Here is a 111,450-nt window from a genome sequence, read left to right as displayed (position 1 = left end):
ATACGCGGTGCGGGTGGTGCACGGGGGGACCTGGGGCTTCGCCTCCGGCGTCGACCTGACCATGGACGGCGCGGCCAAGGTCGCCTCGCAGGCGGTGGCGATGGCCAAGCTGTCCGCCCAGGTGATCAAGGCGGCGGGGTCGGCCGAGCACGTGGAGCTGGCGGCCGAGCCGGTGCACGCGGACCGGACCTGGGTCTCGTCGTACGAGGTCGATCCCTTCGCCGTGCCCGGCGCGGACAAGGCCGGGCTGCTGGCCGAGTGGAGCGGGCGGCTGCTGGGCGCGCACGGCGTCGACCACGTGGACGCCTCGCTGCTCACCGTGCACGAGAACAAGTTCTACGCGGACACCGCGGGCACGGTGACCACGCAGCAGCGGGTGCGGCTGCACCCCGTGCTCACCGCGGTGTCCGTGGACGACTCCAGCGGCGAGTTCGACTCGATGCGCACGCTCGCCCCGCCCGCCGGGCGCGGCTGGGAGTACCTGACCGGCACCGGCTGGGACTGGGACGCCGAGCTGGCCGGCATCCCGGAACTGCTGGCCGAGAAGATGCGCGCCCCGAGCGTGCAGGCGGGCCTGTACGACCTGGTCGTCGACCCCTCCAACCTCTGGCTGACCATCCACGAGTCCATCGGGCACGCCACCGAGCTGGACCGCGCCCTGGGCTACGAGGCGGCCTACGCCGGCACCTCCTTCGCCACCTTCGACCAGCTGGGCAGGCTCAGGTACGGCTCGGAGCTGATGAACGTCACCGGCGACCGCACCGCCGAGCACGGCCTCGCGACCGTCGGCTACGACGACGAGGGCGTCGAGGCGCAGTCCTGGGACCTGGTGAAGGGCGGCACGCTGGTCGGCTACCAGCTGGACCGGCGGATCGCGAAGCTCACCGGCTTCGAGCGGTCCAACGGTTGCGCCTACGCCGACTCCCCCGCCCACGTGCCGGTGCAGCGGATGGCCAACGTGTCGCTGCGCCCCGATCCGGGCGGGCTGTCCACCGAGGATCTGATCGGGGGCGTGGACCGGGGCATCTACGTGGTCGGGGACCGGTCGTGGTCGATCGACATGCAGCGGTACAACTTCCAGTTCACCGGGCAGCGCTTCTTCCGGATCGAGAACGGCCGGCTCGCCGGGCAGCTGCGGGACGTGGCCTACCAGGCGACCACGACCGACTTCTGGGGCTCCATGGCGGCCGTCGGCGGCCCGCAGACCTATGTGCTGGGCGGCGCCTTCAACTGCGGCAAGGCCCAGCCGGGCCAGGTGGCGGCGGTCTCGCACGGCTGCCCGTCGGCCCTCTTCAAGGGCGTCAACATCCTCAACACCACCCAGGAGGCCGGGCGATGAGCGCGCGTACGACCAAGCCGCACGAGATCGTCGAGCGGGTCCTCGAGCTGTCGCGGGCGGACGGGTGCGTCGTCATCGCCGACGAGCAGTCCACCGCCAACCTGCGCTGGGCGGGCAACGCGCTGACCACCAACGGCGTCACGCGCGGGCGCACGCTCACGGTGGTAGCGACCGTGGACGGACGCGAGGGCACCGCGTCCGGTGTGGTGTCGCGTTCGGCGGTGACCGCGGACGAGCTGGAGCCGCTGGTGCGGGCCGCCGAGGCCGCCGCGCGCGGCGCCGGCCCGGCCGAGGACGCGCAGCCGCTGGTGACGGGCGTGTCCGCGTCGCCGGACTTCACCGACGCGCCCGCCGAGACCTCCTCGGCGGTGTTCGCGGAGTTCGCGCCGGCCCTCGGGGAGGCGTTCGCCCGCGCGCGGGCGGGTGGCCGGGAGCTGTACGGCTTCGCCAACCACGAGCTGACCTCCACCTACCTGGGCACCTCCACCGGGCTGCGGCTCCGGCACGACCAGCCCACCGGCACGCTCGAGCTGAACGCCAAGTCGCCGGACCGCACCCGCTCGGCCTGGGCGGGCCGCTCGACCCGGGACTTCAAGGACGTCGACCCGGCGGCCCTGGACGCCGAGCTGGCGGTGCGGCTCGGCTGGGCGGAGCGCCGGGTGGAGCTGCCCGCCGGGCGCTACGAGACGCTGCTGCCGCCGACCGCGGTCGCCGACCTGCTGATCTACCAGCTCTGGTCGGCCTCCGGGCGGGACGCGGCGGAGGGCCGCACGGTGTTCTCCCAGCCGGGCGGCGGCACCCGCCTGGGCGACCGGCTCGGCGAGCTGCCGCTGACGCTGCGCAGCGACCCGCACGAGCCGGGTCTGGAGTCGGCGCCCTTCGTGATCGCGCACTCCTCCGGCGGCGACCAGTCGGTGTTCGACAACGGGCTGCCGGTCGCGGCCACCGACTGGGTGCGCGCGGGCGAGCTGCACCGGCTGACCACCACCCGGCACAGCGCAGGGCTGACCGGCCTCCCGGTGGCCCCGGCGATCGACAACCTGGTCCTGGACGGTGGCGGCGAGCGCTCCCTGACGGAGATGGTCGCCGGCACCCGGCGCGGGCTGCTGCTGACCTGCCTGTGGTACATCCGCGAGGTCGACCCGGCGACGCTGCTGCTGACCGGGCTGACCCGGGACGGGGTCTACCTGGTGGAGGACGGCGAGGTGGTCGGGGAGGTGAACAACTTCCGGTTCAACGAGTCGCCGGTGGACCTGCTCGGCCGGGCGGCGGAGGCGGGGCGGACGGAGAAGACGCTGCCCAGGGAGTGGAGCGACTGGTTCACCAGGGCCGCGATGCCCGCGCTGCGGGTGCCCGACTTCAATATGAGCTCGGTCAGCCAGGGCGTATAACCTCGTAGCCGACCCCTGGGCGCACCAGACACCTTCCGAGGAGACACGAGAGACGTGACGGACATCGTCGACGAGCTGAAGTGGCGCGGGCTGTTCGCCCAGTCCACCGACGAGGACGCCTTGCGCAAGGCGCTCGCGGACGGTCCCGTGACGTTCTATTGCGGCTTCGACCCGACCGCCCCCTCGCTGCACGTGGGGCACCTGGTGCAGGTGCTCACCGTGCGCCGGCTCCAGCAGGCCGGGCACCGGCCGCTGGCGCTGGTCGGCGGGGCGACGGGCCAGATCGGCGACCCGCGCCCGACGGCGGAGCGCACCCTGAACTCGCCGGAGACGGTCGCGGGCTGGGTGGAGCGGCTGCGCGGCCAGATCGAGCCGTTCCTGACCTTCGAGGGCGAGAACGCGGCCGTGATGGTCAACAACCTCGACTGGACGGCGAACCTCTCCGCCATCGAGTTCCTGCGGGACATCGGCAAGCACTTCCGCGTCAACAAGATGCTGACGAAGGACTCCGTCGCCCGGCGCCTGGAGTCCTCGGAGGGCATCAGCTACACCGAGTTCAGCTACCAGCTGCTCCAGGCGATGGACTTCCTCCAGCTCTACCGCCGCTACGGCTGCACCATGCAGCAGGGCGGCAGCGACCAGTGGGGGAACCTGACGGCGGGCCTCGACCTGCTGCACCGACTGGAGCCGGCGGCGGACGTGCACGCGTACGCGACGCCGCTGATGACGAAGGCGGACGGCACCAAGTTCGGCAAGACCGAGGGCGGGGCCGTCTGGCTGGACCCGGAGATGACCACGCCGTACGCGTTCTACCAGTTCTGGCTGAACGTGGACGACCGGGACGTCTCCGCCTACTCCCGCATCCTGTCCTTCCGCTCCCGCGCGGAGTTGGAGGAGCTGGAGGAGCAGACCCGCGAGCGGCCCCAGGCCCGGGCGGCGCAGCGCGCGCTCGCCGAGGAGCTGACGACGCTGGTGCACGGCGCCGAGCAGACGGCCGCGGTGATCGCCGCCTCGAAGGCCCTCTTCGGCCAGGGCGACCTGGCGGGACTGGACGAGCGGACGCTGGCCGCGGCCCTGTCCGAGGTGCCGCACGTGCAGGTGGCCGAGCCCGCCGCGGTGGTCGACCTGTTCGCCGAGGTCGGCCTGGTGGCCAGCAAGTCCGCGGCGCGCCGCACGGTGAAGGAGGGCGGCGCCTACGTGAACAACGTCAAGGTCACCGCCGAGGACGCCGTGCCCGCGGCCGAGGACCTGCTGCACGGCCGCTGGCTGGTGCTGCGGCGCGGCAAGAAGAACCTGGCCGCGGTCGAGGTCACCGGCGCCTGAGCGCACACGTGAGGGGCGGCTCCCGTCGACGGGGACCGCCCCTCACTCCGTGCACGGCCGTCAGGCGCGTTCGCGGCGGCGGTTGCCGCGTACCGCCATGTACAGCGCGTCGCCCACGGCCACGATGATGATCGCCGCGACCAGCTGGAAGATGTGCCGCCACCAGTCGATGCCGGAGGTGGCGTCCACGCCGGCCGCCCGGGCGATCGCGTTGCCGGCGATGGCGCCGAGCATGCCGAAGATGGTGGTCAGCCACAGGGGGCTGTGCTGCTTCCCGGGAATGATCGCCTTGGCGATCAGACCGAGCACGAATCCGACGATGATCGCCCACAACCAGCCCATGACTGCCTCCTCATCCATCCTCATCCGGCGCTGCCGCCGCTGTGCGAGCACTCCGGCCAGTCTTGGGCGGCACCGCGCCCGCCGCACGGCGGATTCGCCCGTTCGGGGGACACCGCAGGACGGCCCCGGTCTCGTGACCGGCGGGCTCGCGGCGTACCGTGAAGGTGGGCCCGGCCGGTGTGGCCGGTCCGATGCGGGCGGGTGGTGGAGACGTGACGCGGAAGCAGAGTGGCGGCGGCGACGTCCAGGTGTTCCGGATCACCGGGGCCCGGACGGGCCTCCAGGAGGACGTGCGCGCCCGGCAGCGGCGGTACGTCATCTCCATGTCGATCCGCACGCTGGCGGTGATCCTCGCGGCCTGCATGTGGAACGTGGAGAAGCACGTCGCGATCGTGGCCCTGGTGCTCGGCGCCGTACTGCCGTACATCGCGGTGGTGGTCGCCAACGCCGGGCGGGAGAACGCGCCGTCGCTGCCGTCGACGTTCGTTACGGTACCGAGCAGGCCGATGATCACGGCGCCGCGGAGCGACGAGGACTCCGGCGGGCACGACCGTTCGTGAGGCGGGGAGACCGGTCGGAACGGAACGGCTGCTTCGCGCCAAGCTCAAGAAAACCTCAGATCAATCATGTGGTTCCGGTGCCGGGCGGCGGGTGACGCGTGACATACTTCGTACGCGCTCCGCATCCCCCGTCGGAGCGACGGACCGACGCCGGGCAGCTCCCCCCGTGGCTGCTCGGCGTCGCCATGTTCGCCCCCGTGAATGCCGCCTGTGAGTCCTGCCTGTGAGTGACGAGACGACCCCCATCTGCTCCGCCAAGGGCTGCCGCACGGCCGCCGTGTGGGTGCTGGCGTGGAACAACCCCAAGCTGCACACCCCGGAGCGCCGCAAGACGTGGCTGGCTTGCGAGGAGCACCGGGAGCACCTGTCCCAGTTCCTGGGCGTACGGGGCTTCCTGAAGGACGTCGTGGCGCTGAAGGAGTGGCAGGCGGCCGAGCGGGACGCCGGCACCTGAGAGAGGTCCTAGCCGCCGATCGCCGACATCGGGCGCTCCGGCTGCACGAAGGTCGGGTCGTCGAGGCCCGCGCCGGCCTTCTTGCCCCACATGGCCTGCCGCCACAGCGTGGCGACCTCCTCGTCGGGGGCGCCGGAGCGCAGGGCGGCGCGCAGGTCGGTCTCCTCGCGGGCGAAGAGGCAGGTGCGCACCTGGCCGTCGGCGGTGAGCCGGGTGCGGTCGCAGGCGCCGCAGAACGGGCGGGTGACCGAGCCGATCACGCCGACGCGGTACGGGCCGCCGTCCACCAGCCAGCGCTCGGCGGGCGCCGAGCCGCGCGCGTCGGCGTCCTCGGGGGTCAGCTCGAAGCGGGTGCGCAGCGAGGCGAGGATGTCGCCGGCGGTGACCATGCCCTCGCGGGACCAGCCGTGCTGGGCGTCCAGCGGCATCTGCTCGATGAAGCGCAGCTCGTAGCCGCGGTCGACGGCCCAGGCGAGCAGGTCGGGGGCCTCGTCGTCGTTGAGCCCGGGCATGAGGACGGTGTTGACCTTGACCGGGGTCAGGCCGGCCTCATGGGCGGCGGCCAGGCCGTCCAGGACGTCCCGGTGGCGGTCGCGGCGGGTGAGCGTCTTGAAGACGTCGGGGCGCAGGGTGTCCAGGGAGACGTTGACCCGGTCCAGGCCGGCCGCCTTCAGGGCCGCCGCGGTGCGGCGCAGGCCGATGCCGTTGGTGGTGAGGGACGTCTGCGGGCGCGGCTCCAGGGCGGCGACGCGCTCGACGATGCCGACCAGGCCGGGTCGCAGCAGGGGCTCGCCGCCGGTGAAGCGGACCTCCTCGATGCCGAGGGAGGTGACGGCGATGTCGATGAGCCGGACGATCTCGTCGTCGGTGAGCAGGTCGGGCTTGGCCAGCCACTGCAGGCCCTCTTCGGGCATGCAGTAGGTGCAGCGCAGGTTGCACCGGTCGGTCAGCGAGACCCGCAGGTCGGTGGCGACTCGACCGAAGGTGTCGATGAGCACGTGGGCCCCCTCTCCCTCGACGCGGTCCGGTGGAGCGGGTGGCTCCGCCGGTACTTGCGAGCCTACGTGACGACGGGGAGATCGACAGCGGCCCGATCCCACGAGGTGGGCGGCGGCCGCGTCGTAGGACCGCACAGTCCCGTCCGACGCGGCCGCCCGTAGGAAGCACCGTGGAGATCGTCAGTGTGCTCCGGTGCCGGTCAGGGACCTGACCTCCAGCTCCGCGTACTTGCCGGCGTCCGGCTTCTCCTTGGAGAGCAGGGTGCCGACGACGCCCAGCAGGAAGCCGACCGGGATGGAGATGAGGCCGGGGTTCTCCAGCGGGAACCACTGGAAGTCGACGTCGGGGAACATCGAGGTCGGCTTGCCGGAGACCACCGGGGAGAACAGCACCAGGCCGACCGCGGTGACCAGGCCGCCGTAGATCGACCACAGGGCGCCGGCGGTGGTGAACCGCTTCCAGAACAGGCTGTAGAGGATGGTGGGCAGGTTGGCGGAGGCGGCGACCGCGAAGGCGAGGGCGACCAGACCGGCCACGTTGAGGTCGCGGGCCAGCGCGCCGAGCAGGATGGAGACGGCGCCGATGCCGACGGTGGCCCAGCGGGCCGCGCCGATCTCCTGCTTCTCGGTGGCCTGACCCCGCTTGATGACGTTCGCGTAGATGTCGTGCGCGAAGGACGACGAAGAGGCGAGGGTGAGGCCGGCGACGACGGCGAGGATGGTGGCGAAGGCGACCGCCGAGATGGTGGCGAGCAGGACCGCGCCCCAGTTGGAGTCGACGCCGCCCAGATGGAGGGCGAGGAGCGGCGCGGCGGTGTTGCCGGCCTTGTTGGAGGCGATGATCTCGTCCGGTTTGATCAGCGCGGCGGCGCCGAAGCCGAGGGCGAGGGTCATCAGGTAGAAGGCGCCGATCAGGCCGATGGCCCAGATGACCGACTTCCGGGCCGCCTTCGCGGTGGGCACCGTGTAGAAGCGGATGAGGATGTGCGGCAGGCCGGCGGTGCCGAGGACCAGGGCGATGCCGAGGGAGAGGAAGTCCAGCTTGGTGGTGCCAGTGGCGCCGTACTTCAGGCCGGGCTCCAGGAAGGCGCTGCCCTTGCCGCTGTTGCCGGCGGCCGAGCCGAGCAGGTCGGAGACGTTGAAGTCGAACTTCAGCAGCACCAGGAAGGTCAGCAGCAGGGCGCCGAGGATCAGCAGGACCGCCTTGACCATCTGGACCCAGGTGGTGCCCTTCATGCCGCCGATGGTGACGTACACGATCATGAGCACGCCGACCAGGGCGACGATGCCGATCTTGCCGCCGTCGCTGGTGATGCCGAGCAGCAGCGAGACGAGGACGCCGGCGCCGGCCATCTGCGCGAGCAGGTAGAAGATCGAGACGACGATGGTGGAGACGCCGGCGGCGGTGCGCACGGGGCGCTGGCGCATCCGGTAGGCCAGCACGTCGCCCATGGTGTAGCGGCCGGAGTTGCGCAGCGGCTCGGCGACCAGGAGCAGGGCGACCAGCCAGGCGACGAGGAAGCCGATGGAGTACAGGAAGCCGTCGTAGCCGAAGAGGGCGATGGCGCCCGCGATGCCGAGGAAGGACGCGGCGGACATGTAGTCGCCGGAGACGGCGAGGCCGTTCTGGAAGCCGGTGAACTGCCGTCCGCCGGCGTAGAAGTCGGCGGCGTCCTTGGTCTGCCGGCCCGCCCAGACGGTGATGACGAGGGTCGCGAGGACGAACACCGCGAACAGGGTGATGATCAGCGTCCGGTGCTCGCTCGCCTCGCCGGCGGCCAGCAGGGTGTGCGGTGCGGGGCTCATGCGCCGCCCTCCATCCGGGACTTGATGGCCTCGGCCCGGGGGTCGAGCTTGCTCGCGGCGTGGTGCGCGTACCACCAGGCGATGAGGAACGTGGTGAGGAACTGGGCGAGGCCGAGCACGAGGGCGACGTTGACGTTGCCGGCCACCTTGGTGCCCATGAAGTCGCCCGCGTAGTTGGACAGCAGGACGTACAGCAGGTACCAGGCGATGAAGGCGATGGTCAGCGGGAAGGCGAAGGAGCGCGAGGCGCGGCGCAGTTCGCCGAACTCCGCGCTCTGCTGCACCTCGGTGAACTCCTCGGTGGAGGGCAGGCGGGCTGGGGGCCGGGCGGGCGGCGGTGAGTCGGTGGCCACGGGTTCTCCTCGTACGGCGGACAGGGGCGGGTGTGCGTTCCTCGGCTGAGGGGCTGGTCCGGGCGGGTGCCGGGGCTCCCTGCCCAACGACACGGGCGCCCGCGGGGACCGGTTCAACTCCCTTGCCCCTTCGCGAAGTCACGGCCGGAAGGTCATTGCTGGCCGCGGACCGCGCGGGATAGCTTCGCTCTGCACCACCCGTCATGTACCTGCCCGAGCACCACCAGCGTCTCGGGCCGGTTGCTGTTTTCGGATGATGTTCTCGGATGATGTGGAGACCCCATGGCTCATCTGCCCGCCGGACGCCGGCTCGCCCTCGCCGTCCCCGTCGCCCTGTCGCTGACCGCGTCGATCGGCTTCCTCCCCGCCACCGCCTCGGCCGCCCCGCACCCGGTGACGGCCGCGCAGGCGGCGGACGCGCCCGAGCTGGCCTATGTCGTCAACACGCGGACGGACCACCGCACGATCGCGTCGGTGAAGCGGGCCATAGCCAGGGCCGGCGGCACCGTGGTGGCCGGCTACGACCGGATCGGCGTGATCGTCGTGCACGCGGCGAACCCCGGCTTCGGCGAGCAGATCCGCACGGTGCGCGGCGTGCGGTCCGCCGGTGCCACCCGCACCGCGCCGCTCACCGCCGCCGGCACCACCGACGAAGGCGCCGCCGAGGTGCTCACCGCCGCGCAGGCCGCCCGCACCGCCGAGGCGTCGAAGGCGGCGGGCGCGAGCGAGCCGCTGGAAGCCGACCAGTGGGACCTGCGCGCCATCGGCGCCGACAGGGCCGCGAAGATCAACCCGGGCAGCCGCCGGGTCACCGTCGGCGTCATCGACACCGGCGTGGACGACACCCACCCCGACCTCGCCCCGAACTTCTCGGCCGGCCAGTCCGCGAACTGCGTCGGCGGCAAGGCGGACACCAGCCAGGGCGCCTGGCGGCCCTACACCGCCGACGACTACCACGGCACCCACGTGGCCGGGGAGATAGCCGCCGCCCGCAACGGCATCGGCGTCGCCGGTGTCGCGCCGGGCGTGAAGGTGGCCGGCATCAAGGTCAGCGACCCGGACAACGGCCTGTTCTACCCGGAGAGCGTGGTGTGCGCCTTCGTGTTCGCCGCCGACCACGGCGTGGAGATCACGAACAACAGCTACTACGTCGACCCCTGGCTCTACAACTGCCTGGACGACCCCGACCAGCGCGCCATCGTGGACGCGGTCAACCGGGCCCAGCTCTACGCCCAGCACAAGGGCACCCTGAACCTCGCCTCGGCCGGCAACTCCAGCGACGACCTCGACTCCGACGCGCTCGTGGACGACTCCAGCCCCGACGACTCCACCCCGGTCCCCCGCACGGTCGACCCGCACAAGTGCTTCGACGTGCCGACCCAGCTGCCGGGCGTCGTCACGGTCAGCGCGACGGGCGTGCTGAACCAGAAGTCGTACTACTCCAGTTACGGCAACGGCGTCATCGACGTCGCCGCGCCCGGCGGCGACCGGCTCTACCAGATCCCGGACACGCCCTCGAAGGACGGCCGGATCCTGTCGACGATGCCCAACGACCAGTACGCCTTCCTGCAGGGCACCTCGATGGCCTCCCCGCACGCCGCCGGCGTCGCCGCGCTGCTGAAGTCGACGCACCCCTGGGCCTCCCCGGCCCAGCTCCAGGCGCTGCTGAAGGCCGAGGCGAAGAACCCCGGCTGCCCGGACTCCTACGACCAGAACGGCGACGGCGTCCAGGACGCCACCTGCGAGGGCGGCCGGCGGGTCAACGGCTTCTACGGCGCCGGCGTCGTCGACGCGCTGCGCGCGGTGAAGTGACCGCCCCCCGACCGCACTCCGGTATCCGCATCCCCTCACGAGCACACCAGGAGACCCCACACATGACCCTGCCCCACCCGCGCCGCCGGCGCGCCCTCGCCCTGCCCGCCGGAATGGCGATGGCCACCGCGCTCGCCCTGCTGCCCGGCGTCCAGGCCGCCGCCACCGCGGCCCCGGCCGCCCCCCCGGCGGACGCGGCGGCGCTCAGCTACGTCGTCAACGTCACGCCGGGACACGCCCCTTCGGCGACGGTGAAGCGGGCGATAGCCCAGGCCGGCGGCACCATCGTGACGTCGTACGACAGGATCGGCGTCATCGTCGTCCACGCCTCCGACCCGGGCTTCGCCGCGGCCGTGCGCACGGTGCGCGGAGTGCAGTCGGCCGGCGCCACCCGCACCGCGCCGCTGCCGTCGGCGGCCACCACGGACGAGGGCGCCCCGCAGGTGCTCAGCGCCAAGGAGGTGGCCGCCGCGCAGGCCGCCGACGGCCAGGACCCGTTGGAGAAGCTCCAGTGGGACCTGCCGGCCATCAAGGCGGACAAGGCGCACGAGAAGTCGCTCGGCAGCAGCAAGGTGACCGTCGGCGTCATCGACACCGGTGTGGACGACACCCACCCGGACATCGCGCCCAACTTCGACCGGGCCGCCTCCGTCAACTGCGTCTCGGGCAAGCCCGACACGGCCGACGGCGCCTGGCGGCCGAGCGCGTCCGAGAGCCCGCACGGCACCCACGTGGCCGGCGAGATCGCCGCCGCCAAGAACGGCATCGGCATGACCGGCGTCGCGCCCGGCGTGAAGGTGTCCGGCATCAAGGTGGGCAACCCGGACGGCTTCTTCTACACCGAGGCCGTGGTGTGCGGCTTCGTGTGGGCGGCCGAGCACGGCGTCGACGTGACCAACAACAGCTACTACACCGACCCGTGGTACTTCAACTGCGCCGACGACCCCGACCAGAAGGCCCTCGTCGAGGCCGTCAAGCGGGCCTCGCAGTACGCGGAGAAGAAGGGCGCGGTCAACGTCGCCGCGGCCGGCAACGAGAACTACGACCTCGCCGCCGACGAGATCACCGACCCGTCCTCGCCGAACGACTCCACGCCGGGCGACCGGGTGGTGGACCCGTCCAAGTGCTACGACATCCCGACCCAGCTGCCGGGCGTCGTCACGGTCGCGGCGACCGGCGCGAAGGGCATCAAGTCGTCCTTCTCCAACCACGGTCTGGGCGTCATCGACATCGCCGCGCCCGGTGGCGACTCGACGGCCTACCAGAAGCCGGACGCGCCGGCCGAGAGCGGCCTGATCCTCGGCACGCTGCCGGGCGGCAAGTGGGGCTACATGGCGGGCACGTCGATGGCCTCCCCGCACGTCGCGGGCGTCGCCGCGCTCATCAAGTCGACGCACCCGTACGCCCCGCCGGCGCTGGTGAAGGCGCTGCTGTACGCGGAGGCCGACCGCACGGCGTGCACCAAGCCGTACGACATCGACGGCGACGGCAAGGTGGACGCGGTGTGCGAGGGCTCGAAGAACCGCAACGGCTTCTACGGCTGGGGCACCGCCGACGCGCTGGACGCCGTCAGCTGGTGAGCCACGCCTGACGGGCCGGGTGGGCGGCCCGCGTGTCAGTGCGGGGCCGTATCCTCATGGACCATGCTCGAAGACCGCACGGACCAAGCGCCGTCCGCCACCACATGGCCGGCCGCGTACCCGCAGGGGTACGCGGTCGTCGACGTGGAGACCACCGGCCTGGCCCGCGACGACCGCATCATCTCCGCGGCCGTCTACCGGCTGGACGCGCGCGGCGAGGTCGAGGACCACTGGTACACGCTGGTGAACCCGGAGCGGGACCCGGGCCCGGTGTGGATACACGGCCTGACGAGTGACGTGCTGCACGGCGCGCCCCTCTTCCGGGACGTGGCCGCCGAGTTCGCGGCCCGGCTCGAGGGCCGGGTGCTGGTCGCGCACAACGCGGTCTTCGACTGGCAGATGATCGCCCGGGAGTACGCGCGCGCGGAGGTCGAGGCCCCGGTGCGCCACCGGCTGTGCACCATCGCCCTGTCGAAGGCGCTGGACCTGCCGCTGCCCAACCACAAGCTGGAGTCCCTCGCCGCGCACTACGGCGTGGTGCAGCAGCGGGCGCACCACGCGCTGGACGACGCCCGGGTGCTGGCGGAGACCTTCCGGCCGAGCCTGCGCGCGGCGGCGGCCGGCGGGGTGCGGCTGCCGCTGCTGGAGTGCCGGCCGCTGACGGAGTGGGCGGACCGGCCCGCCCCGCACATCGGCCGGCAGGCGGGCCCCGGAGGTGCCGGGGGTGGTGGCGGCTACGGCGGCTATCGGGGCGGCGGTTGGCGTCCTGCCCGCAAACGCCCCGCATGCCCCTATCCCAACCCGGGCCGGTATGAACCGGGCAAAAGTCTCAAGCAGGGCATGCGGGTCGCCTTCTCGGGTGACACCTCCACCGAGCGGGACCTCCTGGAGGACCGCGCGGTGGAGGCCGGGCTGCACGTGGCCACCAGCCTGTCCCGGCTGACCAGCCTGCTCGTCACCAACGACCCGGGCTCGGGCACCTCCAAGGTGGTCAAGGCCCGGCAGTTCGGCACGCCGGTGGTGGACGAGGCGGCCTTCGGGCAGCTGCTGGGGGACGTGGAACCGGCGGACGGGTGAGCCGGGCGGACGGGTGATTGCCGGGCGACTCGCCCGGCGCGCCCTCGCCCGCGCCGGACCGACGGCTCACCCTGTGGCCCATGGCGACATGCGAAGTCTGCGGCAATGAGTACGGGATGACCTTCGAGGTCCACGCCCAGGGAGCGGTGCACGTCTTCGACTGCTTCTCCTGCGCGATCCACAAGATGGCCCCGGTGTGTGAGCACTGCCGGGTGCCGATCATCAACCAGGGCGTCGAGGCCGAGGGCCACTGGTACTGCGGCGCCCACTGCGCCCGCGCCGACGGGCGCCCCGGCGTCGTCGACCGGGTGGGTGGCCCCTCGGCGACGGCGTAGGCGGCACCCGCCGCGGTACGCCCCACGACCGAGTTGTACCGTCGTGGGGTGTACCGCTTCCTGTTGTCCCGCCAGTGGGTGATCCTCACCCTCGTGGCGCTCGCGCTCATCCCGACGATGATCGAGCTGGGCTTCTGGCAGCTGCACCGCCATGAGCACAAGGTCGCGCTGAACCAGGTGATCGCCGACTCGCTGGCGGCGAAGCCCGTGCCGGCCGAGTCCGTGACCGCGCCGGGCGCGCGGGTCGAGCGCGCCGACCTCTACCGCCGGGTGACCGCGCGGGGGCACTTCGACACGGCCCACGAGGTCGTGGTGCGCCGCCGCACCAGCGCCGACGACAAGGTCGGCTACCACGTGCTCACCCCCTTCGTCCTCACCGACGGCAAGGTCCTGATGGTCAACCGCGGCTGGATCCCGGCCGACGGCCCCAGCCAGACCGCCTTTCCGAAGGTGCCGGCCCCGCCGCGCGGTGAGACCACCGTCACCGGCCGGCTGATGCGGGACGAGACGACCGCGGACAGCGGCATCAAGAACGTCCGGGGCCTGCCGGACCGCCAGGTCATGCTGATCAACAGCGCCCAGCAGGCGGACCGGCTCGGCCGCACGGTCCTCGGCGGCTACGTCGAGCTGACCGCGCCGGAACCGGCCGGCGACCGCCCGCAGCTCATCCCGGCGCCCGACCACGGCGACATCGGCCCGCACCTGGCGTACGCCGTGCAGTGGTGGCTGTTCAGCGCGGGCGTCCCGGTCGGCTGGTTCGTGCTGGTCCGCCGCGAGGTGCGGGAGCGGGCGGAGGCCGAGGAGAAGGAGCGGACGGCCGAGGCGGAACCCGCGCCGGTGTAGGCGCCGGTGGCGGGGGCGGAGCCGATTGCTCCGCCGCAGGTCGGGAAGACGCTCGGCGTGCACCCCCGTATCGAGGACTACGCGCTCATCGGCGACGAGCAGACCGCCGCCCTGGTCGGCACCGACGGCTCGGTGGACTGGCTCTGCCTGCCCCGCTTCGACTCCGCCGCCTGCTTCGCCCGGCTGCTCGGCGACGACGACAACGGCCACTGGCGCATCGCCCCCGCGGGCGCGGAACGCTGCACCCGGCGCGCCTACCGGCCCGACACCCTGGTCCTGGACACCGAGTGGGAGACGGCGGACGGCGCGGTCCGGGTCACCGACTTCATGCCGCAGCGGGACCGGGCGCCCGACCTGGTGCGGGTGGTGGAGGGCCTGCGCGGCGAGGTCACCCTGCACAGCGTGCTCAAGCTGCGCTTCGACTACGGCTCGGTGGTCCCCTGGATGCGCCGCACCGACGGGCACCGGGTGGCGGTGGCCGGGCCCGACTCGGCCTGGCTGCGCAGCGAGCCGGAGGTGGAGAGCTGGGGCCAGGACTTCGGCACGCACGCCGAGTTCACCGTCGCCGCCGGCGAGAAGGTGGCCTTCGTCCTCACCTGGCACCCCTCGCACGAGCCGAGGCCGGCGCTGATCGACCCGTACGACGCGTTGGAGCACAGCGTCGAGGACTGGCGGGCGTGGGCGGCGCACTGCACGTACGACGGGCCCTACCGGGACGAGGTGGTGCGCTCGCTGATCACCCTGAAGGCGCTCACCTACAAGCCGACCGGCGGCATCGTGGCCGCGGCCACCACCTCCCTGCCCGAGGAGCCGGGCGGGGTGCGCAACTGGGACTACCGCTTCTGCTGGCTGCGCGACTCCACCCTCACCCTGGGCGCCCTGCTGGCGGCGGGGTACCTGGACGAGGCCGAGGCGTGGCGCGACTGGCTGGTGCGGGCGGTGGCGGGCAACCCGGCGGACCTCCAGATCATGTACGGCGTGGCCGGCGAGCGGCGGCTGCCCGAGCTGGAGCTGCCCTGGCTGTCCGGGTTCGCCGACTCCGCGCCGGTGCGGATCGGCAACGACGCGGTGAACCAGCTCCAGCTCGACGTCTACGGCGAGGTGATGGACTCGCTGTCCCTGGCCCGGCTGGCCGGGCTGCAACCCGAGCCGCAGGTCTGGGCGCTCCAGCGGGCCCTGATGGACTTCCTGACGACCGCCTGGCGGCAGCCCGACGAGGGGCTGTGGGAGGTGCGCGGCGGGCGGAAGCAGTTCGTCCACTCCAAGGTGATGACCTGGGTGGCCGCCGACCGGGCGGTGCGCACCCTGGAGGCCCACCCGGAGCTGGGCGGCGACCTCGACGGCTGGCGGGCGCTGCGCGAGGAGGTGCACCGGGAGGTGTGCGAGAAGGGGTACGACCCGGAGCGCAACACCTTCACCCAGTCCTACGGCTCCCGCGAGCTGGACGCCGCGCTGCTGCTCATCCCCCGCCTGGGCTTCCTGCCGCCGGACGACCCGCGCGTGGTCGGCACGGTCGACGCGATAGGCGCCGAGCTGACCCGGGAGGGTCTTGTCGAGCGGTACAGCACCGAGGAGGACCCGGCGGACGGGCCGCCGGACGGCCGGGGCCCGGACGGGTTGCCGGGCGGTGAGGGCACCTTCCTGGTCTGCTCGTTCTGGTACGCGGACGCCCTGCACGCCACCGGCCGCACGAAGGAGGCGCGCCGGCTCTTCGAGCGGCTGGTCTCGCTCGCCAACGACGTGGGGCTCCTCGCCGAGGAGTACGACCCGGTGGCCGGCCGCCAGCTCGGCAACTTCCCGCAGGCGTTCAGCCACATCGGCCTGGTGAACACCGCGCTCGCCCTGTTCGGGGACGGCGACGGGGCGGACGAGGAGGCAGACTAGGGGCCATGGATCTTGGACTGAGGGACCGGGTGTACGTCGTCACCGGAGCCACCCGGGGGCTGGGCCACGCCACGGCGCGCGAGCTGGTGGCCGACGGGGCGCGGGTGGTGATCACCGGCCGGGACGAGGAGACGGTGGCCGGCGCGGCGGCCGTGCTCGGCGAGGGCGCGGTCGGGGTGGCGGCCGACAACGCCGACCCGGCGGTGGCCGGGCGCCTGGTGGCCACCGCGCGCGAGCGGTTCGGGCGCTTCGACGGCGTCCTGATCAGCGTCGGCGGCCCGCCGCCGGGGTTCGTCGCGGACAACACCGACGAGCAGTGGGAGGCGGCCTTCGCCTCGGTGTTCCTGGGCGCGGTACGCCTGGCCCGGCAGGCGGCCGAGGAGCTGGGCGAGGGCGGGGTGATCGGCTTCGTCCTCTCCGGCTCGGTGTACGAGCCGATCCCGGGGCTGACCATCTCCAACGGCCTGCGCCCGGGGCTCGCCGGCTTCGCGAAGTCCCTCGCCGACGAGCTGGGCCCGCGCGGCATCCGGGTGGTCGGCCTGGTGCCGGGCCGCATCGACACCGACCGGGTGCGCGAGCTGGACGCCCTGTCCGCCGACCCGGAGGCGACCAGGACGGCGGCCGAGTCCCGGGTGCCGCTGCGCCGGTACGGCACGCCGGAGGAGTTCGGCCGCGCGGCGGCCTTCCTGCTGTCGCCGGCGGCCTCCTACCTGACCGGCGTGATGCTGCCGGTGGACGGCGGAGTGCGGCACGGGTTCTAGACCCGAGGGCTCCGGCCGGGCCCTCAGTTGACTCGTTCCGCGCGGTGCTTGACGCCGTACATCCGGATCTCGGCGGGAAGGTCGCCGAGGTGCGCCGACTCCCGGGCGTGCGCCAGGGCGCCGGTGGCGAGCCGGTCCAGGACGGTGCCGGGGGCCACGTGCGGGGCGAGCAGCAGGCGGAGGCGGCCGGCCGGGGCGTCGCGGCGGCCGGTGAGGCGGACCTTGGCGCGCTCCACGCCGTCCACCCGGTCGGCCTCCCCGGCGAGCACGCCCTCCAGGGCCCGGCCGCGCAGGGCGGCGCCCTCGCCGTCGCCGGTGTCCACCAGGACCTCGGTCAAGCGGCGGCGGCGCACCACGGCGACCAGCCACCACAGGGCGAGCAGCAGCAGGACGGCGAGCGCGGCGATGACGACCGGCCACCACCAGCCGGCGTCCCGCCAGCGGGTCCGCTCCGCGCTGCTGAGCAGCACGTCGTGCGGGCCCTGGTGCACCCACCAGGAGGGCGCGGGGACGTCGAAGCCGATGGCGAGCACGGAGCCGCCGACGGCGAGCAGTACGAGGCCCACCAGCGCGAGCAGCACCCGGTCCACGGTCCTGAGCACGGTCCTCACCCCTTCCGTCCGGGCCGGCCCACCCGCACCGAGACGGCGGGCGGGTGGGCGAGCCCGAGGCCGCGCACCGCGTCGTCGAGGGCGCCGTCCAACTCGGTGCGTACGTCGTCCAGTTCCCGGAAGTGCGCCAGCGCGCGCACCTTGGCCCTGCGGCGGCGCAGCCGCACCCGGGCGTCCTGCACGCCGGGCACCTCCACGGCCCGGTCGCGCAGCGCGGCGGCGGCGGCGTCGCGGTGCAGGCCCGCGCGGACGCCGGGGTGGCCGTGCCGCATCGGCAGCAGGCGGCGCAGGCCGGGGGTGAGGGCGAGGAGCAGCAGCCAGAGGCCGAGCAGCGCGGCGACGGCGGCGCCGATCCGCACCCAGATGTCGTCCAGGTGCCGCACGGCGAGCTGGTGGGCCAGCTCGGGGCGCCAGCCCAGGGCGGTGCGGCCGGCCCGCACGGCGACGATGTCGTAGAGGAAGACGCCCACCAGGAGCAGGCCGAGCAGGGCGACGACGCCGGCCGGAACGCGGCGCGCCGACCAGAAGCGGCCGGTGGGGCCCTCGTCGCCGCTGCCCGCGCCGGGATCCTGCTCGGCGGGCGGCGGGGGTCCGGGGTCGTCGGACTCCTTCTCGAGCACGGGCAGGCGCCGGGTGCTGCCCGTGCCGTCGCCGTCGGGGATCGGGGGCTCGGTCATCGGGTCCTCCCCTGTCTCGCGCCGTACTCCGCCGGCAGGTGCAGCCGCTCCACCTGCACGGCGACCTCCGGCACCGCCATGCCCACCAACGCGCTTACCCGCTGGGCGACTTGATGACGCACCTGACCGCAGCGCGCGCCGATGTCGGCGGGGTAGCCCAGTTCGAGGTGGACGCGGACGCGGGCGACGTCGCGGTGGACGACGACGGTGGCGTGCGGGCGGGCGGCGTCCGCGGGAAGCGCGCCGACCGCCTCGCGGGCCGCCTGCGCGGCGACCTTGGCGACCACCCGGTCGGCGATCCGGGTCGCCCCGCGCTCACCGGCGGGCACGACGGCCTGCGCCGCGTCCGGCCGCTCACCGGCCGCGGTGCTCACGCCGGTCACCGCCGACGGTCGTCGCGGCTGCGGAAGAAGTCGCCCAGCTCCAGGTCGCCCTCGAGGAACCGGCCGGCCACGAACCCGACGGCGCCCAGCGCGGCCACCAGCAGGAAGGCCCCGAAGCCGCCGAACCATCCGGCGAAGCCCAGCGCCATACCGGCGATCAAGCCGACCACGGCCATGCTCATCGTGCGCACTCCTTGCGTGGGGTGGGGCCCGCGTGGGTCGCGGTCACTTGATGCGAGGCTCCGGCTGCTCGTCGTCCTCCTCGTCGGGGAGCTTCACGTCGCTCACCGCGATGTTGACCTCGACGACCTCGAGGCCGGTCATCCGCTCCACGGCCGCGATCACGTTCTCGCGCACGTCGCGGGCGACGTCGGAGATGGCGAAGCCGTACTCGACGACGATCTCCAGGTCGAGCGCGGTCTGCCGCTCACCGACCTCGGCCTTCACCCCGCGCGTCACCGACTTGGTGCCGCCGGGCACCCGGTCGCGCACGGCGCCCAGGGTGCGCGAGACGCCGCTGCCCATGGCGTGGACGCCGTCGACGTCGCGGGCCGCCATCCCGGTGATCTTCTCCACGACACCGTCCGCGATGGTGGTACGGCCGCGCTCGCCTGCGGAACCTCCGCCCCGCCGGGATCCTTGTGTGCTGTGCGCCCCGACCTCGGGGGTGGTCCGCTCCGTCACGTCGCTCATCGCCGCACGTCCTTTCCGGTCGTCCCTCTCCGACCACCGTAAGCGCGGTTGCGCGATCCCGCGCCAGGGATGCGGCAGGGTGGAGGAATGACGACGGCTGACCGGTGGAAGCAGGCGGTACGGGAATCGGTGCGGCTCGGCAGGCTGCTGCCGCTGGGCGGCGCGCCGGACGGCGCGTGGATCGCCGAACGCGCCGTGCGGCAGGTGCTCACGGCGGCGACGGAACGGGTGCCGGGCGTTCGGCCGGACGGGTTGCGGATCGGGCCCGCCGACCCGGAGGCCGCCGGGGAGCCGGCCGTGCCGGCGCCGCCGAGCGCGCTGCCGCCCGGCCCGCTGCGGGTGACGGCCGACTTCGCGGCGACGCCGGCCGAGCCGTTGCCGGAGGCGGCCGCCCGGCTGCGCGCGGCGCTCGAGGCGGCGGCAGCGGAGCTGGGGCTGACGGTGACGGAGGTGGACCTGCGGGCGACGGACCTGCTGGAGTCCGACGCGCCCCCGGCCGCCCCGGCCGAGCCCGATGGGCCCGAGCCGGTGGAGCGGCCGGGCGCCGAGCCGGGTGGCGGAGAGCCGGGCCGGGTGGCCGAGGTGGTGCGGGCGGTGGCCGGCGTGGCCCGGCTGACGGACACGTTGGGGCGGCCGGTGCGGGTCACGGAGACGGCGGAGGAGGAGCGGGGCGCGAGCCTGCCGCGCCGCCATGTCCGGGTGGAGCTGGCGGTGGCGGCGGGTCACCGGCCCGTGGAGGTGGCCCGCCGGGTGCGCGCGGTGGTCGCGGACGCGCTGCCGGACCACCCGTCGGTGGCGGTGCTGGTGTCGGCGGTGGACGCCTGACCGTCACCGTCGGGATTCTGGGCTACTCCCCCAGGCCGGCCAGGTCGCGCAGGCGGCGGGCCTGGGCGGCGCGTTCGGCGGTGCGCTGGGCCTCGTAGTCGCGATGGACGGCGCCCTGGAGCAGGGCCTTGGTCTCGATGACCGCGTCGCGCGGCGCCGCCAGGAGGGCGGAGGCCAGATCGGTCACGGCGCCGTCGAGCTGGTCGCGGGGGACGGTGAGATTGGCCAGACCGGTGCCGACGGCCTCCTCGGCCGCGACGAAGCGCCCGGTCGCACAGATCTCCAGCGCGCGGGCGTAGCCGACGAGGCCCACCAGGGGGTGGGTGCCGGTCAGGTCGGGCACCAGGCCGAGGCTGGTCTCGCGCATGGCGAACTGCACGTCGTCCGCGACGACCCGCAGGTCGCAGGCGAGGGCGAGCTGGAAGCCGGCGCCGATGGCGTGGCCCTGCACGGCCGCGACGGACACGAGGTCGCTGCGCCGCCACCAGGTGAACGCCTCCTGGTACCCGGCGATGGCCGCGTCCAGTTCGGCGTCGCCGCCGCGCGCGAGGTCCAGGAAGGACGGCTCGCCGTCGAAGCCCTCGGGGGTGAACGCCCGCCGGTCGAGCCCGGCCGAGAAGGACTTGCCCTCGGCGCGCAGCACGACCACTCGCACGGAGCCCGGCAGCAGCCGACCGGCCTCGGCGAGCGCGCGCCACAGGGCGGGGCTCTGCGCGTTGCGCTTGGCCGGGTTGGTCAGCGTGACCGTGGCGACGGCACCGTCGAGCGTGAGTCGGACGCCGTCCTGGTCGAGCGCGGGGGCGTCGACTGCGGGCGCGGTCTCGTGCGCGGGTTCGTGGGCGGGCGAAGCCATGGGGCGCCTCCGAGGGTGGGTGCGTGCGGTCGTGGAGCCAAGTGACTGCACAGTAACCACCCGACCGGACTGACGACCGGCCGGGTGGCCACCATCGGAGTCGAGGGCGGCCGCCCGGGATCAGGCTGTCGGTGCCTTCTTGCCCCGGGTCGCCCCGCCACGCCCTCTGAGCGTGACGCCCGACTCGCTGAGCATGCGGTGCACGAAGCCATACGAGCGGCCGGTCTCCTCGGCCAGCGCCCGGATGCTCGCACCGGCGTCGTACTTCTTCTTCAGGTCTGCCGCGAGCTTGTCGCGCGCGGCGCCGGTCACCCGGCTGCCCTTCTTCAGAGTCTCGGCCACCCGTGCCTCCTCATGGGAAGTGCGCTCTGGTTCTTCTCATGATCACCCCTCCCGCGCCACATGGCCACCCATTCGGCAAGGTCGATGGGACCTCGTGGTGACGACGGGAGCGCGTCCGCACATGTGGAACCTGGAATTCCGCTGGCACGTGTCCGTATCCCGAGACAGGCCGTCGGGCGAAGTCCCAGGTCAGAACGGCGAAGCGGCCGGACCCCCGGCGATGGGGATCCGGCCGCGAAATCCGTGTAGGACACACCTCGGGATGAGGAGATCTCACTCAGATGGTGGATCACGGATCGGCCGAATGATCCATATCCAGTGGATCACGCCAGGGCGACGAGGTCGGCGTAGTCGGCGCCCCACAGGTCCTCGACGCCGTCCGGGAGCAGGATGATCCGCTCCGGCTGGAGCGCCTCGACGGCGCCCTCGTCGTGGGTGACCAGGACGACGGCGCCCTTGTAGGTGCGCAGCGCGCCGAGGATCTCCTCGCGGCTGGCGGGGTCGAGGTTGTTGGTGGGCTCGTCGAGGAGCAGCACGTTCGCCGACGAGACCACGAGGGTGGCCAGCGCGAGACGGGTCTTCTCGCCGCCGGAGAGGACGCCGGCCGGCTTGTCGACGTCGTCGCCGGAGAACAGGAAGGAGCCGAGCACCTTGCGGACCTCCACGAGGTCCATGTCGGGGGCGGCGGAGCGCATGTTCTCCAGGACGGTGCGACCGGGGTCGAGGGTCTCGTGCTCCTGGGCGTAGTAGCCGAGCTTGAGGCCGTGGCCCTCGAGGACCGCGCCGGTGTCGGGCTGCTCCACGCCGCCGAGCAGGCGCAGCAGGGTGGTCTTGCCGGCGCCGTTGAGGCCGAGGATGACGACGCGGGAGCCCTTGTCGATGGCCAGGTCGACGTCGGTGAAGATCTCCAGGGAGCCGTACGACTTGGACAGGCCCTCGGCGGTCAGGGGGGTCTTGCCGCAGGGCGCCGGCTCGGGGAAGCGGAGCTTGGCGACCTTGTCGGACTGGCGGACCGCCTCCAGGCCGCTGAGCAGCTTGTCGGCGCGGCGGGCCATGTTCTGCGCGGCGACGGTCTTGGTGGCCTTGGCGCGCATCTTGTCGGCCTGCGAGTGCAGCGCGGCGGCCTTCTTCTCGGCGTTGGCGCGCTCGCGCTTGCGGCGCTTCTCGTCGGCCTCGCGCTGCTGCTGGTAGAGCTTCCAGCCCATGTTGTAGACGTCGATCTGGGAGCGGTTGGCGTCCAGGTAGAAGACCTTGTTGACGACCGTCTCGACCAGGTCGACGTCGTGGGAGATCACGATGAAGCCGCCGCGGTAGGTCTTCAGGTAGTCGCGCAGCCAGATGATCGAGTCGGCGTCCAGGTGGTTGGTCGGCTCGTCGAGCAGCAGGGTGTCGGCGTCGGAGAAGAGGATGCGGGCCAGCTCGATGCGGCGGCGCTGACCGCCGGAGAGGGTGTGCAGGGGCTGGCCGAGCACGCGGTCGGGGAGGTTGAGCGCGGCGGCGATGGTGGCGGCCTCGGCCTCGGCGGCGTACCCGCCCTTGGTGAGGAACTCGGTCTCCTGGCGTTCGTACTGGCGCAGTGCCTTCTCGCGGGTGGCGCCCTGGCCGTTGGCGATGCGCTGCTCGTTCTCGCGCATCTTGCGGATCAGTACGTCGAGGCCGCGGGCGGAGAGGACGCGGTCGCGGGCGAGCACGTCGAGGTCGCCGGTGCGGGGGTCCTGGGGGAGGTAGCCGACCTCGCCCGACCGGGTCACGGTGCCGCCGGCGGGGATGCCCTCGCCGGCCAGGACCTTGGTGAGGGTGGTCTTGCCGGCGCCGTTGCGGCCGACGAGGCCGATGCGGTCGCCCTTGGCGACGCGGAAGGTGGCGTTCTCGATGAGGACACGGGCACCGGCGCGCAGCTCGATGCCGGAGGCGGAGATCACGGGTCAGACTCCTGGGCGGTGGGTGGCGGGGCGGGCGGCTGAGGACGTTCCCGCCGTCTAATGCGCGAGGAGAATGGCCATGGGGTTCATTCTAACGGGGCTGTGCAAGCGGTTTGCTGCGCGGCGACGGGGGTCACAGGGGGCACCGGCGTGTAGGCAACGCCCTGGGGCGGGGCTGCGGGGCCGGTGTCGATCACGGCCGACGTGACTGCACCCCCCAGGGGCGCGGGGTGGTGTCGCTTACAGCTGGCGTGACTGCACGCCCTCAGGGGCGCGGGGAACTGCGCGACCAGCCACGACGTGCCCGCACCCGGGATCGTGGCGCAACCCGGCACTACGGGGGGCGTGGCGCAGCCCGGCGCTGCGGGGTGCCGCTGCGCCCACCCGTGCCGCCCCAGCGGCACGACTGCCCGCAGCTACGAGGGGTGGGCGGGTGCGGCGCAGCTGTGCGGGCAGGCGGAACTGCAACGCCCCAGGGGCGCGGGGAACTGCGCGACCGGCCACGGCGGGGCCGCAGTCGGCGACGCGGCGGGGGGACGTTCAGTTCCTGCCCGTGTGGACCTGGAAGGCGGCTCGGCGGACCGCCTTCGCCAGGGCCGGGTCGGGGTGGGCGGCGGCCAGGGCGACCAGGACCTGCACCGTGCGCGGATGGCCGACGGCGCGGATCTCCTCCAGGAGCGCCGGGATCGTGGGCTGCACCGCGGACTCCAGGTGCCGCACGAGCAGCGGAGCCTCCCCGTGGTCGGCCACCGCCGCCGCCGTGTCGACCCACAGCCAGGTCGCCTCCCGCCGGGTCAGCACGAGGTGCGCGTCCTCCGGGTCCGCCCCGTCGTGCTCGGCCAGCCACAGCAGGGCGTACGCCCGCAGCGCCGGCTCCGCCTGGGCGGCGCGGACCTCCGGCTCGGCGGGGGCGCCGACCACGCGCAGCGCGTCGAAGGCGAGGCCGCGCAGCAGGGCGTCCTCACCGCGGGCGGCGCCGAGCAGCTCGGTGACGGCGCTGCCGACCGGGCGGGCGGCGAGCCAGGCGCGGTACTCGTCGCGGGCCGCGTTGGGGCGCAGTCGGGCGCAGCCGCGGAGCATGTCCTCGGCCGGCTGCTCGATGTGCCCGGCCGGGCTCTGCGCGGCGACGCAGATCTGCTCCAGCTTGACCCACACGGCCCAGTTCCCGAGCGGGGTCAGCGTGGCCTGCCCGTCGCCGCAGGTGAGCGCGCCGACGGCGGCCAGGGCGTGCAGGGCCCAGTCCAGGAGGGGCGCGAGCGGGGTGCCGGCGGCGTCGGGGGTGGGCCGGGTGCCGGGCGCGGCGGGCGCGGGGCGTGGGCCGTAGGGGACCTCGCAGCGCTCGGTGCGCAGTTCGGTGACGCGCTGCTCCAGCAGGTCCAGGAGCTGGGCGACGGGGACGGGACCGGCCGACAGCTGGAGGAAGGAGAGGACCTGCGGCATGGCCGAGACGACGTCCGCGACGGCGGCGGTCTCAAGACCGGCGGGCTCGGGGTGGGCGAGCGACCAGGCGTCGAACAGGGCGACCCAGCCGCGCAGCACGGCGCTGTCGTCGCGGTGCCAGGCGCGCAGCCGCCAGCCGGGGCGGGCGCTGTCGCCGTGCACCTCGACGAGGCCGGCGAGGCGTGCGGTGTCCCAGTCGGCGCGGACCTGGGCGGCGGTCAGGCCCAGCTCCTCGGCGGCCCGCTCGGCGGTGGCGTCGGAGAGGGTGGCCTTGCCGTCGGCGGTCGCGCTGTCCCGGCCGGGGCCGAGCGCGGCGTCGGCCCAGCGGGCCACCCGGGCCGCGCCCGCCAGACCGGAACGCGCCATTCCGGCCAGCGCGGAGCGGGCCGGCGTGCCCTCCGGGGGGCGCGGGGCGGGGCGGCGCGGACGGCGCTGGGTCATCGCGGTGGGGGCGGCGGCCAGGGTTCGCGGGCGGACGATTCGGAGCCTGGAGTCGCGCGGGATACGGGACGTCACAGGTGCAGTCTTCCGGTTGACGGTCCGAAAACCCAAACGGAATGCCCCCGGGGGCCGTCGGGCCGCGCGCCGCGTGCGCCGGGAGCGCGCCCGGGGGGCGTGAACCGGCCAGTGGTACGGGACGGAACGGAACCGAAGGGTGCGTACCGGGGTCAGACCAAGGGGGTCATGAAGCGGCGGACGATTTCCTCGTAGTGGGCCGGGTCCGGGTTCCACATCGCGCCGTGCGGGGCGCCTTCCACCGGGTGGAGGGCGACCAGGCGGGGGTGGGTGGCGGCCAGGCGCTGTGAGTGGCGCCAGGGGGCGACCTCGTCGTCGGGGCCGTGGAAGATCACGGTGGGGACCGAGGGGCGGTAGAGGCCGGCGGTGGACGGGTCGTGGTCGGCGTGCAGCCCGGCCCGGCCCTGCGCCGCGCGCACAGCGAGGGGCAGCAGCGGGCCCGGGGTGCGGCGGGCCGCGGCCAGGGCGCGCAGGGTGGCCTCCCAGCTCAGCACCGGGGAGTCGAGCACCAGGCCGGCGATCCGGTTGCGCAGCCCGGACAGCGCGGCGGTGCGCAGGGCCATGGTGGCGCCGGTGGACCAGCCGTACAGCACGACCTGGCGGGCGCCGTGGTCCACGGCGTACCGCACGGCGGCGTCCACGTCGCGCCACTCGGTCTCGCCGAAGTGGTGCAGGCCGTCGGGCGAGCGGGGGGCGCCTACGTCGCCGCGGTAGGCGAGGGCGAGCATCGGGACGAACCGCTCGTGCAGGGGAGCCATCACGTTCAGCGCGTGCTCGCGGGTGGTGCCGAGGCCGTGCACGGCGATGACCCAGGTGGCTCTGGCGCCGGGCACGAACCAGGCCGGCAGCGGGCCCAGCTCGCCGGGGACCTCGACGTCGGCATACTCCAGGTCCAGGGCGGTGCCCGGGTTGCCGACGTAGAGGTTCGGGGTGAGCCAGGCGTGGTCGCCGGGCTCCAGGGTGCCGTGGGTGACGCCCTCCAGGCGCCGTACGACCGTGTCGGCGCCGGTCTCGGCGGCGCTGACGACCGGGCCGACGACCGCGTGGCTGCCGTCGCCCGCCAGGCCGTAACGGCCGGGGCGGAGCGAGGCGAGGTCGCGGGTGAGGGTGATCTGGCCGGCGGCGAGGCCGTGCACGGTGAGCCGGGGCTCGGTGGGCAGGGGGCGGCCGGGCGGGATCTTCAGAGCGGCGTCGCTGGCGAGCCGTCCGGCGGCGACGCTCGCTGCGCCGGCTGCCAGGGCTGCGGTGACGGCGGTGGCCGTTGCTGTGACAGTGCGCATGGGGTCAGTGTCCTGTCGGAGTCCGGGGGCGGCCAGTGGACGGGCGGCGAGGAGTGACGTGTGCTGCTGCGGCTACCCGTTCGGCGGGGTTGCATGTTGAGGTGTGGGGCTCTGCCCCACGCCCCGCCAGGGGCTCCGCCCCTGGACCCCTTGGCTATGCCCACCCACCGCCCGTTTCTGGTCGAGCAGAGATGTCGCCCTGTCCATAGGTCCTCAGACGGTCGCCCGCCTCTCGCAACTGCTCCCCGCTCAGCAGCGACGGCGTCCGGCCGGGCACCGACGACGCCGTCAGCCAGAGGCGGCACATCCACTCCAGTTGGGCCGTGCGGTCGTACGCCTGGTCCAGGGTGGCGCCGTAGGCCATCGTGCCGTGGTTCTGGAGGAGGCAGGCCGTGCGGTCGGCCAGGGCGGTGAGCATGGCCTCGGCGAGGGCGTCGCTGCCGTATACGGCGTAGGGCGCCACCCGGACCGGGCCGCCGAGTGCCGCCGCCATGTAGTGGACCGGCGGGAGTTCGGGGACCAGCAGCGAGACCGCCGTCGCGTGCACGGCGTGGGTGTGGACGACGGCGGCGGCGTCGGTGGTGCGGTAGATCGCGAGGTGCATGGGCAGCTCGCTGGTGGGGGCCAGGGTGCCGAGCACCTGGCGGCCGTCCAGACCGACCCCCGTGACGTCCTCAGGGGTCAGCCGGTCGTACGGCACTCCCGACGGCGTGACCAGCACGGTGTCCCCCACCCGTACCGAGACGTTGCCCGAGGTGCCGACCACCAGGCCGTCCGCCACCGTCCGCCGGGCCGTGGCGACCAGCGCCTCCCAGGCTTCCCTCACCGTTTCCTCCAGTCACCGCACTGCCCTGCTCAGTTCATCTTCCGTTCACTCTGGTTACTTACGTTCAACCCGCCAATGACTTCGAACGATTGCCTGGGTAAATGGAAAGCTTCTCGCTGATCCTCGCGATAGTGGTCGTCACCGCTCTCGCGTTCGATTTCACGAACGGTTTCCACGACACCGCCAACGCGATGGCCACCACCATCTCGACCGGCGCGCTCAAGCCCAAGGTCGCGGTGGCCATGTCCGCCGCGCTCAACCTTGTCGGCGCCTTCCTCTCGGTGGAGGTCGCCAACACGATCTCCAAGGGTCTCGTCGACGAGACCGGCATCCGTCCCGAGGTCATCTTCGCCGCACTGGTCGGCGCGATCCTCTGGAACCTGCTGACCTGGCTGGTCGGCCTCCCCTCCAGCTCCTCGCACGCCCTGATGGGCGGCCTGGTCGGCGCCGCGATCGCCTCGGCGGGCGTCGGCGCGGTGCACGGCGACGTGCTGGTCACCAAGGTGCTGCTGCCCGCCGTCGCCGCGCCCATCGTGGCCGGCCTCGCGGCGCTGCTCGGCACCCGGCTGAGCTACGCCCTTGGCCGCAAGGCCGACGGCGAGGCCGCCAAGAAGGGCTACCGCGCCGGGCAGATCGCCTCGGCCGGCCTGGTCTCCCTCGCGCACGGCACCAACGACGCGCAGAAGACGATGGGCATCATCACCCTCGCCCTGGTCGCCGGCGGCGCCCTGGCCCCCGACTCCGACCCGCCGGTCTGGGTCATCCTCTCCGCGGGCCTCGCCATCGCGCTCGGCACCTACCTCGGCGGCTGGCGCATCATCCGCACCATGGGCAAGGGCCTGACCGACCTCCAGCCGCAGCAGGGCTTCGCCGCCCAGACCAGCGCCGCGACGGTCATCCTGGCCTCCTCGCACCTCGGCTTCTCCCTCTCCACCACGCACGCCGTCTCCGGCTCGGTGATGGGCGCGGGCCTCGGCCGCAAGGGCGGCGTGGTGCGCTGGTCCACCGCCACCCGGATGTTCGCCGCCTGGGGCCTGACCCTGCCGGCCGCCGCCCTGGTCGGCGCGCTCGCCGAGTGGGTGACCGGCCTCGGCGACTGGGGCACGGCCCTGGTCGCGGTCTTCCTGGTCGGCTCCAGCGCCGCCATCTGGAAGGTCTCCCGGCGCGAGGTCGTGGACCACACGAACGTGGTCCCGGACACGGAGCCTGAGCCCGAGCCGGCCGGCGTGGTGACGCAGGCGATGGCCGCCGTCACGCCCCCGCCGGCGGGCACCCTCTCCGACTCGGACCTGGCGATCACCTTCCCCGCCCAGGCCACCACCGACTCCAAGGCGTCCTCCTCGGCCGCCACCCCCGTCTGAGCCCGCGACCCGGGAACGAAGAGAAGAGAACCCCGATGAAGATCGACTGGGCGGCCCTCGGCTCCGTCTTCGGCGTCAGCCTCGTGGTCACGGTGGGCCTGGTGGCCCTGTTCACCCTGGGCATCGCCGGCCTCTCCCGCCGGGAGCGGGCCGCCGCGCGGGGCGGTTCGGCCACGCTCGCGGTCACCGGCGCCTACGTGTGCTTCGCGGCCTGCGCCGCCGCGGTGGTGTACGGGATCCAACTGATCGTCGTCTGACCCGGCGCTCAGCCGCAGTACGCGCGCAGTACCGAGGAGGCCCGCACGCCCGGCGTGTGGGCCTCCTTACACTCCCCCGCCGCAGGTCAACGGCGAGTTGACGGGTCTTCGCGGGCCGTGGTGGACTGCCCGGGCCATCTCGGCGGCAGGAGAGGAAGCCGGTGCGACTCCGGCGCGGTCCCGCCACTGTCAGCGGGGGCCCCACACGCCCCGCGAGCCAGGAACTCTCGCCGCCGGTCACGTCGAACCAGGGCGCGGACACCCTGAGTGAGGACCCAACGCCATGCGCGGCTGCCCCACGAGGCCCACCTCCAGCGACCCGTTCCCCCGCCCCGCGGCCGGCTGAGCCGTGCGGGCCGAACGCGTCTTCGCGTACGGCGCCGCCGCCGGCCTCCTCGGTGACCTCGTCCTCGGCGATCCGCGCCGCGGGCACCCGGTCGCCGTGTTCGGGCGGGCCGCCGGCGCCGTGGAGCGGGTGCTGTGGCGGGACCACCGGGGCTGGGGCGCGCTGCACACCGCCGTGTGCGCCGGTGGCGCCGCGGCGCTCGGGTCCTCTGCCGCGCGCGCCCTGCGCGCCTCCCCCACCGCCTCCCTCGCCCTGACCGCCACCGCCACCTGGGCCGTCGTCGGCGGCACCTCGCTGGCCCGGGAGGCCCGCGCCGTCGGGCGCGCGCTGGCGGCCGGGGACGTCGAGGCGGCCCGGGAGCGGCTGCCGCACCTGTGCGGGCGGGACCCGCAGGCGCTGGACGCCGACGGGATCGCCCGGGCCGTGGTGGAGTCGGTCGCGGAGAACACCTCGGACGCGGTGGTGGGCGCGCTGGTGTGGGGCGCCGTCGCCGGGGTCCCCGGGCTGCTGGGCTTCCGGGCCGTGAACACCCTGGACGCCATGGTCGGCCACAAGTCCCCCCGCCACCGGCGCTTCGGCTGGGCCTCGGCCCGCCTCGACGACCTCGCGGGCTGGCCCGGCGCCCGGCTCACCGCCCTGCTGGCCACCGCGTCCGGCGCCGACCCGCGCGGCGCGCTCGCCGCCTGGCAGGCCGACGCCGGGCGGCATCCGAGCCCCAACGCCGGTCCGGTGGAGGCGTCCTTCGCGGGCGCCCTCGGTGTGCGGCTGGGCGGGACGCTGTCCTACGGCGGGCGGGTGGAGCACCGGCCGGTGCTGAACGGGGGCGCGGGGCGGGCCGTCGGCACCGGCGACATCGAGCGGGCGGTGCGGCTCTCCCGCCGGGTGGGCCTGCTCGCGCTCGGCGTCTGCGCGGGCGGCCGGGTGCTGGCCGGCGCGGGCGCGCGGGCGCTGGAGCGGATACGGACGCGGAGGGGACGTACATCGTGAACGGTGGGGGTCAGTGGTGAACGGTGGGGGTCTGCTGGTCGCCGGCACCACCTCGGACGCCGGGAAGTCCGTGGTCACCGCCGGGATCTGCCGGTGGCTGGTGCGGCAGGGCGTGAAGGTGGCGCCGTTCAAGGCGCAGAACATGTCGCTCAACTCCTTCGTGACCCGCGAGGGCGCGGAGATCGGCCGGGCGCAGGCCATGCAGGCGCAGGCGTGCCGCCTGGAGCCGACCGCGCTGATGAACCCGGTGCTGCTGAAGCCGGGCGGCGAGCGCAGCAGCCAGGTGGTGCTGCTCGGCAGGCCGGTCGGCGAGATGACCGCCCGCGGCTACCACGGCGGGCGCCAACAGCGGCTGCTCGGCACGGTCCTGGACTGCCTGGCCGAGCTGCGCGCCGGCCACGACGCGGTGATCTGCGAGGGCGCGGGCAGCCCGGCCGAGATCAACCTGCGCCGCACCGACATCGTCAACATGGGCATCGCCCGGGGCGCCGGGCTGCCCGTCGTGGTGGTCGGCGACATCGACCGCGGGGGCGTCTTCGCCTCCTTCTTCGGCACGGTGGCCCTCCTGTCGCCGGAGGACCAGGCGCTGGTCGCCGGGTTCCTGGTCAACAAGTTCCGGGGCGACGTCTCGCTCCTGGAGCCGGGCCTGGACATGCTGCACGGGCTGACCGGGCGGCACACCTACGGCGTCCTCCCCTTCCGGCACGGCCTCGGCATCGACGAGGAGGACGGCCTCCGGGTCTCGCTGCGCGGGACCGTGCGGGAGTCGACGGTGGCCCCGCCGGTCGGCGAGGACGTGCTGCGGGTCGCGGTGTGCGCGGTGCCGCTGATGTCCAACTTCACCGACGTCGACGCGCTGGCCGCCGAACCCGGCGTCGTCGTGCGCTTCGTGGACCGGCCCGAGGAGCTGGCCGACGCCGACCTCGTCGTCGTGCCCGGCACCCGCGGCACGGTCCGGGCGCTGGCCTGGCTGCGCGAGCGGGGCCTGGCCGACGCGCTGGTGCGCCGGGCCGCCGAGGGGCGCCCGGTGCTCGGGATCTGCGGCGGCTTCCAGGTGCTCGGCGAGCACATCGAGGACGACGTGGAGAGCCGCCAGGGGCACGTCGACGGCCTCGGCGTGCTGCCGGTGCGGGTGCGTTTCGCGCGGGAGAAGACCCTGACCCGGCCGGTGGGCGAGGCCCTCGGCGAGCGGGTCGAGGGGTACGAGATCCACCACGGCGTCGCCGAGGTGACCGGCGGGGACGGCTTCCTCGACGGCTGCCGGGTCGGCGCGGTCTGGGGCACGCACTGGCACGGCTCACTCGAGTCGGACGGCTTCCGGCGGGCCTTCCTGCGCGAGGTGGCCGCCGCCGCGGGGCGGCGCTTCGTGCCGGCCCCCGACACCTCGTTCGCCGCGCTGCGCGAGGAGCAGCTCGACCGGCTCGGCGATCTGGTCGAGCAGCACGCGGACACGGACGCCCTGTGGCGGCTCATCGAGTCCGAGCCGCCGAAGGGGCTGCCCTTCGTGCCCCCTGGGGCGCCGGCACCGCCGCCGGCCGTGCAACCGACCGACGTGAGAGACGAATCGGACCCGACAGACGACTCGGACGACTTGAAGGGCGACCCCACGTGACCACCCCGTTCCCGTTCACGGCCGTCGTGGGCCAGGACGACCTGCGCCTCGCGCTGCTGCTCAACGCCGTCTCCCCGGCGGTCGGCGGCGTGCTGGTGCGCGGCGAGAAGGGCACCGCCAAGTCCACGGCGGTACGCGCCCTGTCGGCGCTGATCCCCGAGGTGGCCGTGGTCCCCGGCTGCCGCTTCTCCTGCGACCCGGCGGCCCCCGACCCCGGCTGCCCCGACGGCCCGCACGTCCCCGGCGCCGGCGAGTCCCGCCCGGCCCGGATGGTCGAACTGCCCGTCGGCGCCTCCGAGGACCGGCTGGTCGGTGCCCTGGACATCGAGCGGGCGCTCGCGGAGGGCGTGAAAGCCTTCGAGCCGGGTCTGCTGGCCGACGCGCACCGGGGCATCCTCTACGTCGACGAGGTCAACCTCCTCCACGACCACCTGGTCGACCTGCTCCTGGACGCCGCCGCGATGGGCGCCTCGTACGTGGAGCGCGAGGGCGTCTCGGTGCGGCACGCGGCGCGCTTCCTGCTGGTCGGCACCATGAACCCGGAGGAGGGCGAGCTGCGACCGCAGCTCCTCGACCGGTTCGGGCTGACCGTGGAGGTCGCCGCCTCCCGCGAGCCGGACCTACGGGTGGAGGTGGTCAGGCGGCGCCTCGCCTACGACGACGACCCGGCCGCCTTCGCCGCCCGCTGGGCCGAGGAGGAGACCGCCGTACGGGCCCGGATCGCGGCGGCGCGGGCGCTGCTGCCCCAGGTGAAGCTGGGCGACGGGGCGCTGCGGCAGATCGCGGCGACCTGCGCGGCCTTCGAGGTCGACGGCATGCGCGCGGACATCGTCATGGCGCGCACGGCGACGGCGCTGGCCGCGTGGGCCGGGCGGACGGACGTCCTGGAGGAGGACGTCCGCCAGGCCGCGCTGCTCGCCCTGCCGCACCGGCGGCGGCGGAACCCGTTCGACGCGCCGGGCCTGGACGAGGACAAGCTGGACGAGACGCTTGAGCAGTCCGGGGAGCGCGGCGACGACGGCCCGGACCAGGACCCCGACCCGGATCCCGGCCCCGGCCCCGACGGGCCCGGCGGAGGCGGCCGGCCCCCGGAGGACGGCCCCTCCGACGGCGGACCGCGCGGTGAGGACAGCGCCGAGGCGCCCGGGAGCGGCCCCGAGCAGCCCCGCCCGCAGCAGGCGCCCGGCGCCGGCGAGCGGACCCCCGCCCCGGCCACCGAGCCCTTCCGCACCAAGGTGCTGAGCGTGCCGGGGCTCGGCGAGGGCGCCGCCGGGCGGCGTTCGCGCGCCCGCACCGAGCACGGCCGGACCACCGGCGCCCGGCGCCCGAACGGGACGCTGACCAAGCTGCACCTGGCGGCGACCGTCCAGGCGGCGGCCCCGCACCAGCGGGCGCGCGGCCGGTCGGGGCGCGGTCTGCTGGTGCGGCGCGACGACCTGCGGCAGGCGACCCGGGAGGGCCGCGAGGGCAACCTCGTGCTGTTCGTGGTGGACGCCTCGGGGTCGATGGCGGCCCGGCGGCGGATGAGCGCCGTCAAGGGCGCCGTGCTGTCGCTGCTCCTCGACGCCTACCAGCGGCGGGACAAGGTGGGCCTGGTGACCTTCCGCGGCTCGTCCGCCGATGTCGCGCTGCCCCCGACCTCCTCCGTGGACGCGGCGGCGGCCCGCCTGGAGTCGCTGCCCACCGGGGGGCGCACGCCGCTGGCGGCCGGGCTGCTCACGGCGCACGAGGTGCTGCGGGTGGAGCGGCTGCGGGACCCGGCCCGGCGGCCCCTGGTCGTGGTGGTGACCGACGGGCGCGCCACCGGCGGCCCCGAGCCGATGGCGCTGGCGTCGCGCGCGGCGGGGCTGTTCGCGGTCCAGGGCACCGCCTGCGTGGTCGTGGACTGCGAGGCGGGCCCGGTCAGGCTCGGCCTCGCGGGGCGGCTCGCGGGCGAGCTGGGGGGCCCGGCGGTGACGCTGGAGGAGCTGCGGGCGGACTCGATCGCCGGGCTGGTCAGGGACGTACGGGACACCGGGACGAGGAGGGTGGCGTAATGCCGCAGGGACAGCCGGACGTGATACCGGACGACGGGCTGACGACCCGTCAGCGCCGCAACCGGCCGCTGGTGATGGTGCACACGGGCATCGGCAAGGGCAAGTCGACCGCCGCCTTCGGGATGGCGCTGCGCGCCTGGAACCAGGGGTGGCCGATCGGGGTGTTCCAGTTCGTCAAGTCGGCGAAGTGGAAGGTCGGCGAGGAGAACGCGCTGCGCGTGCTCGGCGCCTCCGGCGAGGGCGGCGCCGTCGACTGGCACAAGATGGGCGAGGGCTGGTCGTGGGTCCAGCGCGACGCGCAGCTGGACAACGAGGAGAAGGCCCGCGAGGGCTGGGAGCAGGTCAAGCGGGACCTGGCCGCCGAGCGCTACCGGCTGTACGTGCTCGACGAGTTCGCCTACCCGCTGCACTGGGGGTGGGTGGACACCGACGAGGTCGTGGAGGTGCTCCGGAACCGGCCCGGCTCGCAGCACGTGGTGATCACCGGCCGCAACGCCCCGGCCGCGCTGGTGGAGTTCGCCGACCTCGTCACCGACATGTCGAAGGTCAAGCACCCCATGGACGCGGGCCAGAAGGGCCAGAAGGGCATCGAGTGGTGAGTGCGCCGGTGCCGCGCCTTGTGGTCGCCGCGCCCGCCTCGGGCAGCGGCAAGACCACCGTGGCCACGGGCCTGATGGCCGCCTTCGCCGCGCGCGGACTGGCCGTCTCCCCGCACAAGGTGGGCCCGGACTACATCGACCCGGGCTACCACGCGCTGGCCACCGGCCGCCCGGGCCGCAACCTGGACGCCTACCTGTGCGGCCCCGACCTGGTGGGGCCGCTGTTCCGGCACGGGTCGCGCGGCTGCGACATCGCCGTGGTCGAGGGCGTGATGGGGCTGTACGACGGGGTGTCGGGCCAGGGCGAGCTGGCGTCCACCGCGCACGTGGCGAAGCTGCTGCGGGCGCCGGTGGTGCTGGTGGTGGACGCCTCCTCGCAGTCCCGTTCGGTGGCGGCCCTGGTGCACGGCTTCGTGAGCTGGGACCCCGGGGTGCGGGTCGGGGGCGTGATCCTCAACAAGGTCGCCTCCGACCGGCACGAGGCGCTGCTGCGCGACGCGATGGAGTCGGTGGGCGTGCCGGTGCTCGGCGTGCTGCGGCGCGCCCCGCAGGTCGACACGCCCTCGCGGCACCTGGGCCTGGTGCCGGTCGCGGAGCGGCGGGCGTCGGCGGTGGAGGCCGTCGCGGCGATGGCGGCGCAGGTGGCCGCCGGGTGCGACCTGGCGGCGCTGGAGGCGCTGGCGCGGGGGGCGGGGGCGCTGGACTGCGAGGCGTGGGACCCGGCGTCGGTCCTCCCCTCCCCCTCGGTATCGGCGCCGACGGACCGGCCCGTCGTCGCCGTGGCGGGCGGCCCCGCGTTCACCTTCTCCTACGCCGAGCACGCCGAGCTGCTGGCCGCCGCCGGGGCCGAGGTCGCCGTCTTCGACCCGCTGCGGGACGACGCGCTGCCCGAGGGGACGCGCGGGCTGGTCCTCGGGGGCGGGTTCCCCGAGGTGTACGCCGCCGAGCTGTCGGCCAACGAGCCGCTGCGCAAGGCGGTGGCCGACCTCGCGGCGGGCGGCGCGCCGGTGGCCGCCGAGTGCGGGGGGCTGCTGTACCTGTGCCGGGAGCTGGACGGGCTGCCGATGTGCGGGGTGCTGGAGGCGGCCGGGCGGATGACGGGGCGGCTGACCCTTGGCTACCGGGACGCGGTGGCCGTCCGCGACAGCGCGCTGGCGGCGGCCGGGACCCGGATGCGGGGGCACGAGTTCCACCGGACGGTCGTGGAGCCGGGGGCCGGCGCGTCGCCCGCCTGGGGCCTGCGCACGTCCGAGCCGCGGGTGGAGGGCTTCGTCCAGGACGGCGTGCACGCCAGCTACCTGCACACCCACTGGGCGGGCGGCCCTGGCGTGGCCCGGCGGTTCGTGGAGCGCTGCCGGTGACCGGACGGTCGCAGGGCGCCTCACTCGGCGAGGCCGACCACCAGCCAGATGAAGGCCGCCCCCGCGACCGTGCACAGCAGCGTGGAGCGGGCCGGGTGCTCGTGGTGGGCCTCGGGCAGGATCTCGGCGGCGGCGAGGTAGAGCAGGACGCCGCCGAAGAGGCCGAGGTAGCCGCCGAGCGCGCCCTCGGGGATGGTGAACAGCAGGGTGGAGGCCGCGCCGAGCACCGGGGCGCAGGCGTCGGCGACCAGCATGGTCACCGCCTTGCGGCGGGCGTTGCCGTACAGGCTGGTCAGCGTGTACGTGTTGAAGCCGTCCGCGAAGTCGTGCGCGATGACGGCCAGCGCCACGGCGAGGCCCATGCCGCCGCCGACCTGGAAGGCCGCGCCGATCGCCACGCCGTCCATCGCGCTGTGCCCGACCATCGCGGCGGCGGCCGTCAGGCCCACCTCGGGGGCGCGGTGCCCGTGCTCGTCGGCGCCGTGCGCGGCGCGACGGGCGGCCAGCAGGCGTTCGCCCAGATGGGCGAGGAGGAACCCGGCGACGAACAGCAGCAGCGCCGCCGGCACGCCGAACACCTCGGTGCCCGCCGCGCGCAGCGCCTCCGGGAGCAGGTCGAGGCCGACGACGCCCAGCATCAGGCCGCCGGCCAGGCCGAGGACCAGGTGGCGCCGGTCGGTGACGCGCTGCGCCGTCCAGCCGCCGGCCAGCGTCATGAGGAACGCGCCGAGCGCGACGAAGACCGCCATGGCCCCTTGCTATCCGATCCGGGCCCCTCTTGGCACATCCGGACGCGGCAATCGCGGTACGCCCGCCCGCGCGGGGCGCGGTCGTGACCGGGCCGCTGGTCGTGGGCGTCGGCGCGTCGCGGGGCGTGCCGGTGGCGGAGGTGCTGGGTCTGGTCGATGAGGCGCTGCGGGAGGCGGGGCTTTCCGCCGCGTCGGTCGTCCACCTGGCCACCGTGGACGCGCGGGCCGGGGAGCCGGGCGTCCTCGGCGCCGCCGCTCGGCTCGGCGTGCCGCTGGTGGCGTACGCCGCCGAGGAGCTGGCCGGCGTCGCGGTGCCCGGCCGCTCCCCCGCCGTGCTGGCCGCGCTGGGCACGGCGTCGGTGGCGGAGGCGGCGGCACTGATCGGCGGGGGCGAGCTGATCGTCCCGAAGCGGAAGTCCCGGGCGCGCCCGGCGCGGGCCACCTGCGCGGTCGTACGGCGGGACGCGGACACCATCCCCCGGTCGGGGCCGGCACAGCGGAGGGCATCATCACCGGCATGAGGACGCGGGACCACGATCTGCGGCACCACGGGGACGCCGAGGTCCGCGACGACGGCTCGGCGCTGGTCGACCTCGCCGTGAACGTCCGCGCGGACACGCCCCCGGCGTGGCTGCGCGCCCGCCTCGCCGACTCGCTGGGCTCGCTCGCGGCCTACCCGGACGGGCGGGCGGCCCGGGCGGCGGTGGCGGCGCGGCACGGGCTGCCGGTCGAGCGGGTGCTGCTGACGGCGGGCGCGGCGGAGGCGTTCGTGCTGCTGGCGCGCGCCCTGGAGGTGCGGCGGCCGGTGGTGGTGCACCCGCAGTTCACGGAGCCGGAGGCGGCGCTGCGGGACGCGGGGCACGCGGTGGGCCGGGTGCTGCTCGACGCGCGGGACGGCTTCCGGCTCGACCCGGCCGCCGTGCCGGAGGACGCCGACCTGGTGGTGGTCGGCAACCCGACCAACCCGACGTCGGTGCTGCACCCGGCCGGTGTCCTGAGCGGCCTTGCCAGGCCCGGGCGGACCCTCGTCGTGGACGAGGCGTTCATGGACGCGGTGCCGGGCGAGCGGGAGGCGTTGGCCGGGCGGACGGACGTGCCGGGGCTCGTGGTGCTGCGCAGCCTGACCAAGACCTGGGGCCTGGCGGGGCTGCGGATCGGCTACGTGCTGGCGGCGCCGGAGACGGTGGCCGCCCTGGAGCGCGCCCAGCCGCTGTGGCCGGTCTCCACGCCCGCGCTGGCCGCGGCCGAGGCGTGCGTGGCCCCCCGGGCGCTGGCGGAGGCGGCCCACGCCGCGCACCGCGCCGCGGCGGACCGCGCCCACCTGGTCACCGGCCTGACCGCCCTCGCCCCGGCCGGGCTGCGGGTCGTCACCCCGGCCGAGGCCCCCTTCGTCCTGGTCCGGGTGCCCGGCGCCGCCGCGGTCCGCGCCCGCCTGCGCGTCCTCGGCTACGCCGTCCGCCGCGGGGACACCTTCCCCGGCCTGGGGGAGGACTGGCTCCGCCTGGCGGTACGGGACCGGGCCACGACGGACGGCTTCCTGTGCGCGCTGGAGCGGGCGCTGGGCTGACGCGCCCTGGGGCGTCAGCCCCTGCGGCGGCGGGAGAGGGCCAGCGCGCCGGCTCCGGCCACCAGCAGGGCCCCGGCGCCGCCGGCCACGTACGGCGTCGCCGAGCTGCCGCCCGTCTCGGCCAGGTCGGCGTCGGAGTGCTCGCCCTGCGGCTGCACCTCGGGGGTCGGTTCCGCCGACGGCGTGGGCTTCGCGGGTGGCTGGGCGGCCGGGGTCTTCGGCGGTGCCGGCGTCTCGCAGGTCGTCTTCGCCAGGGTGATGGTGCCCTTGACGTCGGCGACGTTCAACTTCAGGGGGTTGATGGAGACCGTCAGCTCAAGGGCGGTGGCCGCGGCCGTGCGGGACGTGGTCGACGTGGCCGACAGGTCGAGGCGGACCTCGCCGACGCCGGGGACCTCGACGTCGGTCGTGCCGCCGGCGGTGAGGGTGACCTTCTTGCCGAGGACCTTCACCGCGCCCAGCAGGTCGGCCTCGGCGACCGGCTTCTTCCCCGCCTCGCAGGTCGCCCGGGAGGTGACCTGGTCCACCTCCACGACCGACAGCAGCGGCAGTCCCGGCACGTGGACGCGGGCGCGGGCGACGTCGACGCGGCCCTCGGCCCTGCCCCCGGCCACCGTCACCTTCGCGTCGGCCACGTCGGCGCGCAGCACGCTGAAGGGCCTGCCCTTGTCGACACCGTCCAGTTCCGCGGTGAGCGCGGTCTTCCGGGCGCTCGCGGGGGCGTGCACCTCGTTGAGGGCGACCCCGAGCGGGAGGTCCACGCTCTTGTCGAGCAGGGAGACGTCGAGCCCGGTGCGCAGCACGACGGCGCTCGCGCGGCCCTGGTCGCCGGTGGCGTGTGCGGTGCCCGCGCCGGCCAGGGCCGCGGGACCGGCGGCCAGGGCCGTGGCCGTCGCGAGGGTGGCGAGGCGGCGTGCGGGCATGCGGAAGGTGTTGCCGTTCAAGGTGGTGGGACCCCCAGTGAGACATGCGTGCGGGGCACGCATGAGCGATGTGCTCGGGACCCGCACAGCTTGTCCCCGCGCCCGCCCGGCCGTCAGCGAACCGGGTCCGCTTCACCCCATCGTGGCGTTTCCGCGCGCGTGTTCGGATCTCCCGGCACGGGCGTTCCCCCGCGTCACTCGCGCCGGCTACCCGACGACCCGCCCGCGCAGCACCACCCGGCGCGGAGCGGCCAGCACGCGCACGTCGGCGCGCGGGTCCTCGTCGTACACCACCAGGTCGGCGGAGGCGCCCTCGGTCAGCCCCGGGCGGCCGAGCCAGCTCCGCGCGGACCAGGTGGCCGCCGCCAGCGCCTCGACGGGCGGGATCCCGGCGGTGACCAGCTCGGCGACCTCCCCGGCGACCAGGCCGTGCGCGAGGGAGCCGCCCGCGTCGGTGCCGACGTAGACGGGGACCCCGGCGTCGTAGGCGCCGCGCACGGTGTCGTAGCGGCGGGCGTGCAGCCGGCGCAGGTGGGCCGACCAGCGCGGGAACTTGCCCTCGCCGCCGTCGGCCAGCGCGGGGAAGGTGGCGATGTTGACCAGGGTCGGCACGATGGCGACACCCCGCTCGGCGAAGAGCGGGATGGTGTCGTCGGTCAGCCCGGTCGCGTGCTCGACGCAGTCGATGCCGGCCTCGACCAGGTCGCGCAGCGAGTCCTCGGCGAAGCAGTGCGCGGTGACCCGGGCACCGAGCCGGTGCGCCTCGGCGATGGCGGCCTCCACGGCGCCGCTCGGCCAGCAGGCGGACAGGTCGCCGAGGTCGCGGTCGATCCAGTCGCCGACCAGCTTGACCCAGCCGTCGCCGCGCCGGGCCTCCTGGGCGACGTAGGCGACGAGGTCCTCGGGCTCGACCTCCCAGGCGTAGTTGCGGATGTAGCGGCGGGTGCGGGCGATGTGCCGGCCGGCCCGGATGATCCTGGGCAGGTCCTCGCGGTCGTCGATCCAGCGGGTGTCGGAGGGCGAGCCGGCGTCCCGGATGAGCAGCGTGCCGGCCTCCCGGTCGGTCAGCGCCTGCTTCTCGGCGACGTCCTCGGGCACCGCGCCGTGCTGGTCGAGGCCGACATGGCAGTGCGCGTCGACCAGGCCGGGCAGCGCCCAGCCGCGCACCGTGCGGACGTCGGCGGCACCGGCCGGGCGGTCGTAGGTGACCCGCCCGCCGACCACCCACAGCTCGTCGCGCACGTCGTCGGGACCGACGAGCACCCGCCCCTCGACGTGCAGCACCGCACTCTCGCTCATGCCCAGCACCCTAGGCCCTCGCGCCGACCAGGGGTGGAACCCGTCACCGGGGTCAGGGGCGCCGGGACTACGCTCGGCCGTGACCGTCCGTCGCGTACCGCCCGGTACGCCGGCCCCTCCCCGAGCGAAGAGAGAGCACCGCCGTGACCCACCCCCTCCTGGACCTCCCCCCGCTGAGCGCCGCCCGGTTCGCCGCCATCGAGGACCGGGTGGCGCGGCTCCTCGGCACCCGGCAGGACGTGCTGATCACGCAGGGCGAGGCGCTGCTGCCGCTGGAGGGCGCGATCCGCGCCGCCGCCGGGCCCGGGACCGTCGCGCTCAACATCGTCACCGGGCCGTACGGGCAGACCTTCGGCGACTGGCTGCGGGACTGCGGAGCGACCGTGCACGACCTCGCCGTGCCCTTCCACACCGCGGTCACCGCCGACCAGGTCCGCGAGGCGTTCGCCGCGCACCCGGAGATCGACTTCGTGTCCCTGGTGCACGCGGAGGCGGCCACCGGCAACACCAACCCGGTCGCGGAGATCGGCGAGACGGTGCGGGCGCAGGGCGCGCTGTTCTACCTGGACGCGGTCGCGTCGGTCGGCGCGGAGCCGGTGCTGCCGGACGCCTGGGGCGTGGACCTGTGCGTCATCGGGGCGCAGAAGGCGATGGGTGGCCCGGCGGGCGTGTCGGCGGTGTCGGTGAGCGAGCGGGCGTGGGCGCGGATGGCGGCCAATCCGCGGGCGCCGCGCCGCTCCTACCTCTCCCTGCTCGACTGGAAGGAGCGCTGGCTGGACGCCGGGCGCGCCGCCCTGCCGCACGCCCCGGCGCAGCTGGAGATGCTGGCCCTGGAGGCGTGTGTCGAGCGCATCGAGGCGGCGGGCCTGGAGACGGTCATGGCGCGGCACGCCTCGGCGGCGGCGGCCACCCGGGCGGGTGCGCTCGCGCTGGGCGGCGGCCTGGAGCCGTACGTGCACGAGAGCCGGGACGCGGCGCCGGTGGCCACGACGCTGCGGGCCCCGGCGGACGCCGACGCCTCCGAGCTGGTGGCCGCGGCCCTGGCCGCCGAACCGGCGTTGCCGCTGGCGGCGGGCGGGGGCGCGCTGGCGAAGGAGATGATCCGGGTGAACCACTACGGCCCGGACGCCACGCCCGAGGTGGTGCGGGGCGCGCTGGCGGCCCTGGGCGCCGCCCTGGCGGAGCGCGGTCACCCGACCGACGTGGCGGCGGCCCACCGGGCGGTGGCCGAGACGTACGCCGATTCCGGAATGTGAACGCGAAGCCAATTCCGGATTCTCCGGCGAATAACCGGCCGATGAAAGCGAGGAATTACCTCGGGATTGGCTTCCCATAAGCTTCTGCCCGGGATTCCAGGCGGTAAACACCTGGATTTCGAGCGGGTTACATGACTGTGACCCGTTACACATGACGCCCGTTTTGCCCCGCACATAACGGGCGCAATCCGCCCATAATCCGCTCGCACCGCGCACGCGAGATAACATACGACCTCGCTATGCGTAACCCCCTCCGGCGATGCATTTTTGGATCGCGATGGGTAAATTCGATTTGCATGACCGCCGCGCAAGCTGACCTGCAAATCGACCGACCGAGAACGGCCGACGGTGCCGCCCTGTGGCGGATAGCCCGGGACTCGAAGGTCCTCGACCTGAACTCCTCCTACGCCTATCTGCTGTGGTGCCGCGACTTCGCCGCCACCTCGGCCGTCGCCCGCGACGAGCGCGGTGAGCCGGTCGGTTTCGTCACCGCGTATGTGCGCCCGGACCGCCCCGACACCCTGCTGGTGTGGCAGGTGGCGGTGGACGAGGCCCAGCGCGGGCGCCGGCTGGCCGCCGCGATGCTGGACGGGCTGGTCGCCCGGACCGCCGCCGAGCGCGGGGTGACCACCGTGGAGACCACCATCTCCCCCGGCAACACCGCCTCCGAGCGGCTGTTCACCTCCTTCGCCGAGCGCAACGGCGCCGCCCTCGAGCGCGAGGTGCTGTTCGCCACGGACGTGTTCCCCGACGGGCCGCACGACCCCGAGGTGCTGTACCGCATCGGGCCCCTGCCGACCGGGCACTGACCCGGCCCGGCGCACCCCAGACTTCCTCACCTTCACCCTCACCCCCCAGGAGCGATTCGTCGTGACCATCACCCAGCCCGACCTCAGCGTCTTCGAGACCGTCGAGTCCGAGGTGCGCAGCTACTGCCGCGGCTGGCCCACCGTCTTCGACCGTGCGCACGGCAGCCGCATGTACGACGAGGACGGCCACGAGTACCTCGACTTCTTCGCCGGGGCCGGCTCGCTCAACTACGGGCACAACAACCCGGTGCTGAAACGCGCGCTCATCGACTACCTGGAGCGCGACGGCGTCACGCACGGCCTGGACATGTCGACCACGGCCAAGCGCGCCTTCCTGGAGTCCTTCCAGAACATCGTGCTGCGCCCGCGCGACCTGCCCTACAAGGTCATGTTCCCGGGCCCGACGGGCACCAACGCCGTTGAGTCCGCGCTCAAGCTGGCCCGCAAGGTCAAGGGCCGCGAGTCGATCGTGTCCTTCACCAACGCCTTCCACGGCATGTCGCTCGGCTCGCTCGCGGTGACCGGCAACGCCTTCAAGCGGGCCGGCGCCGGCATCCCGCTGGTGCACGGCACCCCGATGCCGTTCGACAACTACTTCGACGGCGCGGTCGAGGACTTCCTGTGGTTCGAGCGGCTCCTGGAGGACCAGGGCTCGGGCCTGAACAAGCCGGCCGCCGTGATCGTGGAGACCGTGCAGGGCGAGGGCGGCATCAACGTGGCCCGGCCCGAGTGGCTGCGCGCCCTGGCCGACCTGTGCGAGCGCCAGGACATGCTGCTCATCGTGGACGACATCCAGATGGGCTGCGGCCGTACCGGCGCCTTCTTCTCCTTCGAGGAGGCCGGTGTCACGCCGGACATCGTCACCGTCTCCAAGTCGATCAGCGGCTACGGCCTGCCGATGTCGCTCTGCCTGTTCAAGCCGGAGCTGGACATCTGGGAGCCGGGCGAGCACAACGGCACCTTCCGCGGCAACAACCCGGCCTTCGTCACCGCGACCGCCGCGCTCGAGACGTACTGGACCGACGGCTCCGCGATGGAGAAGCAGACCCGGGCCCGCGGTGAGCAGGTCGAGCAGCACATGATCGCCATCACCGAGGAGAACCTCGCCGACGTCAAGGAGTACCGCGGGCGCGGTCTCGTGTGGGGCCTGGAGTTCCACGACAAGGCGCGGGCCGGGAAGGTCGCCAAGCGCGCCTTCGAGCTGGGTCTGCTGATCGAGACGTCCGGCCCGGAGAGCGAGGTCGTCAAGCTGCTCCCGGCGCTCACCATCACGCCCGAGGAGCTGGACGAGGGCCTCACCACCCTCGCCCGCGCCGTCCGCGAGACGGCCTGAGCCCCCCCTACCCCCACCACCCCCCTCATCTAGGAGGCATCGCAGCACCGTGATCGTCCGTTCGTTCAAGGAGATCGAAGGCACCGACCGGCACGTGAAGTCCGCGTCCGGCACCTGGGAGAGCAAGCGCATCGTCCTCGCCAAGGAGAAGGTCGGCTTCTCCGTGCACGAGACGATCCTGTACGCGGGTACGGAGACGTCGATGTGGTACGCGAACCACATCGAGGCCGTCGTCTGCGTGGAGGGCGACGCCGAGCTGACCGACCGCGAGACCGGCAAGACGTACCACATCACGCCCGGCACGATGTATCTCCTGAACGGCCACGAGCGGCACACGCTCAAGGTCAAGGAGGACTTCCGCTGCATCTGCGTGTTCAACCCGCCCGTCACCGGACGGGAGGACCACGACGAGAACGGCGTCTACCCGCTGCTCACCGAGGAGGTGTGAGTCACCGTGACCACCCAGGCGCATACCCAGACTCCGACCGCGAGCCCGACCATCGGCGACCTGTATCCCACCCGCGGCGCCACCGAGGTGGCCACCCCGCGGCAGGACCCGGTCGTGTGGGGCGGCCCGGACACGCCGGGCCCGATCGGGACGGGCGAGCTGCAGTCCTTCGAGCGCGACGGCTTCCTCGCCATCGACCAGCTCATCCGGCCCGACGAGGTCGAGGAGTACCGGGCTGAGCTGGACCGGCTGGTCGCCGACCCGGCGATCCGCGCCGACGAGCGCTCCATCGTGGAGAAGCAGTCGCAGGAGATCCGGTCGGTCTTCGAGGTGCACAAGATCAGCGAGGTCTTCGCCAAGCTGGTGCGCGACGAGCGGGTGGTCGGCCGGGCCCGGCAGATCCTCGGCTCGGACGTCTACGTCCACCAGTCGCGGATCAACGTCAAGCCGGGCTTCGGCGCCAGCGGCTTCTACTGGCACTCGGACTTCGAGACCTGGCACGCCGAGGACGGCCTGCCCAACATGCGGACGGTGTCCGTCTCGATCGCGCTGACCGAGAACCACGACACCAACGGCGGTCTCATGATCATGCCGGGGTCGCACAGGACGTTCCTCGGGTGCGCGGGGGCCACGCCGAAGGACAACTACAAGAAGTCGCTGCAGATGCAGGACGCGGGCACGCCCTCCGACGAGGCGCTGACCGACCTGGCCTCGCAGTACGGCATCAAGCTGTTCACCGGCAAGGCCGGCTCGGCGACCTGGTTCGACTGCAACTGCATGCACGGCTCGGGCGACAACATCACGCCCTTCCCGCGCAGCAACGTCTTCATCGTGTTCAACAGCGTGGAGAACACGGCGGTCGAGCCGTTCGCGGCGCCCATCCGGCGCCCGGACTTCATCGGCGCGCGGGACTTCACGCCGGTGCGGTGACGCCGCGCTGACCGGTCGGTGACCGCGTGACAGGCCGGAAGGGCCGGGGCCTCCTCGTGTGGGACGGGAGGCCCCGGCCCTTCCGTGTGCCTCAATCAGAAAGCACGTCGAGGAGCCGGTCCACGTCGGCGGCGGTGGTGTAGAGGTGGAAGGCCGCGCGCAGGTTGCCCGCGCGGTCGGAGACCTCCACGCCGGCCCGGCTCAGCCCGCCCTGCCGGTGGCCGAGGCCGGGCACCGACACGATGGCCGACCCCGGCGCGGGCACCGGCTCGTGGCCCAGCGCGCGCAGGCCGTCCCGGAACCGGTCGGCGAGCGCGGTGTCGTGGGCGTGCACGGCCTCGACGCCCAGCTCCTCCACCAGGGCCAGGGAGTGCCGGGCGCCGGCGTAGGAGAACAGGGCGGGGCTCTCGTCGAACCGGCGTGCCGAGCGGGCGAGTTCCTCGACCGGTCCGTAGCAGCTGTCCCAGGGGTGCTCGCCGGCCGCCCACCCGGCGTACAGCGGGGTCAGCCCGCCGAAGTCCTCCGGGACGACCAGGAAGGCCACCCCGCGCGGGCAGAGCAGCCACTTGAAGCCGACGGACGCGACGAAGTCGAAGTCACCGGCGGCCAGCGGCAGCCAGCCGGCCGACTGGGAGGCGTCGACCAGCGTCCGCGCCCCGTGCGCCCGGGCGGCCTCGCGCAGCGCCACCAGGTCGGCCACCCGGCCGTCGGCGGACTGCGCGGCGCTGACCGCGACCAGCGCGGTGTCCGGGCCGACGGACTCGGCGATCCGCTCCAGCGGCACCGCCCGCACCTTCAGGTCGCCGCGGACGTGGAAGGGGTTGACCAGGGAGCTGAAGTCGCCCTCGGCGGTCAGGACTTCGGCGCCCGGCGGCAGGGAGGCGGCGACCAGGCCGCTGAAGGTGGCGACCGAGGCGCCGGTCGCCACCCGGGTGGCGGGCACGCCGGCCAGCCGGGCGAAGGCCGCCCGGGCGGCCTCCACGTCGGCGAACATGTCGGTGGGCGCCCCGGCCGCCGAGCCCGCCACCGCGTCGCGCATGGCGACGACCGTACGGGCGGGCAGCAGGCCGGTGCTGGCCGTGTTCAGGTAGGTGTTCTTCGGGGCGAACTCGGCGCGGACGAGGTTCTCGAAGCTCTCCATGGCACCACTGTGCGGCTCCGGGACCTCCCCGTCCATTGCCGATTTCTGCGCGGTCTGTCTTAGGGCCGCTTATACGACGCCCCTGACCTGCCGGTTCAGTCCTGCGGCACCGCGCAGCCGTCCGGGCCGCAGGCCGCCGCGTCGCCGTCCTGGACCAGGGTGAGCGGCGCCCGCTCGCCCCACGCCTGGGTCAGCGCGCGGGTGAAGACCTCGGCGGGCTGGGCGCCGGAGACGCCGTAGGCGCGGTCGAGCACGAAGAACGGCACACCGGTGGCGCCCAGCTCGGCGGCCTCGCGCTCGTCGGCGCGGACGGCGTCGGCGTAGGCGTCGGGATCGGCCAGCACCTCGCGGACCCGGTCCGCGTCGAGGCCGGCGGCCACCGCCAGCTCGGCGATCCGCTCGTCGTCGGTGTAGACCGACCGCTCCTCGGCGAAGTTGGCCCGGTAGAAGGCGTCCAGCAGCGCCTCCTGGCGGCCCTCCTCCTTGGCGAGGTGCAGCAGCCGGTGCATGTCGAAGGTGCTGCCGTGGTCGCGGTCGCGGGTGCGGTAGTCCAGGCCCTCGGCGGCGGCCTGCGCGCCGAGGTTGTCCTCGCCGGCGTGGGCCTGCGCCTCGGACATGCCGTACTTGGCGGTGAGCATGGCCAGCACCGGCTCGACCTGGCCCTTGGCGCGGCCGGGGTCCAGCTCGAAGGAGCGGTGCACCACCTCGACGCCGTCGCGGTGCGGGAAGGCGGCCAGCGCCTTCTCGAAGCGGGCCTTGCCGACATAGCACCAGGGGCAGGCGATGTCGCTCCAGATCTCGACGCGCAGGGTCACGGAAGCTCACTCACTCGGGTCGTACGGTCGCGGAGACTCCCTCCGCCGGGTGCGTGAACGTTCAATCAGTCGGGTTCATTCCCCTTCACTCCCGGGCGACCGGCACCGCATAGCGCAGGTCCAGGTGGTGGGCGTCCGGCGCGGGCGGGTTCGCCGGGTCGGGGAGCCAGCCCTGGCGGGCGTAGAACGCCTGGGCGCGCCGGTTGTCGACGTGCACGTCGAGGACGGCCGTGCGCCGCCCGCCGGCCCGCCACCGCTCGACGCAGGCGGCGTGCAGGGCGGTGCCGACGCCGGCGCGCCAGTGGGCCGGGTCGACATGGAACTGGAAGAGCTTGACGGTGTCCGGCGCCGCGCCCTCCGGGGGCCGGAAGGAGGCGATCCCGATCAGCCGTCCGCCCCGCTCGGCGCAGAGCACCTGCCCGTCGGGGCGTTCGACGGCGGCGCGCCAGGCGGCGCCCCAGTCGTGGTCGTCGTCCGGGAGGCCGTCGGGGTAGTAGGTCGCCCGGGCCCGCACGTGCAGGCCGGCTATCGCCTCGATGTCGGCGGTCCGGGCGTCGCGGATCACGAGGGCGTCACTGCGGTGGTCGTCGATCATGCGACGGAGGACGCCGGGGCCCCGGCACTGGTTCCCGGGGAAGCCGGCGTCCACAACTCGGCCGGCCCCCCGCGCCGCCCGTGACCGCCCGCCCCCGTGCCGGCCCGTGACCGCCCGCCCGGGGCTACCGCTCCAGCCGCCCGTCGTACCGGCGCGGCAGGCCCAGCGGGTTGTCGTCCCGCAGCTCGGGCGGCAGCAGCGCCTCCGGGGCGCCCTGGTACGCCACGGGGCGCAGCCAGCGTTCGATGGCCGTGCCGCCCACCGAGGTGGACGTCGAGGTGGTCGCCGGGTACGGGCCGCCGTGGTGCTGGGCCGGCGCGACGGCGACGCCGGTGGGCCAGCCGTCGACCAGGACCCGGCCGGCCAGCGAGGTCAGTTCCGCCAGCAGCCCCGCCCCGCGCCCCTGCCCGGCGGCCTCGGCGGCGGAGAGGTGCACCGTGGCCGTGAGGCTTCCCGGCAGCCGGGCGAGCACCGCCCCGGCCTCGGCGTCGCCGGCGTAGCGGGCGACGACGGTGACCGGGCCGAAGCACTCCTCCAGGAGCAGCGCGTGGCCGTCCCCCTCGGCCAGCCGGGCGGCCGGCACGGTGAGGAAGCCGGCGCCGACCGTGTGCTCGCCGGCCGGTCCCGGCGCCACCGGCGCCTCGACGTCCGGCAGGGCGGTCCGCTCGGCGACGCCGGCGACGACGTTCTCCCGCATCCGGTGATCGAGGAGGACGCCCTCCCCGGTGGCGGCGACGGCCTCGGCCAGGGACTTGACCACACCGTCCCCCGCCGCCCCGGCCGGCACCAGGACCAGACCCGGCTTCACACAGAACTGCCCGACGCCCAGCGTCATCGAGCCGGCCAGCCCGCCACCGATGGCGTCGGCCCGTTCGGCGGCGGCCCCCTCGGTGACCAGCACGGGGTTGAGCGAGCCCAGCTCGCCGTGGAACGGGATCGGCACCGGCCGCGCCGCCGCCGCGTCGAACAGCGCCCGGCCGCCCCTGACCGACCCGGTGAACCCGGCGGCGGCGACGAGCGGGTGCCGGATCAGTTCCAGGCCGGCGTCGAAGCCGTGCACCAGGCCGAGGACGCCCTCGGGGACGCCGTGTTCCGCGGCGGCCCCGCGCAGCACCGCCGCGACCCGCTCCGACAGGGCCGGATGGTCGGGGTGGGCCTTGACGACGACCGGGCAGCCGGCCGCGAGGGCGCTCGCGGTGTCGCCGCCGGGCACGGAGAAGGCGAAGGGGAAGTTGGAGGCCGCCCAGACGGCGACGACGCCGAGCGGGACCTTGTAGCGGCGCAGGTCCGGGACGGGCGGGGTGGCGGTGGCGTCGGGGTGGTCGATGACCACGTCGAGGAAGGCGCCCTCCTCGACCAGGTCCGCGAAGGCGCGCAACTGGTAGCAGGTGCGGGCCAGTTCGCCGGTGAGCCGGGTCCCGCCGAGCGCGGTCTCGGCGTCGGCCGCCGCGACCAGCTCCTCCCCGGCGGCGTCGAGGCGGTCGGCGGCGGTGCGCAGGAAGGCGGCGCGGACCGCGCGGTCGGCGAGCGCGCCCCGCGCCTCGTGCGCGGCGCGCACCGCGGCGTCCACCACCCGGTCCGTGGCCTCCACCGCGACCTGCTCCCGCCGCTTCCCGGTTCGGGGGTCGACACTCCAGACTGGTGCTGCGACCGGTGCTGCTGTCACCGCGGATCCCTTCCGGCAGGTCCAGCAGGCCGCCCGCCCCACCAGGGACGTTCGATATACTGAACGCTGTCTCTGATGCTGAACACGCTCGGAGATCGGAGACTATTTCCCGTCGAACGAAGGGGTCAAGGGCGATGTCGGCGAGCGAGGCGGGCGGCGGGGCGCAGGTCAAGTCGGCGGTGCGGACGGTGGAGCTGCTCGAGTACTTCGCGGCCCGCCCCGGCATGCACACCCTCGCCTCGGTCCAGGAGGCCGTCGGCTATCCCAAGTCCAGCCTCTACATGCTGCTGCGCACGCTGGTGGAGCTGGGCTGGGTGGAGACCGACGCCACCGGCACGCGGTACGGCATCGGGGTGCGGGCGCTGCTGGTCGGCACCTCCTACATCGACGGCGACGAGGTGGTGGCCGCCGCCCGGCCGGCCCTTGACCGGCTCGCCGAGGACACCACGGAGACCGTCCACCTCGCCCGCCTCGACGGCACGAACGTCGTGTACCTGGCCACCCGGCAGTCCCAGCACTACCTGCGCCCCTTCACCCGCGTCGGCCGCCGGCTGCCCGCCCACTCCACGGCCCTCGGCAAGGCGCTGCTGAGCACCCACACCGACGAGCAGGTCCGCGCGCTGCTCCCGGAGACGCTGCCCGCGCTCACCGAGCACACCCTCACCGACCGGGAGCGGCTCATCGAGGAGCTGCACCAGGTACGGGAGCGGGGCTACGCCGTGGACCGCGAGGAGAACACCCTCGGCCTGCGCTGCTTCGGCGTGGCGATCCCCTACCGCACTCCCGCGCGGGACGCGGTCAGCTGCTCGGTGCCGGTGGCGCGGCTGACGCCCGCGCACGAGCAGACGGTGAAGGACGCGCTGCTCGACGCCCGGGACCGGCTGTCACTGGCCACCCGTACGCTCTGAGGCATGCTGATCACGTTGCGCGAGGTCCACGACAGCGACCTGCCGGTCTTCTTCCGCCAGCTCAACGACCCGGTGGCCCTGCACATGGCGGCCTTCACCCCCGAGGACCCGGCCGACTGGGACGTCTTCGCGGCCCACTGGGCGCGGATCAGGGCCGACGGCGGCGTGGTGAACCGCACCGTCCTCGCCGACGGGGACGTGGTGGGCAGCGCCGCGGTGTACGGCGAGCCGGGCGAGCGCGAGGTGACGTACTGGGTGGACCGGGCGTACTGGGGCCGGGGCGTGGCCACCGCCGCGCTGCGCGGCCTGCTCGCCGAGGTGCCGGAGCGCCCGCTGTACGCGCGGGCGGCGGCGGACAACGCCGGTTCGCTGCGGGTGCTGGCGAAGTGCGGCTTCGAGGTGAGCGCCGCGGACCGGGGTTTCGCGCCGGCGCGCGGCGTGGAGATCGACGAGATCGTGCTGCACCTCACCTCGTGATGCGCACCTCATGAACGGATGATGAGAAAAGACCGCACAAGGGAACGACCACCACACCCCCGTTCGTCTTGTCAGCGGGATGAACAAGACGATCAGGCGCGCATCCGTCTTCACCCTGCTCCTGGTGTTCGCTCTGCTGGTCAGGGCGACCTGGGTGCAGTTCTACGACGGACAGGCGCTCGCGGAAGACAAGGACAACCGGCGCAACGCGATCGCGACGTACGCGGGGCCGCTCGGGAACATCGTCGTGGCCGGCCGCCCGGTCACCGGATCGGCACGGACGGAGGACGGCGACCTCGCCTACAAGCGCACCTACCCGGACGGCGAGCGGTACGCGGCGGTGACCGGCTACGCCTCGCAGGCGTACGCGCCGACCCAACTGGAGGGCATCTACCAGGACCTGCTCAACGGCACGGATCCCCGGCTCAAGAGCGTCATGGACACGGTCACCGGCGAGCGGGCGGCCCCGGGCAACGTGCTGACGACCATCGACCCGGCCGTGCAGAAGGCGGGCATGGACGCGCTGGGCGACAAGAAGGGCGCGGCCGTCGCCATCGACCCGAAGACCGGCCGCGTCCTCGGCGTGGTGTCCACCCCGTCGTACGACCCCTCCTCGCTGACCGACGCCAACAGCGCCGGTGAGGCCTGGCAGAAGCTCAACGCGGACCCGGAGAAGCCGCTGACCAACCGGGCGCTGCGCCAGCCGCTGCCGCCCGGCTCGACGTTCAAGCTGGTGGTGGCCGCCGCCGCGCTGGAGGACGGGCTGTACGACTCGGTGGACGAGGGCACGCGGAGCCCGGACCCGTACCGGCTGCCGGGCACCACGAGGGACCTGTCGAACGAGAACCCGAGCGCCCCGTGCGAGAACGCCCCGATCCGCGTCGCGCTCCAGTACTCCTGCAACAACGTCTTCGCGAAGATGGCCGCCGACCTCGGCCAGGAAAAGGTGCGCGCGACGGCGGAGAAGTTCGGGTTCAACGACGAGAAGCAGGACATACCGGTGCGCGCCTACCCGAGCACGTACCCGAAGGACATGGACCGCTCCTCCACCGCGCTCACCGGCATCGGGCAGTACGACGTGACGGCGACGCCGCTCCAGATGGCCATGGTCTCCGCGGCCATAGCCAATGACGGTGAGCTGGTCTCGCCGCACATGGTCGCGCAGCTCACGGACGGCGACAGCAATGTCCTGGAGGACTACGACGACGACCCGGACACCCGGCGGATCGTCAGCTCGGACACCGCCCGGCAGCTCCAGTCGGCGATGCAGACGGTGGTCGAGGACGGCACGGGCACGAACGCGCGGATCCCGGGCGCCACGGTCGGCGGCAAGACCGGCACGGCCCAGCACGGCGAGAGGAACAGCAAGACGCCGTACGCCTGGTTCACCTCCTACGCCAAGTCCGCCTCCTCGGACAAGGAGGTCGCCGTGGCCGTGATCGTGGAGCAGTCGAACGCGGCCCGCTCCGAGGTGAGCGGCAACGGCCTGGCGGCCCCGGTCGCCAAGGCGATGATGCGGGCGGCGCTGAAGGACTGACGCCGCCCATGGCTCAGACCTCGGTGACGCGGCCCTCGCGCGCGGTGTCCGTCGGCCCGCCGAACGCCTCGGCGGCGCGGGCCGTCGCCGCCTCGGGGGTCAGCGTCGGCCCGACGTGCGTGACCAGCAGGCGCCGGGCGCCGGCGGCGCGGGCGGTGCGCCCGGCGTCCTCGGGTGTGAGGTGCACCTGCTCGTCCGGACCGGGCGCGTCGATGTCGGCCTCGCAGAGGAACACGTCGGCGTCCCGGGCCAGGTCGGTGAGGGCCGGGCAGGGGCCGCTGTCCCCGGAGTACGCCAGCACCCGGCCGCCGCACTCGGCGCGCAGCCCGTACGCCTCGGTGTCGTGCCGGACGGCGTGCGAGGTCAGGGTCAGGCCGCCGAGGCGGACGGTGTGGCCGTCGTGCAGCGGCCGGAAGTCGAGCACCGGCGCGAGGAAGCCGGCGTCCGGGCGGCCGAAGAAGCCCGCGAGGCGCGCGGCGCAGTCCGCCGGGGCGTACACCGGCACCGGCGCGGGCGGCGTCAGCCCGCCGTAGGCGAGTCCGTAGACGGCGGCGAGCAGGTCGGCGCTGTGGTCGGCGTGCAGGTGGGAGATCCAGATGGCGTCGAGCCGGGCCGGGTCGGCGTGCCGCTGCAACTCGGCGAAGGTGCCGGTGCCGGCGTCCACCCACACCTGGGCGCCCCCGCCGCGCAGCAGGTGACCGGAGCAGGGGCGGCCCGGGCCCGGGTGCGGGGCGGCGGTGCCGAGGACGGTGAGGGTGAGGGCCATACGGCGGAGCGTACGGGCCGGCCGGGGATCTCCGCCCTCCGGTTCAGGCGGGCCGCGTCCAGCCCGGGTCGCGACCGCTCAGGCCCAGGGCCCGGTCGAGGAGCGGGGCGTCGGCGGGGACCCGGACGACCGGGCCGAACAGCCCGCCCCCGCTGTCGTCGCGGCCGGGGTCCTCGGCCGCCGCGGTCAGGAAGGTCAGGGCGCTGCGCAGCGCGCCCTCGTCCGGCGTGTACTCCTGGCCGGTGGCGCGGGCCAGGTCCCAGCCGTGGATCAGCAGCTCGTCGGCCGCGACCGCGCCGGCCACCGGGCCCGGCAGGTCGACGCCGCCGGCCCGGGTCATGCCGGTCCACGCCTCGGGGTCGCGCCAGGCCTCGGCCAGCTCGTCGAGGACCCGGGGCAGCTCCTCGCGCCAGCCAGGTCCGATGTCCGGCGTGACGGCGCCGGGGTTGGTGTCGGTGGTGGGCCCGAGGTCCTTGCGTCCGGCGTCGCGGAAGGCGGTGGCCAGGTGGGTCAGGTGGCCGAGCAGGTTGCGTACCGTCAGGTCGGGGCAGGGGGTGGGGTCGGCGAGCCGCTCGTCGGGCACGCGCTCGGCGAGCCGGGCCACGATCCGGGCCTGCGGGCCGAGGTCGAGGACGGGGTCACCGGCGGTCGTTTCCGAGGCCATGGACTGCTCCCTGGGGTCGTCGCGGGCTGCGCTCCGCGAGGCGGACGGTGCTTTCTAGGAAGAAGGACCGAGGCCGGCCGCCGGACTCATCGGTCGACGGCCGCTTTCCTGGGGCACCTGCCCGATGCCGGTCCGCCCCACTCAGACCGAGGCTCGTCGGACATGACGACGACTTCGACCTGGCCCCTGGTGCGCGTGGTGCGCGACCGCGACGCGGGCCTGTTCCTCGCCGGGGCGGTGGTCTCCCGCTTCGGCAGCTCCGCGATGTGGCTGGCGTGCGGCGTGTGGGTGAAGGGCCTCACCGGCTCCGACGGCCTGGCCGCGCTCTGCCTGCTCGCCCTGTGGCTGCCGACCCTGGCGGGCCCGGCGCTCGGCACCCTCGCCGACCGCGGCCGGCGCCGGCCGCTGCTGATCGCCCTGAACCTGGCCTCGGCCCTGCTGCTCCTCGCCCTCCTGGCCGTGGGCTCGGCGGACCGGCTCTGGCTGCTCTTCGCGGTCCTGGTCGGGTACGGCGCCCTTGGTGTGGTGCACGACGCCGCCGAGTCGGCGCTGGTCGCCGCCGCCGTCGCCCCGCGCCTGCTGGGCGACTTCAACGGGCTGCGGATGACGGTCACCGAGGGCATGAAGCTGGTGGCCCCGCTGACCGGCGCCGGCCTGTACGCCGCGTACGGCGGCCGGGCGGTGGCGCTCCTCGACGCGGCGACCTTCGTGCTGGCCGCCGGGCTCTGCGCGGCGGTGCGGGTGCGCGAGGCGCCGCCGGAGCCGCCGGCGGGGCACTGGTGGGAGCGGACGGCCGAGGGCGCCCGGCACCTGTGGCGGCACCCCGGGCTGCGCCCGCTGGTGCTGGCCGGCGGCGTGACGATGCTCTGCGCGGGCATCGGCGGCGCGACGCTCTACCCGGTCGTCGACTCGCTCGGCCGCCCCCCGGCGTACGCGGGCGTGCTGTACGCGGTGCAGGGCGCCGGTTCGGTGGCGGGCGGGCTGCTGGCCGGGCCCGCCCTGCGGCACCTCGGCGACCGGTGGTTCGCGGCGGCCGGGATCGGGCTGTTCGGGGCGGCGGTGGCGGTGCGGGCCGTGCCGGTGGAACCGGTGGTGCTGGCGTCGAGCGCGGCGGTCGGCATCGGGCTCCCGGCGGTGCTGATCGCGGCCCTGACCGCCGTGCAGCGCGAGACCCCGGCGGTGCTGCGCGGCCGGGCCGCCGCCGCGAGCGACACCCTGGTGTTCGGGCCGAACGTGCTCGGCCTGGCCGTCGGCGCGGCGCTGGTGGGAGTGGCCGGCCTGTGGCTGCTGCTGCCCGCCCTGGGCGCGGTGCTGCTCACGACCGCGCTGGTACTGGCCCAGCGGCCGGCACGCCCCGCGCGCACCGCCGCCAAGTCGATGTCCTAGGCCCCGACCCCGCACCGGCCCTGACGACGCGACCGCGCCGGCGTCGGCTCAACGACCGGCGAGCCCCGCGCGCACCGCCGCCAGGTCGGTGTCCGATGCCAGTCCCAGGTGGTAGAGGCGCAGTTCGGTCGCCCCGAGGTCCCGCGCGCGGGCCGCGTCGGCGGCGAGGTCGCCGGGCCGGCCGCCGAGCCCGGCGACGACGGTGAGGTTGGCGGCGAGGACGGCGCCGGTCCCGGCCCGTTCGGCGAACGGGGTGAGCAGCCCGGCGTCGCCGCCCGCGCAGGGCACCACCACGCCGTCCGCGACGGACAGGACGTGCCCGGGGTCGACGCCGGCGTTCGCCCCGCAGTGGTAGGACACCGGGTCGGCGTGGAGCAGCACTTGGAAGCCGGCCGGCGCCGCGGCCCGTACCGCCGCGACGGCCGCCTCCTGGAGGGTGCGGGCCCGTTCGTCCCGCCACGCGCGCGTGCCCCGCGCGGCCTCCGCGCCGAGCAGCCGCGCCACGCCCGCCCAGCCCCCGCCGGACGGCGCCGCACCGCGCCAGACGGGTCCGAGGGCGTCGCGCACGGCGGCGGCCAGCCGGTCCGCGTCCAGGCCCTGGGTGCCGTAGCCCGCGCGGCAGTCGGGGCAGAAGCAGAGCGCCATGAGGTACTGCCCTGCGTCGCCGAGCCCGACCCCGGCGGTCTTGTCGTGGGCGTGCGGGTGCGCGAGGCCGTACCAGCCCAGGGACTCCAGTTCGGTGCCGCGCGCCCCGGGCCGCACCGCCGCCTCGGCGGCCAGGTCGGTGAGGAGGGCGCGGGTGGCGGGCTGGGCGACGCAGGGCGCCCAGGGGTAGCGGTCGCCGTAGGCGTTGACGACCGAGGTGTGCGGGTGTTCGGCGCCGAGCCGGCTGTTGTGCGCGAGCACCACCCAGGTGTGCACCTCGAGACCGGCGTCCGCGAGCGCCCCCGCGGCCTCGCCCCAGGCGTCGCCGGGCGCCCAGGCGCCGGCCGGGCGGGGCCGCAGGGCGCGTCCCGTCCAGCGGGCGTCCGGCGGGTAGAGGACGGCGGCGTGCTCGGCGGTGACGATCCGGTGCCGGGGGTGGCGGGGGGTCAGGGCGCGGGTGGAGTGGTAGGCGGCGGCGAGGGTCACCTGGCGGACGCCGGTGCGGGCGACGGTGCCGGGCGCGGCCGGGTCGCCGACGACGTCCCACGGGTAGAGGAACGCCGACGCCTTCACCGGGCGTCCGCGAGCAGCGCGTACCCGCGCTCGGTGAGCCGGGCGAGCCGCTCGACGTGCTCCGCCGCCGGTTCGTGCAGCGGCGGGCGCACCTCCCCGACGTCGGAGCCGCGCAGCCGCACGCCCGCCTTGACCAGCGAGACGGCGTAGCCGCGCCCCTCGGCGCGCAGCTCCACGAAGGGGCGGAAGAAGCCGTCGAGGAGCCGGTGCGCGGTGGCGTCGTCGCCGGTGTGCAGCGCCCGGTGGAAGGCGAGGGCGAGTTCGGGGGCGAAGCAGAAGACGGCCGAGGAGTAGAGGGTGACGCCGAGCGCGCGGTAGGCGAGCTGCGTCTGCTCGGCGGTCGGCAGGCCGTTGAAGTACAGGAACCCGCCGGGGACCTCGGTCCGTACGGCGCTGACGATCCGCTGCATCAGGCCGAGGTCGCCGACCCCGTCCTTCAGGCCGATCACCCCGTCCGTGCGGGCCAGTTCGACCACGGTCTCGGGGGTGAGGACGGCGTTGTCGCGCTGGTAGACGATCACGGGCAGCGCGGTCGCGGCAGCCACCGCGCGGTAGTGGCGCAGCAGCCCCTCCTGGCCGGCCGCGACCAGGTAGGGCGGCAGGGCGAGCAGCCCGTCGGCGCCGGCCTCCTCGGCGAGGCGGGCGAAGCGCACGGCGAGGGCGGTGCCGTAGCCGGTGCCGGCGACGACCGGCACCCGCCCCGCGGTCTCCGCGACGGCGGCGCGCACGCACTCCTGGAACTCCTCCGGGGTCAGCGCGTGGAACTCGCCGGTGCCGCAGCAGGCGAACACGGCGGCGGCACCGGCCTCGACGCCCTGGCGCACGTGGGCGCGGTAGGCGTCGAGGTCGACCCCGCCGCCGGGACCGAAGGCGGTGACGGGGAAGAACAGCGGCCCGCTCGGGATCATGAGCCGGACGGCGAGGGAGGCCGGTGTCATGGGCGCGTCCACGCTTTCACCAATATGATCTGCGTACACATACATGAACCACTGCGATCCGCTCACGCTAGGCCGCCCTCGAAGGCCGGTCAAGTGCATACGGCCCGCCGCCGCGAGCAGGAGAAGGCACAGGAGAGCCGCTCGACGTCGCGCGAGGCCGGAGGAGTCGCCAGGATGCCCGAACCCCGCACGCTTCTGCTGACCGGCGCCGCCGGCGCGCTCGGCACGATGATGCGCAATCTGCTGCCCGCCTTCGGCTACGAACTGCGCTGCCTCGACGTGCGCCCCGTCGAGGGCGAGCCGGACGCGGTCACCGCCGACCTCGCCGACCGGGCGGCCCTGCGCGAGGCGGTGCGCGGCGTGGACGCGGTCCTGCACCTGGCCGGCATCTCGCTCGAGGCGCCGTTCGAGAAGATCCTCAGGGCGAACATCGAGGGCACCTACCATCTGTACGAGGCCGCCCGCGAGGAGGGCGTCCGGCGGATCGTCTTCGCCTCCTCCAACCACGCCGTCGGCCACACCCCCTGGCCCCGGCCCGGCGAGCCCCCTATCCCCGTCGACACCCCGCGCCGCCCGGACACCTTCTACGGCCTGTCCAAGTCCTTCGGCGAGGACCTCGCCCAGCTCTACTGGGACCGGCACGGCCTGGAGACCGTCTCCGTCCGCATCGGCTCCTGCCGTCCCGAGCCGACCAGCGTGCGCATGCTCTCGATCTGGCTGAGCCCCGCCGACGGCGCCCGCCTCTTCCACGCCGCGCTCACCGCGCCCGACGTCGGTCACACCGTGGTGTACGGCTCCTCCGCCAACACCCGCCTGCGCTGGGACCTCACCTCCGCGCGGGCCCTCGGCTACACGCCGTGCGACGACTCGGAGCCGTACGCCGCGCGACTCCTCGCCGACGAGGGCGATCTCGACCCGGCCGACCCGGCGCAGGCGCTCCTCGGCGGCCCCTTCGTCACCGACCCGCCGGTCTGGCCCCACTGACGGAACGCCCCGCCGCAGCGGACCGGCGGGCGCCGAACGGACCCGCCCGCCCCGGTATCCGGGCACCCGCACCGCCCGTTCCCACCCACCGCGCCGCTGCCGCCCAGGTCCGCGACGGGCACGGGAGGGCCGAAACGGGCCCGATCGGGCAGCATCGGGCGCGCGAGGGACCTGGTCGGTGCCGCACGGCCGCTGTACAACTTCCTCCGAGGGCCCGGCCGGGGCCCGAACGGGCACGGAGGCGGTGAGGCGGGTGGTGTTCGACGTGAGCACGCGGACGGCGGAGGAACGGCAGCGCGAGATCGTGCGCGCGGCCCGCGCCACCGGCTCGGTCGACGTGACCTCCCTCGCGGCCGAGCTGGGCGTGGCCAAGGAGACCGTCCGGCGCGACCTGCGCGCCCTGGAGGACCACGGCCTGGTCCGCCGCACCCACGGCGGCGCCTACCCGGTGGAGAGCGCCGGGTTCGAGACGACGCTCGCCTTCCGCGCCACCAGCCACGTCCCCGAGAAGCGCCGGGTCGCCGCCGCGGCGGCCGAGCTGCTCGGGGACGCCGAGACGGTCTTCGTCGACGAGGGCTTCACGCCCCAGCTCATCGCCGAGGCGCTGCCGAGGGACCGGCCGCTGACCGTGGTGACCGCCTCGCTGCCGGTGGCCGGCGCCCTGGCGGAGGCCGAGCAGGTCTCGGTGCTGCTGCTCGGCGGCCGGGTCCGCCCGGGCACGCTGGCCACGGTGGACCACTGGACGACGAAGATGCTGGCCGGCTTCGTGGTCGACCTGGCCTACATCGGCGCCAACGGCATCTCCCGCGAACACGGCCTGACCACGCCCGACCCGGCGGTCAGCGAGGTCAAGGCGCAGGCGATCCGCGCCGCCCGCCGCACGGTCTTCGCCGGCACGCACACCAAGTTCGGGGCGGTCAGCTTCTGCCGGTTCGCGGAGGTCGGCGCCCTGGAGGCGATCGTCACCAGCACCCTGCTGCCCACCTCGGAGGCACACCGCTACGCCCTGCTCGGCCCGCAGGTCATCCGCGTCTGACCGCTCCCCCATGAGCCCCTCGGGGCGGCCGGACACCCGCACGCACCCCATATGTCCCCCTACTCCCCATACCTCCAGGAGCGATCCATGCGAACCCCGAGCCGGCGGAGGCCGCGGGCGATGCTCGCCGCGGCCGCCGCAGGGACGCTGCTCGCCCCGCTGCTCACCGGCTGCTGGGCCGGGGCCGGCGGGGCCGGCGCAGGCGGGAACGCCGTCAACGTCCTGATGGTCAACAACCCCCAGATGGTGGAGCTGCAGAAGCTCACCGCCGCCCATTTCACCAAGGAGACCGGCATCAAGGTGAACTTCACCGTGCTGCCGGAGAACGACGTCCGCGACAAGATCAGCCAGGACTTCGCCAACCAGGCGGGGCAGTACGACGTCGCCACCCTCTCCAACTACGAGATACCGATCTACGCCCGCAACGAGTGGCTGCACGAGATGGACTCGTACGTCGCCAAGGACCCGGCCTACGACGAGCAGGACGTCCTCGGCCCGATGCGCGAGTCCCTCACCGCGGCGGACGGCAAGCTCTACGGCCAGCCCTTCTACGGCGAGTCGTCCTTCCTGATGTACCGCAAGGACGTCCTTGCCGCGAAGGGCCTGAAGATGCCCGAGCACCCCACCTGGACCCAAGTGGCATCGCTCGCCGAACAGTTGGACGGCGCACGGCCCGGCATGAAGGGCGTCTGCCTGCGCGGACTGCCCGGCTGGGGCGAGCTGATGGCCCCGCTGACGACGGTGGTCAACACCTTCGGCGGCACCTGGTTCGAGAAGGACTGGACGGCCCGCCTGGACTCCCCCGAGTGGCAGAAGGCGGTGAAGTTCTACGTCGACCTGGTCCGCGACCACGGCGAGTCCGGCGCCGCCCAGTCCGGCTTCGCGGAGTGCCTGAACAACCTCACCCAGGGCAAGGTCGCCATGTGGTACGACGCCACCTCCGCGGCCGGCTCGCTGGAGTCGGCCGACTCCCCGGTCAAGGGCAGGATCGGCTACGCGCCCGCCCCGGTCGAGAAGACGGACTCCGCGGGCTGGCTCTACACCTGGGCCTGGGGCATCCAGAAGGCGTCCCGCAACCCCGACAAAGCCTGGAAGTTCGTCTCCTGGGCGTCCGGCAAGGGCTACGAGCAGCTCGTCGGCGACCAGGTCGGCTGGTCCGACGTCCCGGCCGGCAAGCGCGCCTCGACGTACCGGAACCCGGACTACCGCAAGGAGGCCGCCGCCTTCCAGGAGATGACCAAGGAGGCCATCGAGGGCGCCAAGCCGAAGAACCCCGGCGTACAGCCCCGGCCCGCCCCCGGCATCCAGTTCGTCGGCATCCCCGAGTTCACCGACCTCGGGACCAAGGTCTCCCAGGAGATCAGCGCGGCCATCGCCGGACGGCAGTCCGTCGAGGAGGCCCTGAAGAAGTCCCAGCAGCTCGCCGAGAAGATCTCCGAGGAGTACGAGGGACGATGACCGCCACGACGACGGCCGCCCCGGCCGCACCCGACGTCCGCACCCCCCTCCGCGCGCCCTCGCCCCGGCTGCGCGCCTGGGCCACCCGCGCCCCGCTCCTGCCCGCCCTGGTCTTCATGATCGCGGTCACCCAACTGCCCTTCGTGGCCACCCTGGTGATCAGCTTCTTCGACTGGAACGCCCTCTACCCGGACGCCCGCCACTTCACCGGCTTCGCCAACTACTCCGACGTCCTCACCGACCCGGACCTGCGCAAGTCGGTGTGGACGACGATCCTGCTGACGGCGGCGGTGGTCCTGGTCAGCCTCGCCCTGGGCCTGGCCCTCGCCCTGCTCCTGGACCGCCGCTTCCGCGGCCGGGGCGTGGTCCGCACCCTGCTGATCGCCCCGTTCCTGGTGGTCCCGGTGGCCGCGGCCCTGCTGTGGAAGCACGTCCTCTACAACCCGGAGTACGGCCTGCTGAACGGCCTGCTGCACTACGTCGGCGGCCCCGAGCCGGACTGGATCTCCAACACCCCGCTCCTGGCGGTCGAGTTGTCCCTCGTCTGGCAGTGGACGCCGTTCATGATGCTGATCCTGCTGGCGGGGCTGCAGAGCCGGGACCAGCAGCAGATCGAGGCCGCCCGGGTGGACGGCGCGGGCGACTGGCAGATCTTCGTCCATCTGACCCTGCCCCACCTGCGCCGCTACCTCGAACTGGGCGCCCTGCTCGGCTCGATCTACATCGTGCAGAACTTCGACGCGGTCTTCACGATCACCTCCGGCGGCCTGGGCACGGCCAACCTGCCCTACACCGTCTACCAGAGCTTCTACCAGGCCCACGAGAACGGCCTCGCCTCGGCGGCCGGCGTCCTGGTCGTCATCGGCTCGATCATCATCGCGACCTTCGCGCTGCGCGTGGTGTCGTCCCTGTTCCGCGAGGAGGCGTCCCGCGCATGAGCACCGTCGCCGCACGACCGGCCCACCGCCGCAGGGGCGGCCGGGGCCTCGCCCTGGTGGCCTGGCTGGCCGGGATCGTCTTCTTCCTGCCCATCGCCTGGATGGCGCTGACCTCCTTCCACTCGGAGGAGGACGCGGCCACCAACCCACCGTCCTTCGGGGCGTCGCTGACGCTGGACGGCTACCGGGAGTTCTTCGGCGCGGGCGGCGGCGCGAGCCCGTGGCCGGCGCTGGCCAACTCGGCGGTGGCGTCGCTCGCCTCCACCCTCCTGGTCCTGCTCCTGGCCCTGCCCGCCGCCTACGCCCTCTCGATCCGCCCGGTGAAGAAGTGGACGGACGTCCTGTTCTTCTTCCTCTCCACCAAGATGCTGCCGGTGGTGGCGGGCCTGCTGCCGATCTACCTCTTCGCCAAGAACACCGACCTGCTGGACAACATCTGGCTCCTGGTCATCCTGTACACCTCGATGAACCTGCCGATCGCGGTGTGGATGATGCAGTCCTTCCTGGCCGAGGTCCCGGCGGCGGTGATCGAGGCGGCCCGGGTGGACGGCGCGAGCCTGCCCACGATCCTCACCCGGGTGGTGGCCCCGATAGCCCTCCCCGGCATCGCCGCGACCTCCCTCATCTGCTTCATCTTCAGCTGGAACGAACTGCTCTTCGCCCGGGTGCTGACGGGCGTCGTCGCCGAGACGGCCCCCGTCTTCCTGACCGGCTTCATCACCAGCCAGGGCCTGTTCCTGGCCAAGGTGTGCGCCGCGTCGCTCGTCATCTCCCTGCCGGTGCTCGCCGCGGGGTTCGCCGCCCAGGACAAGCTGGTCCAGGGCCTGTCGTTGGGAGCCGTGAAATGAAGGCCGCCGTCATCGAGTCCGTGGGCCGCGCCGTGGTCACCGAGGTCCCCGACCCGGCGCCGGGCCCGCGCGAGGTCGTCGTGGAGGTCGCCGCCTGCGGCCTGTGCGGCACCGACCTGCACATCCTGCAGGGCGAGTTCGCCCCGAAGCTGCCCATCGTGCCGGGCCACGAGTTCGCCGGCACGGTGGTCGGGATGGGCAAGCAGGTCACGGAGGTCTCCCCCGGCGACCGCGTGGCCGTCGACCCCTCCCTCTACTGCCACGAGTGCCGCTACTGCCGCACCGGCCACAACAACCTCTGCGAACGCTGGGCGGCCATCGGTGTGACGACGGCCGGCGGCGCGGCGACGTACGCGGTGGCCCCGGTGGCGAACTGTGTGAAGCTGCCCGAGCACGTCCGCACCGAGGACGCGGCGCTGATCGAGCCGCTGTCCTGCGCGGTCCGCGGCTACGACGTCCTCCAGTCCCGCCTCGGCGCGCACGTCCTGATCTACGGCTCCGGCACGATGGGCCTGATGATGCTGGAGCTGGCCAAACGCACCGGCGCGGCCAGCGTCGACATGGTCGACCTCAACCCGACCCGCCTGGCCACGGCCCGCTCCCTCGGCGTGACGTCCACGGCACCGAACGCCGACGAGCTGGACCGCCCCCAGGGCTGGGACCTGGTCATCGACGCGACGGGCAACGCGGCGGCGATCCAGGACGGCCTGGACCGGGTCGCCAAGGCGGGCACGTTCCTCCAGTTCGGCGTGGCGGACTACGCGACGCGGGTGACGATCGATCCGTACCGGATCTACAACCAGGAGATCACCATCACCGGTTCGATGGCGGTCCTGCACAGCTACGAACGAGCGGCGGAGCTGTTCGCGAACGGCGTCCTGGACCCGGAGGTCTTCATCAGCGACCGCATCCCCCTGGACCGCTACCCGGAGGCGCTGGAGCAGTTCGCGGCGGGGGTGGGGAGGAAGATCGTGGTGGTGCCGTAGGCGGCATCTTCTTCCTGGCCCGCACGACAACATCCAGCCCGCACGGCAACATCCAGCCCGTCCGGCAACATCCAGCCCGCACGGCAAGATCCAGCCCGTCCGGCGTTTGAGGACGAGGCCGAAGGCCGACAGGGGGGTCCGGGGGCGCAGCCCCCGGGGACGGGAAGGGTAGGGGCGGCGGGGGCGAAGAACTCCTCCCCACCCAGCGGACGCGCAACGGTAAGGGAACGGTAAAGCCCCCTCGCTCGTTCACCCGGCATGACCGCTATGACCCCCGGCTCGAACATCCCCCTCGCCGCCCCCCGCGTCACGGTGGACGTCGCCGCCCCCGTACGCCTGGACGTCTCGGGCCTCCTCCTCACCACCGACGGCAAGGTCCGCTCGGACGACGACTTCATCTTCTACAACCAGCCCACCGGCCAGGGCGTCACCCACCGCTCCGGCAACGGCACCGCCCCGGACGCGATCACGGTCGACACCACCGCCGTCCCCCCGGGCATCGAGAAGATCGTCGTCACCGCCAGCCCCGACGCCGCCGGCCAGACCTTCCAGGGCATCGAACCCACGGCCACCCTCCGCGACGCGGACGACGGCTCGGTCCTGGCCACCTTCACACCCCCGCAGCTCGGCGCCGAGACGGCGCTGGTGGTCGTGGAGGTCTATCTCCGCGGCGGCGCCTGGAAGGCCCGCGCGGTCGGCCAGGGCTACGCCAACGGCCTGGCGGGCATCGCCACGGACTTCGGCGTGACGGTGGAGGAACCGGCGGCCACCCCGCCCCAGCCCACCGCGCCCCCGCAGCCGGCCGCCGCCCCGCCGCAGCAGGCCACCACCCCGCCCCCGCCGGCCGCACCCCCGGCTCCCCCCGCCCAGGCCCCCGCGCCCACGCCCGCCCCCGGCAAGATCAACCTCGACAAGGGCCGCGTCAGCCTCCAGAAGAACCAGACCGTCTCCCTGGTCAAGGGCGGCCGCCCGGTCCTCACCCAGGTGAAGATGGGCCTCGGCTGGGAGCCGGCGTACCGCGGCAAGGACATCGACCTGGACGCCTCGGTCATCGCCTACGGCCCGCAGCGCAACCACATCGACAGCTGCTACTTCGGCAAGCTCCAGATCGTGCGCGGCGCCATCCGCCACTCCGGCGACAACCTCACCGGCGAGGGCGGCGGCGACGACGAGGTGATCACCGTCGACCTGGGCGCCCTGCCGCAGGAGGTGACCGGCCTGGTCTTCACGGTGAACTCCTTCTCCGGCCAGAAGTTCACGGAGGTCGCCAAGGCGTACTGCCGCCTGCTGGACGCCGCGACCGGCGAGGAGCTGGTCCGCTTCGACCTGACCGACGCCGAGCCGCAGACCGGCGTGATGATGGCGAAGCTGGTCCGCCAGTACTCCGGGGAGTGGGACATGACGGCGATGGGCACCTTCCTCAAGGCCCGCACGGTCCGCGGCATGGTGAAGCCGGCGGCGGAGGCGCTGTAACGGAGGCCCCGCGGTCGCCCACGGACGGGGCGCCCCCTACCCGGGCCCGGAACCGGAGTCGGAGTCGCCCCGCAACCCGTCCACCACCAGCGCCAGATACCGCCGGATCTGCTCCTCCCCGCCCCCGGCCAGCTCGGACGCCGTCGCCACCGCGTGGGCGAGCCGCAGCACCTCCACCGCCTCGACGTCCTCCCGCAGCGTCCCCTCGGCCCGCGCCGCCGCGCACAGCCGCCCCGCGGCGTCCTTGAGGCAGGTCCCGCAGGCAGTCACCACCGCGCCGCCGTCCGCGACGGCCGAGCCGAGCAGCGCCTTGAGCCCGCGCACCTGGATGGTGACGGCGCACATCTCGCCGAGCCACGCGACCAGGGCCTCGCCCGGCGGCAGTTCCCCGGTCAGTACGTCGGCCCGCGCGGCGAGCGCCTCGATCCGCCCCACGTACACGGCCTCGAGCAGGGCCTGCCGGTTGGGGAAGTGCCGGTACAGCGTCCCGGACCCCACCCCGGCCCGCCGGGCGATGTCGTCGAGCGAGGCGTTCTCCCCGTGCTCGGCGAAGGCCCGCGCGGCCACGGCGAGCAGCCGCTCGTAGTTGCGCCGGGCATCGGCGCGCATGGGCCGGACAGCGTCCATCCCCACCCTCCTTGCCAACCGGGGACCGTCTCCGTACCTTAGTCGGCACCAAACGGAGACAGTCCCCGCTTACGCGGGCTTGCCGAGGGGATCACACCCATGCCCGCCACGTCCGCCGAGCCCCCCGCCACGCCCCGCGACGTCCTGGAGCGCTACCGCCGCCCGCCCCGAGCGGATCCACGAGGTGGCGCTGCACCCGTCAGTACGCGACTACATGGACGGCTTCTCCCTGCCCTCGGCGAGGGACTGAGGCAGGCCGGCCTCACCGGCGCTTGTGCCGCTTCCACGGTCCGGTGACGGCCAGCATGATTCCCGGTGTCTGGATGTTGGCGTACAGGGTGCGGCCGTCGGGTGAGAAGGTGACGCCGGTGAATTCGCTGTACTCCGGCTCCTCGGCCGTGCCGAGGTTCAGCTCGTTGCGGGCGATGGGATACGTGCGCCCGCTGTCGGTGGCGCCGAAGAGGTGCTGGACGCCCGCGCCGTCCTCGGCGATGACCAGGCCGCCGTACGGGGAGACGGTGATGTTGTCGGGGCCGTCGAACGCGCCGTCGGCCGCAGGGTCGGCGTTGACGCCGAGCAGCACCTTCAGGGTGAGGGTGCGGCGGCTCGGGTCGTAGAACCAGACCTGGCCGTCGTGCGGGCGGCCGGGGCTCTCGGCGCGGGCGTAGGAGGAGACGATGTAGGTGCCGCCGTCGGCCCACCACATGCCCTCCAGCTTGCGGGCCCGGGTGACCTGCGCGCCGGTGAACTGCTTGCGGACGCTGGTGGTGCGGGCGTCGCGGTCGGGGACGTCGATCCAGTCGACGCCGTAGACGGTGCCGGTCTTCGTCGCACGGGAGAGGTCGTCCACGAACGAGCCGCCGGAGTCGAAGCACCGGAACGCCTGGAGCACCCCGGCGTCGTCGGCGAGGGTGCGGAGCCGGCCCCGGCCGTGCCGGAAGCCCTCCGGCGGGGTCCAGCGGTAGAGGAGGCCGTTGGGCCCGGAGGCGTCCTCGGTGAGGTAGAGGTGGCCGCGCCGGGGGTCGACCACGACGGCCTCGTGGGCGTAACGGCCCAGCGCCTTCAGGGGCTTGGGGTTCCGGTTGGCCCGGCGGTCCTCGGGGTCGACCTCGAAGACGTAGCCGTGGTCCTTGGTCATGCCGTTGGCGCCGGCCCGGTCCTCGGTCTCCTCGCAGGTCAGCCAGGTGCCCCAAGGGGTGCTGCCACCCGCGCAGTTGGTGGCGGTGCCGGCGATGCCGACCCACTCGGCGACGTGGTGGCCGGGGCGGACCTCGACCACCGTGCAGCCGCCGGCCGCGGCGGGGTCGTAGACGAGGCCCTCGGTGAGCGGCACCGGGTGCTCCCAGCCGGCGCGGGGGCCGCCCAGCTCGTGGTTGTTGACCAGCAGGGTGCTGCCGCGCGGGCCGTCGAAGGCGGCGGTGCCGTCGTGGTTGGAGGGCGTGTACTCGCCGGACTCCAGCCTGGTGCGCCCGCTGTGGGTGACGACCCGGTAGGTGAAGCCGGCGGGCAGGGCGAGGATGCCGTGCGGATCGTCGAGCAGGGGGCCGTAGCCCACGGTGCCGTGGCCGTGTCCGTCTCCGTGGCCGTCGCCGTGCGCCGCCTCCCCGCCGAAGACCACGGTGTCCGTGGCGGCGAGGGCGTTCGGGGCGGTGGCGAGGGCACCGACGCTGCCCGCCAGCGCGACGCCGGCCCCGGAGAGCGCGGATCGTCGGGTGAAGTCCCTGCGGGTGAGCGACATGCTGTCTCCTGACGGTGGGGAGGCCGTGGATGACGGATCTCGGTCCGGCGCCACGGTCCCGCGCATGTCTGAACGGCGGTTGAACACCGCCCGGCAGGCCGTCGCTCGCTCAGGTGAACCCGGCGGGGCACCGGCCCCCTCCCGCTTGCCGGCGCCGACCACTCCCCGCGCCGGCCCCCTCGACCGGCCCCGGCCGGCTCCTGCACCGGCCTCCGCGCCGGCGCGAGCCACCGCCGGGCGTCAGCCCCCTTGCTGCGACCGCGCCTTGAACGCCGCCTTGCGGGCCTCCTTGGCGACCTTCTTGTCCGGGTGCAGCCGGCCCATCGCCTCCAGGACGTCCGCCGTGGCGGGGTGGCCGACGCGCCAGGCCGTGTCGAAGAAGCCGCCGTGCTGCCGGGCCAGGCCCTGCACCAGCTCGCGCAGCTCCTCGGAGTTGCCCTCGGCGGCGAGTTGCGCGGCCACGGTGTCGATGGTCAGCCAGAAGACCATCTCCTCCGGCGGCGCGGGCACGTCCCCGGCGCCGTGCTCGGTCAGCCAGACCCGGGCCAGGCCGCCCAGCTCGGCGTCGTCCAGGACCTCGCGCAGCGCGGGCTCGGCCTCGGCGCCGACCAGAGACAGCGCCTGCTGGCAGCGCAGCCGCCGCAGCGGGGCGCCCGGGTCGGTGCCGCGCGCGGCGGCCAGCAGCTCGCGCGCCGCGGCGAGCGGGTCGCGCCGGCCCAGCCACTGCTCGGTCTCGGCGTGGGCGGCCGGCGGCGGGTAGGCCGCGGTGCCGTCGAGCAGCGCGTCGGCGCCCTTGTCGGCCAGGTCTCCCACGGCCGGCGCGTCGTACCCGGCCTCCAGGAGCCGGGCGCGCAGCCCGTACAGGCCGAGCGGCGTGAGGCGCACCATGCCGTACCGGGCCACGTCGGTGTCGTCCACCGGGGGCGCGGGCTCCTCGTCCGCGTCGGCCATCAGGGCCTCGTCCACCGGCTGGTAGGCGACGAGCCCGGCCGGCTCAAGGAGCCGGAACTGGTCGTCCAGGCGCATCATCGCGTCGGAGACCCGCTCCAGGACGTCGTTGCTGGGCTCGTCCATGTCGCCGGGCACAAGGACCGACGCCGCGAGCGCCGGCAGCGGCACCGGGCTGTCGCCGGGGGCCTCCGCGCCGACGGTGAGCAGGTACAGGTTGCCGAGCACGCCGTCGAGGAACTCGGCCTCGGCCTCCGGGTCCCAGCCGAGCCGGGAGAGGTCGACCTCGCCGCCCTCGGCCAGCGCGTCGACCACCTCGTCGAGGTCGGGCACGCTCGCGTCGGCGAGGACGGTCTCCAGCGCGGTCAGCCACACCCCGAGGACGTCCTGCGGGGAGCCGCCGGTGAGCAGGGCCAGCTCCTCGCCGGCCTCGACGGTGCCGGCCTCCTCGTCCAGGATCTCCACCAGGCCGGTGTCCACCGCGATACGCCACGCCTCGCTCGCGTACGCGGCGGCGTCGTCGCCGGTCAGCCCGAGCACCTCGGCGGCGCCCGGCACCTGCTCCTCCACCAGGCCGCCCCCGGCGTCCACCCGGGTCTCGGGACCGGCCCAGCGGGCCAGCCGGGCGGCGCGGGCGAGCACCGGCGCGGCCAGCGCGTCGCGGGCCAGCTCCGCCTCGGGGCGCAGCCGCGCGGGCGGCAGGGTGGAGCTGTCTGACATCGGCTGTTTCTCCTCGTACGCGACGACCGCCGTACGGCCGTCCGGGCACATCCGGACGCCGCACCGCTCGACGACTCAGCCTAGACGGGTTTCCACCCATGCCGCCCGGTTCACGTCCACGACGGCTGCCCGCCGGGTGCCGTACATGGCCGGAACCTTGACAACTCCCGCGGCCAGGCGCGAGATTGACGCGCGTAGAAGGAGGGGGACAAGTGTTCACTCAGCCGCGCACGCGACCCGTGCCGATCCCTCCTCCGCAAGGACCTCGTGCGGCCCACGGACCGCACGCACCACCCTCGTCCCGGCGCTCCACCCCGTCCCCGGAGGGAATCCCGTTGGCCAGCAAGTCCTCCGCGCGCCTCGCCGCGCTCACCGTCGCCGCCGCCTGCTCGGCGACCTCCCTCGTCGTGCTCGGCTCGCCCGCGCACGCCGACTCCGTACGCGTCCACGACATCCAGGGCACCACCCGGCTCTCCCCCTTCGCCGGCCGCCAGGTCGCGGACGTGGCCGGAATCGTCACCGGAATCCGGGGCTACGGCTCCTCCAAGGGCTTCTGGATGCAGGACACCGCCCCGGACGCCGACCCGGCGACCAGCGAGGGCGTCTTCGTCTTCACCAGCTCCGCCCCGAAGGTCGCGGTCGGCGACGCCGTCACCGTCTCCGGCACGGTCTCGGAGTACGTCCCCGGCGGCACCGCCTCCGGCTACCAGTCGGTCACGGAGATCACCCGCCCGACGGTCACCGTGACCTCCAGCGGCAACGCCGTCCCCGCCCCCGTCACCGTCTCCGCCCGCTCGGTGCCGAGCGCCTACACCCCCGCGGGCGACCCGGCCGCGAACGGCTCGGTCAACGCCCTGCCGCTGCGCCCGAAGACGTACGCCCTGGACTACTACGAGTCCCTGGAGGGCATGAACGTCCAGGTCACCGACGCCCGCGTGGTCGGCGCCTCCGACCCGTACACCGAGCTGTGGGTGACGGTGAAGCCGCGCGAGCATGCCACCGAGCGGGGCGGCACGCTCTACGGCTCCTACGACGCCCAGAACACCGGCCGCCTCCAGATCCAGTCCCAGGGCGCCCCGGCCGACTTCCCGGTCGCCGACGTCGGCGACACCCTGGCCGGCACCACCGCCGGGCCCCTGGACTACAACCAGTTCGGCGGCTACACGATCGTCGCCGGCCCGCTCGGCACCCTGCGCGACGGCGGCACCGAGCGCGAGACGACCCGCGCGCAGCGGCGCGGCGAGCTGGCCGTGGCGACGTACAACGTCGAGAACCTCGACCCCTCCGACGCCACCTTCGCCGCGCACGCCGACGCGATCGTCCACCACCTCCAGTCGCCCGACATCGTGTCCCTGGAGGAGATCCAGGACAACAACGGCGCCACGGACGACGGCACGGTGGCCGCCGACGCCACGATCGGCAAGCTGATCGACGCCATCGTGGCGGCCGGCGGCCCGCGTTACGAGTGGCGTTCGATCGACCCGGTCGACAAGGCGGACGGCGGCGAACCGGGCGGCAACATCCGCCAGGCGTTCCTGTTCAACCCCGAGCGGGTCTCCTTCACCGACCGCGCGCCCGGCGACGCCACGACCGCGACCGGCGTGCAGAAGGTCCGCGGCCAGGCGCAGCTGACCCACTCCCCCGGCCGCGTCGACCCGCAGAACCCCGCCTGGGCCAACAGCCGCAAGCCGCTGGCCGGCGAGTTCGTCTTCCGCGGGCAGACGGTCTTCGTCATCGCCAACCACCTCAACTCCAAGGGCGGCGACCTGGGTCTGACGGCGCAGTACCAGCCGCCGTCGCGCTCGTCGGAGACCCAGCGGCACCAGCAGGCGACGGCGGTGAACGCCTTCGTCAAGGACATCCTCGCCGCCCAGCGCGGCGCGGACGTCATCGCGCTGGGCGACATCAACGACTTCGAGTTCTCCGACACCGCGAAGATCCTGGAGAACGGCGGGGCCCTGTGGTCGGCGGTCAAGTCGCTGCCGCGCGACCAGCGTTACACGTACGTCTACCAGGGCAACTCCCAGGTCCTGGACCAGATCCTGGTCAGCCCGTCGATCCGCCGCGAGGGCGATCTGGCGTACGACAGCGTGCACATCAACGCCGAGTTCCACGACCAGATCAGCGACCACGACCCGCAGGTGCTGCGGTTCCGCCCGTAGGTCAGGCGGGCCCGCAGGTCAGGCGGGCCCCTGATCGGCGTCCGGTGCCTCGGACACGGCGTCGCCCCAGGCCGCCCCTCGGGATCGTCGTCCGTCGGCTACGGGCACCGGCCTCGTACCCGAACCCTTGTACCTGAACCAGGACCGAGGTCAAACCCCGGCGCCCCCGGTACGCGGGAAGGGGCCCCGCCGGTGGCGGGACCCCTTCTCGTGCCGTCCGTGAGCCGGCTCAGCGCCGCCCACCGCGCCGGCGCCGTACGACGGCGGTGGCGACCAGCGCACCGGCCGCCACGGCGCCGACCAGCAGCGCACGCGGGTTCTTCCGCCCGGCCCGTACCACGCCCCGGGCCCGCTCGGGCACCCGGCGCTCGACGGTCAGCCCGGCCTGGTCGGCCTTGTCCTGCACGGTGCTCCCGGCCTGCCCGGCGCGGTCCTGCACGGTGTGCTGGGCCCGACCGGCCTTGGCCTTCGCCGCGTGCCCCGCCTGGCTCGCCTTGTGCTGCACGGTGTGCCCGGCCTGCGAGGCGGTGCTGCGCAGCTGCACGGTCAGGGCGCCGGCCCGGTCCCGCAGGTCGGCGGCGCGGGCCTTGGCGCGGCCCTTGACGTCGGCCTTGCCGGCCAGCTCCTCCACCGTGTCACCGAGCTGACTGCGGGTCTGCTCGATCTGCTCCCGCAGCTCGTCGGGCCCCTTGGCCCCGGTGGCGGTCTCGGGGGTCTCGGCGGTGGAACCGCCCCGCGCCCCGCTCTTGCCCGTCGCGTCCTCGGTCATCGATGCGCCCTCCCCTTGATCTCGTCCACGTCCGCCTTGACACTGTCGATGGCCTGCTCCGGCGTGGCCGGCGTGGCCTGCTTCAGCTGGGAGCGGCCCATCATGGCGAGCACGCCGGCGATCACGAAGAGCACCGCCGTCACGATCAGCGCCGCGGCCCAGACGGGAAGCACCAGCGAGAGCGCGGCGGCACCCGTGCCGGCGAGGGCGATCAGTCCGACGTAGCCGACGGCGCCCGCGGCACCGAGCATGCCTCCGCCGCGCCCGAAGCGCTTGCCCTTCTCGGCCATCTCGGCCTTGGCGAGCGCCATTTCCTGTCGCACGAGCTGGGAGAGCTGTTCGGTGGCCTGGCTGACGAGTTCGCCCACGGAGTGCTGCTCGTCCCGTGTCGCCGGCCTGGTGTGCATGGTCCCGGTCACGGTGTTCCGCCTCCTCTCGTTCCGGAATCGGTCAGGAACACTCCGGGTACCCCGCGTCGCCGCCGACTACTCCGGTCCGCGCGACTCCCGTGCCACGGGTTCCCCGAGCCGCGCGCTGGTCGCCGAGCACAGCCACCTCACCGCCCCCAGCGCCCTCACCGGCGCGAACAGGCATCCTGCTCCTCCTGGACCGGGCGGAGCCGTCGAGGGCGAGGACGACCCGGCATCGCCGAGCGTGGACGCCGCGTGCCGCACGCGCACGCCCCCAGCGTGACCACCCGCACCCGCTGTCGGGCGAACCGGAACCCCAGCTGGACCCGGGTGCACCGCAGCAATCCTTACCAATATCCCGTAGCAAATTTAAGTAGAGCTAAACGAAGCCGCCGCCGACACTACCCTCATGACATCTCTCGATCTCGGCCGCGCCCTGTGCGCGATGGTCACACCCTTCACGGAGTCCGGCGCATTGGACGTGACGGGCGCCCAGCGCCTGGCCGACCACCTGATCACCCGAGGCTGCGACGGCCTGGTCCTGTCCGGCACGACGGGCGAGTCCCCGACGACGACGGACGAGGAGAAGTCGACCCTGATCAGAGCGGTACGGGAGGCGGTGGGCGACCGGGCGACGGTGATCGCGGGAGTGGGCACGGCCGACACGCGCCACACGCTGGAACTGGCCCGGTCGGCGGAGAGGGCGGGCGCGGACGGCCTCCTCCTGACCGCCCCGTACTACAGCCGCCCGCCCCAGGACGCGGTGGAGGCCCACGTCCTGGAGGTGGCGAACGCCTCCACGGTCCCCCTGATGCTGTACGACATCCCGTCCCGCACCGGCGTCCGCATCGAACCGGAGACGATGCTGCGCCTGTCGACGCACCCAAGCATCGTCGCGGTGAAGGACTGCTCCTACGACCTCCTGTCCACCCAGAAGATCCTCGCCCGCACGAACCTGGCCTACTACGCGGGCTGCGACGAACAGATCCTCCCCCTCCTGGCCATCGGCGCGACGGGCTACGTCAGCACGGTGGCGAACGCCGCCCCGACCCAGGTCCGCGCGATCCTGGACGCCTTCGACGCGGGCGCCGCGAGAGCCGCGACCGGCGCCCAACGCACCCTGATCCCCCTCATCGACCAGATGATGGCGGGCCCTCTCCCCGGCACGGTCACGGCGAAGACCCTCCTGACGACCCTCGGTCTCCCCTCGGGCCCGGTCCGCGCCCCGCTGCTCCCCGCCTCCGACGAACTGACGACGGAACTCCGCAGGACATACGAGCAGTTGTTCGCGTCGCCAACTGCATAGACTGCCGCCATGGTGACAGCGACGGTCCGCGAGTGGCGCGACGAGGAGGGCTGGGGCGTACTCGACTCCCCGGAGACACCCGGCGGCTGCTGGGGCCACTACTCCGACATCCAGCAGCCGGGCTTCCGCACCCTGTCACCGGGCCAACGCGTGCGCCTGAAATGGGAGGCCCCTGGCTTCCTTCAGGACGGCTACCCCTACCGCGCCCTGAGCATCACCCCTCTGTGAGGACGCGGGCGGTCACCTTCGCGAACGGCGGCATCCGACTGGCGGGCTGCCCGTCCTCGCCCGAGGCGCCGGACGCGGGGCTCCGGGCGTCGTGCTGATCGGCGGCTCGGGCCCGACCGAACGGAACAACGCCGCGTACTTCCCGCCCCTCCGGAGCCACTTGGTCTCCGCAGGCTTCGCCGTGGTGTCGTACGACAAGCGAGGCGTCGGGGACTCGTCCGGCGACTGGCGTGCGGCGACGAGGGACGACCCGGCGACCGACGCGGGCGCCGCCCTGGAGTTCCTCCGCACACAGTCCGGCGTCCGCGGCGCCGCACGCGGCCTCTTCGGCCACAGCGAGGGCGGCCGGCTCGCCCTGCGGGGCGTCGACGGGCCGGGACGACATCCCGTACGTGGTCACCAACAGCGCCCCGGCGGCCCAGGAACGCCACGCGCTGGCGGTACGCCTGAACCGGGTCGCCCCGCACGCCCTGGCCCTGTACGACCACCTGGCCGAGGCGGGCAGACGGAACGCCGACTGCGTGACGGCCCTGCGTCTGGTCGAAGCAGCGGGCGGACCAACCCAGTTGGGCGACTTCTGGACCGACATGGACGAGCACTTGTGGACGTTCCTGAAGCGCAAGCAGGACCACGACCCGACCCCGGACCTCTTGGGCCTGCGCTGCCCGCACCTGGCGACGTTCGGCGGAGTCGACCCACTCATCCCGGTCACCGAGACCGCCGCGCGCCTGACCGAGGCGGCGTGCCACCCCGCCCGCCCGCGCGAGGCCACCCTGACGGCATCGGTCTTCCCGAACGCCGACCACCGCATACAGGTAGGCACCGAGGCCACCCCGGCCCCCGGCTACCTCGACACCGTGAGCCACTGGCTGACCACCCACACCGCATAACGCCACCGGTCACGGCCCCGCGCCTCCGCCGACGGACTCCCCCGTCCCCGACGCGACCTGCCGCCGCTGCTCGACCCACTGCCGAAGCTCGTCGTCCCCGACCCGCTCCACCGCCGCGAGCAACTCCTCCCGCCCCCGCCCGGCCCGCTCGTCCGGCGCCAGTAACCGATACCGGTTGACGGCCCGCCGAAGCGTCTCCCGCGACTGCGCCGCCAACACATACCTGGGCCCGTGCCCGAACACCTGCCGGAACCCGGTGAAGAACAGCGCGCCCCCGGCCAGCAGGGCGGTCACCCAAGCCCGCGCACTGCCCCGCGGCAACGACCGTGCACGACGAGGTCACCAACGCCCCCGACTCAGCCACCCGACACCACCACCGAGCCGAATCCCGCACCCGCTCATCGAAGACCAACTTCTCCTGAGCCAGGGCGAGCACGGGATCCGGGGCGTCTGTCCAGTCCCCCGGTGACGGTCGTCGGCGCATGAGCCGACAGTGTGCTTGAGTCCGGGACGCCTGACGAGCCTCAATCTGCTCTATCCCCCACCCGGCGGGTAGGTCTGCCGGGCGGGTCGAGGGCGACACGGCTCGCGACACAACCGAACCGTGGCACCGGCCCCGGACGCCGCAGAGATGTCATAGATCTTCGGCTCCCCCACGATGACCTCCCCACAGCAGTCACATCTCATCGCCGCCGCCGTTCTCGAACCAGCCGATAGAGTTTGCGACTGATCTCGCAACGCTCAGCGACATCTGTGCACTGCTCGCACATCGGGGCGTGTACGAAAAGGGCACGGTGTGCCGCGTCGGCGGTATGCAGGCGGCAGGCACGAGGCCACCAACGGCCTTCCTCCCCCTGTCGCTCTCCGAGGTCGACCGCCGTCTCCAACGTCAGCACTTCTCTACCCCATACGCACAGAGCGCCGCGCACCTGATCCGGCACCAACGTGTGGCGCGGCGGCAGCGCGAGCAACATGCGCACGTCCGGTGAGTCTGAGTGGGCGCCAAGGGCGCCGATTTGCTCCACGCACGCGACCGTAGAGCCTCCGGAAGGACACCAGGGGCACACTCTGTGCCCTTGGCTCTCATGCCGCGAGCAGCCCCAGCTTGACCGCCAGTTCCGAAGCGCGCCGCCGCCGAACCGGACTCTTGCCCTCGGCCTCTTCCAGCACGATCCGCTTGGCGTACCCGTTGTAGCGAGTTGTTTCCGGTGCCGCCTCATGGGCTCGCGCCAGCGTGGCCAAGGCGACGTCCGGCTGACCGTCAAGGTGATATCCGCGAGCCTCCTCGATCTGGTGCCGCGCACGACGAGGCCGCGATGGGATGACATCAGCATCCGCGGCGGTCGCCTGCCGGACCGACTCACCGCCCTGATGCAGCTCGACGGCAACAGTGACGGCGTGCGCGCCCATGATGGCGCGGGAGAACGACGTCATCGGATGGAAGTACCCCGCAGGCAGCCGAGCCGCCACGTCCCGAGCCTGATCCCAGTGCCGCCACGCGGTCCCCGTTTCTCCACGCCGGGCAGCGGTGTAGCCGGTTTCGAACGTCAGGGCCCCGGCGATGGCCAGCACGTCATCGTTCGCGTCGGGAAGCAGCGGCGCCAGGTAGGCAAGGGTCTGATGGGTGACCTCGTCTGCGGCCTCGAAGCCGGAAGGCCCGGAGTCACGCTGCGCCTGCGCGGCCAGCCACGCGGCAAGACCGATCACGTGGGGGTCCTCAGACTCCTGAGCGGCGACGAGACCACGCTCGACCACACGCCAGAGCAGGGCGGCGTCCGGCTGGTATGCCACGAAGAACTGAGCCAACGAGTAGACCTCGGCAAGAACAGCGTGCGCCGCCCGCCGCCTCTTGACCGTTTCGGCCTGCCGCACGAGTGCCTGCGCATCCCGAATGAGCCCCGGGAGCATCGCCCCCACGACCTCACGGTGATCAGGCGCCCGATGCCGCGCCGCCCAGGCCCTCGCGAGCCGCGCCCCAAGATGAGCAGCGGGCGGTGCCTCCACCTCCCGCCCGAGCGGGAAGGCATCGACAGCCGCCTTCACCTCCGGCAAGCGCCGATGCCCAGGCCCGGCGAAGAGATCGATCTGCAACGACTGATCCCCCGTGAGTTCACGGAGATCACGAACACGCAAGATCTCAGCGAGCCTCAACACCACATCCAACTTCGGCGTCTTGAGCCGCCCGGTCTCGACCCCCTTCACCCACGAACCGGACCGCCCGGCAAGCCCCCCAAGCTGCTCCCGGGTGAGCCCACGACGAGTCCGAAGGATCTGCAACCGCTGCCCGAAGACCAGCGGATCGGAGTACGGATCCGGAGTAGCAGCACCTGACACGACCTCGCTCCTCTCAGAACAGCCCGTCACAGCCAGGGTATGGGTCGGAGCGACACGACCGCCGCCTCTTCAGGCGTCAGCCAACCCGGAGATCCTCGCCGCCACCGCAATGTTCAGCGCCCCGGGCCTCCAAGCGACGGCCGGCTCGCCATCTGACGACGGTGACAGCTGGACCCCTCTGTCGCGTGAAGCGTCTGACCGACCATCGCACTCCGGTCGATCCACCGCAGGTACTCGGCGGCGCCGACGGTGATGGGCACGGCAATGACCTCGGGGTTCTGCCACGGGTGGTGCTCGATCAAGTGCGCCTCCAACTCGGCGTGGCGGCTAGGGGCGATCTGGAGGAGCAGTTGGTACTCCTCGCCGTACCGAACTCACCCGCCAGAACACACTCGCCACGGGGCCCACGTTCTGGGCGCCGGCGGCAAGGGACCCCTCGACAGCCGATCGGGCCGCCGACACAGCCTGGCCACGTGTCTCGGTGGCGGTCGAGCCCTGTACACGGACAGTCACGGGGTGACAAGATCACCGGATGCTACGACTCACCGACTTCATCATCGACTGTCCGGACGCGATGAAGCTGGCGGCCTTCTACTCCGAGGTGACGGGGGCCCAGGTCAAGGAGGACAGCAACGAGAACTGGGCCGGTATCCGGTTCGGCGAGATCGAGTTGGCCTTCACCCCGGTGGAGAACTACCGCCCTCCGCAGTGGCCCGGCAGCGACCACCCCAAGCAGTTCCACCTCGACTTCGAAGTCGACGACATCGAGGCCGAGCAGCGCCGCGTCCTGGCCCTCGGTGCGACCCTGCTACGGGACTGCGTGGACCCGAACGGCTACGGCTTCCGCGTCTATACCGACCCCGTCGGCCACCCCTTCTGCCTCTGCCGCAATAAGGGTGTCACCTGGACCGACCAGGGCCTCATCTGGACCGAGCACGACAAGTAAGCCGACGGCTGCCGCCTCAGCACCCACTGCGGCGGCGTCCGCCGGTCGGCCGCCATCCGGCCACGGCCGACTGTGATCAGGTGTAACTGAGGTCGCAACCAGGCCGCACCGACGAGTAGTCCTCAACGGGCAAAGCGGCAGCCGCCTCCTGGGCACGAGCCGCAATGGCCTGAGCGTGCAGCCAGCGGTCCCCCTGTGGGCCACCAGCGACTCGGCCGGTTCGGCAGTGCATTGAGGCGTATCTAATCCAGCGGACATGGGGCGCACGGGCAGTCGAGACGGGCGCGCAGCGGACAGCCCAGGTGCTCCCGTTCCGGATCATGGACGCGGTAGAACTTTCCCTACTTCATCAAGGCCCGCGCACGCCGAGGGCGCGCGCCACCTCTACGGCGCGGCCCGCCTCCTGTCTTCGCCCCGGCTGGCCGCGCCCGGCGGGGCGCTCGGCGGCTGCGGGCATGAAGTGGGGAGACACCCTCTGTGGCTGGGGCGGTCGGCTCCACGGCTTTAGGCAGCCACTTTGGGGCGAGCCTCTAAGATCTTGGCCCCAACGTCGTGCTTTAACGGGCAGGTCCACAGACTGCCCGACTCGCCATCAGCTTACGGGGCCAAGATCACTCGCCCCAAAGCAGCTCCAGCCCAAAGCCGCTCCGCCGACCTTAGTGAGACTCGACCGTGTCAGTCGTCCAATTCCAGTTCAGGCGTAATAATCGACGGCCTGATCTGGCGATATACCGCAATCGGGATAACGGCTACGGCTGGCCAAACGGGAGCTTCACTCAGCCCCATTCCCTCCATAGCCCTACTGGATTCCTGAATCATTTTCTCCAGAACTCGACGGCTCATCTCCTCGCGCTCAAGTACACCCTGCAAGGTTTGCACTACCCGTTCCAGCCGAACGGTAGGCGCCGCATGATCCCGCTCTGGAACCCTACTGATCGACGCAATCGTCGTCCACTCCTGCGGGTCCGCCCCCAGACGTGAAAATAGTACCGCTTTCTCGCCAGAGAGATATCCTCCAGGATCAGAAATTACACCAGAATACTGGCATTCCCAGTCATCTTCACCGCAAGGATAAACCCGGAGAGTCAGGTGATCGCCATACATTGCTCGAACAATCTTAGTGACGTCTTGAGAAAAACTATCATCCTCACTCAGGGAGTCCATCGCCGTAGCCGATGCCGCGAAAGAGGCTGGGTAAATGATGGAAGTTGGAGCCGTGACCCTGATCAGCGACCCAGGATTAAGCGCCTTATGAATGCGTCCGCGATTCCAGTTCTTCGCCTTTTTTGAAACCTCGCTAACATCTAACAGCATGTCAGCGTACTGGGCGGCTTCTTCAAGCATTGCAACGTGAAGGTCAGCAAGAGATCGCACCTCTTGTTCGCGTACACCCTCGTCATGTTGCGGACCGCCGAGATCCGTTAGTGAAGCAGTCCATTTCTTAGTCTGTTCAGACTTCCGCTCTTCAGGGAGACCAGAGGAAAGCTGGGCGAGCAGCGTCCTCACCCTGGGCGTGTCGACGTACAGGTACTCACGCACGCTCGCTCTGCCCATCTGGTTGGACATGTCATCTCCACATTAGACCGTAGGGGTTTGGACCATACTCAGACCCACGGGACCGTGACCTGTCAAGCCTTGGCCAGAGTTTTCGCTTGAACTGCATCCTCTGCGAGATCGTCATGTCACGGAACGGCAACGGCGCCAGATGTCTACAAGAGGCGCGGTACAGTCTACTACATGTCCCTTAGTAAGGAAGATCTAGAACTCCTGGAGTACGTGTACGATCAGGCGGACGGCGATCTTGATGAGTCGGTGGATGTCTGGTCCACATTCGAGCGCGAACGATGGGGCGCCATTGCACGCCGGTTGCAAAATTCTGATTTGATCAAGTTGGCCTCTATTGCCGATGATTACAAAATAACGGCTTTCGGTCTCAATTTTGTATCTGAATTGCGTGCGAAGAGACGTAACGGTCCGGCCAGGATGAACGCACTACGCCTTGCATTGATCCATTGGCTTTACGATCACTACCTTGAAGACACTCACCCAGAGAGTACGGAAGACTTCCACACTTCGGGTCACGACCTCCACATGGGACGCCCCTTCGAGGACCGGGAGCTTTTGCAGGCTATTTCATATGTATTGACGGCCCGGCTCGTCGACGGCGTGCAGCTCGACCAAAGTAGACACCTATTTCGACCGTTTCTAACACCCAAAGGCGTTGACTGCGCAGAAAGCGAGAAGACTGTGTCAGATTTCCTCAATCCGCCACCCTCCACCGGTCCAACGTTTAACGTCAGAATTGACGGATCACAGAATGTCGTTGTCGGGACTCAGTCCGGTGACTTCACTCAAAACAGTACGTCAGGCATCGACCCTGAGGTTCTGGCTCGGATCACTCACTTCGCCAATGTTGCTCGCCAGGGCATCTCCTCCTACGGCCTGGAGGAGGATCAGCAAGTCGAGGTCGAGCAAATCGCACAGGACCTGGAGGCAGAAGCCACGGGCGAGACGCCGGATCGCGGGCGCCTTCGCCGATTGACTGATCGGCTCGTGGAAGCCATTGCACCTGCTGCCGGATCCGCTCTAGGCGGCATGGTGATGGCCCTTGGTGAACAGGCATCGAGCGCAATCGCAGGATGACGCTTGGTCGCGTACGGACTGAATGCGAGTGACCAGCCGGGCTGGACACTCACTCCCAGCTAACGAACGTCGTCACAGTCAAAGCGCCCTCCCCCGGGCCGTCCTAGGGCCGTGGAAGGGCGCTCAACGTTGACCAACGTCGACAGCTACCGACAGCTCAGCAGCAGGTCACGGCGTTGATCGATGAGGCGGCCGCAGGTCACGGCCACCGATGATCAGTTGTGGCTGTGCAGCACGTCGTTCAGGCCGTCCCACACCGCGTTGTTCGGGCGGGCCTCCACCGTGCCCGTCACCGAGTTGCGGCGGAAGAGGATGTTCGAGGCGCCCGACAGCTCGCGGGCCTTGACGACCTGGCCGTCCGGCAGGGTGACGCGGGTGCCCGCCGTGACGTACAGGCCCGCCTCCACCACGCACTCGTCGCCCAGCGCGATGCCCACGCCCGCCTCCGCGCCGACCAGGCACCGCTCGCCGATGGCGATGATGACGTTGCCGCCACCCGACAGCGTGCCCATCGTGGAGGCGCCGCCGCCGATGTCGGAGCCGTTGCCGACGATCACGCCGGCCGAGATGCGCCCCTCGACCATCGAGGTCCCCAGCGTGCCCGCGTTGAAGTTGACGAAGCCCTCGTGCATCACGGTCGTGCCCTCGGAGAGGTGCGCGCCGAGCCGCACGCGGTCCGCGTCGGCGATGCGGACGCCCTTGGGGGCGACGTAGTCCGTCATGCGCGGGAACTTGTCGATCGAGGTCACCTGGAGGTGCAGGCCCTCGGCGCGCGCGTTCAGGCGGACCTTCTCGACGTCGTCCACGGCGACCGGGCCGAGCGAGGTCCAGGCGACGTTGGCCAGGTGGGCGAAGATGCCGTCCAGGTTCTGGCCGTGCGGCTTGACCAGGCGGTGGGAGAGCAGGTGCAGGCGCAGGTAGACGTCGTGCGCGTCGACCGGCTTCTCGTCCAGGGAGGCGATGACCGTGCGGACCGCGACCACCTCGACGCCCCGGCGCGCGTCCGGACCGACCGCGGCGGTGGCGCCGCCGCCCAGCAGCTCCGCGGCGCGCTCGGCGGTCAGCCGCTCGGTGCCGGACGGGCCGGGCTCGGCGACCAGCTCGGGGGCCGGGAACCAGGTGTCGAGGACGGTGCCGTCGGCGGCGATCGTGGCGAGGCCGGCGGCCACGGCGCCGGTGGTGCGGGGAGCAGTCGTGTCGGTCATGAGGGCAACCTAACCGGCGGTCGGTCCACGGGGCCAACCGGGCCGCCGTCATCTCACCTGGTGGGTGACGCCGGACGCCCGAAGGAGGCGGGCCAGGGCCTCCCGAGCGGAGACCGCGTCGTACGGGCGGTCCGTCAGCAGGACGTGGAGGCAGATCCCGTCCATCAGCGCCACGACCGCGCGGGCCGTCGCCTCGTCCGTGCGGCGCGCCAGCAGCGCGGTCGCCGCCTCCGTCCACTCCGCCGCCACCGGGCGGAGCGGGGGGCGGCGCAGCGCGGCCAGGTACAGCTCGTACTCCCGCTCCACCGCGCCCCGGTCGCCCGACAGCCACCCCGCCAGCAGTTCGGTCAGCGCGGCGGCCAGGTCGGCGGAGGGGTCCGACAGGGCCGGATGCGCCGCCAGCAGGCCCGCGAAGCTGTCGTTCGTCCGGCGCAGCGCCGCCACCAGCAGCTCGTCCAGGGTCGCGAAGTGGTACGTCGTGGAGCCCAGCGGCACGTCCGCCTCCGCCGCCACCGTGCGGTGGGTGAGCCCGGCGATGCCGTCGCGGCCCACCACCCGCAGCGCCGCCTCGATGATCCGCTCGCGGCGGCCGGGGTCGTAGCGGCGGGGCATCAGTGGGCGCCGCCGAGGTTCAGCACCACCACGCCGACGATGATCAGCGCGATGCCGGCCGCCTTGGCCGCCGTCATGCCCTCCCCCAGGAACAGCATCCCGATCACCGCGATGGCGGCCGTCCCCGCACCGGCCCAGATCGCGTACGCCGTGCCCACGTTGACGGTCTTCAGGGTCTGGGCCAGCAACAGGAAGGAGAGGACGTAGCCGAGGGCCGTCACCAAGGACGGCCCGAGCTTGGTGAAGCCCTCGCTGTACTTCATCGCGGTGGTCGCCCCCACCTCCGAGGCGATGGCCCCGGCCAGCAGCAGATATCCCATGTGTACCAGCGTACATAACGCCACCCGAGAAGACAGCAGAACGGCGGCACCCCCGTGCAGGGGGTGCCGCCGTTCAAGGGACGAAGGCGCGTCAGACGTTGAAGCCCAGCGCCCGCAGCTGCTCACGCCCGTCGTCCGTGATCTTGTCAGGACCCCACGGCGGCATCCACACCCAGTTGATCCGCAACTCGCTGACCAGGCCGTCCGTCGCGGACTTCGCCTGGTCCTCGATCACGTCGGTCAGCGGGCAGGCCGCCGACGTCAGGGTCATGTCGATGGTCGCGATGTTCGCGTCGTCGACGTGGATGCCGTAGATGAGGCCGAGGTTGACGACGTCGATGCCCAGCTCGGGGTCGACGACGTCCATCAGGGCCTCGCGCAGCTCTTCCTCGGAGGCCGGCTTCATCTCCACGGTCTCGGTCATGCCGTCGTCTCCTTCTCGGCGCCGTCCAGTGCCTGGGCGGTCGCGTCCTTCCAGGCCATCCAGCTCAGCAGGGCGCACTTGACCCGGGCGGGGTACTTCGACACCCCGGCGAACGCGACCGCGTCCTCCAGGGTCTCCTCCATCGCGTCGTCGGGCTCGATCCGGCCCTTGGACTGCATCAGCTCCAGGAAGGTCTCCTGGATCCGCTGCGCCTCGGCCAGCTCCTTGCCGACGAGCAGGTCGTTCAGTACGGAGGCCGAGGCCTGGCTGATCGAGCAGCCCTGGCCCTCGTAGGAGACGTCGCTGATCGTCGTGCCGTCGTACTTCACGCGCAGGGTGATCTCGTCACCGCACGTCGGGTTGACGTGGTGCACCTCGGCGTCGCCGTCCCGCAGACCACGCCCGTGCGGGTTCTTGTAGTGGTCCAGGATGACTTCCTGGTACATCGAGTCCAGCTTCATGCGGTCGCTCGTCCCTTAGCCGAAGAAGTTCCGTACGTGCTCCAGCCCGTCGACCAGCGCGTCGATCTCGCCGGGCGTGGAGTACAGGTAGAACGACGCCCGCGTGGTCGCCGGAATTCCGTAGCGCAGGCAGACCGGGCGGGCGCAGTGGTGGCCGACCCGGACCGCGATGCCCTGCTCGTCCAGGACCTGGCCCACGTCGTGGGGGTGGATGTCCCCCAGCGTGAAGGAGATCGCGGCGCCGCGCTCCTCGGCCGTGGTGGGGCCGATGATGCGCAGGTCAGGCACCTCCAGGAGGCGCTTGACCGCGTACTCCGTGAGCGCGTGCTCATGGGCGAGGATCTTGTCCATGCCGATGGAGGACAGGTAGTCCACCGCCGCGCCGAGGCCGACCGCCTGGGCGATCGGGGGCGTGCCCGCCTCGAACTTGTGCGGGGCAGGCGCGTAGGTCGAGGAGTGCATCGAGACCGTCTCGATCATCTCGCCGCCGCCGAGGAAGGGCGGCAGGTCCTCCAAGAGCTCCTGGCGGCCCCACAGGACGCCGATGCCGGTCGGGCCGCACATCTTGTGGCCGGTGAAGGCCACGAAGTCGGCCTGGAGGGCCTGCACGTCCAGCGGCATGTGCGGCGCGGCCTGGGAGGCGTCGACGCAGACCAGGGCGCCGACCTCCTGGGCGCGGCGGACGATCGCCTCGACCGGGTTCTGGGTGCCGAGGATGTTGGAGACCAGGACGAAGGAGACGATCTTCGTCTTCTCGGTGATGACCTCGTCGATGTTCGACAGGTCCAGGCGGCCGTCGTCGGTGAGGCCGAACCACTTCAGCTTCGCGCCGGTGCGCTGCGCGAGCAGCTGCCACGGCACGATGTTGGAGTGGTGCTCCATCTCCGTGATGACGATCTCGGTCTCGTGGTCCACCCGGTAGGGCTCGTCGGCCCAGCCGAGCATGTTCGCGACCAGGTTCAGCGACTCCGAGGCGTTCTTGGTGAAGATCACCTCGTCGCGGCTGGGCGCGTTGATGAACGCCGCGACCTTGTCGCGCGCCCCCTCGTACAGTGCCGTGGCCTCCTCGGCGAGGACGTGCACGCCACGGTGGACGTTGGCGTTGTGCTGCTCGTAGTACTCGTCCAGGACGTCGATGACCTGGCGCGGGGTCTGCGAGGTCGCGGCGTTGTCCAGGTAGACGAGCCGCCGCCCGTCGTGGACCTGGCGGTCCAGGATCGGGAAGTCCTTGCGCAGCGCCTCGGTGTCGAGGAGGCCCGGCAACATCGTCACGCGACTGCCCCCCTAGAGTTCGCTCCGCTCAAGGGGCCGCCCTTCGTGTAGGCCTCGTAGCCCTCTTCCTCCAGCTTGTCGGCGAGCTCGGCGCCGCCGGACTCGACGATGCGGCCGGCCGAGAAGACGTGGACGAAGTCGGGCTTGATGTAGCGCAGGATGCGCGTGTAGTGGGTGATCAGCAGGGTGCCGACCTCACCGGTCTCGCGGACCCGGTTGACGCCCTCGGAGACGACGCGCAGGGCATCGACGTCGAGGCCGGAGTCGGTCTCGTCCAGGATCGCCATCTTCGGCTTGAGCAGCTCCAGCTGGAGGATCTCGTGCCGCTTCTTCTCACCGCCGGAGAAGCCCTCGTTGACGTTGCGCTCGGCGAAGGCCGGGTCCATGTTGAGGCGCTCCATGGCCTCGCGGACCTCCTTCACCCAGGTGCGCAGCTTGGGGGCCTCGCCGCGCACGGCGGTGGCGGAGGTGCGCAGGAAGTTGGAGACGGAGACGCCGGGGACCTCGACCGGGTACTGCATGGCGAGGAAGAGGCCGGCGCGGGCGCGCTCGTCGACGGACATCTCCAGGACGTCCTCGCCGTCGAGGGTGACGGTGCCGCCGGTGATCGTGTACTTGGGGTGACCCGCGAGCGAGTAGGCGAGGGTCGACTTGCCGGAGCCGTTCGGGCCCATGATGGCGTGCGTCTCGCCCTGCTTCACGGTGAGGTCGACGCCCTTGAGGATCTCCTTCGTGGCGTTGTCGGCCTCGACGGTGACGTGCAGGTCTCGGATTTCAAGCGTTGCCATGGATGCCTCAGGACTCCTGGGTGAGGGAGACGAGCACGTCGTCCCCTTCGATCTTTACGGGGTATACGGGGACGGGGCGCGTCGCCGGAAGACTGTCGGGCTTGCCCGAGCGGAGGTCGAAGCGCGAGCCGTGCAGCCAGCACTCGATGTGGCAGTCGTCGACCTCGCCCTCGGCGAGGGAGACGTTCGCGTGCGAGCAGATGTCATTGATCGCGAACACCTCGCCCTCGGTGCGCACGACGGAGACCGGCGTGCCGTCGAGTTCCACCCGCTTGGGGGTGTCCTCTTCCAGCTCGCCGACCCCACAGACGCGTACGAAGGTCATGCGACCGACGCCTCCAGCTCCTCTTCGATCTTGCCGAGGAGGCGCTCCTCGATGTCCGGGACACCGATCTGCTGGACCAGCTCCGCGAAGAAGCCGCGCACCACCAGGCGGCGGGCGTCGATCTCCGGGATGCCGCGGGCCATCAGGTAGAAGAGCTGCTCGTCGTCGAAGCGGCCGGTGGCGGAGGCGTGGCCGGCGCCGACGATCTCGCCGGTCTCGATCTCCAGGTTGGGGACCGAGTCGACCCGGGCGCCGTCGGTGAGCACCAGGTTGCGGTTCATCTCGTAGGTGTCGGTGCCCTCGGCCGCCGCCTCGATCAGCACGTCGCCGATCCACACCGCGTGCGCGTCGTCGCCCTGGAGCGCGCCCTTGTAGACGACGTGGGACTTGCAGTGCGGGACGTTGTGGTCGACCAGGAGGCGGTGCTCCTGGTGCTGGCCGGCGTCGGTGAAGTAGAGGCCGAACAGCTCGGCCTCGCCGCCGGGGCCCGCGTAGGTCACGCGCGGGTGCAGGCGGACCACGTCGCCGCCGAAGGTGACGACGACGGACTTGAAGGAGGCGTCGCGCCCGACGAGCGCGTTGTGCTGTGCCACGTGCACGGCCTTGTCGTCCCAGTCCTGCACGGAGACGACGGTGAGCTTGGCGCCGTCGCCGAGGACGTACTCGACGTTGGCGGCGAGCACCGCGTCCCCGGTGTGGTCGACCACCACGACGGCCTCGGCGAAGGCGCCCAGCTCGATGAGCTGATGCCCGTAGGCGACCCCGCCCTCGCCGTGCACGGCGATGCGGATCGGCTCGGTGAGCACGGTCTCCTTGGGCACGCTGACCACGCCGGCCTGGGTGAAGGCGGAGTACGCCTGGGCGGCGACGCGGTCCACGGGGGCGCCGGTGCGGCCGAGGCGGGCGTCGTCGCGGCCGACGGACTCGACGGTGACGCCCTCGGGGGCCTCGACCGCGATCTTCACGCCCTCGCCGGTGGCGACGGCGGTGCCGTCGTGCAGGCCGCGCAGCCGCTCCAGCGGGGTGAACCGCCACTCCTCCTCGCGGCCGTGCGGCACCGCGAACTCCGCCACGTCGAAGGAGGGCGGCGCGCTCATGCGGGTCGCGACGGTCGACTCGGCGGCGACCGCGATCGTGCCCGCGGTGGTCGATCCCACCGGGATGTTCTGGGCCTCAGCCATGGCTGTCGTAGTGCTCGCTTTCGTGTGCGGGTGAGTGGCGGTGGGGAGGCGGGCGGCGGGTCAGCCGACCGCGCCCTCCATCTGCAGCTCGATCAGCCGGTTGAGTTCGAGGGCGTACTCCATCGGCAGTTCCTTGGCGATGGGCTCCACGAAGCCGCGCACGATCATCGCCATGGCCTCGAACTCGCTCAGGCCGCGGCTCATCAGGTAGAAGAGCTGGTCCTCGGAGACCTTGGAGACGGTCGCCTCGTGGCCCATGGACACGTCGTCCTCGCGGACGTCCACGTAGGGGTAGGTGTCCGAACGGGAGATGGTGTCCACGAGCAGCGCGTCGCACAGCACGTTGGACTTGGAGCCCGGGGCGCCCTCGCCGATCTCGATGAGGCCGCGGTAGGAGGTGCGGCCGCCGCCGCGGGCCACCGACTTGGAGACGATGTTGGAGGACGTGTTCGGGGCCATGTGGACCATCTTGGCGCCGGCGTCCTGGTGCTGGCCCTCGCCCGCGAAGGCGATGGACAGGGTCTCGCCCTTGGCGTGCTCGCCCATCAGGTAGACGGCCGGGTACTTCATCGTCACCTTGGAGCCGATGTTGCCGTCGATCCACTCCATGGTCGCGCCCTCATAGGCGACGGCGCGCTTGGTGACCAGGTTGTAGACGTTGTTCGACCAGTTCTGGATGGTCGTGTAGCGGCAGCGGGCGTTCTTCTTGACGATGATCTCGACCACGGCGCTGTGCAGCGAGTCCGACTTGTAGATCGGCGCGGTGCAGCCCTCGACGTAGTGCACGTACGCGCCCTCGTCGACGATGATCAGGGTCCGCTCGAACTGGCCCATGTTCTCCGTGTTGATACGGAAGTAGGCCTGGAGCGGGATCTCCACGTGCACGCCCTTCGGCACGTAGATGAAGGAGCCGCCGGACCACACCGCGGTGTTCAGCGCGGCGAACTTGTTGTCGCCGGCCGGGATGACGGTGCCGAAGTACTCCTTGAACAGCTCCGGGTGCTCCTTGAGCGCGGTGTCGGTGTCCAGGAAGATGACGCCCTGCTCCTCCAGGTCCTCGCGGATCTGGTGGTAGACGACCTCCGACTCGTACTGGGCGGCGACGCCGGCGACCAGGCGCTGCTTCTCGGCCTCGGGGATGCCCAGCTTGTCGTAGGTGTTCTTGATGTCCTCGGGCAGGTCCTCCCAGGACTCCGCCTGCTTCTCCGTGGAGCGCACGAAGTACTTGATGTTGGCGAAGTCGATGCCCGACAGGTCCGAGCCCCAGTTCGGCATGGGCTTCTTCTCGAAGAGCCTCAGGCCCTTGAGGCGGAGCTTGGTCATCCACTCCGGCTCGGACTTCTTGCCGGAGATGTCCCGGACGACCTCGTCGTCGACGCCGCGCCTCGCGGAGGCTCCGGCAGTGTCGGAGTCGGCCCAGCCGTACTCGTACTTGCCCAGGCCCTCCAGCTCGGGGTGAGCGGTCTCCGTGGGGAGAGTCATGCGGGGTTCCTCCCGGCCGTGCTTGCGGATGATGCGTTGCTTGCAGAAGCGTTGTCGGTCTTCGGCGACACGTCGTCGTGCGGCGTGTGCGAGGTCTTCGGAATGAAGGTCGTGCAGACACCGTCGCCGTGCGCGATGGTCGCGAGCCGCTGTACATGTGTACCGAGCAGCTCGGCGAAAAATTCCGTCTCCGCCTCGCACAGCTGCGGAAACTGCTCGGCGACATGGGCGACCGGGCAGTGGTGCTGGCAGAGCTGCTCACCCTTTTGGGGATGGGGGGCGCTGCGCGCGGCAGCAGCGTACCCGTCCGCGCTCAGCACCCTGGCCAGCGCTTCGGCCCGCTCCTCGGGGGCGGCGGCGGCGAGGGCCGCGCGGTACGCGCCGGCCTGGGCGGCGATCCGGGCGCGGGCGAAGGCCGCGATGGCCTGCTCCCCGCCCTCCTGGTCGGCGATCCAGCTCAGCGCGTCGGCGGCGAGCTTGTCGTACGACTGGTCGAAGGCGTCCCGGCCGCCGTCCGTGAGGGCGAAGACCTTGGCGGGCCGGCCGCGGGTGCGCGTGCCGTAGACCCGCTGCTCGCGGGGGGACACCACGTCGTCGGCGACCAGGGCGTCCAGATGGCGGCGGACGGCGGCCTGGGTGAGGCCGAGGCGCTGGGCCAGCTCGGCGACGGTCGAGGGGCCGTGGTCCAGGATGGAGCGCGCGACGCGGTTGCGGGTGGACCGCTCACCGGTCGCGAGTTCCTCCTGCGGAGCCTCGCCGTCGTATTTCACAACGCCATTGTTGCGTAATTCCTCCGGCCCGGGCAAGCCGCGCCCTGCGGCCGGATGGTGCCCTGTGTCACTTAGGTAAACCTAATCTGACCTGCGGAAACGATCACTGATCGATCAAACGGCTGGCGTTCGCGGACCCCGTGCGCCACACTCCGGGACCATGCCCACACCCGCTCCGACCGGCCCACTCGTCACCCGCGGCATCCTCGCGCCCGCCCTGCGCGACCTCGGCGTCCGGTCCGGCGAGACCCTGCTCGTGCACACCTCCCTCAGCTCCCTCGGCTGGGTCTGCGGCGGGCCCGTCACGGTGGTCCAGGCGCTGCTCGACGTGGTCGGCCCGGACGGCACGCTGGTCGTCCCGACGCAGACCGGGGAGCTGTCCGACCCGGCACTGTGGAGTGACCCGCCGGTGCCCCCGGAGTGGTGGGACACCATCCGCACCGCGATGCCGCCCTTCGACCCGGCCGTCACACCCTCGCGCGGGGTCGGCGTCGTCCCGGAGACCGTGCGCACCTGGCCGGGCGCGCTGCGCAGCGCGCATCCGCAGACCTCCTTCGCGGCCCTGGGCCGCCGCGCCGCCGAGGTGGTCGCGGGGCACGCCACCGACTGCCGGCTGGGCGAGCGCAGCCCGCTGGCCACGCTGGAGCGGCTCGGCGCCCGGGTGCTGCTGCTCGGCGCGGGCTACGGCGCCTGCACCGCCTTCCACCTGGCCGAGTACCGCACGCCCTCGCCCCGGGTGGTGGTGGGCCGGCCGGGGCTCGCGGGCTGGGAGACGGTGACCGAGGTGTCCGTCACCTCCGACGGGTTCGAGGATCTCGGCCACGACTTCGAACGGGACAGGACGGTCGTACGGGGCCGGCTCGGCGCGGCCGACGTGCGGCTCTTTCCGCTGGCCGACGCGGTCGCCTACGCGGAGCACTGGCTGCCGCTGCACCGGCCGCGCGCCGGGGAGATCGAGCACCCGCGCGTCTGAGCCGCCCGGCGCGTCCCTAGACTCGTGACCCATGCGAAGCGAGCCCGTGGTCCAGGTCGAACCCGTGGTCCAGGTGCGGGGCCTGGTGATGCGGTACGGCCCGAAGACCGCCGTGGACGGCCTCGACCTGGCGGCCGGCCCCGGCGTGACCGCCGTGCTCGGACCCAACGGCGCGGGCAAGACGACCACCGTCGAGACCTGCGAGGGCTACCGCCGCCCCGACTCCGGCACGGTCCGCGTCCTCGGCCTCGACCCGGTCGCGCAGGGCGCCGCGCTGCGGCCCCGGATCGGGGTGATGCTCCAGTCCGGCGGCGTCTACTCAGGCGCCCGCGCCGAGGAGATGCTCCGGCACACCGCCCGGCTGCACGCCCACCCGCTGGACGTGGACGCCCTGGTCGAACGGCTCGGCCTCGGCTCCTGCGGGCGCACCACGTACCGCAGGCTCTCCGGCGGGCAGCAGCGCCGGCTCGCGCTGGCGATGGCCGTGGTGGGCCGCCCGGAACTGGTCTTCCTGGACGAGCCCACCGCCGGACTCGACCCGCAGGCCCGCCGCGCCACCTGGGACCTCGTGCGCGACCTGCGCCGCGACGGCGTCTCGGTGATCCTCACCACCCATCACATGGACGAGGCCGAGCAGCTCGCCGACGACGTCGCCGTCATCGACGCGGGCCGGGTCATCGCCCAGGGCTCGCCGGACGAGCTGTGCCGCGGCGGCGCCGAGAACACCCTGCGGTTCACCGGCCGCCCGGGGCTCGACGTCGCCTCCCTGCTCAAGGCGCTGCCCGCCGACTCCTCGGCCGCCGAGCTGACGCCGGGTTCGTACCGCGTGGCCGGCAAGATCGACCCGCAGCTGCTCGCCACCGTGACGTCCTGGTGCGCGCAGCACGGGGTGATGCCGGACCGCATCTCGGTGGAACGGCACACCCTGGAGGACGTCTTCTTGGAGCTGACCGGCAAGGAGCTGCGCGGATGACCACCACGACCGAGGGCACGTACGCCCCCCGGCCCGGCGGCGCCCCCCTCGGCCGCATGATCGCCGCGCAGGCCGCGCTGGAGACGAGGATGCTCCTGCGCAACGGCGAGCAGCTGCTCCTGACGGTGATCATCCCGACGCTGCTGCTCGTGCTGTTCAGCTCGGTGGACATCGTGGACACCGGCGAGGGCGAGGCGGTCGACTTCCTCGCCCCCGGCGTCCTCGCCCTCGCCGTGCTCTCCACCGCGTTCACCGGCCAGGCCATCGCCACCGGCTTCGAGCGGCGGTACGGGGTGCTGAAGCGGCTGGCCGCCTCACCGCTGCCGCGCTGGGCCCTGATGACCGCCAAGACGGTGTCCGTGCTGGTCACCGAGGTGCTCCAGATCGTCCTCCTCACGGTGATCGCCCTCGCGCTCGGCTGGTCCCCGCACGGCAACCCGTTCACCGTGCTGCTGCTCCTGACCCTCGGCACGGCCGCCTGCTCCGGGCTCGGCCTGCTCATGGCGGGCACGCTCAGGGCCGAGGCGACGCTCGCCGCGGCCAACCTGGTCTTCCTGCTGCTCCTGGTGGGCGGCGGGGTGATCGTGCCGCTGGACAAGTTCCCGGACGGACTGCGGAACGTCCTGGAGCTGCTGCCGGTCGCGGCGCTGTCGGACGGGCTGCGCGAGGTGCTGCGCTACGGCGCCGGGGTGCCCTGGGGCGACCTGGGCGTCCTCGCGGTGTGGTCGGTGGCGGGGCTGGCGGCGGCCGGGAAGTTCTTCCGCTGGGAGTAGGGGCGGCATGTCGGACACGGACCCCTCGTGAACGCGTGCACAATCTGCCCCCTACGATGGAGCGCGTGCCTTACCTGACCCGTGCCGGTGCCGCAGCCGCCGTGCGCAACCCCCTCGCCTTCGTCGCCGCGCACTGGACCCCGCAGCCGCGGACCGTCCGGCGCGCCGCCCTCGCCGCGCTCGTCATGGCGGTGGTCATCGTCGTCACCGGCGGTGCCGTGCGCCTGACCGGCTCCGGGCTCGGCTGCCCGACCTGGCCCAAGTGCACCGCCGACTCGCTGACCACCACCCACGCGATGGGCTTCCACGGCGTCATCGAGTTCGGCAACCGCATGCTGACCTACGTGCTGTGCGCGGCGGTCGGCTGGGCGATCATCGCCGCCCGCTCGGAGAAGCCCCGCCGGCGCTCCCTGACCCGGCTCGGCTGGGCCCAGTTCTGGGTGGTCATGGGCAACGCGATCCTCGGCGGCATCGTCGTGCTCGTCGGCCTCAACCCGTACACCGTCGCCGCGCACTTCCTGCTGTCGACGGCGCTGATCGCGCTGGCGACGGTGATGTGGCAGCGCACCCGCGAGGGCGACGCGGCGCCGCGCCCGCTGGTCGGGCCGGCGGTGCGGCAGCTGGTGTGGGTGCTGGTGGCGGCCTCCGCGGTGCTGATCGCGGTCGGCACGGTGGTGACCGGCGCGGGTCCGCACGCGGGCGACTCCAGCGACGTGAAGCGGATGCCGCTGGACTGGGAGACGGTCACCAAGCTGCACGCGGTGCTCGCCTGGATCGTCGTCACGCTGACCTTCGCGCTGTGGTTCGTGCTCAAGGCGGTGGACGCCCCGAAGGCGCCGCAGTCCCGCACCCGCGACCTGTTCCTGATCCTGCTCGGCCAAGGCGTCATCGGCTACGTGCAGTACTTCACCGACCTGCCCGAGGTCCTGGTGGGCCTGCACATGTTCGGCTCGTGCCTGGTGTGGGTCGGCGTGCTGCGGGTCCTGCTGGCGCTGCGCGAACGCCCCGGCGCGGACACCCTGGTGCCCGGGCCGGCGAACGAGGCGGCGCTGAGCCGGGCCTGACCCCCGACGCCCCGGGCGGTCAGACCGCCAGCGCGTACACCCGCGCCGCGTTCCCCGCCGCCAGCATCCCCGCCACCCGCTGGGCGTCCCCCAGCGACCACGCCCCCTCGGCCACCCAGGTGCCGAGCACCCGGCCGAGGGCCTCGCGGAAGAGGCGGGCGCCCACCACGTGCAGCTCCGGCAGGCCCTGGGCGCCGCTGGAGAACAGGATCTTGCCGAACGGCGCCAGCTCCAGGATCTCCGCGAGCACCGTCGCGGCCCGGGCGCCGGTGCGCACCAGGGCCGCCCCCGAGTCGGCGTAGACGTGCGGGAAGACGCCGGCCAGGTGGGCGGCGTGGCGGTGGTACGGGTAGCCGTGCAGCAGGATCAGGTCGGTGCCGAGCCCCGCGGTGGCCCGCACGAAGTCGGTGAGCAGCACCGGGTCGGTGCGGTCGATGCGCTGGCCCGGCTCGCCGAGCCCGGCGTGCAGCTGGAGCGGGCGGCCCGAGGCGAGCGCGATCCACAGCAGGTGCCGCAGCAGCACCGGGTCGGTCAGCTCCCCGCCGACCTCGCGCGCCGCCAGCCAGCGCCCGGCGGCGCCCCGCACCTCCCCCGCCCCCGGCGGCTCGGGCGCGAGCGCGAGGCCGTGCCGTACCCCGGCGACGGAGGTGAAGGCGACGGCGTGCGCGGCGGCCGTGTGCACCGCCTCGGCGAGGTTGGCGAGCAGCGACTCGACGGTGCCGGAGGTGTCGGCGACCTGCTCGGCCAGCAGTTCCAGGCGCACGATCTCGTGGGCGTCCGCCTCCGCGGCCGAGGCCAGCTCGGCGGGTCCGGTGAGGTCGCCGGGCAGACCCGCGTCGACCAGGTACGTGGTGATGCCGCTGCCGCGCAGCAGCCGGCGCCCGGCCTCCAGGACGCCCAGCTCGCGGCGCCGGGCGAGGTAGCGGGCCGGCGGGCAGTGCGGCTCCAGGCCGAGCAGCGGTGGGCACCAGCGGCGCACCGCGAAGCCGGTCTGGGTGTCGAAGAGGGTGGTGCCCGGCGCGGGCGGCCCCTCGGTGCGGGCGAGCTGGGCCTCGAAGGTGCCGAGGCCCAGCTCCGTTCTCAGCACGCCGTGGCAGTACTGGTCCACCAGGGACGGCGTCTCGATCATGCGGGGCTCCCCCGTCGCCAGGACCGCGGCCCCGGCGCGGCAGACGCCGTGGCTCCTCGGGGACCTGTCGGACAGGCCCTATGGGTCCTAACGGGTGAACCGGCCCTCAGGTGTTGCTCTTGCCGCCCAGCTGGAGGCCGGCCATGCGCGACCACTCGTAGGGGCCGGTGCGCACCTTGGCGGCGAACTCGCCGTCGAAGTCCTCGTGGACGGTGATCCCGGCCTTCTCGACGGCCTTCCGGGCGATCTCGACGGAGCGTGCCACGATGTCGCCCCACTCGCCGTCCTCGCCGACGAGGACGATCCGCGCGCCGCGCTCGCCCAGGTACGCGACCTGGCCCTCGGCCCCGCCGTGCGCCTTGGCGAAGGCGCCGATGCGCCCGGCCAGCTTGGCCACCGTGCGCTCGGCCTTCGCATCGGCCTTCTCCGTGGCTGCGTCAACCTGCTGCGCGTCAACCTGCTGCGTGTCTGCCATGAGCAGGATGCTACCGACGGGTAGCCCCTCAGGCCACGGGCGGGGTGGGCTAGCGCAGGAAGGGGTCCACCGCGATCGCCAGGAACAGCACCGACACATAGGTGATCGACCAGTGGAACAGCCGCATCTCCTTGAGCTTGCCGCCCGTCACCTCGGCCTTGGCCCGGTTCTGCAGCCCGTGCGCCTCCCACAGCCACATGCCGCCGGCCGCGAGCGCGACGGCCGTGTAGAACCAGCCGGTGTAGCCCATCGGGGTGAGCAGCAGCGAGACGGCGACCATCACCCAGCTGTAGATCACGATCTGCCGGGCGACGACCTTGTTGGAGGCGATCACCGGGAGCATGGGCACGCCCACGCGCGCGTAGTCCTCGCGGACCTTCATGGACAGCGGCCAGTAGTGCGGCGGCGTCCAGAAGAACATCACCAGGAAGAGGATGACCGGCGCCCAGGACATCGAGTCCGTCACCGCGGACCAGCCGATCAGCACCGGCAGGCAGCCCGCGATGCCGCCCCACACGATGTTCTGCGAGGTGCGGCGCTTGAGGATCATCGTGTAGACGACGACGTAGAAGAGGAGCGCGCCGAGCGACAGCCAGGCCGACAGCCAGTTGACCGTGAGGCCGAAGAGCAGGGTGGAGACCACCGCCAGGGTGATGCCGAAGGCGAGGCACTCGCGCGGCGAGACCATGCCGGTGACCAGCGGGCGCTGCGAGGTGCGGTCCATCAGCGCGTCGATGTCGCGGTCGATGTACATGTTGAGCGCGTTGGCGCCGCCCGCGGAGAGGTAGCCGCCGACGCAGGTCAGCAGGACCAGCGTCAGGTCGGGCACGCCCTGCTCGGCGAGGAACATCACCGGGACGGTGGTGATCAGCAGCAGCTCGATGATCCGCGGCTTGGTCAGCGCCACGAACGCCTTGACACGGGCCCCGAACGGCCGGTGACTCGGGCTCTGGTTCGTCCCGATTACCCCCGCAGGACGGGATTCAACGGCCGTCACGCACACCCCTGACAGAGACATCCCAGCGAGCCTCCCCGTGTGAACTGACGGTAAAGGCTCGCGCGTACCACGCCACTTTAGACGTTGCCCATACCTCGGCCTTCGCGGGGGTGCGCTCGTGTTGGCAGGGGTGCTCCGACGTGCGTACGGAGAGTCGATTGAGCGGTCGGACGAGCGGTCAGATGAGCGGCCTCGCAATCACTTGCCGAATGCGCCACGACCCGGTCGACAGGCGGATCCGAGCGAGTCCCGGCAGTCTGGTTTCGAGCGAGAAAACGCACGTACTTACGGGGGTAGGCTCGACTTCGCCGGCCGCTTTTTCCCGACTGGCCGGCAGCCGGTGGACGGCCACGTGCACCGGCATCCGACATGTGGAGAGGAGCCCTGACCCAGGGTGAGCACCAAGCCGATCACCACAGACCTCGAGTGGACCGAACTGGACCAGCGGGCCGTGGACACCGCCCGCGTCCTGGCCGCCGACGCCGTACAGAAGGTCGGCAACGGCCATCCGGGCACGGCGATGAGTCTGGCGCCCGCCGCCTACACCCTCTTCCAGAAGGTGATGCGGCACGACCCGGCCGACGCGAACTGGGTCGGGCGCGACCGCTTCGTGCTGTCCGCCGGCCACTCCTCGCTGACCCTCTACACCCAGCTGTACCTGGCCGGCTTCGGCCTGGAGCTGGACGACCTGAAGTCCTTCCGCACCTGGGGCTCGAAGACCCCGGGCCACCCGGAGTACGGCCACACCACCGGCGTGGAGACGACGACGGGCCCGCTCGGCCAGGGCGTCGCCAACGCGGTCGGCATGGCGATGGCCTCGCGCTACGAGCGCGGTCTGTTCGACCCGGAGGCCGCCGAGGGCGAGTCCCCCTTCGACCACTTCATCTTCTGCGTCGCCGGTGACGGCTGCCTCCAGGAGGGCATCTCCTCCGAGGCGTCCTCCCTCGCGGGCCACCAGAAGCTCGGCAACCTGATCCTGCTGTGGGACGACAACCACATCTCGATCGAGGGCGACACCGAGACGGCGGTCTCCGAGGACACCGTCAAGCGGTACGAGGCGTACGGCTGGCATGTGCAGCGCGTCCAGCCCAAGGACGACGGCGACCTGGACCCGCACGCGCTGTACGCGGCGATCGAGAAGGCCAAGGCGGTCACCGACCGGCCGTCCTTCATCGCCATGCGCTCCATCATCGCCTGGCCCGCCCCGAACGCGCAGAACACCGAGGCCGCGCACGGGTCGGCGCTCGGCGACGACGAGGTGGCGGCCACCAAGCGCGTCCTCGGCTTCGACCCGGAGCAGACCTTCGAGGTCGCCGACGAGGTCCTCGCCCACGCCCGCCAGGCCCTGGACCGGGGCGAGGCGGCCCGCGCGGTGTGGGACAAGGCGTACCAGCAGTGGCGGGACAACAACCCCGAGCGCGCCGCGGAGTACGACCGCGTCGCCAAGGGCGAGCTGCCCACCGGCTGGGAGGAGAAGATCCCGGTCTTCGAGACCGGCAAGGGCGTCGCCACCCGCGCCGCCTCCGGCAAGGTGCTCCAGGCGCTCGGCGCGGTGATCCCGGAGCTGTGGGGCGGCTCGGCCGACCTCGCGGGTTCCAACAACACCACCATCGACAAGACGTCGTCCTTCCTCCCGGCGGACAACCCGCTGCCCGAGGCGGACCCGTACGGCCGCACCGTCCACTTCGGCATCCGCGAGCACTCGATGGCCGCCGAGATGAACGGCATCACGCTGCACGGCAACACGCGCGTCTACGGCGGCACCTTCCTGGTGTTCTCCGACTACATGCGCAACGCCGTGCGGCTCTCGGCGCTCATGCACCTGCCGGTGACCTACGTGTGGACGCACGACTCCATCGGCCTCGGCGAGGACGGCCCGACCCACCAGCCGGTCGAGCACCTGGCCTCGCTGCGCGCCATCCCCGGCCTGAACGTGGTCCGGCCGGGCGACGCCAACGAGACGGCCATCGCCTGGCGCGAGGTGCTGCGCCGCTGGACCAAGGAGTTCGGCAAGGGCCAGCCGCACGGCCTGGCGCTCACCCGCCAGGGCGTGCCGACCTACGAGGCGAACGAGGACGCGGCCAAGGGCGGCTACGTGCTGTTCGAGGCCGAGGGCGGCGACGCCGAGCTCATCCTCATCGCCACCGGCTCCGAGGTGCACGTGGCGGTCGAGGCGCGTGAGGCGCTGCAGGCCGACGGCGTGCCCACCCGGGTCGTCTCGATGCCGTGCGTGGAGTGGTTCGAGCAGCAGGACCAGGGGTACCGGGACAGCGTCCTGCCTCCGTCCGTGCGGGCCCGCGTGGCGGTCGAGGCCGGGATCGGTCTGACGTGGCACAAGTACGTGGGGGACGCCGGCCGCATCGTGTCGCTTGAGCACTTCGGTGCTTCGGCGGACGCCAAGGTGCTCTTCAAGGAGTTCGGCTTCACCGCCGAGAACGTCGCATCGGCCGCCCGGGAATCGCTGACCGCGGCTCAGCGCTGACGCTCGTACACGACACAACAGGAGATGCAATTTCGATGACAGACGCACTCAAGCGCCTCTCCGACGAAGGCGTCGCGATCTGGCTGGACGACCTGTCCCGCAAGCGGATCACGTCCGGCAACCTCGCCGAGCTGATCGACCAGCAGCACGTCGTGGGCGTCACCACCAACCCGTCGATCTTCCAGAAGGCCATCTCGCAGGGCGACGGCTACGACCAGCAGGTCTCCGACCTCGCCTTCCGCAAGGTCACCGTCGAAGAGGCGATCCGGATGATCACCACGGCGGACGTCCGCGACGCCGCCGACATCCTGCGCCCCGTCTTCGACGCCACCGGCGGCAAGGACGGCCGGGTCTCCATCGAGGTCGACCCGCGCCTGGCGCACAACACCAAGGCGACGGTGGCCGAGGCCAAGCAGCTGGCGTGGCTGGTGGACCGTCCCAACACCCTGATCAAGATCCCGGCCACCGAGGCCGGCATCCCGGCGATCGCCGAGGTCATCGGCCTGGGCATCAGCGTCAACGTGACGCTGATCTTCTCCCTTGAGCGCTACCGCAAGGTCATGGACGCCTTCCAGAGCGGCCTGGAGAAGGCCAAGGAGCGCGGCCTGGACCTGTCGAAGATCCACTCGGTGGCGTCCTTCTTCGTCTCCCGCGTGGACACCGAGATCGACAAGCGGCTCGACGCGCTCGGCACCGACGAGGCCAAGGCCGCGCGCGGCAAGGCCGCCGTCGCCAACGCCCGCCTCGCCTACGAGGCGTACGAGGAGGTCTTCGCCGGCGACCGCTGGAACGCCCTGGAGAAGGCCGGCGCCAACAAGCAGCGCCCGCTGTGGGCGTCGACCGGCGTCAAGGACAAGGCGTACAGCGACACCATGTACGTCACCGACCTGGTCGCGCCGAACACGGTGAACACCATGCCGGAGGCCACCCTGGAGGCCACCGACGACCACGGCGAGATCACCGGCAACACGATCGCCGGCACCTACGAGCAGGCCCGCGCCGACCTCGACGCCGTCGAGAAGCTCGGGATCGGCTACGACGAGGTGGTCCAGCTCCTCGAGAAGGAGGGCGTCGAGAAGTTCGAGGACTCCTGGAACGACCTGCTGAAGTCGACCGAGGCCGAGCTCCAGCGCCTCGCCCCCTCGGAGGGCTAGGACATTGTCAAGCAGCAATCCGCTGCGTGACCCCGCAGACCGACGGCTCCCGCGCATCGCGGGGCCGTCGGGTCTGGTCATCTTCGGCGTCACCGGCGATCTGTCCCGCAAGAAGCTCATGCCCGCCGTGTACGACCTCGCCAACCGGGGTCTGCTGCCGCCGGGCTTCTCGCTCGTCGGCTTCGCCCGCCGCGACTGGGAGCACGAGGACTTCGCCCAGGTCGTGCACGACGCCGTCAAGGAGCACTCCCGTACGCCGTTCCGCGAGGAGGTCTGGCAGCAGCTCATCCAGGGGATGCGCTTCGTCCAGGGCACCTTCGACGACGACGAGGCGTTCGAGCGGCTGCGCGACACCATCGACGAGCTGGACAAGGCCCAGGGGACGGGCGGCAACTTCGCCTTCTACCTCTCGGTGCCGCCGAAGTCCTTCCCGGTGGTCATCCAGCAGCTGAAGAAGCACGACCTCGCCGACCAGTCGGGCGGCTCCTGGCGCCGCGCGGTGATCGAGAAGCCGTTCGGCCACGACCTGAGGTCGGCCGAGGAGCTGAACTCGATCGTCCACGAGGTCTTCGCCCCGGACCAGGTCTTCCGCATCGACCACTACCTGGGCAAGGAGACGGTCCAGAACATCCTGGCGCTGCGCTTCGCCAACACGATGTTCGAACCGATCTGGAACCGGTCCTACGTGGACCACGTGCAGATCACCATGGCCGAGGACATCGGCATCGGCGGCCGGGCCGGCTACTACGACGGCATCGGCGCCGCCCGCGACGTCATCCAGAACCACCTCCTCCAGCTGCTCGCGCTGACCGCGATGGAGGAGCCCGCCTCCTTCGACGCCGACGCGCTGGCCGCGGAGAAGACCAAGGTGCTCGGCGCGGTGCGGCTGCCCAAGGACCTGGGCCGGGACACCGTGCGCGGGCAGTACGCGGCCGGCTGGCAGGGCGGTGAGAAGGCGGTCGGGTACCTGGAGGAAGAGGGCATCGACCCCAAGTCGAAGACCGACACCTACGCCGCGATCCGGGTCGGCATCGACAACCGCCGCTGGGCGGGCGTCCCCTTCTACCTGCGCACCGGCAAGCGGCTCGGGCGCCGGGTGACCGAGATCGCCGTCGTCTTCCAGCGCGCCCCGCACTCCCCCTTCGACTCCACGGCGACCGAGGAGCTGGGCTCCAACGCGATCGTCATCCGCGTCCAGCCCGACGAGGGCATCACCGTGCGCTTCGGCTCCAAGGTGCCGGGCACGTCGATGGAGATCCGGGACGTCTCGATGGACTTCGCCTACGGCGAGTCGTTCACCGAGTCCAGCCCGGAGGCGTACGAGCGGCTGATCCTCGACGTGCTGCTCGGCGACGCCAACCTCTTCCCGCGCACGGAGGAGGTCGAGCTGTCCTGGAAGATCCTCGACCCGATCGAGGAGCACTGGGACACGCACGGCACCCCCGCCCAGTACGAATCCGGCACCTGGGGTCCCGCCGAGGCGGACGAGATGCTGGAGCGAGACGGACGGAGCTGGCGCCGGCCATGAAGACGGACCTCACGGACACCACGTCCAGCAAGATCAACAAGGCGCTGACCAAGGGCCGCCGGGAGATCGGCACCCCGGCCGTCGGCATGGTGCTGACGCTGGTCATCGTCACCGACGAGGAGAACGCCTACGACGCCCTGAAGGCGGCAGGCGACGCCTCGCGCGAGCACCCCTCGCGCACCCTGGTGGTCATCCGGCGCGTCTCGCGCTCGCCCCGGGACCGCACGGGCTCCCGCCTGGACGCCGAGGTGCGCCTCGGGGCCGACGCGGGCACCGGCGAGACGGTGGTGCTGCGGCTGCACGGCGAGGTCGTCGACCACGCCCAGTCGGTGGTGCTGCCCCTGCTGCTGCCGGACGCGCCGGTGGTGGTGTGGTGGCCGGTCAACGCGCCGCTCGACCCGGCCCGCGACCCGCTGGGTGCGCTGGCCCAGCGCCGGGTCACCGACAGCTACGCCTGCGAGGAGCCGGTGCGCGAGCTGTCCGCCCGTGCGGACGCCTATGCGCCCGGCGACACCGACCTCGCCTGGACCCGGATCACGCCGTGGCGCTCGATGCTGGCGGCGGCCCTTGACCAGGTCGACTGCGAGGTGCGGTCGGTCGAGGTGGAGGGCGAGGAGGCCAACCCGAGCTGCGAGCTGCTGGCGATGTGGCTCGCGGACCGGCTCGGCGTGCCGGTGCAGCGCTCGGCGTCGGACGGGCCCGGGCTCACCGCGGTCCGGATGGACACCGACTGCGGTCCGGTCGTCCTGGACCGGCCGGACGGCTCGCTCGCCACCCTGTCGGTCAAGGGCCAGCCCTCGCGGGCGGTGGCGCTCAAGCGGCGCGAGACGGCCGAGCTGATCGCGGAGGAGCTGCGCCGGCTCGACCCGGACGACACCTACGCCTCGGCGCTGCGCTTCGGGGTGGACAAGCTGTCCGCGCCGGACGGCCCCTCCGGCTCCGGGGACGGCGACGAGAAGCCGGGTGCGGTCCCCGCGCCCGTCGGCTCGGCCGCCAAGGCCAAGGCGAAGGACGCGGCACAGGAGAAGACCCCCGTGCGGAAGGCGGCGGCGAAATGAACACTCCCCAGCTGGTCGTGCACCGCGACAAGGAGCTGATGGCCGAGGCCGCGGCGGCCCGGCTGATCACGAAGATCGTGGACGCGCAGGCGTCCCGCGGCTCGGCGTCCGTCGTCCTGACCGGCGGCCGCAACGGCAACGGGCTGCTGGCCGCGCTCGGCGGCTCCCCGGCCCGGGACGCGATCGACTGGGGCCGGCTCGACCTGTGGTGGGGCGACGAGCGGTTCCTGCCGGAGGGCGACCCGGAGCGCAACATCACGCAGGCCCGCGAGGCGCTGCTCGACGCGGTGCCGCTGGACCCGAAGCGGGTGCACGCGATGCCCGCCTCGGACGGGCCGTACGGCGACGACGTGGAGGCCGCCGCGGCGGCCTACGCCGACGAGCTGGCCCGGGCGGCCGTGCCGGAGAACCACGCGGCGGTGCCGTCCTTCGACGTGCTGCTGCTCGGCGTCGGCCCGGACACCCACGTGGCCTCGCTCTTCCCGGAGCTGCCCGCGGTCCGGGAGACCGAGCGGACGGTGGTCGGCGTGCACGGGGCGCCCAAGCCCCCGCCGACCCGGGTGACGCTGACCCTGCCGGCCATCCGCGCCGCCCGCGAGGTGTGGCTGCTGGCGGCCGGCGAGGACAAGGCGCAGGCGGCGGCGATGGCCCTGTCGGGCGCCGGTGAGATCCAGGCGCCGGCCGCGGGCGCGCGGGGGCGGGCCCGCACCCTGTGGCTCCTCGACTCGGCGGCGGCCTCGCAGTTGCCGCGCTCGCTGTACCCGCCGGCCTCGGCCTGAACGCACCGGACCCCCGCACGCCGTTGTGGTGTGCGGGGGTCTCGTGCGTCCAGGTCAGCCGCTGTGCGGACCGTAGGGCGGCGTCGGCGGGTACACCGTGTACGGGTGGACGTAGGGCGGCGCCTGCGGCGGGACGTACCCCGGCACGGGCGGCAGGGTGGCCGGGTGGGCGGCCAGCCGGATGCCGTAGCGGCGCTTGAGCCTGCTCGTCTCCAGCAGGGCGATGGCGGTGACGGTGACCGGGGCGCCCAGGATGAAGACGAAGCCCAGGGTGAGGCCGAGCCCGTGCAGGTCGCCGGTGACGAGGTCCGGGACGGCCATCAGCCAGCTGGTCACCACCGCGAGCAGCGCCGGCAGCGAGCGGTGCACGGCGGCGGTGCCGAAGAAGTTGCCGGAGACGCGGATCGCCCCGGCGACGGTGAAGCCGAGCAGCCAGAGCATGAACAGCCCGCCGCCGATGATCACCAGCGGATTGCTCGAGGAGGCGTTGATCGTGTACACCAGCGCGACGAGCCCCACGACGCACCCGACGAACAGCAGCAGCAGCTTCAGGCAGTTGACGAGCGGGGTCCGCAACTGCCGCACGGTGCCGGTGCGTCGCCAGACGTAGAGCATCGCGCCGACCGTCAGCGGGGTGACGACCAGCAGCACCAGGGAGGCGGTCAGCGCGTTCTCCAGCAACTCCTCCGGCTGGAAGCCGCCGTGCAGCACGGTGTAGACGCCGAGCGAGGCGACCGCCCCGGCGATGACCCGGAAGCGCTTGAGGCTCTCGATCGTGGGATCGAGCGAACGGGGGATCCAGGCCGGGTGGAACACCGCCCTGGCGGCCACCTTCGGGTTCAGGAGGGACCGCCCCCTCTGCGTGCCGCCTGTCCAACCACCGCGCGTACGTGCCACCGTGCTCCCCCGAGCGCTCGTTCCGTGGATCGCCGGGGAGTCTACGCGAAAACGCGCCGCTAGATCTCGCCGCGCAGCTTGGCGAGTGCCTCGGCGAGGATGGCCTCGCCGTCCGCGTCGCTGCGGCGCTCGCGCACGTAGGCGAGGTGGGTCTTGTAGGGCTCGGTGCGCGGCGGGGCCGGGGGGTTGTCCCGGTCCTGCCCGGCCGGGAAGCCGCAGCGGGGGCAGTCCCAGGTATCGGGGACCTGCGCGTCGCTCGCGAAGCTCGGCTGCGTCTCGTGTCCGTTGGAGCACCAGAAGGAGATGCGCAGTCGCGGCGCTGACTCACCGCGCTCGGCCTCGCCCATCGGCCCCGCCCCGACCCGGCTTCCCCGGATCGCGTTGCCACTTGCCACGGTCGTAACTCCCTGCGTGATGGTGCCGCAAAGCGAGTCGGCGTTCGCTTCACTGCGAGCGCCTCAGTCTACGTAAGGCCCAACGCGCGTCCAGGGATTGGAGTCACAAACCCTCGCACCAAGACGCAGGCCCCATGATAGGCCGCGCCGTGCGGCGCGTACCCGACATGGGGCCTTACGTTCCGGGGAGGGCTCCGCCGGCGTCAGTTGTTCGACTTCATCACCAGGCCGAGCACCATGATGCAGGCGAACCAGCACAGACCGATCACCACGGTGATCCGGTCCAGGTTCCGCTCGGCGACCGAGGAGCCGCCCACGGAGGACTGCATGCCGCCACCGAACATGTCGGAGAGGCCGCCGCCCTTCCCCTTGTGCATCAGCACCAGCAGCATCAGCAGCAGGCTGAAGACGATCAGGGCGATCGAGAACCCCAAAACCACGGCTGGACCAACTTCCTCGGATACGGATGGAGTGCGGGGGCATCGTGACTACCCACGATGCCCCCGCAAGGGTACGACGTATCGCCGCTACCGCCTACTCACTGATCCGTCACTGATCGCGGAAGCGGACGATCTTGACGAACTCGTCGGAGTCCAGCGAGGCCCCGCCGACCAGGGCGCCGTCGATGTCGGGCTGCGACATGATCTCGGCGACGTTGGAGGACTTCACGGAGCCGCCGTACTGGATGCGGACCTGGTCGGCCAGCTCCTGCGTGTACAGCTCGGCGAGCTTGCCGCGGATCGCCGCGCAGACCTCCTGCGCGTCCTCGGCGCCGCAGACCTTGCCGGTGCCGATGGCCCACACCGGCTCGTAGGCGATCACGACCGTCTCGGCCTGCTCGGCGGGGAGGTCCTTCAGGCCGCCCTCGACCTGGGCGAGGGTGTGGGCGACGTGGTTGCCCGCCTCGCGGACGTCCAGCTCCTCGCCGACGCACAGGATCGGGGTCAGGCCGTGCTTGTAGGCGGCCTTGACCTTGGCGTTCACCAGCTCGTCCGACTCGGCGTGGTACTGCCGCCGCTCGGAGTGGCCGATCGCCACGTAGGTGCAGCGCAGCTTGGCCAGCATGGCGCCGGAGATCTCGCCGGTGTAGGCGCCGCCGTCGTGGGCGGAGAGGTCCTGGGCGCCGTACTTGATCTTCAGCTTGTCGTGCTCGACCAGGGTCTGCACGGAGCGCAGGTCGGTGAAGGGCACGAGGACGGCGACCTCGACGGCGTCGTAGTCCTTGTCCGCCAGGGCGAAGGCGAGCTTCTGGACGTGGGCGATGGCCTCCAGGTGGTTGAGGTTCATCTTCCAGTTGCCCGCCATCAGCGGCGTGCGGGTGGTCATCGCGGTCAGTCCTCCAGTGCGGCGAGGCCGGGGAGCGTCTTGCCCTCGAGGTATTCGAGGGAGGCGCCGCCGCCGGTCGAGATGTGGCCGAATGCGTTCTCGTCGAAGCCGAGCGTACGCACGGCCGCGGCGGAGTCGCCGCCGCCCACCACGGTGAAGCCCGGGGCGTCGATGAGAGCCTGGGCGACCGCCTTGGTGCCCTCGGCGTAGTCGGGGTGCTCGAAGACGCCCATGGGGCCGTTCCAGAAGACGGTGGCGGCGTCGGCGAGCTTGGACGCGTACAGCTTGCGGGTCTCGGGGCCGATGTCCAGGCCCTCCTGGTCGGCGGGGATGGCGTCCGCGGCGACGGTGGAGGGGTGGGCCGGGGCCTTGGTCTTCAGGTCCGGGAACTCCCCGGCGACCAGGACGTCGACCGGGAGCACCAGCTCCACGCCGTTCTTCTCGGCGCGCTCCAGGTACTCGGTGACGACCGGGACCTGGTCCTCCTGGAGCAGGGAGATGCCGACCTCGTAGCCCTTGGCCTTGAGGAAGGTGTACGCCATGCCGCCGCCGATGAGGATCCGGTCGGCCTTGCCGAGCAGCTGGTCGATCACGGCGAGCTTGTCGGAGACCTTGGCGCCGCCGAGCGCGACCACGTAGGGGCGCTTGACGTCGTCGGTGAGCTTCTTCAGGACGCCGACCTCGGTGGCGATGAGGTAGCCGGCGTAGTGCGGCAGCCGCTTCGGCAGGTCGAAGACGGAGGCGTGCTTGCGGTGCACGGCGCCGAAGCCGTCGCCCACGTAGACGTCGGCGAGGCCGGCCAGCTGCTCGGCGAAGGCGGCGCGCTCGGCGTCGTCCTTGCTGGTCTCGCCGGCGTTGAAGCGCAGGTTCTCCAGGACGGCGACCCGGCCGTCGGTGAGGCCGGAGACGACGGCCTCGGCGGAGTCGCCGACCGTGTCCTCGGCGAAGGCGACGTCCGTGCCGAGGATCTCGCCGAGCCGCGCGGCGGCCGGGGCGAGGGAGAAGGCGGGGTCCGGGGCGCCCTTGGGGCGGCCCAGGTGCGAGGCGACGACCACCCGGGCGCCCGCGTCGGCCAGCGCCTTGACGGTGGGGGCGACGGCGCGGATGCGGCCGTCGTCGGTGATCGTGGTGCCGTCCAGCGGCACGTTCAGGTCGGCGCGGACGAAGACGCGCTTGCCCGCGACGCCTTCGGAGAGCAGTTCGTCGATCGTCTTCATGCAGGGGACTCCTGAGGTCTCGTGATCGCTCGTGATCCTACGAGGGCGGGCCGCGGCGGACGTGCCGCAGGGCCCGGGCCGCGCGACGGTGCGCTGCCCGAGCCCTGCCACCGCGTCGCGGCGTGCGCTTGCGAGTCGATCAGAGCTGGTCGCCGACGAAGACCGTGAGGTCGACGAGGCGGTTGGAGTAGCCCCACTCGTTGTCGTACCAGCCGAGGATCTTCACCGAGTTGCCCTCCTGGACCATGGTCAGGGAGGAGTCGAAGGTGCAGGAGGACGGGTCGCCGACGATGTCCGAGGAGACGATCTCGTCCTCGGTGTAGGTCAGGAAGCCCTTGAGGGCGCCGTCCTCGGACGCCTTCTTGAACGCGGCGTTGACCTCGTCCTTCGTCACCTCGCGCTGGAGGGTGACGACCAGGTCGGTGGCCGAGCCGGTCGGGACCGGGACGCGCATGGCGATGCCGTCCAGCTTGCCCTTGAGCTGCGGGAGGACCAGCGCGGTGGCCTTCGCGGCACCGGTCGTGGTCGGGATGATGTTCTCCGCGGCGGCGCGGGCGCGGCGCAGGTCCTTGTGCGGGAAGTCCAGGATGCGCTGGTCGTTGGTGTACGCGTGGACCGTCGTCATCAGGCCCTTGACGATGCCGAAGTTCTCGTCGAGGACCTTCGCCATCGGCGCCACGCAGTTGGTGGTGCAGGAGGCGTTGGAGATGACGTGGTGCTGCGCGGCGTCGTACTGGTCCTGGTTGACGCCCATCACGATGGTGATGTCCTCGTCCTTGGCCGGAGCCGAGATGAGGACCTTCTTGGTGCCGCCGGCGATGTGCTTCTCGGCGTCGGCCTTCTTCGTGAAGATGCCCGTCGACTCGATGACGATGTCGACACCGAGGTCGCCCCACGGGATGTCGGCGGGGTTGCGCTCGGACAGCACCTTGATGGTGTGGCCGTCGACCGTGATGGTGTCGGCGGTGTGCGACACCTCGGCCTTGAGGCGGCCCAGGATGGTGTCGTACTTGAGCAGGTGGGCGGTGGTCGCGGTGTCACCCAGGTCGTTGACAGCCACGATCTCGATGTCTGCACCCTGCTCCAGCAGCGCGCGGAAGTAGTTACGACCGATGCGGCCAAAGCCGTTGATGCCTACGCGGATCGTCACGAACCGATCTCCTCGTTGGTACGCCGGCCCGATGTGCCGGCGAGCTGTGTTTGGGATGTCCCCGACCACCCCCGACCCTACCTCTCCCCAAGGTCCGGGGTGACATCGAGACGGCCCATACCCGGCAGGGCGGTCCGTACCCGCCAGTAGGGGTACGGACCGCCTCGGGACCGGGGACCGGTCACCCGTTTTCGCTACACCGCGCGGGTCCCCGGCTGCCGGGTCTTCACTCGTCCAGGGCAGCCAGCGCCCGGCGGACGACGGCGGCGCGGTCGGCCGGCGCGGTGAGGTGTTCCAGGCCGAAGCCGAGCAGCACGGTGTCGTCGGTGGTGACGGCGCCGTAGGTCTGGAACAGGGTGCCGGTGCGGGCCCAGTCCTTCAGGACGGCCGGGCTGCCCGGCGGCGGTCCGGCGACCCGCCAGGCGCCCAGCGAGGACTCGAAGCCCTCGGTCTGGGTGGCGGTGGAGCCGACGACCAGGGACGCCTCGTCGGCGAGGACGCCGCGCCCGCCGCTGCCGGGGTCGGTGACGTAGGCGAGGGAGACCTCGACGGACTTGCCGGCGTAGGCGCTCAGGTCGAACTCCACCTGCCGCCAGCCGCCGGAGGAGCCGGTGAGGCTGTTCCAGGCGCCCGAGGTGCCGGTCGCCGTGCAGCCGTCGTCACCGACGGTGAGGTAGTGCTCCAGCCAGGGGTGCTCGCCGACGTAGAACCCCGCCGCGCACTCCTCGGGCACGGCCGTGCTGGTCGCGCCGCTCTTCTCGGGCAGCGTGGTCCAGTCCTCGGCGCCGGTGGTGTGCGCCTCGACCAGGGCGTGGTCGTAGCCGGGCTCGGTGTCCCACAGCAGCCGGGTACGCAGGGCCGGCTTGTCGGCGGCGGTGACGCCGGTCAGGTCGATCGTGCGGGTGAGCCGCTTGTAGGCGTCGTCGGTGTGCACGGCGGCGGCCATCCACTGGCCGGCGTAGGGCCCGTACGGGTTCACGGTCCCGGCGAACTTGCCGGCGCCCGCGCTGGCGAACTGCGGGTAGGTGGCCGGGGGCAGCTCGTCCGAGGTGACGCTGTAGGTGCCGGCCTTGTCCAGCGGGTTGCCCGGGGCGGCGCCGAGCGGTCCGGCGGCGCCGGCCAGCTTGCCGGAGCCGGTGAAGCCGGTGGCGCCCGCGGTGGAGGTGCGGGTGTAGGCGCCCAGGTAGTACTGGCTGAAGTCGTTGGACGGCGTGCCGTCGGCGAGGGCGACGCTGCCGCCCGCCTGCTCGCCGGCCTCGATCAGCCGGCCGCCCTCGTTGAGGAAGGCCCGTAGCTGGAGCTGGGTGGCGATGCCGGGCACGGCGGCGCCGGTGTAGTGGACGACGGTGTCGAAGTGGGACAGCACGCCGAGCGCGTCGGGGGCGCCCTGGGTCGCGGTGTCCCAGACGAGCGCCTTGCGGCCGGCCCCCTTGAGCGCGTCGACGTACGCCTGCGCCTGGGTGGCCGTCGCGCCCTCCTCGGCGACGACGAGGACGTCGGCGCGGGGCCGGGTGGCGTAGGTGTAGGTGAAGTGCGGGCTCTCGGTCTTCTTCCCGGCCTTGGTCTCGCCGGTGAACCAGACCTCGACCTTGTCGCCCTGGTCGCCGTCCTTGACCTTGGCGCGGTACTGGTCGAAGTACAGGTTGTCCTCGCCGCCGTACGTCTCGCCGCCCCGCCACGGCTTGAGCGCCATGTCGCGGACGCGGCCGCCGTTTACGCGGTACTTCAGCTCCTTGTCGCGCACCGACTTGCGGGCGACGACGGAGACCTCCTGGGCCTCGCCGTTACGGGCGTAGGAGGTGGTGAAGGCGCCCGGGGTGAAGTCGGGGGCGTCCAGGCCGACGGAGGAGGACGGCCGGTCGGGGTGGGCGGCGGTCTCGGCGACGGAGAGCGCGAAGGGGATGTTCTTGGCGAACTCCTGCTGGATCAGCTTCTCGTCGTCCGGGAAGGTGAAGACCGACTCGCAGTCGGCGGCGTTCCAGTCGTCGGCCGGGTCGAGGTCGGACGCGGTCTGGCAGGTCGACATCTCGGGGGTGAACATCGCCATGCCGTTGACGTTGGCCGCGTGGCCGTCCGCCTCGCCGTTGGTGGTGTACAGCTCCGACGAGACCTGCGGGTGGTAGCCCGGGATCGCGGAGTTCTCCGGGGTGCCGGCCAGCGCCTTGTAGAGCACGTCGTCGGGGGTGTCGGTGGCCACCTGCCAGCCGACGCCGTAGAGCAGGAGTTCGGCGGCGGAGTGGTAGTTGATGCCGTACGTGAAGCCGATCCGCTTCTCGAACGCGTCGAGCGCCTTGGTCTCGGGCTCGGAGCCGGGGGCGGCGCCGCGGTAGGTCTCACTGGTGGGATTGGGAGACGACCCCTCGTCGTCGTAGCCCCACTTGTAGGCGAAGTTGCGGTTGAGGTCGACGCCGTCGCCGGTGCTGATGGCGCCGTCGCCGTTGACGTCGCGGAGGTTCTTGCGCCACTGGCGGTTGTCGGGGCTCTGGAAGGTGTAGTCGTAGCCGTCGGGGTTGGCCGAGAGCACGAACCACAGCTCGGTGGAGTCGACGATGTTCTTGATCCGCCGGTCGGTGGCGTAGTGGTCCAGGTAGTGGTGCATCAGCCGCCGGGTCATCTCCGGGGTGATCCACTCTCGCGCGTGCTGGTTGGAGACGTACAGCACGGAGGGCTTGGACCCGTCGGCGGACTTCTTGGCGCCCTTGGTCACCTTCAGCGCGAGGATGTCCTGGCCGCGCACCGTCTTGCCGATGGAGACGACCTTGGTGAGGCCGGGGTTCTGCTGCGCGGTCCGCAGCAGCTCCTCGCGCAGGCCGCCGCTGCCGCTGTACGGGCGGAACACGCCCTCGGCGGCGCCCTCGACGCGCTGCTCGGCGCGGGCGGTGAGGGTGTGCTCGGTGAGGTCGACGCCCTGCTTCTCCAGGGACTTGGCCTGCTTGTCGGTGAGGTAGACCTCGACGTTCGCGGTGCCCTTCGCGGGGACCTGTTCGCTCAGCTCGTGCCCGTCCTGGCCGGCGGCCAGCAGGAGGGGCACCTGCCGCTGGCTGACGTCGGCACGCCAGACTTTGACCTCGTCGCCGTTGCCCTCCGGGTGGGAGGGCCGCGCCTGCGCGACCGTCGTGAGGCCCGCCGAGCCGAGCAGGAGTGCGCCGACAGCGAGGATCGATCTCGCTCTGTGTCTCATGAAACCCCCTGGCCTGAGTCCGCCACGGCAGCGAACAGATGCCAGGCTCATGACACTCCATGATCGAGTCAAGAGCGCGAATGCCCTTCGGGGCGCGGGGGTAGGTCACTCAACTGGGCGTACGTGGCGAGGCGTTGGGGTCCGCCCCACCCAGGCAGCTGCGGCCGGCCGTGCCGCACCCGCCCACCCTCCCGCGTAGCTGCGGGCAGCCGCGCCACACCCGCCCACCCATCCGCGCTGCTGCGGACAGCCACGCCGCACCCACCCACCCCACCCGCGTAGCTGCGGGCAGTCGCACCGCACCCGCCCACCCTCCCGCGTAGCTGCGGGCAGTCGTGCCGCTGGGGCGGCACGGGTGGGCGCAGCGGCACCCCGCAGCGCCGGGCTGCGCCACGCCCCCCGTAG

General features: G+C 72.8%; 108 protein-coding genes, 2 pseudogenes and 1 riboswitch (1 of these 111 only partly in view). Of the genes and pseudogenes, 54 read left to right on the top strand and 56 right to left on the bottom strand.

Annotated elements, in window-relative coordinates:
- The 3 genes in view from ACGFZL_RS29465 to tyrS are tightly spaced (at most 54 nt apart) and all read left to right on the top strand, a layout consistent with a single transcriptional unit that may run on beyond the window.
- A protein-coding gene (locus ACGFZL_RS29465; protein ID WP_355176457.1) for a TldD/PmbA family protein crosses the window boundary here: on the top strand, window positions 1-1,339 show its 3' portion. 185 nt of this gene lie to the left of the window's left edge; 1,339 of the gene's 1,524 nt are visible here — the last part of the coding sequence; its start codon lies beyond the left edge, outside the window; it ends in the stop codon at window positions 1,337-1,339.
- Complete coding sequence (locus ACGFZL_RS29460) at window positions 1,336-2,730, top strand: metallopeptidase TldD-related protein (protein ID WP_393696278.1); 1,395 nt, start codon at window positions 1,336-1,338, stop codon at window positions 2,728-2,730. The genes ACGFZL_RS29465 and ACGFZL_RS29460 overlap by 4 nt, the downstream gene beginning before the upstream one ends.
- A gap of 54 nt (window positions 2,731-2,784) precedes the next feature.
- Window positions 2,785-4,053 (top strand): tyrosine--tRNA ligase, encoded by a 1,269-nt coding sequence (tyrS, locus tag ACGFZL_RS29455; RefSeq protein WP_393696276.1) that lies wholly within the window; start codon window positions 2,785-2,787, stop codon window positions 4,051-4,053.
- A 60-nt stretch (window positions 4,054-4,113) separates the two neighbouring features.
- Here the strand turns inward: tyrS and ACGFZL_RS29450 are convergent, their stop codons facing one another.
- Window positions 4,114-4,395: a GlsB/YeaQ/YmgE family stress response membrane protein gene (locus ACGFZL_RS29450; RefSeq protein WP_355176463.1), complete on the bottom strand. Its 282-nt coding sequence runs from the start codon at window positions 4,393-4,395 to the stop codon at window positions 4,114-4,116.
- Window positions 4,396-4,586: 191 nt separating this feature from the next.
- Between ACGFZL_RS29450 and ACGFZL_RS29445 the strand changes: the two genes are divergently transcribed.
- Together ACGFZL_RS29445 and ACGFZL_RS29440 are read left to right on the top strand one after the other, a co-directional pair.
- Window positions 4,587-4,955: a DUF3099 domain-containing protein gene (locus ACGFZL_RS29445; RefSeq protein ID WP_393696323.1), complete on the top strand. Its 369-nt coding sequence runs from the start codon at window positions 4,587-4,589 to the stop codon at window positions 4,953-4,955.
- Window positions 4,956-5,178: 223 nt separating this feature from the next.
- Complete coding sequence (locus ACGFZL_RS29440; RefSeq protein ID WP_355176467.1) at window positions 5,179-5,409, top strand: hypothetical protein; 231 nt, start codon at window positions 5,179-5,181, stop codon at window positions 5,407-5,409.
- An 8-nt stretch (window positions 5,410-5,417) separates the two neighbouring features.
- On the opposite strand, the gene moaA is transcribed toward ACGFZL_RS29440, so the two are convergent.
- The 3 genes from moaA to ACGFZL_RS29425 form a co-directional block, all read right to left on the bottom strand.
- On the bottom strand, window positions 5,418-6,407 hold the full coding sequence (gene moaA / locus ACGFZL_RS29435) for a GTP 3',8-cyclase MoaA (protein WP_355176469.1): 990 nt from the start codon (window positions 6,405-6,407) through the stop codon (window positions 5,418-5,420).
- A gap of 180 nt (window positions 6,408-6,587) precedes the next feature.
- Window positions 6,588-8,213 carry a cation acetate symporter gene (locus tag ACGFZL_RS29430; protein ID WP_393696273.1) on the bottom strand — a complete coding sequence of 542 codons (1,626 nt, stop codon included), beginning with the start codon at window positions 8,211-8,213 and terminating at the stop codon, window positions 6,588-6,590.
- Window positions 8,210-8,566 (bottom strand): DUF485 domain-containing protein, encoded by a 357-nt coding sequence (locus ACGFZL_RS29425; RefSeq protein WP_355176473.1) that lies wholly within the window; start codon window positions 8,564-8,566, stop codon window positions 8,210-8,212. Before ACGFZL_RS29425 ends, ACGFZL_RS29430 begins: the two co-directional genes overlap by 4 nt.
- Window positions 8,567-8,848: 282 nt before the next feature.
- Between ACGFZL_RS29425 and ACGFZL_RS29420 the strand changes: the two genes are divergently transcribed.
- The 7 genes from ACGFZL_RS29420 to ACGFZL_RS29390 all read left to right on the top strand — a co-directional run bounded on the left by ACGFZL_RS29420 (window position 8,849) and on the right by ACGFZL_RS29390 (window position 16,858).
- Window positions 8,849-10,378 carry a S8 family serine peptidase gene (locus tag ACGFZL_RS29420; protein ID WP_393696271.1) on the top strand — a complete coding sequence of 510 codons (1,530 nt, stop codon included), beginning with the start codon at window positions 8,849-8,851 and terminating at the stop codon, window positions 10,376-10,378.
- Window positions 10,379-10,440: 62 nt separating this feature from the next.
- Window positions 10,441-11,958, top strand: coding sequence for a S8 family serine peptidase (locus ACGFZL_RS29415; protein ID WP_393696269.1), 1,518 nt, complete (start codon window positions 10,441-10,443; stop codon window positions 11,956-11,958).
- A gap of 63 nt (window positions 11,959-12,021) precedes the next feature.
- Entirely contained in the window at window positions 12,022-13,035 is a 1,014-nt protein-coding gene (locus ACGFZL_RS29410; protein ID WP_393696267.1) for a DEDDh family exonuclease, read from the top strand.
- 80 nt (window positions 13,036-13,115) lie between these two features.
- Window positions 13,116-13,370, top strand: coding sequence for a hypothetical protein (locus ACGFZL_RS29405; RefSeq protein ID WP_355176481.1), 255 nt, complete (start codon window positions 13,116-13,118; stop codon window positions 13,368-13,370).
- 48 nt (window positions 13,371-13,418) lie between these two features.
- On the top strand, window positions 13,419-14,213 hold the full coding sequence (locus tag ACGFZL_RS29400) for an SURF1 family protein (protein WP_393696265.1): 795 nt from the start codon (window positions 13,419-13,421) through the stop codon (window positions 14,211-14,213).
- 57 nt (window positions 14,214-14,270) lie between these two features.
- Window positions 14,271-16,097: a glycoside hydrolase family 15 protein gene (locus ACGFZL_RS29395; RefSeq protein WP_393696263.1), complete on the top strand. Its 1,827-nt coding sequence runs from the start codon at window positions 14,271-14,273 to the stop codon at window positions 16,095-16,097.
- A 5-nt stretch (window positions 16,098-16,102) separates the two neighbouring features.
- Window positions 16,103-16,858: an SDR family oxidoreductase gene (locus ACGFZL_RS29390; protein ID WP_393696261.1), complete on the top strand. Its 756-nt coding sequence runs from the start codon at window positions 16,103-16,105 to the stop codon at window positions 16,856-16,858.
- Between the two features lie 23 nt (window positions 16,859-16,881).
- Here ACGFZL_RS29390 and amaP read toward each other — a convergent pair whose 3' ends face one another.
- Genes amaP through ACGFZL_RS29365 form a run of 5 tightly spaced genes read right to left on the bottom strand, consistent with a single transcriptional unit; the run spans window position 16,882 to window position 19,222 of the window.
- Window positions 16,882-17,469, bottom strand: coding sequence for an alkaline shock response membrane anchor protein AmaP (gene amaP / locus ACGFZL_RS29385; protein ID WP_355174870.1), 588 nt, complete (start codon window positions 17,467-17,469; stop codon window positions 16,882-16,884).
- Window positions 17,466-18,146 carry a DUF6286 domain-containing protein gene (locus ACGFZL_RS29380; protein ID WP_355174872.1) on the bottom strand — a complete coding sequence of 227 codons (681 nt, stop codon included), beginning with the start codon at window positions 18,144-18,146 and terminating at the stop codon, window positions 17,466-17,468. Before ACGFZL_RS29380 ends, amaP begins: the two co-directional genes overlap by 4 nt.
- The gene (locus ACGFZL_RS29375; protein ID WP_393696259.1) at window positions 18,143-18,529 is read right to left on the bottom strand and encodes a hypothetical protein; all 387 of its coding nucleotides are present in this window, start codon (window positions 18,527-18,529) and stop codon (window positions 18,143-18,145) included. The genes ACGFZL_RS29380 and ACGFZL_RS29375 overlap by 4 nt, the downstream gene beginning before the upstream one ends.
- Complete coding sequence (locus ACGFZL_RS29370) at window positions 18,526-18,711, bottom strand: hypothetical protein (protein WP_355174876.1); 186 nt, start codon at window positions 18,709-18,711, stop codon at window positions 18,526-18,528. The genes ACGFZL_RS29375 and ACGFZL_RS29370 overlap by 4 nt, the downstream gene beginning before the upstream one ends.
- A 43-nt stretch (window positions 18,712-18,754) precedes the next feature.
- Window positions 18,755-19,222 carry an Asp23/Gls24 family envelope stress response protein gene (locus ACGFZL_RS29365; RefSeq protein WP_355174878.1) on the bottom strand — a complete coding sequence of 156 codons (468 nt, stop codon included), beginning with the start codon at window positions 19,220-19,222 and terminating at the stop codon, window positions 18,755-18,757.
- A gap of 87 nt (window positions 19,223-19,309) precedes the next feature.
- Between ACGFZL_RS29365 and ACGFZL_RS29360 the strand changes: the two genes are divergently transcribed.
- Window positions 19,310-20,047: a nucleopolyhedrovirus P10 family protein gene (locus ACGFZL_RS29360; protein ID WP_393696256.1), complete on the top strand. Its 738-nt coding sequence runs from the start codon at window positions 19,310-19,312 to the stop codon at window positions 20,045-20,047.
- A 22-nt stretch (window positions 20,048-20,069) separates the two neighbouring features.
- Here the strand turns inward: ACGFZL_RS29360 and ACGFZL_RS29355 are convergent, their stop codons facing one another.
- From ACGFZL_RS29355 to ACGFZL_RS29330, 6 genes are all read right to left on the bottom strand, one after another.
- Window positions 20,070-20,900 carry an enoyl-CoA hydratase/isomerase family protein gene (locus tag ACGFZL_RS29355; RefSeq protein WP_393696254.1) on the bottom strand — a complete coding sequence of 277 codons (831 nt, stop codon included), beginning with the start codon at window positions 20,898-20,900 and terminating at the stop codon, window positions 20,070-20,072.
- Between the two features lie 120 nt (window positions 20,901-21,020).
- Window positions 21,021-21,242: a helix-turn-helix domain-containing protein gene (locus ACGFZL_RS29350; protein ID WP_016826854.1), complete on the bottom strand. Its 222-nt coding sequence runs from the start codon at window positions 21,240-21,242 to the stop codon at window positions 21,021-21,023.
- A 323-nt stretch (window positions 21,243-21,565) separates the two neighbouring features.
- Window positions 21,566-23,164 carry an ABC-F family ATP-binding cassette domain-containing protein gene (locus tag ACGFZL_RS29345; RefSeq protein ID WP_355174884.1) on the bottom strand — a complete coding sequence of 533 codons (1,599 nt, stop codon included), beginning with the start codon at window positions 23,162-23,164 and terminating at the stop codon, window positions 21,566-21,568.
- A gap of 540 nt (window positions 23,165-23,704) precedes the next feature.
- Window positions 23,705-25,120 carry a hypothetical protein gene (locus tag ACGFZL_RS29340; RefSeq protein ID WP_393696251.1) on the bottom strand — a complete coding sequence of 472 codons (1,416 nt, stop codon included), beginning with the start codon at window positions 25,118-25,120 and terminating at the stop codon, window positions 23,705-23,707.
- A 152-nt stretch (window positions 25,121-25,272) separates the two neighbouring features.
- On the bottom strand, window positions 25,273-26,400 hold the full coding sequence (locus ACGFZL_RS29335; RefSeq protein WP_393696249.1) for an alpha/beta hydrolase family protein: 1,128 nt from the start codon (window positions 26,398-26,400) through the stop codon (window positions 25,273-25,275).
- 154 nt (window positions 26,401-26,554) lie between these two features.
- Complete coding sequence (locus ACGFZL_RS29330) at window positions 26,555-27,238, bottom strand: class II aldolase/adducin family protein (protein WP_393696321.1); 684 nt, start codon at window positions 27,236-27,238, stop codon at window positions 26,555-26,557.
- Window positions 27,239-27,327: 89 nt separating this feature from the next.
- Between ACGFZL_RS29330 and ACGFZL_RS29325 the strand changes: the two genes are divergently transcribed.
- The 7 genes from ACGFZL_RS29325 (at window position 27,328) to ACGFZL_RS29295 (ending at window position 35,785) form a co-directional block, all read left to right on the top strand.
- Window positions 27,328-28,587 (top strand): inorganic phosphate transporter, encoded by a 1,260-nt coding sequence (locus tag ACGFZL_RS29325; protein ID WP_355174892.1) that lies wholly within the window; start codon window positions 27,328-27,330, stop codon window positions 28,585-28,587.
- A 35-nt stretch (window positions 28,588-28,622) separates the two neighbouring features.
- Window positions 28,623-28,844 (top strand): hypothetical protein, encoded by a 222-nt coding sequence (locus ACGFZL_RS29320; protein WP_393696247.1) that lies wholly within the window; start codon window positions 28,623-28,625, stop codon window positions 28,842-28,844.
- 150 nt (window positions 28,845-28,994) lie between these two features.
- A riboswitch (cobalamin riboswitch) is annotated at window positions 28,995-29,071 on the top strand.
- A gap of 122 nt (window positions 29,072-29,193) precedes the next feature.
- On the top strand, window positions 29,194-30,177 hold the full coding sequence (locus ACGFZL_RS29315) for a cobalamin biosynthesis protein (protein WP_393696245.1): 984 nt from the start codon (window positions 29,194-29,196) through the stop codon (window positions 30,175-30,177).
- A 16-nt stretch (window positions 30,178-30,193) separates the two neighbouring features.
- On the top strand, window positions 30,194-31,789 hold the full coding sequence (locus ACGFZL_RS29310; protein WP_393696243.1) for a cobyric acid synthase: 1,596 nt from the start codon (window positions 30,194-30,196) through the stop codon (window positions 31,787-31,789).
- Window positions 31,786-33,825 (top strand): putative cobaltochelatase, encoded by a 2,040-nt coding sequence (locus ACGFZL_RS29305; protein ID WP_393696241.1) that lies wholly within the window; start codon window positions 31,786-31,788, stop codon window positions 33,823-33,825. Before ACGFZL_RS29310 ends, ACGFZL_RS29305 begins: the two co-directional genes overlap by 4 nt.
- Window positions 33,825-34,424, top strand: a complete 600-nt coding sequence (cobO, locus tag ACGFZL_RS29300) for a cob(I)yrinic acid a,c-diamide adenosyltransferase (RefSeq protein ID WP_393696239.1) — start codon at window positions 33,825-33,827, stop codon at window positions 34,422-34,424. The genes ACGFZL_RS29305 and cobO overlap by 1 nt, the downstream gene beginning before the upstream one ends.
- Window positions 34,421-35,785 (top strand): cobyrinate a,c-diamide synthase, encoded by a 1,365-nt coding sequence (locus ACGFZL_RS29295; RefSeq protein WP_393696237.1) that lies wholly within the window; start codon window positions 34,421-34,423, stop codon window positions 35,783-35,785. The genes cobO and ACGFZL_RS29295 overlap by 4 nt, the downstream gene beginning before the upstream one ends.
- Before the next feature lie 20 nt (window positions 35,786-35,805).
- Here the strand turns inward: ACGFZL_RS29295 and ACGFZL_RS29290 are convergent, their stop codons facing one another.
- The gene (locus ACGFZL_RS29290; RefSeq protein WP_355174906.1) at window positions 35,806-36,534 is read right to left on the bottom strand and encodes a ZIP family metal transporter; all 729 of its coding nucleotides are present in this window, start codon (window positions 36,532-36,534) and stop codon (window positions 35,806-35,808) included.
- Window positions 36,535-36,584: 50 nt separating this feature from the next.
- Between ACGFZL_RS29290 and ACGFZL_RS29285 the strand changes: the two are divergent.
- Window positions 36,585-36,995 (top strand): annotated as a pseudogene (locus tag ACGFZL_RS29285) (cobalamin biosynthesis protein); the annotation flags it as partial.
- Window positions 36,996-37,051: 56 nt separating this feature from the next.
- Window positions 37,052-38,101 (top strand): Rv2231c family pyridoxal phosphate-dependent protein CobC, encoded by a 1,050-nt coding sequence (gene cobC, locus ACGFZL_RS29280; protein WP_393696235.1) that lies wholly within the window; start codon window positions 37,052-37,054, stop codon window positions 38,099-38,101.
- A gap of 14 nt (window positions 38,102-38,115) precedes the next feature.
- On the opposite strand, the gene ACGFZL_RS29275 is transcribed toward cobC, so the two are convergent.
- Window positions 38,116-39,045, bottom strand: a complete 930-nt coding sequence (locus ACGFZL_RS29275; RefSeq protein WP_355174910.1) for an SCO1860 family LAETG-anchored protein — start codon at window positions 39,043-39,045, stop codon at window positions 38,116-38,118.
- Window positions 39,046-39,231: 186 nt separating this feature from the next.
- Complete coding sequence (locus ACGFZL_RS29270) at window positions 39,232-40,323, bottom strand: amidohydrolase family protein (RefSeq protein WP_393696232.1); 1,092 nt, start codon at window positions 40,321-40,323, stop codon at window positions 39,232-39,234.
- A 143-nt stretch (window positions 40,324-40,466) separates the two neighbouring features.
- Here ACGFZL_RS29270 and ACGFZL_RS29265 point away from each other — a divergent pair, with 143 nt between their 5' ends.
- The 5 genes from ACGFZL_RS29265 (at window position 40,467) to thpD (ending at window position 45,099) form a co-directional block, all read left to right on the top strand.
- Window positions 40,467-41,579 (top strand): aminotransferase class V-fold PLP-dependent enzyme, encoded by a 1,113-nt coding sequence (locus tag ACGFZL_RS29265; RefSeq protein WP_393696230.1) that lies wholly within the window; start codon window positions 40,467-40,469, stop codon window positions 41,577-41,579.
- Between the two features lie 296 nt (window positions 41,580-41,875).
- Window positions 41,876-42,388: a diaminobutyrate acetyltransferase gene (gene ectA / locus ACGFZL_RS29260; RefSeq protein WP_393696228.1), complete on the top strand. Its 513-nt coding sequence runs from the start codon at window positions 41,876-41,878 to the stop codon at window positions 42,386-42,388.
- Between the two features lie 61 nt (window positions 42,389-42,449).
- Window positions 42,450-43,721: a diaminobutyrate--2-oxoglutarate transaminase gene (gene ectB / locus ACGFZL_RS29255; RefSeq protein ID WP_355174918.1), complete on the top strand. Its 1,272-nt coding sequence runs from the start codon at window positions 42,450-42,452 to the stop codon at window positions 43,719-43,721.
- Between the two features lie 49 nt (window positions 43,722-43,770).
- Complete coding sequence (locus tag ACGFZL_RS29250) at window positions 43,771-44,169, top strand: ectoine synthase (protein ID WP_355174920.1); 399 nt, start codon at window positions 43,771-43,773, stop codon at window positions 44,167-44,169.
- 51 nt (window positions 44,170-44,220) lie between these two features.
- On the top strand, window positions 44,221-45,099 hold the full coding sequence (thpD, locus tag ACGFZL_RS29245) for an ectoine hydroxylase (RefSeq protein WP_393696319.1): 879 nt from the start codon (window positions 44,221-44,223) through the stop codon (window positions 45,097-45,099).
- A 91-nt stretch (window positions 45,100-45,190) separates the two neighbouring features.
- On the opposite strand, the gene ACGFZL_RS29240 is transcribed toward thpD, so the two are convergent.
- The 4 genes from ACGFZL_RS29240 to ACGFZL_RS29225 form a co-directional block, all read right to left on the bottom strand.
- Complete coding sequence (locus ACGFZL_RS29240) at window positions 45,191-46,276, bottom strand: aminotransferase class V-fold PLP-dependent enzyme (protein ID WP_393696226.1); 1,086 nt, start codon at window positions 46,274-46,276, stop codon at window positions 45,191-45,193.
- 59 nt (window positions 46,277-46,335) lie between these two features.
- Entirely contained in the window at window positions 46,336-47,049 is a 714-nt protein-coding gene (locus ACGFZL_RS29235) for a DsbA family oxidoreductase (protein WP_355175128.1), read from the bottom strand.
- A 91-nt stretch (window positions 47,050-47,140) separates the two neighbouring features.
- Window positions 47,141-47,650: a GNAT family N-acetyltransferase gene (locus tag ACGFZL_RS29230; protein WP_393696224.1), complete on the bottom strand. Its 510-nt coding sequence runs from the start codon at window positions 47,648-47,650 to the stop codon at window positions 47,141-47,143.
- Window positions 47,651-47,774: 124 nt separating this feature from the next.
- On the bottom strand, window positions 47,775-49,316 hold the full coding sequence (locus ACGFZL_RS29225) for an aldehyde dehydrogenase (NADP(+)) (RefSeq protein ID WP_393696222.1): 1,542 nt from the start codon (window positions 49,314-49,316) through the stop codon (window positions 47,775-47,777).
- Between the two features lie 134 nt (window positions 49,317-49,450).
- On the opposite strand from ACGFZL_RS29225, the gene ACGFZL_RS29220 reads away from it, so the two are divergent.
- The 3 genes from ACGFZL_RS29220 (at window position 49,451) to ACGFZL_RS29210 (ending at window position 52,238) form a co-directional block, all read left to right on the top strand.
- Window positions 49,451-50,224: an IclR family transcriptional regulator gene (locus ACGFZL_RS29220; protein WP_393696220.1), complete on the top strand. Its 774-nt coding sequence runs from the start codon at window positions 49,451-49,453 to the stop codon at window positions 50,222-50,224.
- Window positions 50,225-50,227: 3 nt separating this feature from the next.
- Window positions 50,228-50,701 (top strand): GNAT family N-acetyltransferase, encoded by a 474-nt coding sequence (locus ACGFZL_RS29215; protein WP_393696218.1) that lies wholly within the window; start codon window positions 50,228-50,230, stop codon window positions 50,699-50,701.
- Between the two features lie 79 nt (window positions 50,702-50,780).
- Window positions 50,781-52,238 carry a peptidoglycan D,D-transpeptidase FtsI family protein gene (locus ACGFZL_RS29210; protein WP_393696216.1) on the top strand — a complete coding sequence of 486 codons (1,458 nt, stop codon included), beginning with the start codon at window positions 50,781-50,783 and terminating at the stop codon, window positions 52,236-52,238.
- Window positions 52,239-52,251: 13 nt separating this feature from the next.
- Here ACGFZL_RS29210 and ACGFZL_RS29205 read toward each other — a convergent pair whose 3' ends face one another.
- Window positions 52,252-53,004 (bottom strand): MBL fold metallo-hydrolase, encoded by a 753-nt coding sequence (locus ACGFZL_RS29205; RefSeq protein ID WP_393696214.1) that lies wholly within the window; start codon window positions 53,002-53,004, stop codon window positions 52,252-52,254.
- 43 nt (window positions 53,005-53,047) lie between these two features.
- Entirely contained in the window at window positions 53,048-53,668 is a 621-nt protein-coding gene (locus ACGFZL_RS29200) for a TIGR03086 family metal-binding protein (protein ID WP_393696212.1), read from the bottom strand.
- 162 nt (window positions 53,669-53,830) lie between these two features.
- Between ACGFZL_RS29200 and ACGFZL_RS29195 the strand changes: the two genes are divergently transcribed.
- Window positions 53,831-55,054 carry an MFS transporter gene (locus ACGFZL_RS29195; protein WP_393696210.1) on the top strand — a complete coding sequence of 408 codons (1,224 nt, stop codon included), beginning with the start codon at window positions 53,831-53,833 and terminating at the stop codon, window positions 55,052-55,054.
- A 48-nt stretch (window positions 55,055-55,102) separates the two neighbouring features.
- Here the strand turns inward: ACGFZL_RS29195 and ACGFZL_RS29190 are convergent, their stop codons facing one another.
- Together ACGFZL_RS29190 and ACGFZL_RS29185 are read right to left on the bottom strand one after the other, a co-directional pair.
- Window positions 55,103-56,272 carry a hypothetical protein gene (locus tag ACGFZL_RS29190; protein WP_393696208.1) on the bottom strand — a complete coding sequence of 390 codons (1,170 nt, stop codon included), beginning with the start codon at window positions 56,270-56,272 and terminating at the stop codon, window positions 55,103-55,105.
- On the bottom strand, window positions 56,269-57,210 hold the full coding sequence (locus ACGFZL_RS29185) for a 5-dehydro-4-deoxyglucarate dehydratase (RefSeq protein WP_393696206.1): 942 nt from the start codon (window positions 57,208-57,210) through the stop codon (window positions 56,269-56,271). Before ACGFZL_RS29185 ends, ACGFZL_RS29190 begins: the two co-directional genes overlap by 4 nt.
- Before the next feature lie 174 nt (window positions 57,211-57,384).
- Here ACGFZL_RS29185 and ACGFZL_RS29180 point away from each other — a divergent pair, with 174 nt between their 5' ends.
- The 7 genes from ACGFZL_RS29180 (at window position 57,385) to ACGFZL_RS29150 (ending at window position 64,933) form a co-directional block, all read left to right on the top strand.
- Complete coding sequence (locus ACGFZL_RS29180; protein ID WP_393696204.1) at window positions 57,385-58,194, top strand: NAD-dependent epimerase/dehydratase family protein; 810 nt, start codon at window positions 57,385-57,387, stop codon at window positions 58,192-58,194.
- Between the two features lie 265 nt (window positions 58,195-58,459).
- Window positions 58,460-59,230 carry a DeoR/GlpR family DNA-binding transcription regulator gene (locus ACGFZL_RS29175; RefSeq protein WP_355174944.1) on the top strand — a complete coding sequence of 257 codons (771 nt, stop codon included), beginning with the start codon at window positions 58,460-58,462 and terminating at the stop codon, window positions 59,228-59,230.
- A gap of 87 nt (window positions 59,231-59,317) precedes the next feature.
- Entirely contained in the window at window positions 59,318-60,688 is a 1,371-nt protein-coding gene (locus tag ACGFZL_RS29170) for an ABC transporter substrate-binding protein (RefSeq protein WP_393696202.1), read from the top strand.
- Window positions 60,685-61,626 carry a carbohydrate ABC transporter permease gene (locus ACGFZL_RS29165; RefSeq protein WP_393696200.1) on the top strand — a complete coding sequence of 314 codons (942 nt, stop codon included), beginning with the start codon at window positions 60,685-60,687 and terminating at the stop codon, window positions 61,624-61,626. Before ACGFZL_RS29170 ends, ACGFZL_RS29165 begins: the two co-directional genes overlap by 4 nt.
- Window positions 61,623-62,474 carry a carbohydrate ABC transporter permease gene (locus ACGFZL_RS29160; RefSeq protein WP_393696198.1) on the top strand — a complete coding sequence of 284 codons (852 nt, stop codon included), beginning with the start codon at window positions 61,623-61,625 and terminating at the stop codon, window positions 62,472-62,474. The genes ACGFZL_RS29165 and ACGFZL_RS29160 overlap by 4 nt, the downstream gene beginning before the upstream one ends.
- Entirely contained in the window at window positions 62,471-63,460 is a 990-nt protein-coding gene (locus ACGFZL_RS29155; protein WP_393696196.1) for a zinc-dependent alcohol dehydrogenase family protein, read from the top strand. Before ACGFZL_RS29160 ends, ACGFZL_RS29155 begins: the two co-directional genes overlap by 4 nt.
- Window positions 63,461-63,727: 267 nt before the next feature.
- Complete coding sequence (locus tag ACGFZL_RS29150; protein ID WP_393696316.1) at window positions 63,728-64,933, top strand: TerD family protein; 1,206 nt, start codon at window positions 63,728-63,730, stop codon at window positions 64,931-64,933.
- A 36-nt stretch (window positions 64,934-64,969) separates the two neighbouring features.
- On the opposite strand, the gene ACGFZL_RS29145 is transcribed toward ACGFZL_RS29150, so the two are convergent.
- The 3 genes from ACGFZL_RS29145 to ACGFZL_RS29135 all read right to left on the bottom strand — a co-directional run bounded on the left by ACGFZL_RS29145 (window position 64,970) and on the right by ACGFZL_RS29135 (window position 68,966).
- Complete coding sequence (locus ACGFZL_RS29145) at window positions 64,970-65,560, bottom strand: TetR/AcrR family transcriptional regulator (protein WP_393696194.1); 591 nt, start codon at window positions 65,558-65,560, stop codon at window positions 64,970-64,972.
- A gap of 262 nt (window positions 65,561-65,822) precedes the next feature.
- Window positions 65,823-67,298 (bottom strand): alkaline phosphatase PhoX, encoded by a 1,476-nt coding sequence (locus ACGFZL_RS29140; RefSeq protein WP_393696192.1) that lies wholly within the window; start codon window positions 67,296-67,298, stop codon window positions 65,823-65,825.
- Between the two features lie 240 nt (window positions 67,299-67,538).
- Window positions 67,539-68,966 carry a hypothetical protein gene (locus tag ACGFZL_RS29135; RefSeq protein ID WP_393696190.1) on the bottom strand — a complete coding sequence of 476 codons (1,428 nt, stop codon included), beginning with the start codon at window positions 68,964-68,966 and terminating at the stop codon, window positions 67,539-67,541.
- A gap of 335 nt (window positions 68,967-69,301) precedes the next feature.
- Between ACGFZL_RS29135 and ACGFZL_RS29130 the strand changes: the two genes are divergently transcribed.
- Entirely contained in the window at window positions 69,302-71,128 is a 1,827-nt protein-coding gene (locus tag ACGFZL_RS29130) for an endonuclease/exonuclease/phosphatase family protein (RefSeq protein WP_355174960.1), read from the top strand.
- A 229-nt stretch (window positions 71,129-71,357) separates the two neighbouring features.
- On the opposite strand, the gene ACGFZL_RS29125 is transcribed toward ACGFZL_RS29130, so the two are convergent.
- A complete protein-coding gene (locus tag ACGFZL_RS29125; protein WP_393696188.1) occupies window positions 71,358-71,897 on the bottom strand; it encodes a DUF3618 domain-containing protein in 540 nt (179 codons plus the stop codon).
- Window positions 71,894-72,316: a phage holin family protein gene (locus ACGFZL_RS29120; RefSeq protein ID WP_355174966.1), complete on the bottom strand. Its 423-nt coding sequence runs from the start codon at window positions 72,314-72,316 to the stop codon at window positions 71,894-71,896. Before ACGFZL_RS29120 ends, ACGFZL_RS29125 begins: the two co-directional genes overlap by 4 nt.
- 400 nt (window positions 72,317-72,716) lie before the next feature.
- Between ACGFZL_RS29120 and dapA the strand changes: the two genes are divergently transcribed.
- The 4 genes and pseudogenes from dapA to ACGFZL_RS29100 all read left to right on the top strand — a co-directional run bounded on the left by dapA (window position 72,717) and on the right by ACGFZL_RS29100 (window position 74,731).
- Complete coding sequence (gene dapA, locus ACGFZL_RS29115) at window positions 72,717-73,613, top strand: 4-hydroxy-tetrahydrodipicolinate synthase (RefSeq protein ID WP_393696186.1); 897 nt, start codon at window positions 72,717-72,719, stop codon at window positions 73,611-73,613.
- Between the two features lie 9 nt (window positions 73,614-73,622).
- Complete coding sequence (locus ACGFZL_RS29110) at window positions 73,623-73,841, top strand: cold-shock protein (RefSeq protein ID WP_393696184.1); 219 nt, start codon at window positions 73,623-73,625, stop codon at window positions 73,839-73,841.
- Window positions 73,842-73,932: 91 nt separating this feature from the next.
- A pseudogene (locus ACGFZL_RS29105) lies at window positions 73,933-74,142 on the top strand (alpha/beta hydrolase family protein); the annotation flags it as partial.
- Between the two features lie 91 nt (window positions 74,143-74,233).
- Complete coding sequence (locus tag ACGFZL_RS29100; RefSeq protein ID WP_393696183.1) at window positions 74,234-74,731, top strand: hypothetical protein; 498 nt, start codon at window positions 74,234-74,236, stop codon at window positions 74,729-74,731.
- 9 nt (window positions 74,732-74,740) lie between these two features.
- On the opposite strand, the gene ACGFZL_RS29095 is transcribed toward ACGFZL_RS29100, so the two are convergent.
- From ACGFZL_RS29095 to cutA, 3 genes are all read right to left on the bottom strand, one after another.
- On the bottom strand, window positions 74,741-75,025 hold the full coding sequence (locus tag ACGFZL_RS29095) for a hypothetical protein (protein WP_393696181.1): 285 nt from the start codon (window positions 75,023-75,025) through the stop codon (window positions 74,741-74,743).
- A 789-nt stretch (window positions 75,026-75,814) separates the two neighbouring features.
- On the bottom strand, window positions 75,815-77,065 hold the full coding sequence (locus ACGFZL_RS29090; RefSeq protein WP_393696179.1) for a helix-turn-helix domain-containing protein: 1,251 nt from the start codon (window positions 77,063-77,065) through the stop codon (window positions 75,815-75,817).
- Between the two features lie 113 nt (window positions 77,066-77,178).
- Entirely contained in the window at window positions 77,179-77,379 is a 201-nt protein-coding gene (gene cutA, locus ACGFZL_RS29085) for a divalent cation tolerance protein CutA (RefSeq protein WP_393696177.1), read from the bottom strand.
- A gap of 218 nt (window positions 77,380-77,597) precedes the next feature.
- Between cutA and ACGFZL_RS29080 the strand changes: the two genes are divergently transcribed.
- On the top strand, window positions 77,598-78,011 hold the full coding sequence (locus tag ACGFZL_RS29080; RefSeq protein WP_393696175.1) for a VOC family protein: 414 nt from the start codon (window positions 77,598-77,600) through the stop codon (window positions 78,009-78,011).
- Between the two features lie 675 nt (window positions 78,012-78,686).
- Here the strand turns inward: ACGFZL_RS29080 and ACGFZL_RS29075 are convergent.
- Window positions 78,687-79,577, bottom strand: a complete 891-nt coding sequence (locus ACGFZL_RS29075; RefSeq protein ID WP_393696173.1) for a hypothetical protein — start codon at window positions 79,575-79,577, stop codon at window positions 78,687-78,689.
- A 171-nt stretch (window positions 79,578-79,748) separates the two neighbouring features.
- Between ACGFZL_RS29075 and ACGFZL_RS29070 the strand changes: the two genes are divergently transcribed.
- Entirely contained in the window at window positions 79,749-80,654 is a 906-nt protein-coding gene (locus ACGFZL_RS29070; RefSeq protein ID WP_393696171.1) for a hypothetical protein, read from the top strand.
- Between the two features lie 215 nt (window positions 80,655-80,869).
- Here ACGFZL_RS29070 and dapD read toward each other — a convergent pair whose 3' ends face one another.
- The 11 genes from dapD to ACGFZL_RS29015 all read right to left on the bottom strand — a co-directional run bounded on the left by dapD (window position 80,870) and on the right by ACGFZL_RS29015 (window position 89,494).
- Window positions 80,870-81,859 (bottom strand): 2,3,4,5-tetrahydropyridine-2,6-dicarboxylate N-succinyltransferase, encoded by a 990-nt coding sequence (gene dapD / locus ACGFZL_RS29065; RefSeq protein WP_393696169.1) that lies wholly within the window; start codon window positions 81,857-81,859, stop codon window positions 80,870-80,872.
- Window positions 81,860-81,907: 48 nt separating this feature from the next.
- Window positions 81,908-82,471: a TetR/AcrR family transcriptional regulator gene (locus ACGFZL_RS29060; protein WP_393696167.1), complete on the bottom strand. Its 564-nt coding sequence runs from the start codon at window positions 82,469-82,471 to the stop codon at window positions 81,908-81,910.
- Window positions 82,471-82,791: a multidrug efflux SMR transporter gene (locus ACGFZL_RS29055; RefSeq protein WP_355174992.1), complete on the bottom strand. Its 321-nt coding sequence runs from the start codon at window positions 82,789-82,791 to the stop codon at window positions 82,471-82,473. The genes ACGFZL_RS29060 and ACGFZL_RS29055 overlap by 1 nt, the downstream gene beginning before the upstream one ends.
- A 91-nt stretch (window positions 82,792-82,882) precedes the next feature.
- The gene (locus tag ACGFZL_RS29050) at window positions 82,883-83,215 is read right to left on the bottom strand and encodes a metal-sulfur cluster assembly factor (RefSeq protein WP_393696165.1); all 333 of its coding nucleotides are present in this window, start codon (window positions 83,213-83,215) and stop codon (window positions 82,883-82,885) included.
- Window positions 83,212-83,676 carry a Fe-S cluster assembly sulfur transfer protein SufU gene (sufU, locus tag ACGFZL_RS29045; protein ID WP_393696163.1) on the bottom strand — a complete coding sequence of 155 codons (465 nt, stop codon included), beginning with the start codon at window positions 83,674-83,676 and terminating at the stop codon, window positions 83,212-83,214. Before sufU ends, ACGFZL_RS29050 begins: the two co-directional genes overlap by 4 nt.
- 15 nt (window positions 83,677-83,691) lie before the next feature.
- On the bottom strand, window positions 83,692-84,948 hold the full coding sequence (locus ACGFZL_RS29040; protein ID WP_393696161.1) for a cysteine desulfurase: 1,257 nt from the start codon (window positions 84,946-84,948) through the stop codon (window positions 83,692-83,694).
- Window positions 84,945-85,736 (bottom strand): Fe-S cluster assembly ATPase SufC, encoded by a 792-nt coding sequence (gene sufC, locus ACGFZL_RS29035; RefSeq protein WP_393696159.1) that lies wholly within the window; start codon window positions 85,734-85,736, stop codon window positions 84,945-84,947. Before sufC ends, ACGFZL_RS29040 begins: the two co-directional genes overlap by 4 nt.
- A gap of 7 nt (window positions 85,737-85,743) precedes the next feature.
- Window positions 85,744-86,061, bottom strand: coding sequence for a non-heme iron oxygenase ferredoxin subunit (locus ACGFZL_RS29030; protein WP_355175002.1), 318 nt, complete (start codon window positions 86,059-86,061; stop codon window positions 85,744-85,746).
- A complete protein-coding gene (sufD, locus tag ACGFZL_RS29025; RefSeq protein WP_393696157.1) occupies window positions 86,058-87,242 on the bottom strand; it encodes a Fe-S cluster assembly protein SufD in 1,185 nt (394 codons plus the stop codon). Before sufD ends, ACGFZL_RS29030 begins: the two co-directional genes overlap by 4 nt.
- Window positions 87,243-87,302: 60 nt before the next feature.
- Entirely contained in the window at window positions 87,303-88,724 is a 1,422-nt protein-coding gene (sufB, locus tag ACGFZL_RS29020) for a Fe-S cluster assembly protein SufB (protein ID WP_355175006.1), read from the bottom strand.
- Entirely contained in the window at window positions 88,721-89,494 is a 774-nt protein-coding gene (locus ACGFZL_RS29015) for a helix-turn-helix transcriptional regulator (protein WP_393696155.1), read from the bottom strand. Before ACGFZL_RS29015 ends, sufB begins: the two co-directional genes overlap by 4 nt.
- Before the next feature lie 160 nt (window positions 89,495-89,654).
- Here ACGFZL_RS29015 and ACGFZL_RS29010 point away from each other — a divergent pair, with 160 nt between their 5' ends.
- From ACGFZL_RS29010 to ACGFZL_RS28995, 4 genes are read left to right on the top strand one after another with little or no spacing between them, the layout of a single operon-like run.
- Window positions 89,655-90,467, top strand: coding sequence for an aminoglycoside N(3)-acetyltransferase (locus ACGFZL_RS29010; RefSeq protein WP_393696153.1), 813 nt, complete (start codon window positions 89,655-89,657; stop codon window positions 90,465-90,467).
- A 31-nt stretch (window positions 90,468-90,498) separates the two neighbouring features.
- Window positions 90,499-91,440, top strand: coding sequence for an ABC transporter ATP-binding protein (locus ACGFZL_RS29005; RefSeq protein WP_355175012.1), 942 nt, complete (start codon window positions 90,499-90,501; stop codon window positions 91,438-91,440).
- Window positions 91,437-92,213, top strand: coding sequence for an ABC transporter permease (locus tag ACGFZL_RS29000; protein ID WP_393696151.1), 777 nt, complete (start codon window positions 91,437-91,439; stop codon window positions 92,211-92,213). Before ACGFZL_RS29005 ends, ACGFZL_RS29000 begins: the two co-directional genes overlap by 4 nt.
- 56 nt (window positions 92,214-92,269) lie before the next feature.
- Window positions 92,270-93,277, top strand: coding sequence for a COX15/CtaA family protein (locus ACGFZL_RS28995; RefSeq protein ID WP_355175016.1), 1,008 nt, complete (start codon window positions 92,270-92,272; stop codon window positions 93,275-93,277).
- A 19-nt stretch (window positions 93,278-93,296) separates the two neighbouring features.
- Here ACGFZL_RS28995 and ACGFZL_RS28990 read toward each other — a convergent pair whose 3' ends face one another.
- From ACGFZL_RS28990 to ACGFZL_RS28980, 3 genes are all read right to left on the bottom strand, one after another.
- Window positions 93,297-94,406, bottom strand: coding sequence for an amidohydrolase family protein (locus tag ACGFZL_RS28990; RefSeq protein WP_355175018.1), 1,110 nt, complete (start codon window positions 94,404-94,406; stop codon window positions 93,297-93,299).
- A 106-nt stretch (window positions 94,407-94,512) separates the two neighbouring features.
- A complete protein-coding gene (locus ACGFZL_RS28985; RefSeq protein WP_393696148.1) occupies window positions 94,513-94,881 on the bottom strand; it encodes a hypothetical protein in 369 nt (122 codons plus the stop codon).
- A 49-nt stretch (window positions 94,882-94,930) separates the two neighbouring features.
- Complete coding sequence (locus ACGFZL_RS28980; protein ID WP_355175135.1) at window positions 94,931-95,884, bottom strand: heme o synthase; 954 nt, start codon at window positions 95,882-95,884, stop codon at window positions 94,931-94,933.
- 388 nt (window positions 95,885-96,272) lie between these two features.
- Between ACGFZL_RS28980 and tkt the strand changes: the two genes are divergently transcribed.
- From tkt to pgl, 5 genes are read left to right on the top strand one after another with little or no spacing between them, the layout of a single operon-like run.
- Entirely contained in the window at window positions 96,273-98,360 is a 2,088-nt protein-coding gene (gene tkt, locus ACGFZL_RS28975; RefSeq protein ID WP_355175022.1) for a transketolase, read from the top strand.
- A gap of 35 nt (window positions 98,361-98,395) precedes the next feature.
- Window positions 98,396-99,514, top strand: a complete 1,119-nt coding sequence (gene tal, locus ACGFZL_RS28970; protein WP_355175024.1) for a transaldolase — start codon at window positions 98,396-98,398, stop codon at window positions 99,512-99,514.
- Window positions 99,515-99,518: 4 nt separating this feature from the next.
- Window positions 99,519-101,042 (top strand): glucose-6-phosphate dehydrogenase, encoded by a 1,524-nt coding sequence (gene zwf, locus ACGFZL_RS28965; protein ID WP_355175026.1) that lies wholly within the window; start codon window positions 99,519-99,521, stop codon window positions 101,040-101,042.
- Entirely contained in the window at window positions 101,039-102,100 is a 1,062-nt protein-coding gene (opcA, locus tag ACGFZL_RS28960) for a glucose-6-phosphate dehydrogenase assembly protein OpcA (RefSeq protein ID WP_393696145.1), read from the top strand. Before zwf ends, opcA begins: the two co-directional genes overlap by 4 nt.
- On the top strand, window positions 102,097-102,879 hold the full coding sequence (gene pgl, locus ACGFZL_RS28955) for a 6-phosphogluconolactonase (RefSeq protein ID WP_393696143.1): 783 nt from the start codon (window positions 102,097-102,099) through the stop codon (window positions 102,877-102,879). The genes opcA and pgl overlap by 4 nt, the downstream gene beginning before the upstream one ends.
- A 54-nt stretch (window positions 102,880-102,933) precedes the next feature.
- Here pgl and ACGFZL_RS28950 read toward each other — a convergent pair whose 3' ends face one another.
- The 7 genes from ACGFZL_RS28950 to ACGFZL_RS28920 form a co-directional block, all read right to left on the bottom strand.
- The gene (locus ACGFZL_RS28950) at window positions 102,934-103,776 is read right to left on the bottom strand and encodes a hypothetical protein (protein WP_393696141.1); all 843 of its coding nucleotides are present in this window, start codon (window positions 103,774-103,776) and stop codon (window positions 102,934-102,936) included.
- 59 nt (window positions 103,777-103,835) lie between these two features.
- The gene (locus ACGFZL_RS28945; RefSeq protein ID WP_010352468.1) at window positions 103,836-104,171 is read right to left on the bottom strand and encodes an RNA polymerase-binding protein RbpA; all 336 of its coding nucleotides are present in this window, start codon (window positions 104,169-104,171) and stop codon (window positions 103,836-103,838) included.
- Window positions 104,172-104,374: 203 nt separating this feature from the next.
- Window positions 104,375-104,611: a preprotein translocase subunit SecG gene (gene secG, locus ACGFZL_RS28940; protein ID WP_355175036.1), complete on the bottom strand. Its 237-nt coding sequence runs from the start codon at window positions 104,609-104,611 to the stop codon at window positions 104,375-104,377.
- 109 nt (window positions 104,612-104,720) lie between these two features.
- Complete coding sequence (gene tpiA / locus ACGFZL_RS28935) at window positions 104,721-105,497, bottom strand: triose-phosphate isomerase (RefSeq protein WP_355175038.1); 777 nt, start codon at window positions 105,495-105,497, stop codon at window positions 104,721-104,723.
- A gap of 5 nt (window positions 105,498-105,502) precedes the next feature.
- Window positions 105,503-106,714 carry a phosphoglycerate kinase gene (locus ACGFZL_RS28930; RefSeq protein WP_393696138.1) on the bottom strand — a complete coding sequence of 404 codons (1,212 nt, stop codon included), beginning with the start codon at window positions 106,712-106,714 and terminating at the stop codon, window positions 105,503-105,505.
- A 139-nt stretch (window positions 106,715-106,853) separates the two neighbouring features.
- Window positions 106,854-107,864, bottom strand: coding sequence for a type I glyceraldehyde-3-phosphate dehydrogenase (gene gap / locus ACGFZL_RS28925; RefSeq protein WP_393696136.1), 1,011 nt, complete (start codon window positions 107,862-107,864; stop codon window positions 106,854-106,856).
- Window positions 107,865-108,090: 226 nt separating this feature from the next.
- Window positions 108,091-111,045 carry a M14 family zinc carboxypeptidase gene (locus ACGFZL_RS28920; RefSeq protein ID WP_393696134.1) on the bottom strand — a complete coding sequence of 985 codons (2,955 nt, stop codon included), beginning with the start codon at window positions 111,043-111,045 and terminating at the stop codon, window positions 108,091-108,093.
- Window positions 111,046-111,450: the final 405 nt, after the last annotated feature.

It is taken from the genome of Streptomyces sp. NPDC048182, from assembly GCF_043202555.1.
GTDB lineage: Bacteria > Actinomycetota > Actinomycetes > Streptomycetales > Streptomycetaceae > Streptomyces.
This window is presented reverse-complemented; position numbering and strand designations above follow the sequence as displayed.

What these genes read in the sequence shown, in the direction of transcription:
- ACGFZL_RS29460 (WP_393696278.1), top strand. Translation starts at nt 1,336, where the DNA reads ATGAGCGCGCGTACGACCAAGCCGCACGAGATCGTCGAGCGGGTCCTC.
- ACGFZL_RS29450 (WP_355176463.1), bottom strand. Translation starts at nt 4,395, where the DNA reads ATGGGCTGGTTGTGGGCGATCATCGTCGGATTCGTGCTCGGTCTGATC.
- ACGFZL_RS29445 (WP_393696323.1), top strand. Translation starts at nt 4,587, where the DNA reads ATGCGGGCGGGTGGTGGAGACGTGACGCGGAAGCAGAGTGGCGGCGGC.
- ACGFZL_RS29430 (WP_393696273.1), bottom strand. Translation starts at nt 8,213, where the DNA reads ATGAGCCCCGCACCGCACACCCTGCTGGCCGCCGGCGAGGCGAGCGAG.
- ACGFZL_RS29420 (WP_393696271.1), top strand. Translation starts at nt 8,849, where the DNA reads ATGGCTCATCTGCCCGCCGGACGCCGGCTCGCCCTCGCCGTCCCCGTC.
- ACGFZL_RS29415 (WP_393696269.1), top strand. Translation starts at nt 10,441, where the DNA reads ATGACCCTGCCCCACCCGCGCCGCCGGCGCGCCCTCGCCCTGCCCGCC.
- ACGFZL_RS29410 (WP_393696267.1), top strand. Translation starts at nt 12,022, where the DNA reads ATGCTCGAAGACCGCACGGACCAAGCGCCGTCCGCCACCACATGGCCG.
- ACGFZL_RS29405 (WP_355176481.1), top strand. Translation starts at nt 13,116, where the DNA reads ATGGCGACATGCGAAGTCTGCGGCAATGAGTACGGGATGACCTTCGAG.
- ACGFZL_RS29390 (WP_393696261.1), top strand. Translation starts at nt 16,103, where the DNA reads ATGGATCTTGGACTGAGGGACCGGGTGTACGTCGTCACCGGAGCCACC.
- ACGFZL_RS29380 (WP_355174872.1), bottom strand. Translation starts at nt 18,146, where the DNA reads ATGACCGAGCCCCCGATCCCCGACGGCGACGGCACGGGCAGCACCCGG.
- ACGFZL_RS29370 (WP_355174876.1), bottom strand. Translation starts at nt 18,711, where the DNA reads ATGAGCATGGCCGTGGTCGGCTTGATCGCCGGTATGGCGCTGGGCTTC.
- ACGFZL_RS29365 (WP_355174878.1), bottom strand. Translation starts at nt 19,222, where the DNA reads ATGAGCGACGTGACGGAGCGGACCACCCCCGAGGTCGGGGCGCACAGC.
- ACGFZL_RS29360 (WP_393696256.1), top strand. Translation starts at nt 19,310, where the DNA reads ATGACGACGGCTGACCGGTGGAAGCAGGCGGTACGGGAATCGGTGCGG.
- ACGFZL_RS29355 (WP_393696254.1), bottom strand. Translation starts at nt 20,900, where the DNA reads ATGGCTTCGCCCGCCCACGAACCCGCGCACGAGACCGCGCCCGCAGTC.
- ACGFZL_RS29335 (WP_393696249.1), bottom strand. Translation starts at nt 26,400, where the DNA reads ATGCGCACTGTCACAGCAACGGCCACCGCCGTCACCGCAGCCCTGGCA.
- ACGFZL_RS29325 (WP_355174892.1), top strand. Translation starts at nt 27,328, where the DNA reads ATGGAAAGCTTCTCGCTGATCCTCGCGATAGTGGTCGTCACCGCTCTC.
- ACGFZL_RS29320 (WP_393696247.1), top strand. Translation starts at nt 28,623, where the DNA reads ATGAAGATCGACTGGGCGGCCCTCGGCTCCGTCTTCGGCGTCAGCCTC.
- cobO (WP_393696239.1), top strand. Translation starts at nt 33,825, where the DNA reads ATGCCGCAGGGACAGCCGGACGTGATACCGGACGACGGGCTGACGACC.
- ACGFZL_RS29290 (WP_355174906.1), bottom strand. Translation starts at nt 36,534, where the DNA reads ATGGCGGTCTTCGTCGCGCTCGGCGCGTTCCTCATGACGCTGGCCGGC.
- cobC (WP_393696235.1), top strand. Translation starts at nt 37,052, where the DNA reads ATGAGGACGCGGGACCACGATCTGCGGCACCACGGGGACGCCGAGGTC.
- ACGFZL_RS29270 (WP_393696232.1), bottom strand. Translation starts at nt 40,323, where the DNA reads ATGAGCGAGAGTGCGGTGCTGCACGTCGAGGGGCGGGTGCTCGTCGGT.
- ectA (WP_393696228.1), top strand. Translation starts at nt 41,876, where the DNA reads ATGACCGCCGCGCAAGCTGACCTGCAAATCGACCGACCGAGAACGGCC.
- ACGFZL_RS29240 (WP_393696226.1), bottom strand. Translation starts at nt 46,276, where the DNA reads ATGGACGGGGAGGTCCCGGAGCCGCACAGTGGTGCCATGGAGAGCTTC.
- ACGFZL_RS29230 (WP_393696224.1), bottom strand. Translation starts at nt 47,650, where the DNA reads ATGATCGACGACCACCGCAGTGACGCCCTCGTGATCCGCGACGCCCGG.
- ACGFZL_RS29220 (WP_393696220.1), top strand. Translation starts at nt 49,451, where the DNA reads ATGTCGGCGAGCGAGGCGGGCGGCGGGGCGCAGGTCAAGTCGGCGGTG.
- ACGFZL_RS29215 (WP_393696218.1), top strand. Translation starts at nt 50,228, where the DNA reads ATGCTGATCACGTTGCGCGAGGTCCACGACAGCGACCTGCCGGTCTTC.
- ACGFZL_RS29210 (WP_393696216.1), top strand. Translation starts at nt 50,781, where the DNA reads ATGAACAAGACGATCAGGCGCGCATCCGTCTTCACCCTGCTCCTGGTG.
- ACGFZL_RS29205 (WP_393696214.1), bottom strand. Translation starts at nt 53,004, where the DNA reads ATGGCCCTCACCCTCACCGTCCTCGGCACCGCCGCCCCGCACCCGGGC.
- ACGFZL_RS29200 (WP_393696212.1), bottom strand. Translation starts at nt 53,668, where the DNA reads ATGGCCTCGGAAACGACCGCCGGTGACCCCGTCCTCGACCTCGGCCCG.
- ACGFZL_RS29195 (WP_393696210.1), top strand. Translation starts at nt 53,831, where the DNA reads ATGACGACGACTTCGACCTGGCCCCTGGTGCGCGTGGTGCGCGACCGC.
- ACGFZL_RS29185 (WP_393696206.1), bottom strand. Translation starts at nt 57,210, where the DNA reads ATGACACCGGCCTCCCTCGCCGTCCGGCTCATGATCCCGAGCGGGCCG.
- ACGFZL_RS29180 (WP_393696204.1), top strand. Translation starts at nt 57,385, where the DNA reads ATGCCCGAACCCCGCACGCTTCTGCTGACCGGCGCCGCCGGCGCGCTC.
- ACGFZL_RS29170 (WP_393696202.1), top strand. Translation starts at nt 59,318, where the DNA reads ATGCGAACCCCGAGCCGGCGGAGGCCGCGGGCGATGCTCGCCGCGGCC.
- ACGFZL_RS29165 (WP_393696200.1), top strand. Translation starts at nt 60,685, where the DNA reads ATGACCGCCACGACGACGGCCGCCCCGGCCGCACCCGACGTCCGCACC.
- ACGFZL_RS29160 (WP_393696198.1), top strand. Translation starts at nt 61,623, where the DNA reads ATGAGCACCGTCGCCGCACGACCGGCCCACCGCCGCAGGGGCGGCCGG.
- ACGFZL_RS29155 (WP_393696196.1), top strand. Translation starts at nt 62,471, where the DNA reads ATGAAGGCCGCCGTCATCGAGTCCGTGGGCCGCGCCGTGGTCACCGAG.
- ACGFZL_RS29150 (WP_393696316.1), top strand. Translation starts at nt 63,728, where the DNA reads ATGACCCCCGGCTCGAACATCCCCCTCGCCGCCCCCCGCGTCACGGTG.
- ACGFZL_RS29145 (WP_393696194.1), bottom strand. Translation starts at nt 65,560, where the DNA reads ATGGACGCTGTCCGGCCCATGCGCGCCGATGCCCGGCGCAACTACGAG.
- ACGFZL_RS29140 (WP_393696192.1), bottom strand. Translation starts at nt 67,298, where the DNA reads ATGTCGCTCACCCGCAGGGACTTCACCCGACGATCCGCGCTCTCCGGG.
- ACGFZL_RS29135 (WP_393696190.1), bottom strand. Translation starts at nt 68,966, where the DNA reads ATGTCAGACAGCTCCACCCTGCCGCCCGCGCGGCTGCGCCCCGAGGCG.
- ACGFZL_RS29125 (WP_393696188.1), bottom strand. Translation starts at nt 71,897, where the DNA reads ATGACCGAGGACGCGACGGGCAAGAGCGGGGCGCGGGGCGGTTCCACC.
- dapA (WP_393696186.1), top strand. Translation starts at nt 72,717, where the DNA reads ATGACATCTCTCGATCTCGGCCGCGCCCTGTGCGCGATGGTCACACCC.
- ACGFZL_RS29110 (WP_393696184.1), top strand. Translation starts at nt 73,623, where the DNA reads ATGGTGACAGCGACGGTCCGCGAGTGGCGCGACGAGGAGGGCTGGGGC.
- ACGFZL_RS29080 (WP_393696175.1), top strand. Translation starts at nt 77,598, where the DNA reads ATGCTACGACTCACCGACTTCATCATCGACTGTCCGGACGCGATGAAG.
- ACGFZL_RS29075 (WP_393696173.1), bottom strand. Translation starts at nt 79,577, where the DNA reads ATGTCCAACCAGATGGGCAGAGCGAGCGTGCGTGAGTACCTGTACGTC.
- ACGFZL_RS29070 (WP_393696171.1), top strand. Translation starts at nt 79,749, where the DNA reads ATGTCCCTTAGTAAGGAAGATCTAGAACTCCTGGAGTACGTGTACGAT.
- dapD (WP_393696169.1), bottom strand. Translation starts at nt 81,859, where the DNA reads ATGACCGACACGACTGCTCCCCGCACCACCGGCGCCGTGGCCGCCGGC.
- ACGFZL_RS29060 (WP_393696167.1), bottom strand. Translation starts at nt 82,471, where the DNA reads ATGCCCCGCCGCTACGACCCCGGCCGCCGCGAGCGGATCATCGAGGCG.
- ACGFZL_RS29055 (WP_355174992.1), bottom strand. Translation starts at nt 82,791, where the DNA reads ATGGGATATCTGCTGCTGGCCGGGGCCATCGCCTCGGAGGTGGGGGCG.
- ACGFZL_RS29050 (WP_393696165.1), bottom strand. Translation starts at nt 83,215, where the DNA reads ATGACCGAGACCGTGGAGATGAAGCCGGCCTCCGAGGAAGAGCTGCGC.
- sufU (WP_393696163.1), bottom strand. Translation starts at nt 83,676, where the DNA reads ATGAAGCTGGACTCGATGTACCAGGAAGTCATCCTGGACCACTACAAG.
- sufC (WP_393696159.1), bottom strand. Translation starts at nt 85,736, where the DNA reads ATGGCAACGCTTGAAATCCGAGACCTGCACGTCACCGTCGAGGCCGAC.
- ACGFZL_RS29030 (WP_355175002.1), bottom strand. Translation starts at nt 86,061, where the DNA reads ATGACCTTCGTACGCGTCTGTGGGGTCGGCGAGCTGGAAGAGGACACC.
- sufD (WP_393696157.1), bottom strand. Translation starts at nt 87,242, where the DNA reads ATGGCTGAGGCCCAGAACATCCCGGTGGGATCGACCACCGCGGGCACG.
- sufB (WP_355175006.1), bottom strand. Translation starts at nt 88,724, where the DNA reads ATGACTCTCCCCACGGAGACCGCTCACCCCGAGCTGGAGGGCCTGGGC.
- ACGFZL_RS29010 (WP_393696153.1), top strand. Translation starts at nt 89,655, where the DNA reads ATGCCCACACCCGCTCCGACCGGCCCACTCGTCACCCGCGGCATCCTC.
- ACGFZL_RS29005 (WP_355175012.1), top strand. Translation starts at nt 90,499, where the DNA reads ATGCGAAGCGAGCCCGTGGTCCAGGTCGAACCCGTGGTCCAGGTGCGG.
- ACGFZL_RS29000 (WP_393696151.1), top strand. Translation starts at nt 91,437, where the DNA reads ATGACCACCACGACCGAGGGCACGTACGCCCCCCGGCCCGGCGGCGCC.
- ACGFZL_RS28995 (WP_355175016.1), top strand. Translation starts at nt 92,270, where the DNA reads ATGGAGCGCGTGCCTTACCTGACCCGTGCCGGTGCCGCAGCCGCCGTG.
- ACGFZL_RS28990 (WP_355175018.1), bottom strand. Translation starts at nt 94,406, where the DNA reads ATGATCGAGACGCCGTCCCTGGTGGACCAGTACTGCCACGGCGTGCTG.
- ACGFZL_RS28985 (WP_393696148.1), bottom strand. Translation starts at nt 94,881, where the DNA reads ATGGCAGACACGCAGCAGGTTGACGCGCAGCAGGTTGACGCAGCCACG.
- tal (WP_355175024.1), top strand. Translation starts at nt 98,396, where the DNA reads ATGACAGACGCACTCAAGCGCCTCTCCGACGAAGGCGTCGCGATCTGG.
- opcA (WP_393696145.1), top strand. Translation starts at nt 101,039, where the DNA reads ATGAAGACGGACCTCACGGACACCACGTCCAGCAAGATCAACAAGGCG.
- pgl (WP_393696143.1), top strand. Translation starts at nt 102,097, where the DNA reads ATGAACACTCCCCAGCTGGTCGTGCACCGCGACAAGGAGCTGATGGCC.
- tpiA (WP_355175038.1), bottom strand. Translation starts at nt 105,497, where the DNA reads ATGACCACCCGCACGCCGCTGATGGCGGGCAACTGGAAGATGAACCTC.
- ACGFZL_RS28930 (WP_393696138.1), bottom strand. Translation starts at nt 106,714, where the DNA reads ATGAAGACGATCGACGAACTGCTCTCCGAAGGCGTCGCGGGCAAGCGC.
- ACGFZL_RS28920 (WP_393696134.1), bottom strand. Translation starts at nt 111,045, where the DNA reads ATGAGACACAGAGCGAGATCGATCCTCGCTGTCGGCGCACTCCTGCTC.